The organism is Rhodobacter sp. NSM, assembly GCF_052244495.1.
Classification (GTDB): domain Bacteria; phylum Pseudomonadota; class Alphaproteobacteria; order Rhodobacterales; family Rhodobacteraceae; genus Cereibacter_A.
On the sequence record NZ_JBQPXH010000010.1, the window covers coordinates 1 to 97,547 of the forward strand.

65 protein-coding genes and 4 pseudogenes are annotated in these 97,547 nt (G+C 68.1%); 32 read left to right on the top strand and 37 right to left on the bottom strand.

Features of this window, described 5'->3' with window-relative positions; genetic code table 11:
- Positions 1-756: 756 nt before the first annotated feature.
- A complete protein-coding gene (gene glmS / locus ACTVZP_RS16890; protein WP_443213336.1) occupies positions 757-2,574 on the bottom strand; it encodes a glutamine--fructose-6-phosphate transaminase (isomerizing) in 1,818 nt (605 codons plus the stop codon).
- A gap of 553 nt (positions 2,575-3,127) precedes the next feature.
- Between glmS and ACTVZP_RS16895 the strand changes: the two genes are divergently transcribed.
- From ACTVZP_RS16895 to ACTVZP_RS16905, 3 genes are all read left to right on the top strand, one after another.
- The gene (locus ACTVZP_RS16895) at positions 3,128-3,673 is read left to right on the top strand and encodes a hypothetical protein (RefSeq protein ID WP_443213337.1); all 546 of its coding nucleotides are present in this window, start codon (positions 3,128-3,130) and stop codon (positions 3,671-3,673) included.
- Positions 3,674-3,888: 215 nt separating this feature from the next.
- Positions 3,889-4,557, top strand: coding sequence for a hypothetical protein (locus ACTVZP_RS16900; RefSeq protein ID WP_443213338.1), 669 nt, complete (start codon positions 3,889-3,891; stop codon positions 4,555-4,557).
- 82 nt (positions 4,558-4,639) lie between these two features.
- On the top strand, positions 4,640-6,022 hold the full coding sequence (locus ACTVZP_RS16905; RefSeq protein ID WP_443213339.1) for a M10 family metallopeptidase C-terminal domain-containing protein: 1,383 nt from the start codon (positions 4,640-4,642) through the stop codon (positions 6,020-6,022).
- Between the two features lie 331 nt (positions 6,023-6,353).
- Here ACTVZP_RS16905 and ACTVZP_RS16910 read toward each other — a convergent pair whose 3' ends face one another.
- The 5 genes from ACTVZP_RS16910 to ACTVZP_RS16930 form a co-directional block, all read right to left on the bottom strand.
- A complete protein-coding gene (locus ACTVZP_RS16910) occupies positions 6,354-7,751 on the bottom strand; it encodes a hypothetical protein (RefSeq protein ID WP_443213340.1) in 1,398 nt (465 codons plus the stop codon).
- Positions 7,736-8,824: a glycosyl hydrolase family 8 gene (locus ACTVZP_RS16915; protein ID WP_443213341.1), complete on the bottom strand. Its 1,089-nt coding sequence runs from the start codon at positions 8,822-8,824 to the stop codon at positions 7,736-7,738. The genes ACTVZP_RS16910 and ACTVZP_RS16915 overlap by 16 nt, the downstream gene beginning before the upstream one ends.
- Positions 8,821-11,013 (bottom strand): cellulose biosynthesis cyclic di-GMP-binding regulatory protein BcsB, encoded by a 2,193-nt coding sequence (locus ACTVZP_RS16920; RefSeq protein WP_443213342.1) that lies wholly within the window; start codon positions 11,011-11,013, stop codon positions 8,821-8,823. Before ACTVZP_RS16920 ends, ACTVZP_RS16915 begins: the two co-directional genes overlap by 4 nt.
- A 5-nt stretch (positions 11,014-11,018) precedes the next feature.
- The gene (gene bcsA, locus ACTVZP_RS16925) at positions 11,019-13,463 is read right to left on the bottom strand and encodes a UDP-forming cellulose synthase catalytic subunit (RefSeq protein ID WP_443213343.1); all 2,445 of its coding nucleotides are present in this window, start codon (positions 13,461-13,463) and stop codon (positions 11,019-11,021) included.
- Positions 13,464-13,560: 97 nt separating this feature from the next.
- Entirely contained in the window at positions 13,561-14,241 is a 681-nt protein-coding gene (locus tag ACTVZP_RS16930; RefSeq protein WP_443213344.1) for a hypothetical protein, read from the bottom strand.
- Positions 14,242-14,813: 572 nt separating this feature from the next.
- On the opposite strand from ACTVZP_RS16930, the gene ACTVZP_RS16935 reads away from it, so the two are divergent.
- The 3 genes from ACTVZP_RS16935 (at position 14,814) to ACTVZP_RS16945 (ending at position 18,658) form a co-directional block, all read left to right on the top strand.
- Positions 14,814-15,260, top strand: a complete 447-nt coding sequence (locus ACTVZP_RS16935; RefSeq protein ID WP_443213345.1) for a hypothetical protein — start codon at positions 14,814-14,816, stop codon at positions 15,258-15,260.
- Between the two features lie 710 nt (positions 15,261-15,970).
- Complete coding sequence (locus ACTVZP_RS16940) at positions 15,971-16,246, top strand: H-NS histone family protein (protein ID WP_443213346.1); 276 nt, start codon at positions 15,971-15,973, stop codon at positions 16,244-16,246.
- 342 nt (positions 16,247-16,588) lie between these two features.
- On the top strand, positions 16,589-18,658 hold the full coding sequence (locus ACTVZP_RS16945) for a calcium-binding protein (RefSeq protein ID WP_443213347.1): 2,070 nt from the start codon (positions 16,589-16,591) through the stop codon (positions 18,656-18,658).
- A 157-nt stretch (positions 18,659-18,815) separates the two neighbouring features.
- Here ACTVZP_RS16945 and ACTVZP_RS16950 read toward each other — a convergent pair whose 3' ends face one another.
- On the bottom strand, positions 18,816-19,637 hold the full coding sequence (locus ACTVZP_RS16950) for an NAD(P)H-dependent oxidoreductase (RefSeq protein WP_443213348.1): 822 nt from the start codon (positions 19,635-19,637) through the stop codon (positions 18,816-18,818).
- 91 nt (positions 19,638-19,728) lie between these two features.
- Here ACTVZP_RS16950 and ACTVZP_RS16955 point away from each other — a divergent pair, with 91 nt between their 5' ends.
- The 3 genes from ACTVZP_RS16955 to ACTVZP_RS16965 all read left to right on the top strand — a co-directional run bounded on the left by ACTVZP_RS16955 (position 19,729) and on the right by ACTVZP_RS16965 (position 21,338).
- Entirely contained in the window at positions 19,729-20,664 is a 936-nt protein-coding gene (locus ACTVZP_RS16955) for a LysR family transcriptional regulator (protein WP_443213350.1), read from the top strand.
- 61 nt (positions 20,665-20,725) lie between these two features.
- Positions 20,726-20,953 carry an AbrB/MazE/SpoVT family DNA-binding domain-containing protein gene (locus ACTVZP_RS16960; protein ID WP_443213351.1) on the top strand — a complete coding sequence of 76 codons (228 nt, stop codon included), beginning with the start codon at positions 20,726-20,728 and terminating at the stop codon, positions 20,951-20,953.
- The gene (locus ACTVZP_RS16965) at positions 20,943-21,338 is read left to right on the top strand and encodes a PIN domain-containing protein (RefSeq protein WP_443213352.1); all 396 of its coding nucleotides are present in this window, start codon (positions 20,943-20,945) and stop codon (positions 21,336-21,338) included. Before ACTVZP_RS16960 ends, ACTVZP_RS16965 begins: the two co-directional genes overlap by 11 nt.
- Positions 21,339-21,354: 16 nt before the next feature.
- Here the strand turns inward: ACTVZP_RS16965 and ACTVZP_RS16970 are convergent.
- The 10 genes and pseudogenes from ACTVZP_RS16970 to atpD all read right to left on the bottom strand — a co-directional run.
- Positions 21,355-21,526: pseudogene (locus ACTVZP_RS16970) on the bottom strand (recombinase family protein); the annotation flags it as partial.
- Between the two features lie 1,014 nt (positions 21,527-22,540).
- Entirely contained in the window at positions 22,541-23,374 is an 834-nt protein-coding gene (locus tag ACTVZP_RS16975) for a F0F1 ATP synthase subunit gamma (RefSeq protein ID WP_443213353.1), read from the bottom strand.
- Positions 23,371-24,864 carry a F0F1 ATP synthase subunit alpha gene (locus ACTVZP_RS16980; protein ID WP_443213354.1) on the bottom strand — a complete coding sequence of 498 codons (1,494 nt, stop codon included), beginning with the start codon at positions 24,862-24,864 and terminating at the stop codon, positions 23,371-23,373. The genes ACTVZP_RS16975 and ACTVZP_RS16980 overlap by 4 nt, the downstream gene beginning before the upstream one ends.
- Complete coding sequence (locus ACTVZP_RS16985; protein WP_443213355.1) at positions 24,854-25,558, bottom strand: F0F1 ATP synthase subunit B family protein; 705 nt, start codon at positions 25,556-25,558, stop codon at positions 24,854-24,856. The genes ACTVZP_RS16980 and ACTVZP_RS16985 overlap by 11 nt, the downstream gene beginning before the upstream one ends.
- Positions 25,559-25,562: 4 nt before the next feature.
- Complete coding sequence (locus ACTVZP_RS16990; protein ID WP_443213356.1) at positions 25,563-25,814, bottom strand: F0F1 ATP synthase subunit C; 252 nt, start codon at positions 25,812-25,814, stop codon at positions 25,563-25,565.
- Complete coding sequence (locus ACTVZP_RS16995) at positions 25,811-26,494, bottom strand: F0F1 ATP synthase subunit A (RefSeq protein ID WP_443213357.1); 684 nt, start codon at positions 26,492-26,494, stop codon at positions 25,811-25,813. Before ACTVZP_RS16995 ends, ACTVZP_RS16990 begins: the two co-directional genes overlap by 4 nt.
- Positions 26,491-26,748, bottom strand: coding sequence for an N-ATPase subunit AtpR (locus ACTVZP_RS17000; protein ID WP_443213358.1), 258 nt, complete (start codon positions 26,746-26,748; stop codon positions 26,491-26,493). Before ACTVZP_RS17000 ends, ACTVZP_RS16995 begins: the two co-directional genes overlap by 4 nt.
- Positions 26,745-27,236 carry an AtpZ/AtpI family protein gene (locus ACTVZP_RS17005; RefSeq protein WP_443213359.1) on the bottom strand — a complete coding sequence of 164 codons (492 nt, stop codon included), beginning with the start codon at positions 27,234-27,236 and terminating at the stop codon, positions 26,745-26,747. The genes ACTVZP_RS17000 and ACTVZP_RS17005 overlap by 4 nt, the downstream gene beginning before the upstream one ends.
- A complete protein-coding gene (locus tag ACTVZP_RS17010; RefSeq protein WP_443213360.1) occupies positions 27,233-27,670 on the bottom strand; it encodes a F0F1 ATP synthase subunit epsilon in 438 nt (145 codons plus the stop codon). Before ACTVZP_RS17010 ends, ACTVZP_RS17005 begins: the two co-directional genes overlap by 4 nt.
- Positions 27,667-29,061 (bottom strand): F0F1 ATP synthase subunit beta, encoded by a 1,395-nt coding sequence (gene atpD / locus ACTVZP_RS17015; RefSeq protein ID WP_443213361.1) that lies wholly within the window; start codon positions 29,059-29,061, stop codon positions 27,667-27,669. The genes ACTVZP_RS17010 and atpD overlap by 4 nt, the downstream gene beginning before the upstream one ends.
- A gap of 399 nt (positions 29,062-29,460) precedes the next feature.
- On the opposite strand from atpD, the gene ACTVZP_RS17020 reads away from it, so the two are divergent.
- Positions 29,461-30,963 (top strand): hypothetical protein, encoded by a 1,503-nt coding sequence (locus ACTVZP_RS17020; RefSeq protein WP_443213362.1) that lies wholly within the window; start codon positions 29,461-29,463, stop codon positions 30,961-30,963.
- 360 nt (positions 30,964-31,323) lie between these two features.
- Here ACTVZP_RS17020 and ACTVZP_RS17025 read toward each other — a convergent pair whose 3' ends face one another.
- Both ACTVZP_RS17025 and ACTVZP_RS17030 read right to left on the bottom strand, forming a co-directional pair.
- Positions 31,324-31,782 (bottom strand): NUDIX hydrolase, encoded by a 459-nt coding sequence (locus ACTVZP_RS17025; RefSeq protein WP_443213363.1) that lies wholly within the window; start codon positions 31,780-31,782, stop codon positions 31,324-31,326.
- Positions 31,783-31,829: 47 nt separating this feature from the next.
- On the bottom strand, positions 31,830-32,054 hold the full coding sequence (locus ACTVZP_RS17030; protein ID WP_443213364.1) for a hypothetical protein: 225 nt from the start codon (positions 32,052-32,054) through the stop codon (positions 31,830-31,832).
- 1,250 nt (positions 32,055-33,304) lie between these two features.
- Here ACTVZP_RS17030 and ACTVZP_RS17035 point away from each other — a divergent pair.
- Positions 33,305-34,885 carry a Fic family protein gene (locus ACTVZP_RS17035; RefSeq protein ID WP_443213365.1) on the top strand — a complete coding sequence of 527 codons (1,581 nt, stop codon included), beginning with the start codon at positions 33,305-33,307 and terminating at the stop codon, positions 34,883-34,885.
- Positions 34,886-35,227: 342 nt separating this feature from the next.
- On the opposite strand, the gene ACTVZP_RS17040 is transcribed toward ACTVZP_RS17035, so the two are convergent.
- Complete coding sequence (locus ACTVZP_RS17040; RefSeq protein ID WP_443213366.1) at positions 35,228-36,271, bottom strand: hypothetical protein; 1,044 nt, start codon at positions 36,269-36,271, stop codon at positions 35,228-35,230.
- Positions 36,272-36,850: 579 nt separating this feature from the next.
- Positions 36,851-37,633, bottom strand: a complete 783-nt coding sequence (locus tag ACTVZP_RS17045; RefSeq protein ID WP_443213367.1) for a hypothetical protein — start codon at positions 37,631-37,633, stop codon at positions 36,851-36,853.
- Between the two features lie 483 nt (positions 37,634-38,116).
- Between ACTVZP_RS17045 and ACTVZP_RS17050 the strand changes: the two genes are divergently transcribed.
- Complete coding sequence (locus tag ACTVZP_RS17050; RefSeq protein ID WP_443213368.1) at positions 38,117-41,020, top strand: DNA primase small subunit domain-containing protein; 2,904 nt, start codon at positions 38,117-38,119, stop codon at positions 41,018-41,020.
- 371 nt (positions 41,021-41,391) lie between these two features.
- Positions 41,392-42,159: a hypothetical protein gene (locus ACTVZP_RS17055; protein ID WP_443213369.1), complete on the top strand. Its 768-nt coding sequence runs from the start codon at positions 41,392-41,394 to the stop codon at positions 42,157-42,159.
- Positions 42,160-42,601: 442 nt separating this feature from the next.
- Here ACTVZP_RS17055 and ACTVZP_RS17060 read toward each other — a convergent pair whose 3' ends face one another.
- Positions 42,602-42,982, bottom strand: a complete 381-nt coding sequence (locus ACTVZP_RS17060; protein ID WP_443213370.1) for a hypothetical protein — start codon at positions 42,980-42,982, stop codon at positions 42,602-42,604.
- A gap of 1 nt (position 42,983) precedes the next feature.
- On the bottom strand, positions 42,984-43,739 hold the full coding sequence (locus ACTVZP_RS17065; RefSeq protein ID WP_443213371.1) for a hypothetical protein: 756 nt from the start codon (positions 43,737-43,739) through the stop codon (positions 42,984-42,986).
- An 880-nt stretch (positions 43,740-44,619) separates the two neighbouring features.
- Here ACTVZP_RS17065 and ACTVZP_RS17070 point away from each other — a divergent pair.
- The 6 genes and pseudogenes from ACTVZP_RS17070 to ACTVZP_RS17095 all read left to right on the top strand — a co-directional run bounded on the left by ACTVZP_RS17070 (position 44,620) and on the right by ACTVZP_RS17095 (position 49,971).
- Positions 44,620-45,906, top strand: a complete 1,287-nt coding sequence (locus ACTVZP_RS17070; RefSeq protein ID WP_443213372.1) for a hypothetical protein — start codon at positions 44,620-44,622, stop codon at positions 45,904-45,906.
- Positions 45,907-45,969: 63 nt separating this feature from the next.
- Positions 45,970-46,097 (top strand): annotated as a pseudogene (locus ACTVZP_RS17075) (ATP-binding protein); the annotation flags it as partial.
- 274 nt (positions 46,098-46,371) lie between these two features.
- Positions 46,372-47,259: a viral aspartic protease gene (locus ACTVZP_RS17080; protein WP_443213373.1), complete on the top strand. Its 888-nt coding sequence runs from the start codon at positions 46,372-46,374 to the stop codon at positions 47,257-47,259.
- Positions 47,259-48,353 carry a lipocalin gene (locus ACTVZP_RS17085; RefSeq protein WP_443213374.1) on the top strand — a complete coding sequence of 365 codons (1,095 nt, stop codon included), beginning with the start codon at positions 47,259-47,261 and terminating at the stop codon, positions 48,351-48,353. Before ACTVZP_RS17080 ends, ACTVZP_RS17085 begins: the two co-directional genes overlap by 1 nt.
- Positions 48,354-48,592: 239 nt before the next feature.
- Positions 48,593-49,521 (top strand): annotated as a pseudogene (locus ACTVZP_RS17090) (IS5 family transposase).
- A gap of 126 nt (positions 49,522-49,647) precedes the next feature.
- Entirely contained in the window at positions 49,648-49,971 is a 324-nt protein-coding gene (locus ACTVZP_RS17095; protein ID WP_443213375.1) for an H-NS histone family protein, read from the top strand.
- Between the two features lie 42 nt (positions 49,972-50,013).
- Here the strand turns inward: ACTVZP_RS17095 and ACTVZP_RS17100 are convergent.
- Positions 50,014-50,525: pseudogene (locus ACTVZP_RS17100) on the bottom strand (IS256 family transposase); the annotation flags it as partial.
- Positions 50,526-51,257: 732 nt separating this feature from the next.
- On the opposite strand from ACTVZP_RS17100, the gene ACTVZP_RS17105 reads away from it, so the two are divergent.
- Together ACTVZP_RS17105 and kdsA are read left to right on the top strand one after the other, a co-directional pair.
- Complete coding sequence (locus ACTVZP_RS17105) at positions 51,258-52,685, top strand: mannose-1-phosphate guanylyltransferase/mannose-6-phosphate isomerase (RefSeq protein WP_443213376.1); 1,428 nt, start codon at positions 51,258-51,260, stop codon at positions 52,683-52,685.
- Positions 52,686-53,485: 800 nt separating this feature from the next.
- On the top strand, positions 53,486-54,364 hold the full coding sequence (gene kdsA / locus ACTVZP_RS17110; protein ID WP_443213377.1) for a 3-deoxy-8-phosphooctulonate synthase: 879 nt from the start codon (positions 53,486-53,488) through the stop codon (positions 54,362-54,364).
- Between the two features lie 545 nt (positions 54,365-54,909).
- Here the strand turns inward: kdsA and ACTVZP_RS17115 are convergent.
- Positions 54,910-57,315 (bottom strand): sensor histidine kinase, encoded by a 2,406-nt coding sequence (locus tag ACTVZP_RS17115; protein ID WP_443213378.1) that lies wholly within the window; start codon positions 57,313-57,315, stop codon positions 54,910-54,912.
- Positions 57,296-57,970 carry a response regulator transcription factor gene (locus ACTVZP_RS17120; RefSeq protein ID WP_443213379.1) on the bottom strand — a complete coding sequence of 225 codons (675 nt, stop codon included), beginning with the start codon at positions 57,968-57,970 and terminating at the stop codon, positions 57,296-57,298. The genes ACTVZP_RS17115 and ACTVZP_RS17120 overlap by 20 nt, the downstream gene beginning before the upstream one ends.
- A gap of 189 nt (positions 57,971-58,159) precedes the next feature.
- Here ACTVZP_RS17120 and ACTVZP_RS17125 point away from each other — a divergent pair, with 189 nt between their 5' ends.
- The 4 genes from ACTVZP_RS17125 to ACTVZP_RS17140 are packed head-to-tail and all read left to right on the top strand — an operon-like array spanning position 58,160 to position 62,140.
- Entirely contained in the window at positions 58,160-59,125 is a 966-nt protein-coding gene (locus tag ACTVZP_RS17125) for a Bug family tripartite tricarboxylate transporter substrate binding protein (RefSeq protein WP_443213380.1), read from the top strand.
- A gap of 55 nt (positions 59,126-59,180) precedes the next feature.
- The gene (locus ACTVZP_RS17130; RefSeq protein WP_443213381.1) at positions 59,181-59,618 is read left to right on the top strand and encodes a tripartite tricarboxylate transporter TctB family protein; all 438 of its coding nucleotides are present in this window, start codon (positions 59,181-59,183) and stop codon (positions 59,616-59,618) included.
- Between the two features lie 13 nt (positions 59,619-59,631).
- Complete coding sequence (locus tag ACTVZP_RS17135; protein WP_443213382.1) at positions 59,632-61,137, top strand: tripartite tricarboxylate transporter permease; 1,506 nt, start codon at positions 59,632-59,634, stop codon at positions 61,135-61,137.
- Positions 61,130-62,140, top strand: coding sequence for an AbrB family transcriptional regulator (locus ACTVZP_RS17140; protein ID WP_443213383.1), 1,011 nt, complete (start codon positions 61,130-61,132; stop codon positions 62,138-62,140). The genes ACTVZP_RS17135 and ACTVZP_RS17140 overlap by 8 nt, the downstream gene beginning before the upstream one ends.
- A gap of 132 nt (positions 62,141-62,272) precedes the next feature.
- Here ACTVZP_RS17140 and ACTVZP_RS17145 read toward each other — a convergent pair whose 3' ends face one another.
- The gene (locus ACTVZP_RS17145) at positions 62,273-62,407 is read right to left on the bottom strand and encodes a hypothetical protein (protein WP_443213384.1); all 135 of its coding nucleotides are present in this window, start codon (positions 62,405-62,407) and stop codon (positions 62,273-62,275) included.
- Positions 62,408-63,245: 838 nt separating this feature from the next.
- Between ACTVZP_RS17145 and ACTVZP_RS17150 the strand changes: the two genes are divergently transcribed.
- The 3 genes from ACTVZP_RS17150 to ACTVZP_RS17160 are packed head-to-tail and all read left to right on the top strand — an operon-like array spanning position 63,246 to position 67,799.
- The gene (locus ACTVZP_RS17150) at positions 63,246-64,463 is read left to right on the top strand and encodes a polysaccharide biosynthesis/export family protein (RefSeq protein ID WP_443213385.1); all 1,218 of its coding nucleotides are present in this window, start codon (positions 63,246-63,248) and stop codon (positions 64,461-64,463) included.
- Entirely contained in the window at positions 64,460-66,595 is a 2,136-nt protein-coding gene (locus ACTVZP_RS17155; RefSeq protein ID WP_443213386.1) for a GumC family protein, read from the top strand. The genes ACTVZP_RS17150 and ACTVZP_RS17155 overlap by 4 nt, the downstream gene beginning before the upstream one ends.
- On the top strand, positions 66,588-67,799 hold the full coding sequence (locus ACTVZP_RS17160) for a glycosyltransferase (protein ID WP_443213387.1): 1,212 nt from the start codon (positions 66,588-66,590) through the stop codon (positions 67,797-67,799). Before ACTVZP_RS17155 ends, ACTVZP_RS17160 begins: the two co-directional genes overlap by 8 nt.
- Here ACTVZP_RS17160 and ACTVZP_RS17165 read toward each other — a convergent pair.
- A complete protein-coding gene (locus ACTVZP_RS17165) occupies positions 67,703-69,592 on the bottom strand; it encodes a CocE/NonD family hydrolase (RefSeq protein ID WP_443213388.1) in 1,890 nt (629 codons plus the stop codon). The two genes, ACTVZP_RS17160 and ACTVZP_RS17165, sit on opposite strands and share 97 nt — an antisense overlap.
- An 83-nt stretch (positions 69,593-69,675) precedes the next feature.
- Here ACTVZP_RS17165 and ACTVZP_RS17170 point away from each other — a divergent pair, with 83 nt between their 5' ends.
- On the top strand, positions 69,676-70,323 hold the full coding sequence (locus ACTVZP_RS17170) for a 4'-phosphopantetheinyl transferase family protein (protein ID WP_443213389.1): 648 nt from the start codon (positions 69,676-69,678) through the stop codon (positions 70,321-70,323).
- A 23-nt stretch (positions 70,324-70,346) separates the two neighbouring features.
- Here ACTVZP_RS17170 and ACTVZP_RS17175 read toward each other — a convergent pair whose 3' ends face one another.
- From ACTVZP_RS17175 to ACTVZP_RS17190, 4 genes are all read right to left on the bottom strand, one after another.
- Positions 70,347-73,109, bottom strand: coding sequence for a condensation domain-containing protein (locus ACTVZP_RS17175; RefSeq protein ID WP_443213390.1), 2,763 nt, complete (start codon positions 73,107-73,109; stop codon positions 70,347-70,349).
- A complete protein-coding gene (locus ACTVZP_RS17180; protein ID WP_443213391.1) occupies positions 73,106-83,038 on the bottom strand; it encodes an amino acid adenylation domain-containing protein in 9,933 nt (3,310 codons plus the stop codon). The genes ACTVZP_RS17175 and ACTVZP_RS17180 overlap by 4 nt, the downstream gene beginning before the upstream one ends.
- 354 nt (positions 83,039-83,392) lie before the next feature.
- On the bottom strand, positions 83,393-84,205 hold the full coding sequence (locus tag ACTVZP_RS17185) for a methyltransferase, TIGR04325 family (protein ID WP_443213392.1): 813 nt from the start codon (positions 84,203-84,205) through the stop codon (positions 83,393-83,395).
- Positions 84,202-85,719 (bottom strand): oligosaccharide flippase family protein, encoded by a 1,518-nt coding sequence (locus tag ACTVZP_RS17190; protein ID WP_443213393.1) that lies wholly within the window; start codon positions 85,717-85,719, stop codon positions 84,202-84,204. Before ACTVZP_RS17190 ends, ACTVZP_RS17185 begins: the two co-directional genes overlap by 4 nt.
- A gap of 291 nt (positions 85,720-86,010) precedes the next feature.
- Here ACTVZP_RS17190 and ACTVZP_RS17195 point away from each other — a divergent pair, with 291 nt between their 5' ends.
- Entirely contained in the window at positions 86,011-86,967 is a 957-nt protein-coding gene (locus tag ACTVZP_RS17195) for a glycosyltransferase family 2 protein (protein WP_443213394.1), read from the top strand.
- A 56-nt stretch (positions 86,968-87,023) separates the two neighbouring features.
- On the opposite strand, the gene ACTVZP_RS17200 is transcribed toward ACTVZP_RS17195, so the two are convergent.
- The gene (locus ACTVZP_RS17200; protein ID WP_443213395.1) at positions 87,024-87,833 is read right to left on the bottom strand and encodes a methyltransferase domain-containing protein; all 810 of its coding nucleotides are present in this window, start codon (positions 87,831-87,833) and stop codon (positions 87,024-87,026) included.
- 500 nt (positions 87,834-88,333) lie between these two features.
- On the opposite strand from ACTVZP_RS17200, the gene ACTVZP_RS17205 reads away from it, so the two are divergent.
- A complete protein-coding gene (locus tag ACTVZP_RS17205; protein ID WP_443213396.1) occupies positions 88,334-89,752 on the top strand; it encodes a hypothetical protein in 1,419 nt (472 codons plus the stop codon).
- Between the two features lie 354 nt (positions 89,753-90,106).
- Complete coding sequence (locus ACTVZP_RS17210; protein WP_443213397.1) at positions 90,107-91,255, top strand: polysaccharide pyruvyl transferase family protein; 1,149 nt, start codon at positions 90,107-90,109, stop codon at positions 91,253-91,255.
- Positions 91,256-91,276: 21 nt separating this feature from the next.
- On the opposite strand, the gene ACTVZP_RS17215 is transcribed toward ACTVZP_RS17210, so the two are convergent.
- The 4 genes from ACTVZP_RS17215 to ACTVZP_RS17230 form a co-directional block, all read right to left on the bottom strand.
- Entirely contained in the window at positions 91,277-92,737 is a 1,461-nt protein-coding gene (locus ACTVZP_RS17215; RefSeq protein WP_443213398.1) for an FAD-dependent oxidoreductase, read from the bottom strand.
- Between the two features lie 326 nt (positions 92,738-93,063).
- Entirely contained in the window at positions 93,064-95,079 is a 2,016-nt protein-coding gene (locus tag ACTVZP_RS17220) for a hypothetical protein (protein ID WP_443213399.1), read from the bottom strand.
- Complete coding sequence (locus tag ACTVZP_RS17225) at positions 95,076-96,365, bottom strand: glycosyltransferase family 4 protein (RefSeq protein WP_443213400.1); 1,290 nt, start codon at positions 96,363-96,365, stop codon at positions 95,076-95,078. Before ACTVZP_RS17225 ends, ACTVZP_RS17220 begins: the two co-directional genes overlap by 4 nt.
- A gap of 951 nt (positions 96,366-97,316) precedes the next feature.
- Positions 97,317-97,547 (bottom strand): hypothetical protein (locus ACTVZP_RS17230; protein ID WP_443213401.1); only part of this gene is annotated, 231 nt, incomplete at its 5' end.

Sequence of the window (97,547 nt, forward strand, 5' to 3'; positions counted from 1 at the left end):
CGGGACAATCCTGCCCATCGAGAATCCCGGCTTCTCTTCCGGAGGGGAAGGCTATCTTGTGGTACATCCCGCGCCGGGGCCGGCGCCGCGCGCATTTCGAGGAGCGTCTGCTGAAACATGTTGATTGTTAAGGGCAAAAAATTCGGGTGACCTCCGGAGAGGAAGACGGCGGTTCCCTGGGGCCGCCCCGGCCTCACAACTGCCGATTGCGGTCCGGCAAAGCCTCTGCTGCGTTCTGCCGCGGGGCATCCCGGACCCGGGCACCGGGATCCCGCCGCCCTGGCCGCTTCCGGGGGCCGTTTGCGGGACGGGGGCGAAATCCTGCGTCCCTCACGGGCGGATGTGGTCTCCCCGGCACGACAAGATCATCCCGCCGGCGCGGGTCGGGTCAATGATGGCACATGCCATGCGCCGGTTGCCTGAAGACATTCATGCGGCATGTATGACCAAGTCATACATCGGAGGGGCGGATGACCGACAAGGTCGACCAGGGCGTTTTCGCCTCGCAGAGCGCAGCCGTGGCCGCCGCGCTCGAGCAGATGATGCGTGACGAAGAGGAGCGCAGCCTTGCCCCCCGTTGACGCAGGATGTTTGCCCCATCCCGCAGGCGCCCCCGTCTGGCGCGCCGAGGCCCGGAGACCATGGCGGGTCTCTTCCATGGCCAGGGCATCGTGCAGGGACTGGAAGGCCGCGGGGTCGATGTGGCGTCCCACTCCGCCCCTTGCCCCGGAGCGGGGTCCGGCAGTCCCGATCGCATCATTCGACGGTGACGGACTTCGCCAGGTTGCGCGGCTGATCCACATCCGTCCCGCGGGCGAGGGCGGCGTGATAGGCCAGCATCTGCGCCGGGACCGCATAGGCGAAGGGGGTCACCACCTCGGGCACCCGGGGCAGCGCCACGCAGTGCGAAGCCGCGCCCGCTTCCGCGGCTCCCTCCGCATCCGTCAGCAGGACCACCGGCCCGTGGCGTGCCATGACCTCCTGCATGTTCGAAACCGTCTTCTCGAAGAGGCTGTCCCGCGGGGCCAGGATCACCACGGGCAGGCTCTTGTCGATCAGCGCGATCGGGCCGTGCTTGAGTTCGCCCGCCGCATAGGCCTCGGCATGGATGTAGCTGATTTCCTTTAGCTTGAGCGCCGCCTCAAGCGCCATCGGGAACATCACGCCCCGGCCCAGGAACAGCACGTCATCGCATTCGCCGAGGACTTCCGCGATGCGCTCGTAATCCGCCTCCCGGTCGAGGATCCGGCTCATGAAGCCCGGAATGGACCGGATCTCGGACAGCAGCGTCGCGCAGCGGCCGGCCTCCATCCGGTCGCGGTCCCGGGCGCATTTCAGGGCCAGAAGAAGAAGCACCAGCAGTTGCGCCGTGAAGGCCTTGGTCGAGGCAACGCCGATCTCCGGACCGGCATGCATCGGGATCAGGACATCCGCTTCGCGGGCGATCGACGAGGTCGGAACATTCACCACCGCCAGTGTTCTCGCCACGCGTCCGGCCACATGCCGCAAGGCCGCCAGCGTATCCGCGGTTTCGCCGGACTGGCTCACGACGATCACGATGTCGCCGTCCTCCAGCACCGGGTCGCGGTACCGGAACTCGGAGGCGATGTCGATTTCGACCGGGATGCGGGCGAACTGTTCGAACCAGTATTTCGCGACCTGGCAGGCATGGAAGGCCGTCCCGCAGGCCACCATCACCACACGGTCGGCGGCAGTGAAGTCCACCCCGAGGGGCATGGCCGGCTCCGCAGCCTCCCCCGGCAGGTAGTGATCGATCACCGTCTTGATCACGCTGGGCTGCTCGGCCATCTCCTTAGCCATGAAATGTCGGTGACCCGCCTTGTCGATCCGCGCGTTCTCGACATCGATGACGGTGATCGCGCGCTGGACGGGACTGCCCCGACTGTCATGGATCGTGACCCCCTGTCGGGTCAGGACAGCCCAGTCCCCTTCCTCGAGATAGGTCAGCCGGTTCGTCATCGGCGCGAGCGCGATCGCGTCAGAACCCAGATACATCTCGCCCTCGCCATGACCGATGGCCAGGGGCGAGCCATGTCGCGCCGCTATCAGCAGATCTTCCTCGCCCTCGAAGAGGAAGGCGAGGGCAAAGGCGCCCTTCAGACGGGCCAGGGTTGCACGGGCTGCCTCGACCGGGTCGAGACCCTTGTCGAGATATCGGTCGGTCAGATGGACGATGACTTCCGTGTCGGTTTCGGAGGCGAACCGGCAGCCGGCGACAGACAGTTCATCACGGAGGTCCCGGAAATTCTCGATGATGCCGTTGTGAACCACAGCCACCCGGCCGGCGCGGTGCGGATGGGCGTTCTCCACGCTGGGCACGCCATGCGTGGCCCAGCGTGTGTGGCCGATGCCCGCCTTGCCGCGCAGGGGATCGCAGACCAGGACGTCCGACAGGTTCATGAGCTTTCCCGTCGCACGCCGAAGCTCCAGCCGACCCTCGTGGACGGTCGCAATGCCGGCGCTGTCATAGCCGCGATATTCGAGCCGCCGCAGGGCATCCAGAATGACCGGCGCCACTTCGTGAGATCCCAGGATCCCGATGATTCCGCACATCTTGTCTCATACTCCTGACGGAGATGATCGGCAGGTCGGATCGCGGCGAGGGCGCCTCTGGTCTCCGGCAAAAAAGGTGCCCGGTGGAGCGATCCCGGGCACCAGCAGATTCTTGCAATGCGGCGAAAACCGTGACTTGCCGAGGCCTCCCTGTCTTCTCCACCCTCGTCATAAGCCCGGCCCTGCGACAAAGTCCCGGTTTCGAAGGATTTTCCCCACGCGCAATGGGTGTGCTCACCCCGACCAAAGTGTCGCCCTCATCGATCGGAAGGCGGGCCTTCCGCCTGAGGACATGTCTTTGGTGCGGGTCGGAAGAGAGAAGCTTTCGACGTGGCAAGCCCGATCGGCGCCCCTTCGACCATCTGGCACAACGCGCGGCCGTGGCCGCGGGCTTGCGTCGATGCGACGCCGTCCCGGGAGCGGATGACAACGCAATCACGCTCCGCAACGGCGATGCGATCTTTTGTTCAGGCTTTTGCCTGTCTTGCCTCACCTGTTCGTGATGGGCTGCCGAAGTGCATCGGCACGACGAATCATCGGATCAGGACCACTTATGAACGCTCTTTCCAAGTTGGCGGTTATTGCCCTTCCCCTTCTCATGCTCACGGCTTGCGACACCTCGGTCACGCCCAGCTATCAGACAAGCCCGCAGAACACGATTGCGCTCCAGCCCGTGGCCGCGTCGGGCAAACGTGCCAAGGTGCATGCCTTCCGGGTTGCGGAGGGCGTGAATACGGAGCCGACCTGCCGCCTCGCCGGTCCGATCGACGTAGGGGGTGGACAATCCGCGGCACAGGCCCTGCAGGATGCCATCACTGCCGAATTCCTTGCGGCAGGGCTTTATTCGGATCGCGGGACGCCCCTGACAATCACCCTGACCGACATGAAGGTCGACACTCTCAGCGGATACTGGATCCTGGCCGCCAAGGTGCAGTCGTCAAAGCTTCCGCAGGGCTACGTCGTGACGACCCGCCATGACTACAAGACGAGCTTTTCCGCGTATTCGGCCTGCCCGAATGCGGCGCTGGCCTTCAATCGTGCAGCAGCCGCGTTCATCAACCAGATCGTGACTGATCCGGCCTTCCGATCGGCCATCTGACGGCGCCGCACCTCCGCCCGCGGAGCACCTTTGCAACATCGAAGCGGAAGCGCGCGGAGGATGCTGGATCGCAACCATCTGAAGGGATGCGCATCGAGACAATTTTGCGCGGCGCCCGGTCAGGGAAGCGGGATCCGGAGCCCCAGCCCCTGAATTGCGACGGACCGGCTTCATCGCATTTTCCCACACAAAAGATAATTTGTGTGGGAAAACCAATGGACCTCCCTTTACCTCTTCAGACGGCCTACCAGGAGCTTCAGCACCTGCATTCGGTCATACCGACCCCCTCGATCGAAGGCTCCATCCTGAAGCGCAGCAAAGGGGAAAATCATTGCTGGGTCGCCCGCAAGCGGGCCGGCAAGAACGTCTTAGAGACGGCAATCGGACCCGACACCGAAGAGGTCAGGGCCAGGATCGAAAAGGCTGGCAAGGAACAGGCGGCCCTGAAACTCTGGAAGCGCTCGGCCTCGGCCTGTGTCGCCACGCTGCAGGCGGGCCGCTGTCTTGCACCTGACATGACCACCGGCAAGCTGCTTGCCGCCATCGCGAAGACCGGGTTCTTCACCGCGGGAGGCATGCCTCGCTCGAAGAGCGTCCCGATGCCCGGGCAAGTCTCGACCTTGTCGAAGACGAGTTCGGGCCTCCCGCATCCTGACGCGAACCTCGTCCGCGTTTCCGGGTCGACAGAAAGGCAGGCGCGCCGCCACGAGAGGGCGGCGCGCATGAAGGAGTGCCATCAACACTGCCGTCAGGGGCTGGTCCGGAGCCCCACGCGTCGGGCAAGGAGGCCCCCGGGTCAGGTCTGCCGGGCTCATCGCCACGCCCGGCGGTGGCGCGCGCCATCGTGCTTTCGAACGCTGCTCGCAATTGGCCCGGCAGCTTGAACCTTTCCCGCTTTCCGGCGCAAAACTGTCCGGCCCCATGCCCGCCAATACGGCGGGCTGCAGAACCGCTGGAGGAAAGCCGATGCCGATGCATATCATGACGCCGCAGAAGTTCGCGCAACGGCTCATGGCGACCTCCTATCCGGATGGGGTGACCCGCACCATGGACGCGGGACGCGACGGCACCATCACGGTCAACCTCGGCGACCTGACCCTGCAGGAGCGCGGGCTGGCACGCGCCGCCCTGGCGGAAATCGGCACGATGACCGGGCTGCGCTTCGCGGAAACCACCGGCGGAGCCCAGATCACCTATTCCAACGGCGGAACGGGTGCGCGCACCGAGACATCGGCCCGCGGCACGACGATCACCTCGGCCGAGATCCAGATCGCTTCGGATCGGGTCGAGCCGGGTGACAGTTACGGCAGCTACGCCTTCCGGACCTACATGCACGAGACGCTTCATGCGCTGGGGCTGGGTCATCCGCAGGACTATTCGAGGGTCACGGATTTCGGCAGGTCCTCGATCGCCAACGACAGCTGGCAGATGAGCCTGATGTCCTATTTCGATCAGGACGAGAACACCCGTGTCGCGGCGACGAAGGCCTACAACCTGACCCCGATGCTGGCGGATTACCTCGCCCTGAAGCAGATGTACGACGCATCCGCCATCCATGCCGGGGCCACCGTCTATGGCGTGGGCTCGACGGCGGGTGGGGCGCTGGATCACGCGGCCTCGCTTGGCGCGCGGGTGGCCTTCCTTGTCGTGGACCATGGCGGGACGGACCATGTCGATTTCAGCCGCTGGCGCGCGGCGCAGGTGATCGACCTGATGCCCGGCGCGCTCTCGAACGTGATGGGCGCCATCGGAAACATGCAGATCGCATCGGACACTCTGATCGAGAACGCCACCGGCGGGTCCGGGGCGGACAGGCTGCTCGGCAATGCCGCTGCGAACCGTCTGGTGGGCGGGAAGGGCGCGGACGTTCTTTACGCAGGCGCAGGGGGCGACCGTCTCGAGGGCGGGGAGGGCAATGACCGCCTGCGGGGTGACGGCGGGACGGATCGTCTCTCGGGCGGGACGGGTGCCGATAGGCTGATCGGCGGGACGGGTGCCGATACGCTGATCGGCGGGGCGGGTCAGGACCGCCTGATCGGCGGGGCCGGAGCCGATGTGTTCGTCTTCGCCTCGATCGCGGCTGCCGGGCGTGGAGCGCGCTGCGACACGATCGTCGATTTCGTGCGAGGGGCAGATCACATTGACCTCTCGCGCATGGATGCGAATGCGGCGCAGGCCGGAAACCAGGACTTCGCCCTGGTCGGTGCAACGGCGTTCAGCGGGGTTGCGGGCGAACTGCGCTGTGCCGGTGGCGCGGTTCTGGGCGATGTCGATGGTGACGGGCGCGCCGATTTCCGGATCGTCGTGAGGGGTGTCGGCACGCTCGGGGATGGCGACTTCATCCTCTGAGCGGATCGGCTGGTCGATCCTGCGACCGTCGCGGCCTGCGGAGGGCGCAGCCTGCGGAGGGCGCGGATGGAGAGCTTCCGACCTCGGCCCGTGACGCATGGACCCGGCACGGGGCAGATCGCGAAAGTGGCCAGGAAGGGGTCAGCCACGCGCCGGGAGCCGCTTGTCGACTTGGCGGTGCGTCAGGATCCTGCCCCTGGTCGGACAGGAAGCGCAGTCCGAGATGGAGGTCACCCCATTCGTGCCGGAGCGAGCGCACCTCGCAGGCGATCATGCGGCTTGTGCCCCCCGTCGGCGCAGGATGTCTGCCCCATCCCGCAGAGGCCCCCGTCTAGCGCGCCGAGGCCCGGAGACCATGGCGGGTCTCCTCCGTGGCCAGGGCATCATGCAGGGACTGGAAGGCCGCGTGGGCCTCCTGCCGCTTGCCCATGTTCATCAGCGCATAGGCGCGCAGGATCGCGAGATCGCGCCGCTCGAAGCCTGCAAGCTCCGCATAGGCATCGAGGAAGGCCACGGCACGCTCGTACTTGCCCTGCTGATAGGCCTGCACGCCGCGCTGGTCGAGGATCCAGAGTTCCACGTCGAGGCGTTGCTGGCGGGTCAGGTCGGTGGCGGCCGCCACCCGGGCGGCGCTGTCGGCCATGCCGAGCTTGAGCATGGCGAGCGCCTGCCCGAACCGGGCGTCGCGCTTCTGCCCGCCCGAGCCCGTGGCCTCGGCCCGCCGGAACAGCTCCAGGGCCTCGAGCGGGCGCTGCAGGTCATAGGCGCACCAGGCGCGCGTGAGGGCCTGGCCCGAGGTGGCCCCGGGGCTCGTGCCCGCCAGGCATTGGGCCGGATTGCGCGTCGCGCTGCGGGACAGGGGCGCCGCGCCGGAGGAAGAGGGGGCCGAAGTGGCTGCAGTGGCTGCGGGCGCAGGGTTCGTCCTGACCGGGGCAGACGCTGTTTTGGGCACGCTCCGGGTGCTTGCCCCCCGCTGAGCGGGCGGCGATTGCCCGTGCCCCGCCGCCAGCCGGGTCTCGAGACCGTCCCAGGCCGTGGCCCGCGCCGGGAAGCGTCGCCGGGTTTCGGTGAAGAGCTGGGCCATCTGTCCGGGCGTGGCGAAGGCGTCGGCCTTCTCGAGGGTCGCGGTCACGTGATCGGCGTCCCCGCAGGTCCGGACGATGCCCTGCATCAGGCGGAAGGCCTCGTCCGTCGCGCCCGCGGCCCGCTGCGCCTCGGCCAGCCGCCAGGGATTGTTGATCCGCTCGCAGCTCAGAAGGACCGGCCGCTCGGCGCTGACCTGAACCGCGCGACCGAGATCGGCCGAGGCCAGCGCAAGATCGAAGGCCGCCTGGGCCCGGGAGAGCTCCAGAAGCTCGGTCATGTCTTTGGGAGGCGTCCAGCCGGGGTGGTTCAGGCGCGTCTCGCCGATCCGCGCATCGGCCGCATCAAAGGCGCCCGAGGCGATCAACCGGTAGATCTCGTCGATCTCGACCGAGGGGTCGGCCGCGCCCGCGATGGCGGCCAGCGGATCGGCGGGGGGTGTCCAGTCGGGGAACTGCACCCGGAGACGGCGCAGTTCGGCCTCGTAGGAGACCGTGTCGTTCTGCGACCGGTAATAGCGCAGGGCGCGCAGATCATCCTGGGACGGCGTCTGGGCGAGGCTCCAGGAGGCCGGCAGGGCGAGCGCGAGCGCGAGGAGGAGGGCCGGGGCGCGGCCGTGCCGCGGGCAGGTCAGATGGGGAGGCATTTGGGAAAGAACTCGGCTTGGGCGACCAGCGCCATCAGATGCAGGGTGGCGGGGAAATAGGGCTGCTCGGCGTCGAAATCCGGCAGGGTTGCGCCGGCGGTCCCGGCCATGACACAGTCGTTGAGGGCCACGAGCGCCCGGTAGCCGGGCTGGTCGCTGGTTTCCCGGACCTGTCCCGTGCCCTCTTCGAAAACCGTCGGCGTGTCCCGCGAGACCCGGGCGGCCCGACGGTGGATCTCGCGAAAGCGCGCCTGGGCGGGCGTGGCGTTCATGCCCGACCAGCAGAGATAGAGCGGGATGCGGAGCGCATCATAGCCGCAATTGGCGGAAAGACCGGGGGCGTCGGCCGGGCCCTCGGGCGTGAGCCGCAGCCAGTCCGGCAGGAGGGCCGCCCCCGCGATCGCGTTCATCAGCTCGAGCCCGTCCCGCGCCGCCAGAGCGAGGGCGGGAGCTTCGGCGAACATCCCCACCTCGCGCATCGCCCGCGGCATGAAATAGGACGGATTGAGCGTGACGCCCTCTTCGCTGGCAAATCCGTAGGCCGCCGGCAGCAGATACCTGCGCTCCGAGCCGTCGGGATGGCCGGCCAGGCAGCCCTGCTCGAGCGCCCGGCCGATGATCCGGGCGCGCTCGTGAAACCCCGGCTCGTTCCACAGGATCCCGCCCTGGATCAGGGCCCAGGCATAGAACAGATCGCCATCGGAGGCGTTGTTCTGGTCCGGGACCGGATCGCCGGTCTCCGGCAGGTAGCGCCAGCTCAGAAGCCCGTCCTCGCGCAGGGCGAGGTTGCCCTCGGTCCAGGCGAAGATCCGGCGGAATGCCTCCTCGTCTCCGAAGGCCGCCGCCAGCCGCAGACCGTATCCCTGGCCCTCGGAATGGCTCGCCCCGCTCTGGGGCGCGTCGATCACCCGCCCCTCCTCGTTCAGGCACAGGCGCTTCCAGGCCTGCCAGGCCTCCTGCAGCGGATGCTCGGGAGAGAGGCTGAAGACCGGTGCGCCCTGCGCCCCGGCGCGGAAGGGCCCTCCCGCCGCGAGGGAGACGGTGAGGGCCGTCATGAAGGTTCTGCGATTCATCCCTGCCTCTTCTTCCGGCCGCCCCGGATGGCCAGCCACGCCCCGATTGCCACGATCCATGACACGCCCAGACCCGCCACCACGAGCAGTCCCGGAGCCCAGGAGACATAGGCCCCCGCGACGGCGCGCAGGTTCGCCGGCCCGATCGGCTCGAGAAGCCGGGGCCAGACCCGATCCGATCTCCAGCTCTGCCAGTGACCCTCGCCGTCGAGGAGCGCCACCTCGCCCTCAGGCCGGTCCGGAGAGAAAAGGCTGTTCCGCAGGGCCCTGAGCACTTCCCCCGGATCGGCTTCGGGGCCGAGCACGAGCCAGAGGCTGCGGGGCTCCGCCGCACCGCCCAGCACCAGCATCGCGGCGGCCTTGCGTCCCTGCAGCCAGTCGTCCAGCGATCCCTGGCCGGGTCCGAAGGCAAACCGCAGCCAGGTCATCATCTGGCCGGTGGTCGGGAATGCCTGCGCCCTCCATTCCTTCCGGCCCGCCAGCGGATCGGGCTCCGCCTGCTGGCCTGTGGCCGGCTGCAGCACCGCCTGGAGCGCCATTTCCCGCAGGTCGGGGCGATCCTGCAGAAGCGGCGGCAGCCGAGCGAGATCGATCACATGCAGCACGCGTCCCGACCCCTGCTCCGGATCCGGAACCGCCCTCGTCTGGATCAGGAGATCCTGCAGGACCGCCTGCAGCCCGAGCCCGTCCCCCGACACCCGCACGTCCGCCTGCTCCACCCGGGCCAGTTCGCGTCCCAGGTCGGGCAGGACCATGCGCGGGGAGGCCGGAACCTGCAGCGTCGAGGCCGGGCTGATCAGGAAACGGTCCGCCTCGGTCCGCGCACAGGGCTGATCGGGCCGCTCACCCGGAAGAACGACCTGGAAGTCGAGGCTGTTGATCCCCGGCCGGAGCCTGCGTCCCTCGAAACGGATCTCCAGCGGACCGTCCGAACCGGGCGCGGAGCCGTCGAGCCGCACCAGCCGCACGGCCTCGCCATTGACCCTGACCACCATCCGGGATCCCGCCGGCAGTCCCGGCATTGCCGAATGGACGAGCGCCAGCATGGCCGGCTCGTTCGTCAGGACGAGCCAGTCCTCCGGCAGCCGGAAGCGGACGGTGCGGGAGGAAGAGATGTCCGAGCCGCTGAACGGCTCGAAGCCGAGGCTCGAGAGGGGCTGGATGGCGCCCGGCTCGAGCGGCGGGATCGCCGGGACGAGCGTGGGCTGCGGCGGCAGGAGGCGGGCCAGCGCCTCCATATCCGCGAGCTGCCCCAGGGGATATTCGATCACCAGCACCGCCGCCCCGTCTCCGCCCTGGCGGACCTCGATGTGGGACCGGCCGGAGGCGAGGAAGGTCACCCGGGCGGGAGGCGGGGCCTGATCGCGCAGCTGATAGGGCTCGCGCAGCTCGACAGGCGGCAGCGGGCCGCCGGTGGCGGCCCCGAGCACCCCGATGAGCCGGTCCATCGTGCCCGTCTGATCGATGAGGGTGGCCGCATTGCGCCGGATCACGAGGGGCCGGCCGCTTCCCGCCATCGCCCGCAGGGCCGCGCGGAAGTCTTCCATCCGCGGGGGCTGCCCGGCCTCGGCGGGAACCATGATCCCGCTCGCGGAGAGGTCCCAGTCGCTCCAGAGCTGGAACCAGGCCTCCGGGCTGCAGTAGATCCGGTGGAAGAGATGCAGCTCCAGCACGATCCGGTTCAGGCCGGGCTTGAGCAGGCCGGGGGGAATGCGGAGCGTCTCGCTTGCAAACCCGTCGAAGGCCCGGGGGACAAAGCGCCCCGCCTCGCGATCGTTGATCGTCACGGCGACGGAGGAGGCCTCCGGCAGGACGGCGATGCTGTTGCGGTAGCTGAGCTCGAGCGAGGCGGCTTCGCCGGGCGCTGACACGAAGGTCTCGAGAACGATCCGTCCCCGCGTGCCCTGCTGGCGCAGGATGCCGTCGCGCGCCTCGTCCGGCGCCACCAGGATGAGCGGCGCGCGGAGGGCCGGCGCGGATCCGGGGGGCGCCGAACCGGTGGCCTCGCTTCTCTGGCGCAGGGCCGGGTCGACCGGTCGCACCTTGTCGGGGAGCACGGAGTCCGCGGGGGCCTCCCCTGCGGCCGGGGAGGAAAGCTCTTCCGGCCCGCCGAAGCGGATCACCTGGGCCCGGGCGTCCTCGGCCATCGCCAGCGAGCCGGCCAGAAGCCAGACGGTTGCCATGCGCATGTCGGTCACCTGCCGGACAGCTGAAGGGCGCCGCCGGAGAGCTCCCGCACCGGCGCGGCGGCCAGCCCCGCCTGCGGCGCGGGCAGGACAGGCGCCTTCCCGCGTCCGTTCATGGGCGGCTTCCTGACCTTGTCCTCCTTCTCCCGGGCCGGAAGCGGCTCGTGAAGCGGCTCGTCGGGATCCTGCCCGAAGGCCAGGATATGTGGCGCCGGCCCCTTCGCCTCGGCATCGGTTTCCTCGGGAGGGGCGGTCCAGGAGAGCCGGATCATGTCCAGAGAGGTGCGCGGGATCGTGGTCGCCGCCCGCCAGAAGACATAGGCCAGGCCCGCCAGAAGCCCGCGTCCGGCCAGCGCGGACCGGCGGGTCTTCTCCCAGAGGCCGGAATCGGAGAAGACGAGACAGGCCACCGCCTCCCGGACCGACGCATCCTGGTCGGGCAGGAAGCGCAGTCCGAGAAACAGGTCGCGTCCCTCGGACTGAACGGAGCGTATCTCGCAGGCGATCCGGCGGCTGGCGCGCGGAACATCCGGGATCTCCGGCTGGAAGGTGATGGTCTGCCCGGGCTTCAGGCGCAACCGGCGATGGGCGGCCTCCGCCAGGCGCAGCCGGGCGCCATAGGTCGAGGCATCCACCACCTCGACCGGAACGGCAGTCTCGTCCTCGCCCGCATCGAGCCTCGCGGGGACACTCAGATCGACCCGCGGCGCCACCCGGCGTTGCCGCTTCTCGACCACGGCGCGGAGGCTGAAGCCGGTGATCAGGAAATTGAAGAGCGCCCAGCCCCCCACGATCATCACGACCTGGCGGTCGTCGGGCAGCAGGACCCAGCGCAGCCCCGCCGCGGCCACGCCGGCCGCCATCAGAAGGAAGAGCGCGAGAAGCGGGCGGTAGATCGGCGAGAGGAAGCTGTCGGCGACCGTCTCGTTCTTGGCCGTCACCTGGAAGCGGAACCCCTTCGGCCGCAGCAGCGCCCCCAGCGTCGCCCGGATCAGATAGGGGGTCTGGGCGATCTCGTAGACCTCCGAGATCAGCGGCCAGCGCACGCTCGAGAAGAGCGCATTCTGCACGAGGAAGCTGACCACCAGGTAGGTCAGCGTGTAGACGAGCGCCTCCTCGAAGCTTGCGACGAAGATCTGCAGGCCGAAGAAGAGATAGAGCAGGGGCGAGAGCAGGAAGATGAGCCGCACCACCGGGAAGAACCAGTAGCTCATCGAATTGTAGTAGCACAGGCGCTGCGCGAGCGTCAGGCCGGGGCGGAAGATCGGGTTCTTCAGCCGCAGGATCTGCATCATCCCGGCCGCCCAGCGGCCCCGCTGCTGGATGAAGGAGGAGAAGGTCTCGGGCTGCAGTCCCGCGATCAGCGCCCGGCCGATGTAGAGGCTGTTCCAGCCGCGGGCATGGATGTCGAGCGCGGTCTCGGCATCCTCCGTGATCGTCTTGCCGGAAAAGCCGCCCACCGCATCGAGTGCCGCACGCCGCAGCAGCGCGGCCGAGCCGCAGAAGAACGCCCCGTCCCAGCGGTCGAGCCCCTTCTGGACGAGCGCGTAGAACATCTCGTTTTCCGCGGGGCAGGCGTCCGGCAGGGCGAGGTTGCGCTGGATCGGGTCCTTGTTGATGAAGAAGTGGGGCGTCTGGACCAGGAAGAGCTTCGGGTCCCTGACGAGAAAGCCGATCGTCCGGGCCAGGAAATCGCTCGAGGGAATGTGGTCGGCATCGAAGACCGCCACGAACTCGCCCCGGGTCTGGCCAAGCGCCGAGTTCAGGTTGCCGGCCTTGGCGCTCACGTTGCGCTCGCGCGTGACATAGGTGGCGCCGAGGTGCTCGCAGAGCGCCTGGAGCGCCTTGCGCCGGGCCTGGGCCGCCTCGGCCTCCACCGGATCGGAGGAGGTGCATTTCTGGTCGGTGCCGCCGTCGTCGCAGAGCACGACGTTGAGCAGATGCGCCGGGTAATGGATGTTCCTGGCTGCGGCGAGCGTCACCGAAAGCAGGTCGATCGGCTCGTTGTATGAAGGAACCAGAATGTCGACCGTGGGCAGCTGATCGACCGGGACCATCTCCGGCATCCCGCGCTTCAGCGGGTCCGCCAGCAGGAACGCGTTGAGAAAGAACAGCAGGATTGCATAGGTCTCGACCGCAAAGAGCATCCAGGCCGCGGCAAGGGAGACCGGATCCTCGGTCGAGGGCAGGGTCTCGAAGAGGCGCCACATCCAGTACCTGAGCACGACCGCCCCCGCGGTGGCGAGCATCAGGAACCGCAGCGGCATGGAGCGCCAGGTGAAGGGCTTCAGGGCCGCCACGAGGAGGATGGTCGTGACCCCGAAAAGCCCCTGCGCGAGCGTGTCCGAGGGAACGCTCAGGAGCATGATCAGGGGGATCGTGCCAAGGGCGATGGCCAGGATGAGCAGGCCCCGCAGGAGGCTGTGGCCCGTCAGGTTGGAACGAGAGGACATGCGGACCCCTGGGATATGGGGGCCCGACGCGGAGCCCGGTCCACGAGACACCGGCAGGCCGCCTGCGGCCCCTGAAATCCGATCCGGACCGTCGCGATCATGGCTGCGGACCCGCGAGCGGCGACAGCAGGACGCTCCCTCCCCCCGCGCCCGTCCCGGCCCCGGCAATGCCCGAGAGGCTGGCCGCCCCGATCGGCGCCAGGGCCGTCTCGAGATCGCCGTTCACGCAGTTGCGCATCATGAGGTCGACGGCGCGGGCATTGACCGGCAGCATGCGCGCCGCGGCATCCGCCCGCCGGAACGCGAGGACGCAATAGAGGCTGCCCTGGCGCATCTCGGCCCAGATCAGCGGCCCCAGGGGATCGGTGCGGCTTCTCAGGCTGGACTCGGACAGCCCCCGGAAGGGCCGGATCCGCTCATCCATCTCTTCCGAGAAGACCGAGGTCGAAAACCTGCCCTCCGCCCCGAGATCCCGGCGCGCCTTGAGCAGGACGAAATTGTCGCCGGGCGTGGTCGTGGCATTGGGCAGGACGATGAGCTGCTCCGGTCCGGTCCCGCCCATGCGCTCGAGCGTCGTGTCGCCCGCCGCGACACCGACCCAGCGGCGCTGGTTCGGCACGAGCCTGTATTCCGTGGTGGCCTGCGGCATGGACAGGGAAACGACGGGCAGATCGGCCTGGGAGCAGGCCGAGAGGGCAGCTGCCATCAGGAAAGGAACGGCCATATGGCCTGACGGCTGCGCGATGGCGCTCCGGATGAACTGCAGGATCCCTGACACGATATTGCCCGATTCATGACTCCGATCTTCGCGCTGCCGACCTACATCCCGCAGCGGTGACCCGGCTTATTCGGAATAACTAATTACACGTTTATGAGGGGAAGCAATATTCCCCGGAGGTCGCGGGTTTGATCTTTGGGACATGCCCCACCGCCTTCACGTCCGAATATTGCACGGACGGCACTGAAAGGCCGCAACAAGATATTATCTCCGCCACGCGATCTGATCGAATGGATCGGTAATCGGGGTCGGGAATATCTTGCGATATATCCTTTCCGCGGGCGCCGTCCTCCCGATGCGAATGCCGAAAGACGGGCGGGGCAATTGCGGGCCTTCCCGCCGGAACCATCAGGGCCGATGCGGGCGTCATGTCGCCTTGATGCCCGAAACCCGCCTGCCGGAGAAAGAGGGGATGATCCGGAAGATGACCCGATGCGCGTGGAGCCGCCCAGGGCCGGGCGGCGGCGGCAGAAGCGGGCGGCCGGACAAAGATCCGTCACGCCTCGGAGGCGGGGCCTTGAGGGGAAGGCCCCTCCCGGCCGCCCCGTCGCCAGAACCGCAGGAACAGCCCGATGCCCCTCTTCCATCCGGACCAACTGATGCTCTTCGCCACGGCCAGGCACGGGCGCCATGCGGATCTCATCCACTTCCTCGAGAGGAAGGGGGGCATCGTGCTTTGTGCCGCCGCCCTGGAAACCGCCGTCGACGCCGCGTCCGACCGTCCCGGGGCCTTCACCACGTTCTTCTGCGACCTCGACTCCTACGGAGGCAGATCGGCCATCCGCCCCCACCTGCAGCGCCTCCGCGCCCGAAATCCCGCCCTGTGCGTGATCCTGATGTCGGATCGCTTCACGGAAGAGACCCCGGAAGAGGAGGCACCCGACTGTGACCGGTGCCTGCCCGCCGGCATCGCCTTCGCCCGCGTGGAGGCCGCCCTCGCCGAGGCCCGGCGGACGGCGATCAGGCGGTGTCCTTCCGGATCTTCCCGGTCGGTCCCCGCAACGGGAGCCGGTCCCTGAGGCCTGCGCGCCGGCGAGGCGCCGGGGGAGGATGGAGGTCATGACCCGGAGGGAAGCGGCCGGGATCAGGCCCCACGGTCCGGCCGGACCTGCGCCGGGTCCGCAAGCGGGTCCCCGGAAAAGCGCGAGATCATACCGGATGAAGCGACGGCCTTATCCCTTCCGGTAAAACGGGACATGCGCAAAAACAGGAGGGGCGCGCTCCCCGCATCTTTCGATACCTCCCGATCGGGCGGGGAGGGCATGCTTTCCGGCGGCAACCCGGGATCCGCGCTCGAAAGACCGGTGTCTCTCCGCACGATCTCCATTGGAGCGGTCCAGGGCACGTTCCATCGGATGTTTCTTGCCGGATTTACCCGCTCTTTTCCGGGCGCATGATACCAAGGACCCGCTGCGCAACTTTGGGCATATCTTCAGGTCGGATGCAAAACCCCGTGAAAAGGGCCTATCGATCGGCAGGACGGAATTGACACCCGAAACGGGGGATTTCGAGCTTGATCGAGATTGCGGAACCTCATCCGGTCACCCGGAGCCGGACCATCCCGCCACCCGCCCCCGCCCCGAGACCGGCGGGTCGCGCCGGGGCCTGCGCCCGCGGGGAAAGCGGTCCCGGACGAGAGGAAGGACGAAAGCCCGGGGAGGGCGCGTCCCGGGAGAGGGACAGGGCTGCCCTCGACATCGACCTCGAGGCCCTCTCCCGGGAGGAGCTGGTGGAGCTGCAGATCGAGGTCGCCGCGGCCCTTGCGGCCCTCGAGAGGCAGCGCAGGCAGGATGCCCTCGCGGAACTGGCCGGGCGGGCCCGCGAACTGGGCTTCTCCCTGGAAGACCTGACCGGGCAGGGCAGGGCGCATCCGCCGGCCCCGCGGGGGCCCCGCTACGCCAATCCGGCCAATCCCGACGAGATCTGGTACGGCCGCGGGCGCAAGCCGCGCTGGTTCAAGAAGGCGATGGCCACGGGCAGGACGCCCGAGGAGCTGCTCCTCTGACGGCCCGGGGACCGGACCGGGGCAGGGGGAAGGAGGCGCCGGTTCCGCCGATCGTGTCGGGAAGAGGAAAGCCCGCGGCGAACCGGAGAAAGCCACCCTGCAACGCTCGGGGCTCCGACGCAGGTGACCGGCCGGAAGCTCGCCCGGCCCTCTCCGTGGCGGCCGATGTCGAGCGGAGGCCAGCGGCCGCCGGTCCCGCGCCGATCTGACGCCGCCTGCGCCGGAAGGCGCTTCACCCGATCCCCCGCCTCGGGGCGTCCGGTCCTCCGGGCGTCCTCCCGTTCGTCTGCCGTCCCGGGTCCGGCGGGGTGGTGTCGTCCCTCAGCCAGAGAGGCTCGCATCATGTATCGCATCGTCACGGCGACGTCCGGCGACGACAGGCTCGGCTCCGTCGTCACCACCGACCACTTCGGCGTCAACTTCCTGTTCGACCGCGACCGCCTCGGCCCCGGCGACACCTACCTGCAGGCGGTCCGCGATCTGGGCGTCTCGACCATCCGCTATCCCGGCGGAACGCTGTCGGAGCGAATGTTCGATCTCGCGAACCCCAACGGCTCGCTGCAGAATTTCGTTTACGGCGACAGGACAAACATGTTCGACCCGGACGGGGCCGGCCCCCTCGGCGGTTCGACCCTGGGCCTCTGGGACGCGCTGGACGCCGCCGGAGCGGCGGGCTTGTCGATGACCTTCGTCATGCCCACGATCCGCTTTGCGGGAACGGTCCGAGACCGGGCCGGCAACCGTCAGGAAGCGGTGGACGAGGCGCTGGTCGGCCGCTTCACGACGCAGTTGCTCGAGCATGCGCTCTCGGCGGGTGTCGAGATCCCGGCAATCGAACTCGGCAACGAATGGTGGGCCGACAATTCCTCGATCTTCGGCGAAACCCTGAGCGCCGTCGAATATGGCCGGATCGCGAGTAGGCTTGCCGCGGTGATCCAGAGCACGATCAACGCGTTTCGCGCCTCGCATGACCTGCCTCGCGGCTGGGTGGAACCGGAGATCGTCGTGCAGGTCGGCCCCGGAGGCCGCGCCGAGCAGGTGCTGCCGAACGGCGAACGGGCGCCAGAGGGCTATTTCGGGCCGACGGTCAGCGCCACGTCGCTCATCTTCCGGGAATTCGAGACCGCGGCCGAACAGCGGGCCGTGGACGGGATCGTCACCCATCGCTACCTCACCGGGACCTCGGTGGACGGCTGGACCTACAATCCGTTCGACACCTGGGACCGGATGGCCGCGCGCGATCCGGACTTCGGCGAGATGTCGCGGCACGTCTCCGAGTGGAACGTCTCCGCGCGCCACGAGGACATCTCGGGCCTGCTCATGGCGCCGTGGCTGGTATCCCTGTTCGCCGAGGCGGTCGAGGCGGGCGTCGACCGGACCAACATCTGGAGCGTTCAGCAGAACAACCCCACGCGTCTCTCGACCACCACGGGCCATGCCGGCGAGACCTACGAAGGCTTGACGGTGGCGGGCGAGACCCTGCGGATCATGAACGAGGAACTCGTAGGGCTCCAGGTGCTGGATCTGCGGGCGGTCTCCGGCAGGACGATGGTCGAGGCCTTCGGCAGCGACTCTCGCACGGTGATCTTCATCTCGAACACCACCGGCTCGACCCTGACCGGCGAGTTCGACATCTCCGATGTGGCGTCAGGCTACAGCCATGTCTGGGCGACAGAGATCGGCATGGCGGGAAGCGATCCGCTCGCGGACGGCGGCGACGCGCGCATCGGATTCCTGAACGCCGACCAGCTGATGGACGGGAACGTGCTTTCCCTCTCGCTCGGCGCCTACGAGACGATCTGCGTCGAAGTCACCCTCGACCGCTCCGGTATCGAGATGAACGGACGCACCCTGAACGACCGGCTCGTCGGCTCGTCCGCGGGCGACGTCATCCGCGGCGGCGGTGGCCATGACCGGCTGAACGGCGGCGCCGGCGCGGACCGGATCTGGGGCGGACAGGGGGTGGACCGGCTGTATGGCGGCTCGGGCAACGACAAGCTCGCGGGCGGGTCGGGCAACGACCTGCTGAGCGGGGGAAGCGGCAACGATCGCCTCGGCGGAAACCTCGGCGCCGACCATCTCACCGGCGGCAGCGGGGCCGATGTCTTCGTCTTCGAGAGCCTGCGCGCGAGCCATGGCGGCCGTTCCACCCGCGACACGATCACCGATTTCGCGCGGGGCACCGACCACATCGACCTCGTCGCAATCGACGCCGACACGGGCGTCCGTGGCAACCAGAGCTTCACCTTCATCGGTCGTGCCGCCTTCAGCGGCGAGGCGGGCGAGTTGCGCCATCTCCGCCACGACGGCGGGACCCTGATCCAGGGCGACGTCAACGGCGACGGACGCGCCGACCTCCGGATCTTCCTCGACGATCCCGTGAGCCTCCGGGCAAGCGACTTCTTCCTCTGACAGCGGATGGCCGCAACCGCCCGCCCGGCGCCTCTCGCCTGCGCGGGCTCCGCCCCCCTCCCGAGCGGTGAGCCAGGCGAAGAAGGCCTTCCCCAGCGGGCGGGAGAGCTCCTGTCTCACCGCAAGCCGATGGTCGGGAGCCGAGCCGGGGATCGTGTCACCTCGACGGGTCGGGATCGCTGCTCTCCCGATTGTCTGAAGTCTCGAGGTGGAGGGCGAAGCCGGTTGCGCCAGGTGCCCCCAGCTCGGCGCGGAGCTCGAGCTCCGGGATCAGGTAGTCCCCGCCGTTCTGACGGCGGAAGGGGATCGGCCGGAGGCTGTCGAGCGTGCGCATCCGCTGGCGCAGGCCCTCGGCCACCTGGGCGAAACCGGCCTGGTCCAGCCGATCCGCGCGGTAGACGACGAAGGGGGGCAGCACGTCGTATCCCGGGTAGTGCAGGATGCCGTGCTGGATGGGGAACAGCAGATCCTCGATCGGGCCGTTGATGCCTCGCGCCGAATAGTGCGGCTCCCATCCTCCCGCGGTCACGATCAGCATCGCCCGCTTCCCGGCGAAGGTGCCCTCGCCATATCGGTCGCCCCAGCGGCGGTCGCTGTGCTCGCCCACCCCATAGGCGAAGCCATGGGCATAGACGCGGTCGATCCACCCTTTCAGGATCGCGGGCATGGTGAACCACCAGAGCGGAAACTGAAGGATCAGCAGGTCGGCCCGGCGCATCTTCTCCTGCTCGGCCGCCACATCCTCCGTCAGCGTGGCGGTCGCGACCGCCTGCCCCGAGGCGGACGGCACCCGCAGCCGCATGCCGGCATCGAGCGCGGGAAAGTCGGCGCGATCCACCACGGCCTTCCAGCCCATGGCATGAAGGTCCGACAGTTCGACCGAATGGCCCTCGGCCGTCAGTTCCGCGATGGCCACATCGCGCAGGGCGGCACTGAGCGACCGGGGTTCGGGATGGGCATGGACGATGAGCACGTTCATGGGGGGCAGCCTCCTGGCATCTGCCCGCCGAGCCTAGGCGCTGCCTTATTTCCGCGGTATGCAGGATGAATGGATAGGATTGTGCCGTAGAATGGATGGATCGGAGGTCACGCTCGACCGCATACGCACGTTCGTGCGGGTGGCGGAGCGCGGATCCCTCTCGGCCGTCGCCCGCGACATGCGGATCGGTCAGTCCAGCGTCACCCGCCACCTGAACGAACTGGAACGGGCGGTGGGCGTCGCCCTCCTCAGCCGTACGACACGACGCGTGACCCTGACCGAGGAGGGCCACCACTATTACCTGCACGCCGTTCAGATCCTGCGGCTTGTCGAGGAAGCCGGCGACGAGGCACGCCGCGCAGGCGCCGCCTCCTCCGGCCTCGTGCGTCTCTCCTGCACGGCCGCCCTCGGCGTGCGCCACATCGGTCGGCTGATCCACAGGTTCCAGGACCGGCACCCCGATATCGAGGTCGATCTCGGCCTGACCGACGAGCGGATCGATCTGGTGCGCGAGGGGGTGGATCTCGCCATTCGCCTCGGCGCGCTGGTCGACAGTGGACTGAAGCTGCGCTCCCTCGGGAGGAGCCGGCGCATTCTGGTGGCCTCCCCCAGCTATCTCGAGCGTCGGGGCCGTCCCGAGACGCCGGCCGACCTCGAACGGCATGAGGGCATCCGAATGTTCAACATCACTGGCAGCGAGAGGCTGACCCTCGAAGGACCTGATGGCACGACCCATGTCGTTCGCTTCGGCGGGCGCCTGCGCGTCGATAATGGCCTCGCCGCGCGCGAGGCCTACCGGGCGGGGCGGGGCCTCGGTCCCGCCCATCTGTGGCTGGTGGACGATCTGCTGGCCGACGGACAGCTGGAACCGATCCTCCCGGACCATGCGCTCCCGTCGATCCCCCTGAGCCTGCTCATCGTTCCGGAGCGGGCACGGATTGCGCGCATCCGGCTCATGGTGGAGTTCCTGGCGAAGGAGCTTGCCGGCATTCCCGGCATCGGGAGAGACGCCTGGAGCCCGGGGTAAGCGTGCCCTCTCGACCTTGCTGATATACATTATAGAAAGTATATCCACGCAGGAGGTCGGAATGCAGGTCGCAAAATGGGGCAATTCCCTCGCCGTCCGTTTGCCCGCGGAGCTTGTCCGGGAGCTTGGCCTCAAGGAAGGCGATCAGATCGACCTGGTCAAGGACGACGGCCAGGTCAGACTCCGTCGTCTGGCTCGTGCTGATGAGGTGCTTGCACATCTGCGCCGCTTCCGGGGCAAGCTGTCCTCTGCAGAACGCCTGAGCCGCGACGACACGCATGAGCGCTGAGTTCGCCGACACGAATGTTGTCCTCTATCTACTTGACGACGGACCGAAGGCAGATCGAGCCGAGGTCATCCTGGAGCAGGGACCCCGGATCAGCATTCAGGTCTTGAACGAGACGCTCGTGAACTGCCGCCGCAAAGCCGGCCTCAGTTGGGAGGAGACCGAGGCGTTTCTCGAGGGCGTGCGCGCATTGTGTCCCGTCGAAGACCTGACCCTGCAGACCCATGACGTCGGCCGCGCCTTGGCGGAACGTTACGGCTTCTCGATCTACGATGCGATGATCATGGCCAGCGCCCTGGTTGCGGGTTGTACCACACTGTGGAGCGAGGACATGCAAGATGGCCTGCTTGTGGAAGACAGGCTGCGGATTGTGAACCCCTTCGCATGAGCGGACAGCTTCGATGCCTTCGCCCGGCGCGGGCCAACCATTGCGGGCAGAAAGCCATCGCGGCCATAGGCGTTCACTGCGCGCAGGAGGCGGCTCTGCGTCCAGCGCCACGCTTCAGGCAGAACGTCATTGATCATCCGAAGCACGTCCTCCCAGGCCATGTCGGGGCGCAGGCGGCGGACATGTGAATGAGGTGGCGGGCCGCTGCGATGCAGGCGTGGACGAGATCGTCCCGCGCCTGGCCACGGGCCGCGAACCCGCAACGCTCGAACTGCAGCAGCAGGGCGATGCCGCGCAGGCTGCTCCGTACGACAGGCCTGGCGTTGGGCGGATTGCTGTGGCTCGACCACCCAGGCCAGGCCATGCGCTTTGCCGGTTTGCCGGTTTGTCTTCCCCTGGTTTCCGTTCTCTTCGAGTATGTCTCGGGAAGAAAAGGAGCGGATTTCAAACCGGCAAAGCGGCAAACCGGCGGAAGCGGGGAGGGCAGAAGGCAAGGATCCGCTGCCGGGAAGGGGCCGCAGGCCCGGAGGTCCGCCTCCTCCGCCCCCTCGGGCCATGCGCTTTGCCGGTTTGCCGGTTTGTCTTCCCCTGGTTTCCGTTCTCTTCGAGTATGTCTCGGGAAGAAAAGGAGCGGATTTCAAACCGGCAAAGCGGCAAACCGGCGGAAGCGGGGAGGGCAGAAGGCAAGGATCCGCTGCCGGGAAGGGGCCGCAGGCCCGGAGGTCCGCCTCCTCCGCCCCCTCGGGCCATGCGCTTTGCCGGTTTGCCGGTTTGTCTTCCCCTGGTTTCCGTTCTCTTCGAGTATGTCTCGAGAAGAAATCGAGGAGATTTCAAAGCGGCAAACCGGCAAACCGGCGAAAGCAGGGGGGCAGAAGGCAGGGTTCCGATGCCGGAAAGGGACCGCAGGCCGAGGAATGGCCCCCTCCGCCCCTCGGGCCATGCGCTTTGCCGCTTTGCCGGTTTGTCTTTCCCTGGTTTCTCTTCTCTTCGAGAACGTCTCGGGAAGAAAAGGAGGGGGATTTCAAACCGCAAACCGGCAAACCGGCGGAAGCGGGGAGGGCAGAAGGCAAGGATCCGCTGCCGGGAAGGGGCGGCAGGCCGGGGGGTCGGCCCCTCCGGCCCCCTCGGGGCCATGCGCCTTGCCGGTTTACGAGGGACCGGAAAAAGCCGATCGGGGATCCACGCCACCGGTGTCAGCCGGTTCATCTGGTGCGCGCCGCGCCGCTGCCCGAGACCAGTTCAAGTATCTCCGTAGTCATCTGCTCCTGCCGGGCCTGCTGCCATTCGCGCTTCAGGTCAGCGCTGATCCGTTTCACGCTGGTCTGGGCGCGGGCCATCGCCTCGGCGCGGGCGGCGTTCTCGGCGGCAAAGCCCAGCATCAGCACTTCGCAAAGTTCGGTGAAGACGTATTCTTCAATCAACGCGGCCAGCAGGTCGGCCGGAGGCAGCGTGACCATCGGCAGGCTCCTCCGCTCCACCGGAAAACGGCTGAAATCGAAGGGAAACAGACGGCGCGTCTGGACCAGGGACGTGTCCTTGGGATCGCAAAAAGCGACGTGGACGGCGGCGTGGGGCCGCTCCAGCAGACGCGCGAAAACGGCATCCGCGAGGCGGCTTGCCAGTCCGGGCACCCCGGGCACGTGGGGTGCCATCTCGGCGGACCAGCCGGGTGTCGCGCCACGATCGCGCAGCACACCCACTGTCCGGCCGCCGATCGCCATGATCTCGTGACCACTCGCGGCAGCGGCCAGCCCCGCCTCGGCCAACCGCTCCCCGTAGAGGCCGGAAAAGCCCTGCGCCGCGCCGATCACCACGGTGATCCCGTCGCCCGTGCGTCCGTCTTCCGGCGCCGCACCCGCCAGCGCCAGCGCGGCAGACAGCGTGCCCGCAACGACCGCCTCCTGCGCGCGGATCGCGGTCAGGTGGCTCTGTGCCTCGCGCTGATGCGCCGCCGCCAGAGCCTGCAACGTGGAGATGACGCTGCCGATTTCGCCCACGTTCGCGAGGCGGTCGCGGACCTCCTCCGGGCGGTTCATGGCGCCGCCAGCGCGTGCCGGACACCGGCCACCAGCGCGGCGCGGGTCTCCGCGTCCAGCCGGTCGGGAGCGGCGCGAAACGCCGCGAGCGTAGGCTCCGCCGCCAGCACCGGGCCGAGCGCCGCCTTCAGCCGGGGCAGCGCATCCACTGGAACCTCGTCCAGCGCGCCATCGGCCAGGGCGGCGAGCAACGCCACCTGAACAGGGGTGGAAAGCGGCTCGTACCGGTTCTGCGCGAGCAGCGCACCGATGCGTTCGCCGCGGGCCAGCCGCGCGCGCATGGAGGCATCGCCGAAACCGCCGAACCGCGAAAACATCTTCATTTCAAGATACTGCGCATAATCGAGCCGCACCCTGCCCGCCACCGCCTTCAGCGCACCGCGTTGCGCCTTCCCGCCCACGCGGCTGACGGACAGACCGATGTCCACCGCGGGCCGCTGGTTCCCGGCAAACAGCGCAGCCGAGGTCACGATCTGCCCATCGGCAATGGAGATCAGGTTCGTGGGGATATAGGCGGAGAGGTTCCCTGCCTCGATTTCGGCGATGGGCAGTGCGGTCAGCGACCCGCCCCCCCTTGCCGCCGACAGCTTCGCCGACCGCTCCAGCAGCCGCGCGTGCAGGTAGAAGATGTCCCCCGGATAGGCCTCGCGCCCCGGCGGCTGGCGGGCAAGGAGCGCCAGTTCCCGGTGGACGGCCGCGTGCTTGGTCAGGTCGTCGTAGACGATCAGCACATGGCCGCCGTTGTCGCGGACGTGTTCGGCCATGGAGGTTGCCGCGAAGGGCGCGATCCAGCGAAGGCCGGGCGCGGCAGTGGCCGGAGCCACCACGAAGATGGTCCGGTCGAAGGCGCCCTTTTCCCGCACTGCCTCGATCACGCGGCGGACGGCGGTGGTGCGCTGGCCGATGGCGACGTAGATGCAGGTGATGTCGCTGGATTTCTGGTTCACGATGGCATCGACCGCGATGGAGGTCTTGCCGGTGGACCGCTCGCCAATGATGAGTTCGCGCTGCCCGCGGCCCACGGCAAAGAGCGCGTCCACCACCAGCAGGCCGGTCTCTACCGGTTCCGCCACCATGTCGCGGTCGATGATGCCGGGGGCCGGACGCTCGATTTCCAGCATGGCTTCGGGCTGGATGGCAGGCAGGTCGTCAAGCGGGCGGCCCAGCGGATCGACGACCCGACCCAGAAGCCCCTTGCCCACCGGCACAGACAGGAGGCGCCCGGTGCGGCGGACCTCCGTGCCGGATTCCACCGCGGCGCTGAGGTCCAGAAGCGCCACCTGAACCGCATCGGGATCAAGGTTCAATACCAGCCCTTCCGCGCCATCGGCGAACACGATCACCTCGCCCAGCCGCGCGCCGGGCAGGCCCGCGACATGCACCAGCCCGTCGGCGACGGAGGTCACGCGGCCGGTTTCCTCCACCTCGGGGCCGAGCGCCACGCCCGCCACGCGGTGCTTCAGCGCGTCCAGTCCGGGATCATCGGTCATGGGTCAGCGCCTCCGCGATGCGGTCGATGTCATGGGCCAGCGAATTGTGCAGCACTCCGTTGGCCGAACGCAGCTCCAGCCCGGCGATCAGCGCCGGGTCGGCCTCCAGCGGCAGCGTCGGAAGGCCCGCGACCGCAGGCGCCTCCGTCAGCGCGGCCGGGGCCACCAGCCGCAACCCATCGCCTGCGGTGATGGCGCTGCGCCGGTCGGCAGGCAGCTGCGCCAGCGTCTCGGCCAGCCTGCGGGCGTAGCCTGCGGCATCGGGCGGGGCGGGTTGCGCGGCCAGCGCCCGCCGCACGATGGTCAACGCGAGGTCGCGCGCACGCCGGAGCGTTTCCTCCCCGGCGGCCTCCACGCGGCGCGCGGCCGCCGCTTGGGCGGCGCGGGCGGTGGCAGCGGCCTCGTCCTGCGCCTGTTGAAGGATGCGGTTGCGTTCGGCCTCGGCCTCCTGCTGCGCACGGGCAAGGACGGCGTGGCGCTTCGTTTCGGTCTCGGCTTCGGCTTTGGCGGCGGCGGCCTCGGCTTTCGCCGCCGCTGCGCGTGCGGCTTCGGCGGAGGCCAGCGACTCTGCCGCCTGACGCTGGCGTTCCGCGATGATCGCCGCCACCGGACGGAACAGGACATGCCGCAGGATCGCCAACAGGATCAGGACGTTGACGATCTGAAAGGCGAAGGTGGTCCAGTCAAAGCTCAAGGGGTCAGCCGGTGAACGGGTTGGCGAACAGAAGCAGCAGCGCGATGACAAGGCAGTAGATCGCCATCGTCTCGATCATGGCGAGACCCACGAACAGCGTGCGCGAAATCGTGCCCGCGGCTTCGGGTTGACGGGCGATGGCCTCCATCGCCGAGGCCACGGCGCGGCCCTCCCCCAGTGCGGGGCCGATGGAGCCGATGCCCACGGCAAAGGCCGCGCCAAGCACGCTGGCGATCCTGATGTATTCCGGGTTCACAGGGATGCCTCCTCTTGCACGCCTTCCTCCACGGCGCTCGCGATGAACACCAGTGCAAGGATGGCAAAGATATACGCCTGCACGGCGCCGGTCAGCAGATCCAGTGCCATGAGCGGGATCGGCACCAGAAGCCCCGCGAGCGAAAGCACGATGCCGATGACAAAGACCCCGCTCATCACGTTGCCGAAGAGGCGCACCATGAGCGAGAAAGAGCGGGTGACCTGCTCCACCAGGTTCAGCGGGATCATCGCCCAGGTCGGCCGGGCGAAGGCGCGGAGCCAGCCCAGAACGCCGTTGGCCCGGATGCCGAAGCCGATGGTCGTCAGGAACACGATCAGCGCCAGCGCCGCGTCGGTTTCCAGATGCGCGGTCGGCGGCTCCACCCCCGGGATCAGCGACGACCAGTTGCAGGTCAGAACGAACAGCATCAACGTGCCGATCAGCGCGCGGAACCGCCCCGGATTGCCCTTGATGGTGGAGGTGATCTGCGCGTCGAGCGTGGTCACGATCAGTTCCAGCGCCGCCTGCCCGCGTCCGGGCACAAGCTTCAGCCGCCGCGTTACTGCCCAGGACGCGAGCGCAAGTGCCGCCATGACACCCCAGGTCACCACCACGGTTTCGCTGACCGCAACCGGGCCGAGGCTGAATGCGATGCGTTCGGAGAGCGGGCTGTCGATCATTCCGCGCGCTCCCTGCGCAGGACGATTGCGCGTCCGGCCAGCACCCCTGCGGCGCCGGCGATCAGCGGGAGAGCCCCGCCTCGGCTGCAGAGGACAAGGAAGCCCGCGAGCAGCCCGAGACGCGCCAGTTGCAGCGTCACCGCGGTCAGGTCTCCGCGCAGCAGCCGGTCCGAGACGATGCGCAGGCTGCGGAAGTGGAGCCATCCCGCCATGGCTCCGGCCGCGAGGGCTGCGAGAGCGAGGAGCACGGTCATTGATCGTGCATCCATCGGAGCGCCAGCCACAGGCCGAGCGCGGCGCCCAGCATCGTCAGCGCCGCCGCCGCAGTGATGCCGGAGCCCAGAAAGCCATCGATCCGCGCGCCGATCCAGACCCCCGCCAGCGTCGGCAGCACGATCACCCATCCCAGCACGCCGATCTGCCCGAAGCGGCGCGCGAGCGATGGTTCGGGATCGTGCCGCCCGGCTTCCGCCCGCCCGGCGCTGCGGCGGACCGCGCCCGCCAGCGGGTCGGGGGCCGTGTCGGGGCGGGGCGGGGCGGGATCACCGGACAGTCCTCCGGGGGTCAATCGTCGGCCGGACGCGTCCTCCGGGCGGACCGGCGCACTACCTGTCGCGGATATGCCCTTGCCCGGCGAAGGCCCGGTGGCACCGGCGGGCAAATGGTCGGCGGCGGAGACGTCTCCGTCGGGTGGAACGGCGGCGGCAGCGGCGGGCGCCCGTGTCTCGCCGGGGCCGCTCATTCGAACGCCTCCGCAATGTCGGACGAGTCGGCCCCCGCCGCACGGTCCAGTTGGCGCATCAGGCTGCGGATCGCATTGGCGTGGAGACGGACCTGCTCGCCGCGCGCACTGCGGGCGGCCTGTTCGGCAGCCTCCGCGCGGCTTTTCAGCTCGGTCTCCAGCCGGTCGAGGTCGTCCCCCTTGACCGCCTCGCGGCAGGCGACCGTCACCGCTTCGCCCGCCGTCATCCGCAGCACCCCGCCGCGGATCGCGCAGTAATGCCACGGCCCTTCCGCGCGGCGCCAGTGAAGAACCCCCGCCTCCATCACCGTCAGCAGGTCGATATGCCCCGGCAGGATGCCGAAACCGCCGGAGGCATCCTCGCCGCGAAGCGATGCCACGGCCGGTTCGTCCAGCACCACCTCCAGCGGCGTGGTGATCCGCAGATGCATCATGCCGGCCCCTTCCGACGCCGCGCGTCCTCCCGGGAGCGGGCTTCGTCGAGCGTGCCGATCATGTAAAGGGAGCCTTCGTCCCAGTCGTCGCATTCGCCATCGAGGATCGCGGCGCAGCCCTTGACGGTTTCCCCCACAGGGACTGACCGGCCCTCCATTCCCGTATAGGCCGCAGCGACAAAGAACGGCTGGGTCAGGAAGCGTTGCAGCTTGCGTGCGCGTCCGACCAGAAGCTGTTCCTCGCGGCCAAGCTCCTCGATCCCCAGCAGCGCGATCACGTCGCGCAGTTCGTGGTAATGCTCGATCGCTTCCTTCAGCCGCCCGGCGACACGGGCGTGCTCCTCGCCCACCACCGCCGGGTCCAGCAGCACGGACGTGGTGGCAATCGGGTCGATGGCCGGATAGATCCCCTCCGCCGCCAGGTGCCGCGACAGAACCACGGTGCTGTCCACATGCGCGCTGATCGCGGTCACAGCAGGGTCGGTGAAATCGTCTGCTGGGACGTAGACGGCTTCGATGGCCGTCACCGAGGCGCGCCCGACCGAAGCGATGCGCTCCTGCAACGCCGCGACTTCCGTCTCCAGCGTCGGCTGGTAGCCCACGCGCGACGGCATCCGGCCCAGCAGCCCCGACACTTCGGACCCCGCCTGCACAAAACGGAACACGTTGTCGATCAGGAGGAGCACGTTGCGTCCCTCGCCGTCGCGGAAGCTTTCGGCGATGGTCAGCGCAGTCAGCGGCACCCGCCAGCGCGCGCCGGGGGGCTCGTTCATCTGACCGTAGACCAGCACGGTGCGGTCCAGCACGCCGGAGGCATTCATCTCGCCCAGCATCTCGTGCCCCTCGCGCGAGCGTTCGCCCACGCCCGCAAAGACCGAAATCCCGTCGTAGCTCGAAACCATCGCCCGGATCAGTTCCATCACCAGTACGGTCTTGCCCACACCGGCACCGCCGAACATCGCGGACTTGCCGCCCTGCGCCAGCGGCGCCAGCAGGTCGAGCACCTTGATGCCGGTGGAGAACACCTGAAACCGGGCGTCCTGCGAGGCGAGCGACGGCGCTGCGCGCAGGATGGGCGCGCGGGGGGCATCGGCAGGAAGGGGGACGCCCAGATCGACGGTGTGGCCCACAACATCCATCAGCCGCCCCAGAACCGCCGAGCCGGTCGGCACCTTCAGCGGACCTCCGGTCAGCCGGACCGCCTCGCCGCGGGCGATGCCTTGCGTGGATTGCAGCGCGATGGCGCGGACATCGGCGCCGCCCAGATGGGCCTGGACCTCCGCAACCACCGGGGCGGAACCGATTTCCACCACGTCGCCTATCGCGGGCAGCGGCCCCTCGACACGGATGTCGAGTACCGGGCCCCGAACCGATGTCACCTGTCCGGCCATGTCTGCGGCCTCTGCCTTCGACCAAGTGCCTGATTCGGTTGAATCTTACGCCAAGGCACGGCGCTTGCCCACCCATGCCGCACCTGCACACGGGAACGTGCGTGAAGGCTGGCAGCAGTCATCTTCCGTCAGTTCCTTGCAGGCATGATGCGCGGCGGGAAAGGGCAGCCTGGCCACGGAAGCGGGTTGTCCATCGCCCCCAGATGGGCGCGCCGGCCTCCGGATCTTCCTGGACGATCCCGTGCGCCTCCGGGCAAGCGACTTCCTTCTCTGACGGCGGATGGGCGCAGCCGCCCGCCCGCGCCTCTCGCATGCGCCGGCTCTGTCCCGATGAGCAAGCTGGCATCGGACCCATGCTCGGACCTGCAGAACGAGCGGCACGGTCTGGGGTGACGGCCAATGCTGCAGGAAGATCCGGCAAAGCAGCCTCGCATCCTGAGCCTCGGGCCGAATTTCCTTGCCTCGTTATCGCGGCACCGCACAAATCCGCCTCGGCCGCCCCGGCCTCGACGAAACGGGTGGGCGCGGTACGATGATTGGAGTGTGTATATGGATCCCTCTTCCGCTCTTGAAGCGGCGGCGCGCGATCGCGTCAGCCTCTCCCGTCGCTTCCTCCGGCCCGATCCGGCATCGATCTTTCGGCAAGGCCGTCGATGGATGGCAGCGGCCGCTTTCTGTGCCATGGCAGTCCCCGTGGCAGCCGAATGCCCGACCACGCCGGAGGGCGCGGCCAACCGTCTTTTCGTGGAAACGGCAGGGTACTGGGACACTTACCAGAACCTGCAGCAGGGTGGCGAGTGGACGATGGACGAGCAGCACCGCCTGCTCAGCCAGATTCTGAACAATCTCGACAGGATCGTCTCCGACTACCCGGAAAGCACGCTTGCGGTTGAACTCGCCTCCACCGGCAGCGCGCGCAACCTCGACCGCCGGTCGATGAAGGCCGTCCTGCAGTACCTGGATCAGAAGAGACCGGATGCGGGATCGCTCGCACAGATCCGGGACCGGATCGCCGCGGATGCCCGCGGTCGTGTCGCGACCTTGTCCGGAGGGAATCCATCTGCGACGGAGGCCCAGCAGCTGGTTCAGGCGGCTGCCACTCTCGCGGCCACCGGGAACGTTGACGAAGCCATGAACGTGTTCGACAGCACCTCCCGATACCGAGAGGCTCCGGTCTCGGCCCTCGTCTCCGCCCGAATGTCGTTCTGGGCCGATCTCGGTGATTATCCGTCGGCCTTCCGTGAACTCCAGGATCTCAAGGGCTCGGAACGCTCCCAGGCTCTTCTCGATTTCATAAACGAAGAATCGCAGGCAGCACGGCTGGGCGCCCTGATCGGCGCGCTCAAGGCAGCCGATACCGACCCGGCCCTCGCAAGGGAGATCCTCACGGACGAGAACTTCATCTGGTTTGCGCATGATGACGGGTATTTCGACGAGCTGCGGCCGCTGATGGACCCGTCACATCCGTTTCTCGTGGCGGAGAGGCGACTGGCCTCCGGGGAGCGCAGGGCGGAGGGCAGGCTGACGGAGATGAACACACTGTCGGAATTCGACTACATGCTCGCAAGGGTCCTTGCGCGCGAGGGGGATGTCTCCGAGGCCATCAGGATCGCGGAAAGCTCGTCAGGGCAGGCATTCTTCCTGCTCTCCGACATGGCACTCATCCAGGCGCGGGCAGGGGACGAAAGCGGCACCCTGCAGACCTTCATCCGGGCGCGCAACAAGGCCGGCTCTCATTCGGAAGAGGCGTATCTCCTGAGAAACATGGTTCTGGCCGGCCTGAAAGGTGCCGCCCTCGTCTACGCCGAAGACTTGCGCAGCAGGCTCGCCAAGGAACGCGCAGCCGTATATTCGCTGCTGAACCTGGCCCATGCCCTCCAAGCCGCCCCTCTCGATCCATGAACGCCGGATAACACACCTGGCGCGGGTCGATGCCCGACGAGATCTCGCGCCACTCCCGTTGCTCGATGACGTGGACGGTCTCGCTCTCCGCCCCGCGCGCTCGATACCATGACCGGCGGGGGATGGCGTCACGGGAGGAGCGACGAAGACGGTGTCCAGGTCCAGCGCGCGTCGGCGGCGGGCGAGAGTGTCCTCCGCCGACAGGTCCGGCGCTCACGGCTCGTGGGGCCTCCGGAAGGCCATCGAGGGGCAGGATCGAGGTGGGACAGCAGAACTGGATCGATCCATCCTTGATCCGATCCCCCCGGAGGCCAGGACCGGACCCCTGGCCCGTGTCACGCGCTCACGCTTCCGCCCCGTTCATGCGGCGATCCCGGCCCCCTGTCGTGCGACTTTTGCGACATCGAGGCTGAGCGCGAGATCCTCTGACCCCAGGGTGTCCAGCGGAAACCAACGGACTTCAAGGGCGTCGTCGCCCGCGACCGGTTCGCCGGAGATCCAGGAACAGAGGATGGCCACCAGGACGTAGTGATGGCGCACCTGACCCGTCTCGTCATGGTCGAAGGCATCTACTGCCGTGAAGACCTGCCGGGCCGCCGCCTGTATCCCGGTCTCTTCGAGAAGTTCGCGCGCGGCCGCTTCTCCAAGAGGTTCCCCCAACTCCACCTTGCCGCCCGGAAAGCCCCACTTGCCGGCGTCCGGCGGATTGGCGCGGCGCACGAGCAGTACGTGACCATCCTTGAAGACAGTTGCGATCGTGGCGACGATGGGGCGGGCTATCGGTCGATCAGGCTGGATGATGGTCTCGGCCACCGGCATGCAAACCTCTTGGCCAGGCTGGCCTCCGTTGAGTGATCCGATTCACCCTAATGCAGGACGGGTCCCGGCGCCACGGTATGGCCCGCCAATGCGCCGGACGCGTTCAACCGCTGGTCGACCGTGGCGCTGCCGGACGCGCCGGACCTGCCCGGATTCCCCGCACCCTCGCCCAGGACCGAAGAGGCGCGCATCGCGTCGGCGATCCTCGGGAACAGTCGCAGGTTTATCCTCTGGCGCTCGAAGAGCTTCGAACCGTCCGATCCCAATGCCATCCTGCGTCTGGTTTCAGACGGGCCGCGGGCGTCAGTCTGGGGTGCGCCGGCCGCCTGCCTCCGGTCGCCGCCGTGTTCATCGACGCGATCGACCCCGACACGCGGTCGCGCGAACACCAGAACCCGGAAAAGAGCGCAGTGCCAGCCGGATGTCCGGCCGGCACTGGTATCCGGCCTGCGGATGCCTGGACCGCGGGCCTCTGCGAGCGGCTATGGGCAATCCGGTCCCGGGGCCGCATCACCGGATTGAAGGCGATCGGCGGTCTCGCTCCCCGTGCAGGCGTTGACCTGCCGCAACTCCGCCCGAGGCAGAGCCGGCGCAGGTCTTCCCTTGCGGTGACCACACCTGCTCCTCGCCTGGCCAGTCGGCGGCCAGGACAAGCTCGCCGAAGATGGCCCGGATCGTCGCCTCGGCCCTGCTGATCCCGGCTTTACGGGGAATGCCGTTCGGGTCGAAGTCGATCGCCCTCGTCTCGAACCCTGGCAAGTCGCAGCATCCGGACATGCCGGAAAAAGCCGATCGGGGATCTCCATGCACTCCCCGTCCTGCTCGTCCGATCAGTCCACAGTCGAGACGAAATCGGCGGCCGGCCGCCGATGGGAGGCTCGATCCCGGATGCGTCGAGCGTCTCCAGGATTGTTGAGGAAGCGGCGTGCCATGGAGCGTACCCCGGTCCCCCAGCATGGCTGTGCCATGTTCGAGCGCAGCCAGGACGACGCGATTCGCAGGCGCCCGTGAGGTAGGCTTGTCTCCTCCATCCTCCGAGCCACGTCATCCGCCACGGCCTTGTCGCTGAGGATCTCGGCTCCGAGCGCATAGACGATGAAAAGCCCGTGCATGAAGACCGGCAGGCGGCCCTGGGATCCTCAGGGGCGAGGGTCTCCGGATCCGGGACGAGGGCGTGCGGAGCTGCCTCGAGAAAGTGCAGCTCGAGAGCGCCGAGAGCATGGGCTCCGGCCGAGGCCGCCAGCGCCTCTCGGTTGGTTCCGTGCAGGCGGCGAGCGGAATGCGTTCAAAGCGGATCTCGATGCTCGGATAAATTGTCCACTCGTGTCCACTGAACGAGCTCTTTCCCGCCGACGGACAGGTCGGCGGTTTCTTTTTCTGAACCAAGGCGATCGGCCGCATCCAAGATCGGCATGGCTCCTTAAGCCATGTTCTTGGACGGAACCTTCCCCTTAAACCGAGAATATGGACACATACGGATCATCCGTCTATCTTGGGCTCGGATTCTGGACAGGAGACACCCATGGCATCCTTCCTCTTCGCGCCAAGAGGTGATGAGGCTGCAAGCCGACGGCTGCGCCGAAGAGCGGCCGCGGGCGAGCTGCGTCAACTGGTTCCCGGCGTATTCTATCCCAGAGATGGAGGATCCGTCGAGGATGCCGTGCGCACACACTGGCCTGCCCTTGTCGGGCATCTTTTCCCGGACGGCGTGATCACCGATCTCACCAGCTTGACCTTCGCCCCCGAGCGGGATGAGGCAAGTGGCCTGTCCTACGTCTTCGTCAGCGCCCCGGAAGCCCCGAAGACCATCCAGATCGCCAACCTGGTCATCAGCCAACGGCGCGGCGCCGGCAAGGCCGAGGATGACCTCCCCTACATGGGGGCCTGGATTGCAGGACCAAATCGCCGGTATCTCGACAACATGACCGCGTCACGGGCCAGGAGTGGCCCCGCGCGCACGGCGGGGTCCGCCATGATCGAAGCCCGCCTCGAGCGGGACTGTTCAGCGAAAGGAGAGGAGTATCTGAACCGGATCCGGGACGGGGCCCGGTCGATTGCTCCGACCATCGGGAGAGACAAGGAATTCGAGGCGCTCGATGCGCTGATCGGATCTCTCCTCGGTTCCCGGAAATCGAAGCTCGTCACGCGCGCGGGACGGGCCCGGGCCAGCGGGGCGCCGATCGATGAAGCCTGCCTGGATCGGTTGCTGATCTTGCGCACGGCCTTGCTGGCTCTGCCATCGGAGAAGATCCCTGATCCAAACCAGTCGCTCGCCGCGCGCCAGAACTCCTGCTTCATCGAGGCGTTCTTTTCGAACTACATCGAAGGCACCCGCTTCCTTGTCGATGAGGCACGTGAGATCGTTTTTGATGGCAAGATTCCCCAGTCTCGGCCGAAAGATGGCCATGATGTTCTGGGCACCTATGCAAAGCTGATGGAACCCCCGCGACCACGTCTTTCGGAGATGACGCCGGAGCAGTTCATTCTCGGTCTGCAGGCCGACCATGCCGACCTGATGCGACAGCGCCCGGAAATCAACCCGGGTCAGTTCAAGGAACGCCAGAATCTGGCCGGCAACACGGTCTTCGTGTCACCGGAGAAGGTTCGCGGGACTATCCTGTCAGGGTTCGAGCATATCAGGCCGGTGGATGATCCTTTTTCCCGGGCAATGCTTGCCCATTTCCTGATCTCGGACATCCATCCTTTCGTGGACGGCAACGGCCGCATGAGCCGCCTGGTAATGTCACGGGAAATGATTTCGCATGGGCTCAGCCACATCGTGATTCCGACCGTGTTCCGGCAGGACTATCTGGCGGCTCTGCGCGCATTGACGCGCCAGAACAATCCGGACATCCTGATCCGGTCGCTTCAGAAATGCCAACAGATTTCGGCGGCCTGCACCTCTGAAGATCTGGGACAAACCCTGGCACGCTGGGCCAGCACGCATGCCTTCCTGGAAGAAGATCGGCACGCGAGGCTCACAGCGCCGACGGATGGGGCGGATGTCGAATGGAGGGATGGAGTGCCCGCCCCCAAGAGATATTGGGAACATGTCGATTTCGATCGAACCGGGCAGGATGGATTTGGGGCACTGGGACGTTAGGTCCGTCTTCAGGACATGTTCGGATCCTCGGACGACATCCATGTCGACGAGGCGCGGTCGGAAGGGGTCGTTCTGCTTGGGCGGACGGGGGCGGTGCTTCATGCGGCGGACCGAAATTGCAGAGTTCTGAGCCGGATCCTGTAAAATCCTGCAGGCCATGACCAGCGAAACCACGCATTCTCCTCGCTAAATCAAGCACTTCGTTGTTATTCAGGCTGAACCAGTCAGGCAGAGATAACGCTTCAGCCACGCACGGCTATATGTACTCAGAGTCAGGTATCCATCACCAGAATCGGCGCCCTCTCCGGCCTCGGGACGGACCATCACGAACAAGCCTTCCGCTCACCGGCCGCGGGCCACGGTCCGCGATCCGCCGGGCAGGGGAAGCGAGGGACCCGACAGGAGGCCCTCGGGCAGGATGTCCGCCGTCAGCTTCGGCAGGATGCCGAGGTCCGGCATGGGATGGCGCTCGACCCCGGCCAGCGCCCGGATCGTGCGGGAGATCTGGGCGTCGCTGTGGTGCGAGAAATCGAGGAGGCTGCAGAGGGCGTCGCGGACGAGACCCTCGGGCAGGCGGTCGTCGAGCAGCCGGCGACGCGCCTCCGCCGCGGCGCGGAAGGCCCCGATCTGCTCCGGAGCCTCGGGGCGGGCCAGCATCCGGTCGAGGCCGGGTCCGGCCATGGCGGCCAGGACCGAGGCGATGAAGGCGCGGGTTCCCGCGGCGCTCTCGAAGAGGCCCGCCCCCTTCAGCCGGGCGCGGTAGGCCTGGACGGTCTTGGCGGGGGTCTCGTAGTGGGTGAGGTGGCGCGCCGCTGCGATGCAGGCGTGGACGAGATCGTCCCGTGCCTGGCCACGGGCCGCGAGCCCGCACCGCTCGAACTGCAGCAGCAGGGCGATGCCGCGCAGGCTGCTCCGTGCGACAGGCCTGGCGTTGGGCGGATTGCTGTGGCTCGAAACCGTCCCGTCCGGCATCAGGGTCCGGCTCAGGGTGCGGATCCGCGGCAGCTGGCTGATGGCGCCAAGAAGCGCCCCGGAGGGCAGCGACCCGTCCTTCAGGCCCAGGACGAGGGAGGTCGCCCCCTGCTCGGGTTCCCCGACATGAAGCGCGTTCAGCAGCAGCAGGAGCGCATCCGACAGCCCGTCCCCGAGGGCGGCCGTCCCCGACAGCAGGGCGCCCGGACATCCACCGGCCTCCGGCGCGTCCCGTCCCGCCGTGGCGCCGGATCCTTCCGGGGCGGAGGGCCGCCCGCCGCCATGGCCCTTCATCATCAGGAGCCGCCGTTCGGTGGAAGAGGCGCCGGGAAAGGCGTGGCGGATCGACCCGCCCGCCGGGGAGCGGGGCTTCGGCGGCCTGTCGCCCTGCGTCCCTCTTCCGATCTCTTCCATCGCGGCCTGTCCTCTTCCGGGCAGGACCGGACATAGCGGTCAAACCGGCAGGGCGGGATCCCTGCAGAAGGATGGGCGCTCCTTCTGCCGGAGAGCGGCCGCAGGCCGGGAGGTCCGCCTCCTCCGCCCCCTCGGGGCCATGCGCTTTGCCGGTTTGCCGGTTTGTCTTCCCCTGGTTTCTGTTCTCCTCGAGAATGTCTCGAGAAGAAAAGGAGCGGATTTCAAAGCGGCAAACCGGCAAACCGGCAAACCGGCGAGGGGAGGTGCAGAAGGCAGGCAGGGTTCCGCTGTCGGGAAGGGGCCGCAGGCCCGGAGGTCGGCCCCTCCGCCCCCCTCGGGCCATGCGCTTTGCCGGTTTGCCGGTTTGTCTTCCCCTGGTTTCTGTTATCTTCGACAACGTCTCGGGAAGAAAAGGAGCGGATTTCAAACCGACAAACCGGCAAACCGGCGAGGGGGAGATGCAGAAGGCGGGGTTCCGCTGCCGGGAAGGGGCCGCAGGCCCGGGGACCAGTTCCTCACGGTAAACGTCGAAGCTCGCGATTACTTCTCACGAGCTTTTCGCGCAGGAGGCCGAAGTAGCTATGCCGGGGGGCGTCCGTCCGTCTGCTTTGCAGACGGACGGTAAAAGAGTCCGTTCAGGAACCACAGGCCGAAGAAGCCGAGCAGAAAGATAAAGAACGCCCCTACGGCGATGCCGGCAATGCTGTCGCCGAGCCGGAACGGGGCGGTCGAGGTGATGGCCTGATAGATCGCGAAGGCGATGGGCACGCCGAGGGCGACGACTGTCAGTCCCTTGATCTGCCGGCCGGAGACCGAGGTCACCCTGCGCCGCACCTCGTTCTCCGCATCGCGGACCTCCTGTGCGGCGATTTCAGCCGGGGTCGGGGCGACGAAGGCGCGCTCGACCTCGGGCGGAACGACATGGAACGGCCGTCGCATTTCGCCTTCGAAAAGCTGCCTGAAGGCCTCGCAAAGAGAGGCGTGGCGACTGTTGTCGGGCTCGTGGATGAAAAAGACCGGAGTGTCGACGGAGCGAAGGTGAAGCACGAGGCCAGCCTCTCGGCGCGCCTTCGCCTTGGCGATCGAGTCCTTGATCGCAACGCCAATGCTGGCGCCCACACGGTGAAGCCCATCGCCCACGGCAAAGTATCCTTCCGAGCCGGGCGTCGTGGAGATGGTCTCGACGCGCCGCAGATCGGCGAGAGCGATCTTTTCCGAGACCCAGCCGAAGGCGCGCTTGTCGAAGAGGATCACCCGTCCGAGATCGAGGTTTGCCGCGATGCCCTGGTGGGTCGTGAAGTAGACGAGGTCATCTTCCTCGAAATCCTGAAGATAGACCTCATCCCGATCGTCGACACCCATTCCCCACACTCCCCGAAGCCCTCGTTCTCTCGATGCTACAAGCACATCGGAGGCTCTCCAACTGTCGAACCGCCCTCCCTGACGGGAACCGGTGGGTCCAACGCCGTTCCCGAAGACATTTTTCCCGAGGTTCGGAACCTGGCTTCTTCACTCGCACAACGGCCAGATATTCGGCCGACCCGTTCCCCGACAGCATTTACCGTCAGGGGCTGGTGCCCAGGGGCAGTCCCTTCGCCCCCTCGGGACCATGCGCTTTGCCGCTTTGCCGGTTTGTCTTCCCCTGGTTTCTGTTCTCTTCGAGAACGTCTCGGGAAGAAAAGGAGCGGATTTCAAAGCGGCAAACCGGCTTTCAGCCCCGCGTGGCGCGCGCCCCAGCACATCTGCTCTCGCAAATCAAGCCTCTCTGTCCCGTCACTGACGGGGGCGAAGCGTTTCCGGATCCCGGCGAGCGTCCGGCGACCAATCGCAGAGATCGAGGACGGGATGTTCCAAGTAACGACACTGACGGCGACCCAGCCGACCGAACAGGCAAAACGGTTCGAGCGCGAGGAGAACAAGCTCAGGAAGACCACCTGCGCCGCCCTGGTCCGGGGCCGCATCGAGACGATCACGCTCAAGCGTCCCGAAGATCTGATCCCGATCCTCTCGGGGCTGACGACGGCGCAGTCCCTCGTCCTCGGTGTGCCCTGCGACGAGAGCGCCACCCGGATCGTCACCCGCAAGATGATGCTGACCCAGGGCCGCCCGGGCTCCATCGCCCGCACCACCGAGGCCTTCCACTACGCGGCTGCCGGGGGCTTCCTGCTGATCGACCACGACGGGCTGCCCGATGGGCGCTGCCTCACGCGCGAGGAGCTGCTCGAGCTGCTCTACGAGGCGGTGCCCGAACTCCGGCGCGTGAAGATCATCGTGCTCCCCTCCTCCTCCTCGCACATCTGCCGCACCGACACGGGGGAAGACCTGACCGGATCCCGCGGCCTCCATCTCTACATCCCGCTGCTCGATGCCCGCGACATCCCGCGGGTGGGGATGATCCTCACCCTCCGGCTCTGGCTCGCGCGCCATGGTCATGTCCGTGTGGCGCGCAACGGCAACCGGCTCCTGCGCTGCCCCGTCGACACCTCGGTCTGGCAGCCGAACCGGATCGTCTTCGCGGCAGGGGCGATCTGCGGGCCAGGGCTCGAGCAGCGCCGCGGCGATCCGGTGCTGGTCAATCCGGAAGGTGCGGACGCCTGGGACAGCCGGGCGACGCTGCCCGACCCCGATGCGGCCACGGAGGAACTGGTCAAGGCGGCGCAGGAGCATGCCCGCGCCGGGGCCCGGCAGGCCGCGGAGGAGGCGCGCGAGACCTGGCTTGCAACGGAACGCCCGGCCCTGCTGCGCGAGCTCGGGGCGGATCCCGCCGCCCGCGAGGAGGAGGAGGCGCTGATCCGGGCGGTCGAGAAGCACATCCTCGGTCCCGAGCTCGTCCTCTTCGTGAAGCGCTCCGGCGAACCGAAGTTCTCGCCGGTCCCGGTCGCGGCGGTCCTTGCCGATCGCATCGGCTATCACCGCGCGATCACCCTCGATCCGGTCGAGCCCGACTACAATGGCCAGGCCGCCGTGGGATGCCTGTTTCTCGATGGCCGGACGCCGGTCCTGCATTCGATGGCGCATGGCGGGGCGACCTACCGGCTCGAGGCCGCCCTCCAGATCATCGAGGTCCATGCCGGCCAGATGCGGAAGGCCACCGAGGCCGTCCTCGCCTGCATGCGGGCCGACGGCCGCTTCTTCGATTATGGCAGCGCCCTCGTCACCGTCCATGCCGGCCGGCTGCAGGTCATCGACGAACACATGCTCGAGCTCATGCTCGGCGACCTGCGCTTCCTGAAGCCGGACCCCCGGGGCCAGCTGAAGCCGATCGATCCGCCCGTGCGCCTGCTGCGGCAGATCCTGAGCCTCGGCACGCAGCGCAGGCTCAATCCGCTCGTCGCCGTCCTCGACCGCCCGATCCTGAACGCCGGGGGCAAGCTCCTCGACCGGCCGGGCTATCACGCCGCGGAAGGGCTCTATCTCGATTTCGCGGCCGAGGACTGGCCGGCGATCCCCGAGACCCTCTCCGAGGAGGAGGCCCGGGCGGCGCTCGACGTCGTCTGGACCCCGTTCCGGCAGTATCCCCTCGTCGATGCCGCCTCGCGCGGCGCCCTTCTCGCAGGGATCCTGACGGCCATCCTGCGGCCGGTCCTGTGGACCGCGCCGATGTTCGTGAGCGACGCCCCGGTCATGGGAACCGGCAAGACCTCCGCGATGGAGACGGTGGCCAGCATCGGGGCCGGGCGGGCGGTCAGTGTCAGTGCGCCGATGCCGGAGAGCGATCCCGCCGAGATGCGCAAGCTCCTGACCAGCGCCGCGCTCGGATCCGAGGGAAGCCTCATCTTCGACAACTGCACCGGCGCCCTGTCCTCGGCGCCGCTGAGCGCCTTCCTGACCTCCGAGGCCTGGTCGGACCGGCTGCTCGGCGCCAACATCCTGCGCGACGGACTCCCCACCCGGATCCTCGTCGGCGCCACCGGCACCAACATCGCGCTCGACGGCGAGCTGCAGCGCCGGGCGCTGTGCTGGCGCCTCGACGCCCGGGCCGAGCAGCCCGGCGAGAGGCGCTTCGAGTTCTGCCCGAAGGAGCTCGCGCTCCGGATGCACAAGGACATCGTCTGCGCGGCCCTCGCCCTCCTGCGGGCAGCCCTGGCGGCGGACCTCCCGGCGCCGCCCTTCCGCTTCGCCTCCTTCACCGCCTGGGACCGGCTCGTGCGCACCGCCGTGCGTCATGCCGAGGCGCTCTCGGGCGGGCACTTCGCCGACCCGGTGCCCGGAACGGTGCGTGCGCTGCGCGAGACCGACGACGCGATCCACCTTCACGACCTCCTCTGCGCCCTCCGGGAGTCCTTCGAGGCGCTCCCCTTCTCGGCACGGGATCTCCACGAAAGGGTGGAGACCAGCCCTGCCGGTCCTCTCGCCGACCTGATCGCCGGCCTCACCCAGCGCTCCGAACGGCTCTCCTCGAAGAGCATCGGCCGCTACCTGAGCCAGTACTGCGACCGGCCCTGCGGCGACCTCGTGCTCCGCGCCCGCCGCGGCGGCAAGGCACTGACCTTCGTCGTGGCGGAGTGGGTCCCGCCGGCGGCGCCTCCGGAGCCGGCCCCGCCCGCAGCCTCGGCCGAGCCCCCCCTGCCCCAGGACATCCTCGGGCTCGAGTTCACCTCGGAGGGCGAGCGCTTCCGGGCCATCGCCCTCGATCGCGGCCAGCCCCTCCCGGTCCTCGCCTGCTCCATCGCCCGGGGCACGAGCCGGCGCTTCCCCGAAACGGCGCTCCGCGAGGCTCTCGCGGAGACCCGCGACCAGGCGGCGTGATCGCCCCCGGCCGACCCGGTGCGATCCTGCGCCCGCCCTGGCGGGATCGGGACAGGCGGCTCGGGGAGGAGGATCCGTGCCGGCGACCGGATCCTCCGGTAGATGCCCGGACGAGCCGAAGCCGCCCCGATGGCAGGCAGCTGACCGGCTTGTCCGCCGTGGGCCGGCCGCGCAAGCCAGGGCCGCGCGCGCCTTGAGGGCGCACCCTCCTGTCAGCTGCGGTCGGGCCTGCGATGCGGGGTGCCGGAAAGGCGGAAACGAAGCGCCATCAGGCGTAAAGGGCAGTGACCATCCGGCGAATGAGCCCGCCCTTGATCGGAAAAGGCTGTCGGGCAATCCTGATGTCGCGACCGATTTGCAAGGAATTCCTCATGTTCATCGACGATTTCAGGACGAATGACCTGGTCTATTTCAACGACGACTTCGGCATTGCCATCGACATCGACCGCAGGCGGCTGCTGATCTTCGAGAAGAACGTCCTTCAGAGGGAAAGGTCAGGCTGGGCGCATGAGGACATGCCGCTGTCGGACTTCCTGGGAGCAAGGGAACAGGTGATGGAAGCCGGGCGCTTCCTGTCCGGCGGAACCCGTCATGTCGGCCTGACCGGCGCCGCGGAAGCCATCGGCGGCGGCCTTGCGGCCTCCGTGGAGAATGCGCGCGCCAGGGCCAGGGCCCGGGAGGAAACCGGCATCGAGTTGCAGTTCCGCTCGGTGTCCCGACCCATCCTGTTTCTCAAGGTGGAGTTTGCCGACGTCAGGGCCAGGTTGTTCGAAGCGCTGCGCCAGGTTCTGGAAGACGGCGAGATGAAGGAGGCCTACCGCGTGATCCCGAAAGCCGTGGACAGGGCCTACCACAGGCCCACCCAGACGGAGATGGCCGAAGGAGAGGCCGCAAACCTGCGGTGGATCGACCTCCCCGCCGCCGCATTCCTGGCCCTGCTCTTCGTGGCCGTGCTCTACACCTTCGCGGAAGCGGCATTGCCACCCTGGCTGCACACCGACACGAGCCTGGTTCTCTTCCACGTCCCGCTCGGACTTCTTCTCTCTTACCTCGCCCTCCGGAGGATCAAGCGAAGCCTCCATCGCTGGCGGCATCGCAGATCCGCCGCGCCGGAGCGAGACCTGCCCCGGCGGCGGTGATTGCCGTCACCGGGACGGTCTTCCCGTTTCCCTCCGGGTCCGACCGCGTGGGGGAGACGCGGGCATGGGGATATAGCCTTCGAATTCTGCCGCTGGGGTGGACAGTCCGAACCTCGCCGCCGCGCAGGGTGTGGCGGTGTGGCCTGTGGAAGAGGGAGATGTCATTCCGGGATCAGGATCCGCGAGCGTCACAAGCGCGGTCCTGCCTGTCCGGGAAACCGTGCGCGCTGGCCGGCACGACCCTATCCAGGCCAGTCCGACGACCAGGCAGCCCCCAAGGCTCTTACTCCCCTTCGAGTCGGGGGCTGCCGCTCGCCATCGGGCCAATCCGGAAGCGGAAAGGCCGGCGATCCCGAAACCGCAGACAGGTACCTGTCCTGCGGTCGCGCGCAGGGCAGGCCTGCCCTCATGAGGCCGGATGACCTGCCGGCACGCCCGGCCCTCAGGACGAGAGCCTGGCGATGAGGCTGCGGATCGCCTCCGTCCCCCCGGTCAGCGTGGCGATCCGGTTCAACAGCCCGAGCGCCATCGTCCGCTCCTCGGCCGTCATCGGGGGCAGGCCCCCCGCGGCATCCACCTGTGCCGCATAGTCATCGAGGACGGCCGCCACCGCCGCGATCGCCTCCGGACTTCCCGGCTCGGCAGAAGCCAGGGCGGCGGCCAGCTGGGGGGTGCTCACGAGGGTCGAGACGATCCCGATCTGCGGGAGCGTCGGGGTGACGTCCAGGAGCGGCTCGGGCGGGGCAGTCACCACCCGGTCGCCCGCCCAGCCGGCGGCCGGGACGAGCGCGAGAATAAGCGCGGCTGCGGTCAGTTTCAGCATGTCATCCTCCGAAGGCGTTCCTGAGCGCGAAGGACAGCGAGAGCGTCGTGCGCCGGCTGTCCTCCTCGTCGAACACGTCATTGCAGGTCAGCGCGAGCGAGACCCCCTTCACGCCCGGGACCTTCACGCCCAGGCCGATGTTGGCATAGTCGCCGCTGTAGGAAATGCTGGCGCCGAAATGCTCGGTCAGCCCGAGACCGAAGCCCGCGATGAGGCCGGGATCGTCGTCGCGTGCATGCGATCCGACGCCCAGCGTCACCATGTAGGGCTTGCCCCAGCTGCCGCCGAGGTAGCCGAATTTCGTCAGCGCCACGGTGGTCTCGACGGAATTGTCCGACGCGTCCCCCCAGGTCGCGACATTGTCGAACCCGATCGCGGCATGGAGATTAAGGTCCGGATCGCCGAGCCTGTGGCCGAACTTGAGCGACAGGAAGCCCGAGTCGCCGAAATCGCGGTCCTCCACCGAAGTCACGTTCAGGCTGGCCTGCATGCCGATCCCGGTGGCGGCATCGCCGAAGCCCGCGCCGAAGCTCAGCGAGCCATCGACATGGTTGCTGCCCGTGTCCTCGCGCTTGTCCGACCCGGAGATCGACCCGAAGAGGGTTCCTCCCGGGGCGACAGTGCCCGAGCCGATGCCCTGCATGGTCACGTTCGCCGACGGGCGCGAGGCAAGGTCGAGGGCCTGGAGAAGCCCCAGAAGGTCCTGCTGCGAGCCTTGGGCGAGGGCGGCGGACGGCAGAAGAGCCGCGGCCGCCACAAGCGCCCATCCTCGCAGGCTTCCGACTGATACTGTTTCTGCCACCGTGTCACTCCTAGGGGTTGAGGGGGTCATGCGCGGCCTCCATCGCGGACCCGCCGATCTGCAGCCGGTCCGATCGTGCCGGCATCCGGGCGATCGTCGGATAAAATGCCGCAAGGACGGTCAAATCGAAGAACCCCCGCTTCGGGTTTCATGCACACTCCCCGCCAATGAACACGGCTCGCCTGCCCGTTTCTACCCGGCCGGAAGATATCGCCACCCTCGGGGATCACGCCTTCGGCGCCGTGAAGTATCGAGGAGACCGGAGCGGATATGTGATCCGGTCAGGAAAACCATGCTCTCCTGCGCGCCTGCCGCCGACAGCCCGTTCGCAAGGAGAATGGAGGCTCGGGAGCCCGATCCCGGGATGTATCGAAAGATCGTGGCTCCGGCGCCCCGGGGACCGCAGAAGGCCTTGACGCCGATCAACAGCCTCCGATGCATGGCGCATCGTGACGACGGGCGCCAGCACCCTGCGCCCTCCTGTCGCGCCGTCGCCATCGCGCAAACCTGACCGAACCTTGCCTGCGGCATCGATCCCGCCCGACAAGCCGTCGCCGACCGGGGATGACGTATCAAACCGAGCGCCCGAACTCAGCTTTGTCCTACTGAACTCCGAAGACTTTCGCTGCCCCAGCTATCGCTCCGTCGGCACAACTGCGCGTAGCTCAAACACCGGCTCTGGCGTCAGCGGAATGAATGTTCAGGGTCACAACGATGGAAGCCGGCGGACAGAAAGCCGATCGAAGGGGGTAATGCCACCCTTCATCTGCCGTATTGAACTTGATCTCGCTTCATCTAAGCTTGCGCCCGATAATGATTTTCAGGGGGTCATAAGATGATACGTTGTACAGAAATTGCTAAGTTTTCAGGATCCTTCGGCTTTCTCCTCTATGCCGTCATGTCGAATTCTGCACTCGCGGAAGGGTTGGTCATGAAACGGTCTTGGGGCAATGCGCCCCAAAAGCAGGCTACCCCTGACGAAACCGGAGCGGTGTCAGGCATAACCAATGAGATTGCAGATTTCAGGGAAATCGAGGGGGAATGGGCTGGTTCGGTCCCGGGTTTCGGGGTCGGGCAGAGCACGGCCGTTCTCTCCGCAACCGATATCGGCATACAGCTTGTCCTTCGGGCCCCGGCCAAGCATTGCGAAATCATCGTGACGCCGGAGCCAGGAGTGTCCGGCGGCTTCGCCGCGTTTCTCTTCGGAATGTCGAGGAAGGAGTGCGAGATCGGGGACTTTTTCGCCAGGCGCAGCGGAGACAAGCTTCTGGTTCAGATCGAGGGGTGGAAGCAACCGGCAGAATTGACCCGGATGAACGGGCCTGCCAGCGAAGACTGGATCAGGAGCGCACCACCTGCAACCGTGCGCGGGATCGCATTGGGCGACGCCGTGGATAGCCTCAAGAACAGGGGCGACGATGGCGGCCATGTCGGGGTGTTCCATTCCTTGCGGCGCGTGTACCCTCAAAGGATCGGAATGATGGGAATATCGGACCCCTACCTCGATGCAGATGTCGCCGTTCTGGATTACCCGATGAATGTTGCTGGCGTCGAAGAAAGGATAAGCATCGATAACACGGGCATCTTTTCGATCCAGGGTCGGGTCGTCGCCCTCCTGCGCGAACATGCTCCTCCGGAGAACATCGCACCGCGCCTCGAAGCAGTCGAGGAGGCCCTTCTGGCACAGCTCGGGGAGCCTACGGTGAAGCAGAGAGGGCAATGGGCCTGGTACTTCAACACGGCAGGAGAACCCCTGCTGAAAAACAGGCGCACCCCTTGTGGCAACATGTTCGGAACAAGCTCCGAAACGAAGCGTCCGATCGGGTTTCCTTATCTTGAAATCAACACCAGTCCTGTGGAAATTTTGCGCGGTCTCAAGCCTCGTATCGAGCGAGGAAATGTTCTGGCCACGGTTGAGGCCGCAAACGGTTGCGGTTACTCGATCGTCTACACCATGACACAGACCGGAAACGGCCTTCTGGACAAGCTGAATGTCCTGGCTTTTGCCCACGAACCTGTTAGAGGGTCGATCTGGAACGATCGAGCATTCGCCATTCGCGCCAAGGTAGAACATGAAATCAACCCTAACGAGTCGTCTGCAAGCGTTACTCCGAAGCTTTGACTGCGGAGGCCATGTCCCAGAGGGGCCTAGCTTGCCGATAGCGCCGTCGGGTACCCGCGCGCTCACATCGCCACCGCCATCGGCATTCAGTTCATCGAGCATCATCGCCGAAAGGTCCGCTTCTTCTCCACCATCAAACTCGTCAACGCCCTCGAGCAGGAAAAGGCTCGGGCATAGCCGGACAGATCGCAGAGGCTTCATTCTTCAAGTTGATCGAGGCCGCCTCGAAGCGACCTGGCGCCGGCTCAAGGGTGGCAGGCTGGCCTAGTATTGTGCGCCCCGGGAATAGGTTTCGCTTGATCGGATGGCCGTCCCAACAAGAAAACCCAAAGCCCTTAAGACAGCGGCGCACCTTGCCGCGAGTGCGCCAGCCAATTATCAATTCGGCCATGCTCCTCCTCCCTTCGGACGGGCGTACATGGACTGGCCCGTCGAGGCCTTCAGGAGCGGGAAGGAGTTGCTCGCATGATGTTGACGAGTGCGCCGGGTGCGGCGGTTCGCCTGCGGTCGGAACGGCTGCGACCACTGGCTTGGACCCTGATTTGCTGCGGCCTGACTGCCTGCGGCGGGGGAAGGAGCGGCGGCACTGACGTCGAGCCGACGTTCACCGGCCGCGAGGTGGTAACCGAAGGCATCGAGCACTACGTGACCGACCACAATGGCTACAGCCGTGTCCGCATCGACCATGCCGCGACACAAGCGGATCGCGACGCGCTCGGCCAGTTCGATGATTCCAACCCGGCCACGCCAGCAGGCTATCGCAACCTGATCGAGCGCGCGGAGAACGTCTACGCCGATTCAGTCTTCATCGAGGTCATCGCCCAGATCGACAAGGACGTCGAGGGCAACGAAAAGGTCCAGAAGGTGCTGCGGCTCACCGCTGACCAAGCCCCCTTCGACAATGTCGATGGCGCCGGCAACCCGATCGGGAGCGGCAAGTACTACTTCCGCGGCAACGGCAACTTCCGGGTCTACGCCAGCGTCGATGGGGGCGAGGTCCAGACCGGTGTGGGCGATCTGGAAGCACTGGCCATCGACTTCGATACCGGCACCGCAGCCATCCACCTGCATACCGGCATCAACGAGACATCCCGGATCGAGACTGAAGTCTTGGCCGACAGTCTGACCTTCAACATCCTCACCGGCACCTACGGCGGCGCGATCACCCAGACCGCACGGGTAGGGGGCGAGACCCTGACCGCCCAAGGCCATCTGCGCGGCAGCATCAGCGGCGACGAGGCCAGTCTCACCCGGCAGAACGAGCAGATGACGACTTCGGGCGTCTTCACCGCCAATGGCGCACGGCTGAGTTCAGACGGAATTTTCTGGGGCAGCCAGCTCAACTACCGCTGATGGCCCGGACGAGGGAGACGACAGGAAGACCTTGGTCGTTCCAGCTACGCGAGACGGAACTGCTGGCGCTGGCGGTGGTGGCGGTACTCCTGCCGGGCGACGCATGCAGCCAGAGCTATGAGCTCGGACGCAGCGGCGATCTTGTCATCTCCGAGCGCCTGCGAATCCTGGCCCACGGCCAAGCGTTGGCCGAGGGGAGCAGCCCGATGGCGCGCACCTTGTCGCTGAAGGCGGACATGATTGCTCAAGGATTCTATCATAGGGGCGGGTTCGAATGGGTAATGGCCGAGGCCTCGCTCAGTCCGACGCTGGGCTGGTCACCCAACCTGAACGGCGGGATGGCCCGGTCGCGGATCGCGCTCGGCGGCGGCTGGCTCGAGATCGACCCTGTCTATGTCGCCAGATCCGGCGCCACCGCCGGGCTCCTCTTCGAGAGCGAAGCGCGCCTCGCATGGGGAGCGGGGCGATACTTGCAGGTGGAGGCTGATGGTGCCATCTCGCACGCCCTGCATGGTGGTTACGAGCGGCGCGACCGGCGGCTTCTGCTATGCAGCCGCAACCACCTGCGGAGTTGGAGCTTTCTCGACCTCTGCGTCAACCAAAGTGAGAGCGTTCGCAGCCTTAGCCATTACGAACAGCGCGAGACCATGTTCCAGTTCGCCCGGCTCTTCACCGCACCGAACAGCTATCACGAGATCCGCCTCGACCTTACCGAGCGCCGGCAGCCGGAGTACCGGCAGCCACGGACTGGGCTTGAACTGCATTCGGTCTGGCCTGGCCTCGCCACCCGCCTCGGCACAGGCTTCGGACGGGCCGTGGAGGGCCGCACCGCCGAGCGGCTCGATGTCTTCGCCGACCTGCGCTGGCGCATGGCAGGCGCGGTGACCGGGCTCTCGCTCTGGCAATCCCGAGCCAGTGGCGGACAGGTCTTTGGTATCGCCCAGAGAGATGTGAGTACCGGCGTGGCCCTCTTCCGTCAGATCACGCCCGCCTTGGATATTTCAGTGCAATATGTGCGCACCCAATCGAGTGTAGACCTCTTCGACAACCGGCAGATCGCCCTTGATCTCTCTTGGCGTTTCCGTATCCGCTAGGATCCGTCATCCCTCCTGAAGAAGCCGGATGACCGTCCCGAACGCCGCCGGGCGACGGGATGACCCGCCGCAGCCGCACTGGCCGCAGGTCCCGCTGAACGCGTATCCATCCCTGTCGCGGCCGCTGTAGAAGGTCATTCCACCAATCGACTGCTGCGTCATGTTCCAGTTTCCGGGCACTGTTGCACAAATCGCCTCAGATGATTCATCTTTTGAACCCAGCGCGATAGCTGGACGGCATGAGCAGACCGACACCCCCGACCTACAAGACCCGGAACTGGCCAAGTTACAACAAGGCGCTCAAGCGCCGCGGCTCTCTGGCGATCTGGTTCGACCCCGCCATGACCTAGGCGGCCACGCCGACCGGCAAGCGCGGCCGACAGCGTGACTACAGCGATGCCGCGATCCAGACCTGCCTGACCATGAGGGTCCTCTTCGGCATGGCGCTGCGACAAACGACCGGCTTTGTCGAGAGCCTGCTGCAGCTGGTCGGCCTGACTGGGCCGTGCCCGATTTCAGCACCCTCAGCCGTCGCCAGAAGACCCTAAAGGTGAACATGCCCTACCGAGGCTCGGACGGCCCCCTGCACTGGTGATCGACAGCACCGGGATCAAGGTCGAGGTGAAGGCGAGTGGAACGCCCGCAAGCATGGCGGCGCCAAACGCAGGATCTGGCGCAAGGTCCACATCGGGATTGACGAGAGTTCCTTGAAGATCCGGGCCGCCGAATTCACCACCAGCGACATCGGCGATGCACCCATGCTGCCCGAATTGCTCGACCAGATCCCGCCGGAACACGAAATCGCCAGCGTCACCGCCGACGGCGCCTTCGACACCCGCAAGTGCCATGACGCCATTGCGGCCCGCGGCGCCGCCGCGATCATCCCGCCCCGCAAGAACGCCAAGCCCTGAAAGCCTGACACCCCAGGTGCTGTCGCGCGCAACGAGATCCTGCGCACATCGAAGCGTGTCGGGCGGACCATCTGGCGACGATGGAGCGGCTATCACCGCCGAAGCCGCGCAGAGACTAAAATGCACTGCGCAAGCTGCTGGGCCAGCGACTGTCCGCCAAGGATTTCGACCGTCAGGTCGCCGAGTTTCAGGTCCGCGTCGCCGTCTTGAACAGCTTCACCGCCCTCGGCACGCCTGTCACAGAGGTCGCAGGATAGGCCGGTCCGCGTAAAGGGGAAGTCCGGTCATCAGCCAATTTGTGCAACAGAGCCTCCTGAAAAGACAATTTGCCAAGCCTGAGCACAAGGGTTACGGAAAAGGAAACATCGTAACAGGAGCAGCTATTGGCCGAACTTGATCTTGAGAAACTGTCGCTGAAAGAGCTCAAGGCCTTGCGCACGCAGCTCGACAAGGCCATTGCAACCTATGAGGATCGTCGGAAGAGAGAGGCGCGGGAAGAGCTCGAGGAAAAGGCACGTTCGCTTGGCTTCACCCTCGCGGAACTCATCGGCGCGCCTCTCACACGCACACGCACACGCACCGGCGCCCCGCCCAAATATGTCAATCCTTCAAATGCCGAGGAAACCTGGTCCGGGCGCGGCCGGAGACCCCGCTGGTTCGAGGAAGCGCTCGCCCAAGGTCGGTCGGCAAACGAGCTGAAGATCTGATCCTGCCCGACAGAGGCCAAGAGACCTCGACCTTCCGGGCCCGTCCCGGGAGGCATCTAGGAGGGAGCCGAGCTTGGGCTGCTTTTCCCGCAGCGCGTCGTCGGCGACGCTCCATTGCTGCTCAGCATCGGCCTTGGTCTCTTGGGCGAAGATCGTCTTCAGCATCGCGGCGACGGCCGTGCGCTGTTTGGCCGGAGCGTGTGCCAGGGCATTTCGCATCCAGTGAATCCGGCACCTCTGGTGGGTGGCGTTGAACACCCGTCGCGCCACGGCCCTTAAGCCCTTGTGTCGTCGGCGATGACCAGCCTCACCCCGCGCAGACCGCGGTTGGCCAGCGAGCGCAGGAACTCGGTCCAGAACGTCTCGGCCTCGGAGGGGCCGGTCGCGACGCCCAGCACCTCCCGCTTGCCGTCCTCGTTCGCGGCCACGGCGACTATTACGGCACGATTCACGATCCGCCCGCCCTCGCGCACCTTCACGTGGGTCGCGGCGAGCCACAAGTAAGGCCATGCGCCCTCGAGCGGTCGGGCAAGAAAAGCATTCACACACTCGTCGCGACCGAAGCTTGCGATCGCTGTATTGCAGCTCTGACGGCGTGCGTGGTCGTGGCGCTCCCGTGACGAACTTGTCCCATAGTGCTTCCTTTCATTCCTGCGAAAGGATCGCACCATCAAACCGTGGGATCAAACACCTCCAGCCTGCGTGTAAAAACGTATGGCCCGCCCCGGTTGCAAGCGGCGATTGAATGACAGCGTGGTCAGTCTGCACAAACGTATCCGGCATGTCGGCTCGGTGGCCGCTGCCAAGATGGAGATCCGCGCGTCCCGCTCCTCATAAAGGGGCCGGCCTCGGAGGGCCTCGCCCTCGGCCCAATAATATCTCTTCGCTGCACTTGCCCGGCATTGCCGGGCCGGGCAAAGCATCAATGTCCTCCGGCCCGGAAAGGCGGCCCACCCTCGGTGATGACATTGGTCATCACACCCTGAGCTGGATGTCGACGATTACAGTAAGTGGCGTTGATAATAGGTGGGGTAGCTCTTGGATATGACGAAGAAAGTATCGATCATCGGCGGGGACTTGGCCAAGCAGGTCTTCCAAGTCACGGCGTGACAGCCGAAGACGACGTTACGCCTCGTGGAGCGGGCACGGTCGAGGATCTGAAGGCCGGGTGAGCAATCGGTCGGGTAAAAGCGATCCATCCTGTTCTCCGCCACGGCGGAAGCCGTTTCCGAAGACCCCGGTTTGGCCTAAGCTGAGGCGGATCATTTTGACCCGGAGTGCATTTCATGACGTCCATCGTTCCAGTCCTGCTCTGCGGAGGATCCGGCACCCGGCTGTGGCCGCTCTCGCGGAAGAGCTATCCCAAGCAGTTCGCCGCCCTCACCGGGGGCCGCACCCTGTTCCAGGCCGCGGCCGAGCGGGTCTCGGGCGCAGGCTTCACCCGTCCGGTCGTCGTCACGAATTCCGACTTCCGCTTCATCGTGACCGAGCAGCTGCAGGAGGCGGGGATCGATCCTGGTGTGGTGCTGATCGAGCCCGCGGCGCGCAACACGGCGCCCGCGATCCTCGCTGCGGCCCTCCATGTAGCGGCGCGCGATTCCGAAGCTCTGATGCTCGTCTGCCCCACGGACCATGTGGTGCCCGACGGGGCCGCCTTCTGCGCCGCAGTCAAGGCGGGGGCGGCTGCGGCCGAGACGGGCGATCTCGTAACCTTCGGCATCCGGCCGACTCGGCCCGAGACGGGATACGGCTGGCTCGAACTGTCCGACCTGCCGCCCGAGGGCAGCCTCACGCCCCTGCCTCTGACTCGTTTCGTCGAGAAGCCAGACCTCAGAACTGCGGAGCAAATGTGCGCGGCAGGCACCTACTTCTGGAACGCAGGGATCTTCCTCTTCCGGGTTTGCACCATCATTGAGGCCTTTAGGGCCCATGTGCCGGGTCTCCTCGATCCGGTACGCCGCGCGGTCGAGGCGGCCGAGCCGGACCTTGGCTTCCTGCGCCTTGCCCCCGGACCCTGGAGCGAGGCCGAGGAGATCTCGATCGACTATGCCGTGATGGAGCGTGCTACCAACCGAGCTGTTGTACCCTTCGCAGGGCACTGGTCGGACCTCGGCGACTGGGAGGCGGTACGACGCGAGCTTGGCCCGGACGGGGCGGGCAACGCGCTTTCCGGGGCGGCCACCGCGATCCGCTGCGAGGGCAGCCTGCTGCGCTCCGAGGCGCCGGGACTTGAGGTGGTGGGGATCGGGCTCCGAGACATTGTGGCCGTGGCCATGCCCGATGCGGTACTAGTAGCGCATCGCGACTGCGCGCAGGAGGTGAAGGAGGCGGTGGCGGCGATGAAGGCCAAGGGCGCGGAACAGGCAGATTGCTTCCCGCTCGACCACCGGCCTTGGGGCTGGTTCGAAACTCTGGTCTTGGGCGACCGCTTCCGGGTAAAGCGGATCATGGTGAAGCCCGGCGGCGTGCTCTCGCTGCAGAGCCATCACCACCGGGCCGAACACTGGATCGTGGTGGCGGGCACGGCCCGTGTGACGGTGGACGGGGAGGTGCGGCTGGTGACCGAGAACCAGTCGATCTACGTACCCTTAGGCTCAGTCCATCGGATGGAGAACCCCGGCAAGGTACCAATGGTACTCATCGAGGTCCAGACCGGCGCCTATCTCGGCGAAGACGACATCCTGCGTTACGAGGACGCCTACGCGCGCGGCTGACCATCGGCAGCCCCGTCGTGGACTTTCGCGTCACTGGAGTTGCTTTTGTTGCCCTAGATTTCTGTCAGGATCCGGTCGCGCCGTGATCTTGGGGCAGACGAGGAGCTCTCTGCCTCGCAGCGCACAGGTCTTAATGTCCGACAGTCACTCAAGGACTACACGAGTTGCGGCCGGCGCCCGCGGGTGCAGCACCGACAGATCCGTCGAGCCAGAGCACGAGCTCTTGGACGGCAGAAAATCCAGTCAGTGGCTCCGGATGCGCTCGACCCGGAGCGACAGCCAGATAGAAGTCTTGACCCCGCGCCGGCTGCGCCACTTGCCGAGTGCCACCTGTCGTGCCGGGACATTGGGCAGCTGATCCAGCCTGGCTCGAACCGGATTCGCCTGAGTGGCCGGTAAAATGGGGGCAACTCAGACTAGTTGCGGCAAGTGGATTGAACGAGGCTTCCGTCCCCCGGCATGGATGTTCATGAACTCATCCACATTGATCGAGATCGCGATCTCCGCCTCGCATTAGGCCGCAGGCGATGCAGCCAGGTCAGCGCCGCCGGCTGGAAGCAGCTCGAATCCGTAGCAACAGCCGGGTTTGGCAGGTGGATCACCTCCTCCCGGTCCGCTAGCCGGTCGAGCAGCCGATCTGTGCCATCCGCACAGTCGCTCGTGAACACCACAACGTCGGTTAATCTGGTCGCCCAGTACCGAGCCAAGCCTTAAAGGAAATAGGCACGCTTCGCGCGTGCTGTTTGAACCCCCTGGCGCCTTGGCATAAGGGTGGGCCAACAGCGCGGGGAGAGACGGCCATGACAGAGACGCCCACCACCATCGTGACCATCGGCGACATCGCCATCGGAGGAGCAAACCCGATCGCGCTGATCACCGGACCCTGCCAACTCGAGAGCCTAGATCATGCCCGCATGATGGCGGAGCGCATCGCCAAAGCCTGCGTGCCCACCAGCACGAAGTTCATCTTCAAAGCCAGCTACGACAAGGCCAACCGCTCCTCGATCGGGACGGCTCGGGGCTTGGGGATGGAGAAGGGACTTGAGATCCTTGGAACCATCCGCGAGGAATTTGGCGTGCCGGTGTTGACCGATGTCCACGAGCCCGACCATTGCGCGAAGGCTGCCGAGGTCTGCGATGTCCTCCAGATCCCCGCCTTTCTCTGTCGGCAGACCGATCTGCTGCTGGCAGCGGGCGAGACGGGAAAGGCGATTAACGTCAAGAAGGGCCAGTTCCTTGCGCCTTGGGACATGAAAAATGTGGCCGAGAAGGTGGTCTCGACCGGCAATACCCGCATCATGCTCTGCGAGCGGGGGACCTCCTTCGGCTACAACACGCTGGTGACCGATTTCCGCGGCCTGCCGACCATGGCCGCGACCGGCTGGCCGGTGGTCTTCGATGCGACCCATTCGGTGCAGCAGCCGGGAGGTCTCGGCGGCTCATCAGGTGGGCAGCGCGAATTCGCCCCGGTGCTCGCGCGGGCGGCCTGCGCGGTGGGGGTCTCGGCGCTCTTCATCGAAACGCACGAGGATCCGGACCGCGCCCCTTCAGACGGACCGAACATGATCCCGGTGGACCGGATGGAGCGGCTCATCGCTGATCTGCGAGCTTTCGACGCGCTGACCAAGTCCCTGCCGCTGGGAGAGGCCGAGGACGCGTCCAGCCTGATGGCACCATAAGAGGCGGTGGCGAGAGCATGTGCCGCCTGCAACCGTCTGCGCAGGCGGAAGCCCGTTAAAAGAACACCACGTCGAAGAACATTGGACCTTGGCGGGCTTGACACCCCTGCAACCAGTTGGGCGCGCGCAACATCTCGAGCGGGATCACGAGGGCAAGGTGACCGCGCTTCTCCCTGTGAGTATCGTTGCCCACAGCGGCCATTGCCCTGCGCGAGGCGATTGTGGCGGTGAGAAAGGGCGGTCACGTGGCATGGCCGGAACGAGGTCCGCATCTCGTGACGGGTTCTGGTTGAAGGATATTGGAACGGGCCACCGTGTGGGTGTTTCAGATCATTCATCCATCGGGCATTGCTTCGACCCGCGCGAGTGCCAACGGGCGAGATCCCAATGTTGCTTGCGCCCATCATCAGGCCAGCGCGCACCGTTCCGAAATAGTGGACTTCATCGCCCCGTCCGCAACCTCCCCGAGCCACTTGAGCGGCCGAAGGATGCGGCAATATCTGTTCGCTCCACAAGTCTGACGCGGACTCATCCCGAAAGACAGTTTACGGCGACGGTCGCAGCGCAGCCTCCCAGCTCGAGAGGAACCGTGCGCGCTTCAGCCTGTCGAGATAGGTCAGAAGACCAGGTCCGAGGCGGATCGGCAGAAAGGCGCCCTCGTGCTGCCGGATCGTGCGCAGCGCCGGTGTCTCCAAGGTCCCGACCGGCAGGATCGGCAGCAGCCGCGAGCCCGTTACAATCAGGCGCTGCCCCTTATCGGACAGCAGGAACGTCAGGAAGCGGGCGCCGAGTTCGGGATTGGCGGCCGTTCTGGGCACGAACGCCGTCCGCGTCATGACGAGGTTGTAATCGTCCAGCAGGTGGACGCCGACGCCCGGCGTCTCTTCCGTCAGCGCATAGGATCCGATGACGTTCAGCGCCATCGCGAGATCGCCCCGCGCCGTCGCCGCAATCATCTCGGAGGTGCAGCAGAAGGTACGCGCCCCGGCCCGGCCCAGGGTCTCGTTCATGCGGGCCGCGTCGAGACCGAACTCCGCCTCCTGCGTCGCGTAGAGGTATCCGATGCCCGAGTAGCTCAGGTCGTAGACGCCGATGCGGCCGCGCAGCTCGTCCTCCCGTGCCCGGATGAAGCTGGCAAGCTCCTGATGGGTGGCAGGTAGGTCGTCCGCAGCGAACGTGGCTCTGCTGTAGATGATGGCGGCGGGCTCGAACGTGAAGCCGAAGAGCTCCGACCGCCAGCTGGCCCAAGGGGGCAGGCGACCCGCCTCGGGCAGGTCGAGCGGGATTGCCAAACCTCGGTTCACCAGATCCACCTGCAGGTCCATCGCCGGGCTGATGACGAGATCGGCAGCGAGGCTCCCTTCCAGCACCCCGTCGTAGAGGGCGGTGGTCTGGAACTCGTCATAGGCGACCGTCACGCCCGGATGCAGCCTTTCGAACGCGGCGATGAGCGGGGCGACGGCGATCCGGTCGGTGGCGCTGGAGATGCGGAGCATTTCGGCGGCCGCAGGCGCTGCGCCCGCCCCGAGCCAGAGCATGACCATCAGCGTCACCAGCCGCGGAAAGGTCAGGATTGCCTTCAATCCGCCGCGCCGCGATGTCTCGAGCCGGAGCGAGGCGCGGTGGCCTTCGGCGACAGCCTTCACGATGGCAAGCCCGAGACCCGATCCGGCCGAGACGCGGGCAATGGAGGTGAACCGTTCGAGCGCCCGCGGCCGATCGGCCTCGGGAATGCCGGGTCCGGCGTCGGAGACGCTGAGGAGGATGGCGTCGGACCCCTCTCGTCGCAGGTCGATGTCGATCAGGTTGTCGGGCGGACCATGGCGGAGCGCATTCTCGATCAGGTTGCGAATCGCTTCCCGCAGGGAGACCTCGTCGCCAAGGATCACGTCACCCCCTTCCGCAAAGTCGTCAACGTCGAAAGTGAAGGTCGTCCCGCGCACCCGCGTGTCCCGCAGCATCTCGGCCAGCAGATCGCGGACGAGCGGGGTCATAGCGACCGGATGCAGACTCGCCTCGTCGGATCGGTGGATCACCATCGCATGCGCCAGCAGCTGGTTGGTCAAGCGAACCACGCGCTCCGCCTGCCGCTCGGCCTTCACCAGCCGCGTGTGCATGCCTTGGAAGTCGCGCGCATCGGTGGCGAGCGACAGCTGGCCCTGAAGGGCCGAAAGCGAGGTTCGGGTCTGATGGGCGACATCGGCGATGAAGCTCTCGGTCAGCGCACGGCTGTCGCGCGCGCGGGCGATGAAGCCGTTGATCGAGCCGATCAGCCCCTCGATCTCGACCGGCGGCAGGCCCCTCAGTTCCGACATGTCGCGAGGGTGGCGCGCCTTCAGTTCGGCCTCGACCTGGACGAGCGGCTTCAACGCCTGCGAGATCGCGAGCCAGACGAAGCCGAGCCCGATCACCGAGACCAGGACCACCCCGGCCATGCCCGTCAAGAAAAGCGACAGCAACTGGTCGAGCCTTGCCTCGCGCGTCTGACCCACCTGCACCTCGACCCAAGTCCGACCCCCCGGCGAAGTCAGCATCCTGCCCTGCACCGCGAAGCGCATCGCATCGCCATCGTAGCGGGCATCGTAGAACACCGCGCGATCCGAAGGCTCGAACGAGGCAGGCAGCGGCAGGTCGGGCGTTCCGGTGATCTCGCCATAGGCCGGCGAGAACACCCGGTAGACCACGCGCTCGCGTGGCGCGAGCGCGAGGATTTCCATCGCGACGGGCGGCAGATCCACCGTCGGACCGGAGGGCCCCGGCGCCGTGCGATCGAGAATAGTGCGGACAGCCCCATGCAGCAGCAGGTCGTAGCTGTCGTCCGCGGCGCGCCCGGCATAGGTCCAGAGCAGGGCGGAGTTGACGCAGAGCAGCACAAGGAAGCCGGTGGCGATGAGCGCCAGCATCCGGCGCCGGATCGAGTGGCCCCGGCGCTCAGTCCTCGTCCGTGACATAGGCCATGTATCCCAGCCCCCGCGTCGTCTTGACCGCCAGCGACGACCCCTCGATCTTGCGGCGCAGGCGGGTGACGATCTGCTCGACCGCGTTCAGGCTCGGCGCCTCCTGGAAGGTGTAGAGCTTGTCGGCCACCTCCTCCTTGGTCAGCATCCGACCGAGGTTGTCGATCAGGATCTCCAGCAGCTGGATCTCCCGCGCGCGCAGGTCGAGGTCGACTCCCTCGAGCCGTGCCAGCCGCGCCGCCCTGTCGAAGCTGAGCGAGCCGGCCGTGAAGACATTGCTCGCGCTGCCCGAGCGGCGACGCGCCAGCACGCGGCACCGGGCGGAAAGCTCCCGGAAGTCGAAGGGCTTCACCATGTAGTCGTCGGCGCCGGCATCCAGCCCGACCACGCGGTCGTCGATCTCGCTCCGCGCCGTCAGGATCAGGACCGGCGTCTCGTCGCCCCGGGCGCGCAGCGAGCGCAGCACCTCGTAGCCGCTGCGGCCGGGCAGGTTCACGTCGAGAAGGACGATGTCGAAGCGGGCGTGGCGCAGCAGCGCGTTCGCCTCCTCGCCATCGGTCTCGCAGTCCACCACATGGCCTTCGGCGCGCAGGCGATCGAGGATCGTCTCCGCCAGATCGTCATTGTCCTCGACCAGAAGCATCCGCATGGCCGCGATCCTACGCGCGCCGCCCATGTCGCGGAAGTGCAGAGGCCACAGGGAAGGCGCAGGTCAGCGTCCTGTCAGCCCCGTATCAGCCAGACGACAAGAGCGCGGCGCAATCTTGCGGCAGCCGCCCGGTCGTGGAGGAACGATTCGGGCGAGCGCAATCAGGCAAGCATCCTGTGGGAGGACATCATGAACCCTTTTCGCGGCACCGCCCTGGCGGTCGCGCTTTCGTCGCTGGCGCTGCCGGCCTTCGCTGAGATCGACCGGCCGGAATGCGTAGCTCCGGCGCAGCCCGGCGGCGGCTTCGACCTGACCTGCCGCGTGGCGCAGTCCGGTCTGGAGGACGCCTTCGGCCGCCCGATGGAGGTGACCTTCATGCCCGGCGGCATCGGAGCCGTGGCCTTTAACCTCTTCAACACGACGCGGAGCGATGATCCGAACGCGATCGTGGCCTTCTCGACCGGGTCTCTCCTGAACCTTGTCGTCGGCAAGTATGGCGAATGGACCGAAAAGGACGCGCGCTTCGTGGCGACGGCCGGAGCGGACTACGGTGCGGTGATTGTGCGCGCCGACAGTCCCTACCAGACGCTTGCCGACGTGATCGAGGCGCTGAATGCGGACCCGGGCAGCGTAGTCGTGGGCGCGGGCGGCTCAGTCGGCTCCCAGGACTGGATGAAGGCGGCGCTGCTTCTGAAGGCGGCGGGCGGCGACCCGCGGTCGATGCGCTACGTCGCCTTCGATGGCGGCGGCGACGCCGTTGCGGGCCTGCTCGGTGGCTCCATCGCCGTCTATACGGGTGACGCGGGCGAGATGGCCGCCCATCTCGGGGCGGGCGACATGCGCGTTCTGGCCATCATGGCGGAAGAGCGGCTGGACCCGCCCTTCGACCAGATCCCCACCGCGAAGGAGCAGGGCTTCGACGTGACCTGGACCATCATGCGCGGGTTCTACTTAGGCAAGAACGTGCCCGACGAGGACTACAACCGCTGGGTCGAGGCGTTCAAGGCCGCCTATGCGACTGAAGAGTTCCAGAAGATCCAGCACGAGAAGGGGCTGATGCCGCTGAACCTCGCCGGGGAGGAACTGACCGCGTTCGTGGCAGAGCAGACCGAAACGCTGCGCCAAGTCGCCCGGGAAGCGGGCCTGGTCCAGTAACCGCACCGCGGAGCCGCGAGGAGGCGGCTCCGCATTTCCATGGGAGGAGCTCTTCATGGCTGACCGCGTCTTTGCCGGGCTGATGCTCGCGGTGACCCTGATCTACGGCTGGCTTGCCTTCACGGCGATCCAGGCCCCGTTCCAGTATGACCCGCTGGGGCCGGAAAGCTGGCCGCGCCTGCTGAGCATCGTCGCTGCGCTGTGCCTTACCGCCATCCTTCTGCGGCCGGACGTGCCGACGATGAACGTGGCGCGAACGACATGGGTCAAGATCGGCCTGATGGTGGTTCTGCTCGTCGCCTATGCCGAACTGTTCCAGCGTCTCGGCTTTGTCCTCTCCACGCTCGCTTTCGGGGCACTTTCCGCGCGCCTTCTGGGCGCGAGCTGGAAGAACTCGATCCTCTTCGGCCTGATCGCGGGCATCGCCGGATACCTGATCTGCGCGGGTCTCCTTGGGCTCAACCTGCCGGCCGGCCCCCTGCCGCGGCTGTGAACGGAGCACATCCATGAACGAAGTCCTGAACGGACTCGCGACTGGCTTCGGCGTCGCGCTGATGCCCTTCAACCTGATGCTGGTGGCCTTCGGCTGCATTGCGGGCACGCTGATCGGCGCGCTGCCGGGCATCGGCCCGATCAACGGCGTCGCCATCCTGCTGCCGATAGCCTACGGCCTCGGCTTTCCGCCCGAGAGCGCGCTAATCCTGCTGGCCGGCATCTATTACGGCGCAGAGTACGGCGGACGCATCTCGTCGATCCTGCTGAACGTGCCGGGCGACGCGGGCGCGGTGATGACGACGCTCGACGGCAACCCGATGGCGCGCCGGGGCGAGGCCGGCAGGGCGCTGTCGATCTCGGCGGTGGCAAGTTTCATCGGCGGAACCTTCGCGGTCGTGCTGATGACGCTCTTCGGCCCGCTTCTGGCGAAGTTCGGCGTGGCCTTCTCGCCCTCGGACTATGTGGCGCTGATGGTCTTCGCCTTTGCGTCGCTCGCCTCGCTCGTGGGCAACAACCCAGTCAAGACGCTTGTCGGCGCCACCATCGGCCTCATGCTCGCCACCATTGGCGTCGACGCCAACACCGGGGTCAACCGCTACACCTTCGGCGTGGCCGACCTGCTGGCAGGCATCGACTTCCTGATCGTCGTGATCGGCCTCTTCGGCATGGCGGAACTCATTCACCTCGTCGAGCAGCAGGCCACGGGGCGGCTGAAGAACCTGCCCGTCGACTCGAGTTTCGTGCGGATGGCCGACATCATCTCCAGCCGCTGGACGCTGCTGCGCTGCTCGCTCATCGGCTTCGTCATCGGCGTGCTGCCCGGCACGGGCGCGTCGGTCGCCTCGGCCGTGGCCTACGGCACCGAGAAGCGGATCGCCGGCCCCTCTGGCCGGTTCGGCGAGGGCGACGTGCGGGGCCTCGTCGCGCCCGAGGCCGCCAACAATGCCGCGGCCGGCGGGGCGATGGTGCCGATGCTGACGCTCGGCATCCCCGGATCGGGCACGACGGCCATCCTGCTCGGCGCGCTTTTGATGTTCAACATCCAGCCCGGCCCGCTGCTCTTCACCCAGCACCCCGAGATCGCCTGGGGGCTGATCGCCTCGATGTACATCGGCAACATCGCGCTGCTCGTCATCAACCTGCCGCTCGTCGGGCTATTCGCGCGCATGCTGACCCTGCCGCAGCACTATCTGACGCCGCTCATCGCGATCCTCGCGTTCATCGGCATCTACTCGATCGTCGGCAACCCGTTCGACCTGTTCATGATCATCGGGCTGGGGCTGTTCGGCTGGTTCCTGCGCAAGATGGACTACTCACTGGCCCCGGTGATCCTCGGCTTCGTGCTCGGCACCCTGTTCGAGAACAACCTGCGCCGCGCGCTTTCGATTTCCGGCGGCGACTGGACGATCCTCGTACAGAGTTGGCAGAGCCTGCTGCTCTATGGTCTGGCGGCGGCGGTGGTGCTGGTTCCCCTAGCGCTTTCGCGGCGGCGGCGTATGACCGAGTTCGATGCCTGATCCTCGCACTCTTGCCATGACCTGCGCCTTGGCCATTGCCGGGGCGCTCGTCGCTTCGGTGGTCTCGCTACCCGCGGGGGCACTGGTGGGCGCCTGCCTGGCAGTGGCGCTCGCCGCCGCGGCGGGGGCACCGGTCGGAATGGACAACCGCCTGCGCAACGCGGCCTTCACCACGATCGGTCTGTCGCTCGGCTCGAGTGTGGGCCCCGACATCCTGCACCAGACCGGCGCCTGGATAGGAAGCCTTGCGCTGCTGCTCGTCTCGGTGGCCGCGACATTGGGCGCGGGCACGTTCGTGCTTGAAAGGGTCGTCGGCGCCGACCGCGACACGGCGGTTCTGTCCAGCAGCCCCGGCACCATGTCTGTAGCCGTCGCCATGGCCGTGGAAGGGCGCGGGGACGCGTCCACGGTACTCTTCATGCAGAGCTTCCGGATGCTCTTCCTCGTGACGGCCGTGCCGCTTCTGGTGGCGGCGCTGGGGATCGCCCCCAGCGACGTGGTGCGGCCGCCGGCCATGCCGCTGGCCTGGGCACTGGCGATGCTGGCGCTAGCGCTGCTGGTGGGTCGCGCCGTCGAGCGGCGCCGGTTGCCGGCTGCGTATCTGCTCGCTGGGCTGGTGCTGAGCGCGCTTCTGCATGCCACGGCCGTCGCCGACGGCAGCTTGCCCGGCTGGATGATTTTCCTGGGCTTTGCCGTCACCGGAGGCACCCTCGGTGTCCGGGTGCGTTCGCTTGACCTACCCTCGCTGGCGCGGCTGGGCCTTGCCGGGATGGTGAGCATGATCTCGACCGTTCTGATCACGCTCGTCTGCGCAGGCTTGGCCGCAAGCCTCACGGGCCTGCCGTTCGGACAAGTCTGGGTTGCCTATGCCCCCGGCGCCGTGGAGGCCATGGCCGCCATTGGCTCCGCCTTTGGCTATGACCCTGCCTATGTGGCCCTGCACCATGTTGTGCGGATCTTCGCCCTCCTCGCCCTCGTTCCGCTCGCGCTGAGCCGACGATGAGCGAGGAAGAAGCCGCCCCTACGACCCGGTCTGGTCGTCGCAGGTCGAGGCGTTAAAGTAGATGCGATCAATCGGATTCATGTTGTCCTGCGGACTGTCGCCGGCAACAGTCTGGACGATCATCCATGTCCCCTAGGGCTTCAGGATCTCGCGCATGTAAGACGCAGAGGCGGGGAAACCACCCGTATCGTGCAGGCAGTCGAACACGGTGACGAGATCGAAGTCCCGTTCTCCGACGTCCTTTGCCGCCGCCGTCACGTAGCGCACGCGTCGTCCAAAACATGCGGCCGCGCCTCGGCAATCGCATCCTTATGAAATTCAAAGTCTGTGAAGCTTCTCTTAGGATGGGGGTATGCCATCGGCAGGGTTGAGGCGCCGACGCAGGAGTTGAAGGACACCAGGGAAGGGATCGGCGATCAGCAGACTCTCGCCTCCATCATGCGGCCCAGGTCAAGCAGCAGGCGATCGCGCGATGGAGCGAGCGGATCGCCCACCAGACGATGTTCAGTCCCGGCATCTGGTGGATCCGGGTTGACGATGAATTTGTCGAAATCGGAAGTCCAGACCTTGCAGAGGTGTTCATAGGGCTAAAGCCGCCACGGCTGCTCCGCAACTGGATGCCGTAGCATGTCGGGAATGATGCGCAGCGGAAGGTTATGGCCGCACGCGGAGCCCTCGAACCGCGCAGCGGGCGGCCAGTCACGCTCGCACAACCGCCTGATTGGCACGGTCCCGTTGCCGAAGTCCTAACTCTAGCGCGACCAGCTTTTGATGGGGGCATCCGTAGGGTACCCATGCCTCTTTTGGCGCGAGAATTGCGTAGAATAGGCCGTCCGGGCCACTGCTATGTCTTTGGTCGGATTTATCTATCGGCATTGCGCACATCTGAATTAAGAAAGACTTATATCTTTTCAGTGAAGATCCTTACTCCATTGGCAGAGGGTAGATGAAGCGGGTCCCGGCCCATCGCCCCGTCATACCTCCAAGAGATAAGTTCTCGCCCCGACCTTGCCTGCTATCCTGCAAAGGACCTTATCGGGTCCGGCGATTCGAGAAATTTTCTGTATTGAATTATCGAAATGAAGGACCATTACGGTTGCAAATCATGTTTCCTCTATTCATTTTCTTCTTCTTGGCTGCAATTCCTGACACGCTTGCAGCTGAAAACAAGGACGATTACCGGATCAATATCGGTGATCAGATCGAGATAGACGTTCTCGACGATTCCGAAGCCTCGCAGAAATACACGGTGGGCAGCGACGGGGCGATTCAGCTTCCGCTGATCGGCGGCTTCCGCATCGCGGATCTCACGACGGACGAGGCCCGCACACGGCTGCACGACGCCTATGTCTCGAGCGAGATCTACATCAACCCGACGCTCGCCGTCTCGGTCGCGGCCTTCCGCCCGGTCTTCGTTCTGGGCGACGTGCGCAAGCCCGGCTACTACGACTTCCACCCGTTCCTGACAGCCGAACAGGCCATGGGCCTCGCGGGCGGCGCCATGCTCTCCTACGAAAACGAGGAGGCGCGGGTGCTGGAGAAGCGCAACCTCTCGCAGCAGCTCGAGCTGGTGAAGACCGATCTCGCGCGGATCGCGGCCCAGGCCGCGCGAGTGCAGGCGCAGCTCCAGAACCTCGAAAAGACCGACTGGGCGATGGTGCCCAAGCCCGTGAAGCGCATCGTGGTGCGCGACGATTTCGACGGGATGGTGCCGAACGAGGACAAGATCCTCGTGCTTGAGCGGGCCAATTTCGGCGTCCAGAAGACGCTGCTCGCCAATGCGATCGTCGAGGCCGAGGAGCAGCTCCGCCTGCTGTCGGACCGGCAGCGGGTGCAGGCGGATGCGGTCGAATACGACCGGCAGGACCTGCAGCGCAAGCGCGAGCTCGCCAAGGGCGGCCTCGTCACCAACTCCGCGTTGTCGCAGCTCGAGCGGGCGGCGAAATCGGGTGAGGGGCAGCTCCTGCAGATCCAGGAGCAGCAATCGGTGGCGCGGCGCACCCTGGGCGACCTGCGCCGCGAGATCTCGCGGCTCGAGACCGGTCGCAATTCGGACCTACTGACCCAGGCGCAGCTTCTCCAGGCGGAAACGGACAAGAAGATCAGCGAGTTCGAATCCGTTACCGAGCGGCTCGACCTTATCAGCCAGTGGATGAACACCTCCACCAACGCCCGCAACGAATATCGCATTGAATACGAGGTCCGGCGCCGGAACGACGCCAGGCTCATCAGCCTCGGTGTGACCGGGCAGGTCGAACTGCTGCCCGGCGACCAGCTGGTCGTGGCCCTGCGGCCGCCGGAAGGCTCGGAGAAGACGCAATGAAGCAGACCACGCCAGAATTCTCCATCCGGCCGCCCCTCGCGGAGGAGGCCGATGCCCGCCGGCGGGCATCGGTCGAAACGGTCGATCTGGGCTTTGCCGTCGACGTCCTGCGCCGCCGCAAGTGGCAGATCCTGGCCTCGGGCGCGATCGTCGTCGCGGCCATGTTCGGTGCCCTCCAGCGGATGGAGCCGACCTACAGCGCCTATACCCAGGTCATCCTCGACACGCGGCAGGAGCGGGTGACGGACGTCAAGCAGGTGATCTCCGACCTCGACGTCAGCAACTCGGTGATCGCGGGCGAGATCGTCTCGCTGAAGTCGAACCTGCTGATCGGCAAGGTGGTGGACAAGCTGAACCTTACCGCCCATCCCGCCTTCGCGCTCGAGGGCGACGACGCGCTGCCCGAGGAGGAGAAGCGCCGCATCACCATCCTGCGGATCTCCTCGGGGCTGACGGTGACGCAGGTCGGCATCTCCTATGCCATCGGCATCGCTTACGAGGCGGGCGATCCGAAGCTCGCGGCGCTGGTCGCCAACACGCTGGCCGAGGAATACATCGCCGATCAGGTCGAGTCGAAGCGCAACATCACGCTGCGCGCCACTGCCTGGCTGCAGAAGCGGCTGGGAGAGCTCTCCACCGCGGTCGAGGAAGCCGACCAAGCGATCATCGACCTGAGGGCCCGCACCTCCGAGGAGAACGGCTCGAACCAGGAGACAACCGAGCGCTTCCTCGTCGACCTGAACCAGCGGCTGGTGGCCACCGCCTCCGAGCGGTCCGACGCGCGAGTGCGCTACGAGATCGTGACCAAGCGGCTCGAGAAGGCGGGCCTCACCTCGGTTGCCCATGTGGTCTCCTCTTCGCTGCTCGAGACGCTGCAGCGCGAACGAATCGACGTCGCGCGCGAGCAGGCGGTGAACGCCGACCGGCTGGGCCGGCGCCATCCCGAGATGATCCGGCTGAACGCGCGGATCCAGGACCTCGACCGCCGCACTGAGGCCGAAGTGCGGCGCATCATTGAGAACATGAAGAGCGACGTGGACGTGGCCACGCAGCGCGAGCTGGCGCTGCAGAACCAGATCAAGGAGATCGAGCAGCGGCTGGTGAAGCTCTCGGCCGCGGCGGTGAAGCTCAACCAGCTCGAGCGGCAGGCCTCGGCCACGCGGATGGTCTACGAGAACTTCCTGTCGCGCCTGACCGAGACCAATGCGCAGTCCGACTTCCAGCGTCCGGATGCACGGGTCGTCACCGTGGCAACGGCCCCCGACCAACCCACCGCGCCGCGCAAGAAGCTGATGCTGGCGGTGGCCGGGGTCTTCGGCCTCTCCTTCGGCACTGCGCTGGCCTTCCTTCTCGAGGCGCTCACCCGGCGGATCCATGCGAGCGAGGAATTGCGCCGGATCACGTCGAGCCCGGTCATGGGCCTCATCCCCTACGAACAGCGGCGGCGGCGCAAGCTGGACTGGCTGGCGCACGAACTCGCCCGGACCGACCGCTCCCCCTACATGGAGGCGGTCAGCGCGCTGCGCGCCCAGATCTTTGACGTGCGCAGCGTGGGCAGGCCTAAGGTGCTGATGGTGACCTCCGCCCTCCAAGGTGAAGGCAAGTCCAGCACCTGCGCGGGCCTCGCCGCGGCCCTGCCGCGGGTCTCGACCAGCGCGATCCTGCTCGACCTCGACCTGCGCCGCTCGATCACGCGCAAGGTCTTCGACCTCACCTCGCAAAAGGGCTGCGTGGCCGATTACCTGGCCGGAAAGATCGACCTGGCCCAGCTCCAGCCGGCCGAGATGCCGTGGGGCCTCACCGTCCTCGCCCCATTGCGTTCGGTGACCAACAGCGCCGACCTGCTCTCCTCGCAACGGCTGGGCGAGCTAATCGACCGGCTCCGCCTGCGCTACGACGTGGTGATGATCGACGCGCCGCCCGTGCTCGACATCGCCGATGCGCTGGTCGTCTCGCGCCATACCGACAGCACGCTCCTCGTCGTGCGCAGCGGCAAGACCCCGCGGGTGCTGGTGGCCGATGCCTACGAACGGCTGCAGGCGGCCGAGGTGCCGGTGATCGGCACCGTCCTCACCCAGGTCCGCAAGGGCCATACCGCAGCCCGAGAAATGTACAGGTACGACTATGCTTGACGATCAGATCCGGGGACAGCGCGTTGCCATCATCCACTACTGGCTCGTCTCGATGCGTGGGGGCGAGCGCGTGGTTGAGGAACTCCTGCGGCTGTTTCCGCAGGCCGAGATCTTCACCCATGTCGCCGACCGCTCGAAGCTGTCGCCGCTGATCCTCGACCGGCCGCTGCACGAGACCTTCATCAGCAAGCTGCCCTTCGCGCGGCGGCACTACCAGAAATACCTCGCGCTGATGCCGCGGGCGCTGGAAGAGATCGACCTCTCCGACTTCGACCTGGTGATCTCCTCGGAAAGCGGTCCGGCCAAGGGGGTGATCGTGCCCCCGCTCGTGCCGCATATCTGCTACATCCACACGCCGATGCGCTATCTCTGGGATCATTATCCTACCTATCGCGGCCGGCTCTCGGGGCTGAAGCGCTCCTATTTCTCGCGCCTCGCCCACCGGCTCCGGATTTGGGACGTGTCCTCGGCCGCGCGGGTGGATCGCTTCATCGCCAATTCGAACTTCGTGGCCGAGCGGGTGCAGCGCTACTACCACCGCCAGGCCGATGTGGTGAACCCGCCCGTCGATCTCGAGACCTATCGCCTGCCGCCGGCGGGCACGAAGCGCAGCCATTACCTCTTCGTGTCGCAACTCGTGCATTACAAGCGGCCCGACCTCGTCATCGAGGCGTTCCGGGGGCTCGACCAGCGGCTTCTCGTGGTGGGCGAGGGTGAGGAATCCGAGGCGCTTGCGCGGAACCTTCCGCCCAACGTGACCATGCTGGGCCGGGTGCCGACCGAGAACCTCGCCGCGCTCTACGGCTCGGCCCGGGCGCTGATCTTCCCTGGCGAGGAGGATTTCGGCATCGTCCCGGTCGAGGCTATGTCCTGCGGCACGCCGGTCATCGCCTACGGGCGTGGCGGCATCCTCGACAGCGTGACAGACGGCATTTCAGGCCTGTTCTTCGAGCGGCAGGGGGTGGAGGAGATCCGCGAGGCGGTGCTGCGCTTCGAGCGCGAGGCTGCGCGCTTCGATCCCGTGCGGATCGCGGCGATGGCGCAGCGCTTCAGCGCCGAGCGCTTCCGGCGCGAGATCGCGGCGATCATCACCTCGGAGCTCGGTCGTCAGTCGCTCAAGGCGAAGAACTTCAGCGCTGAGGTGCCGTCGCTGTCCGACGTCGAGGTGGGGCCGCTGCCGCGGCCTCTGGCCTTGCCCGTGTGAAGCACGATCCAGGCGGCACGGCCCTTGGTCTCTTCGGCATTCGTCCCCCCGGTATTGAGGTTGCGCTCGAGTCGAGGGAAGCTGGAGCCGGCCAGAGTCAGACGCAAGCGGTGGCCGGCCCTGAGCAGATAGGCAATATGGCGCATCTCCACCGTCACCTCAGCCACCTCGCTTGGCTCCATCGGGCGCGGGCGGTCGTATCCTTTGCGGTAGCGCAGGCGCAGCGCGCCCTCCTGGATCATGCGCGAGCGGCCCTCGGGGTCCACGTCCGAAAGCCGCACCACGATGTCAGCGTCCGGCGTGTCGGTCGAGACGCGCAGCCGGGCCGAGAGCGGTCCCGCGATCCGCAGGTCGGCCGTGGCAGGGGCGGAGGTATAGGACAAGACGTCCGGCCGCGCCTCGACCCTGTTCTGGTAGAGCGGCCCCGCGCGTTCCCCGGGATCGCCCGTGCAGCAGATGGCGCCTCCGACCGAGGGCACCGGATCGTCCGGGTCCGAGACAATGCCGTCAGCGGCCGGGGCAGGCGGCGCCTCTCTGGGGAAGGGCAGGGCGGCGCCGGCCGGCGGCAGGAGGCGCCCGTCGCCGGCGGCGGTCTGCGCATGGCTTTCAGAGGCGAGGAGCATCTCCTGCGCGACCGCGCCCTCGGGCGGCCATGTCCCGGCCCCGCGCCAGCGGTCCTCGACCAGCATGTAGTAGAGATAGGGCGGCAGGTCGGGGGCGGGTCCGTCCCTCAGCCGGTGGTCGAGGAAGGTCACGAAGATCTCGTCGAAGGGCAGGAGCGCCTCTGGCCCCACCGGCAGGTCGCCGACCGCCCCCGCGCCCGCGGCGCCCGAGAAGTTGCAGTGCAGCCCCGGTGCCACGATCAGGTGCTGGTCGGGCGCCGTCTTCCGCATCGCCTGCGTCAGGGCGAAGCTGCCGCTTATGGAGGGATCGTACCAGGTGTCAACCATCAGCCCCGGCGTGGCGAAGCGGTCGGTGTCGTCGATGTAGCCCGCGGCCTTCCAGTAGCCCCTGTCCTCGAAGCGGCGCAGGAAATCCTCCCAGTCGGTCGGATCGGGCCGCGCCTGCCGCATCATGTCGATCAGCGGCAGGCTGCGCAGCGCGCGGGCATAGTCGACCGGCACCCCCGCCATCCGGTCGGGGATCTTGCCGCCGGAGGCGACGAACCAGCCGAAGGCCGAGGCGAGGCCCAGGATCCCGCCCTCGAAAGCCCCGAAATAGCTCGCCCGCCCGTCGAGGTCGCCCATCGCGCCGCCCGCGCCCAAGGGGATCATCGCCCGGTGCGCCGGGTGCCGTTCCGCGGCCAGGAGTACCTGCGTCTCGCCGAGCGCCGAGCAGCCGATCGTGCCCACGCGTCCGTTCGACCAGTCCTGCGCCACGATCCAGTCGAGCGTCGCCACCGCATCCGCGCGCTCGTGCGGATAGGGGGCGAAGATGCCCTCGGAGGCGTAGCGCCCGCGCATGTCCTGCGCCACCACCGCATAGCCCCGCGGCCTGAGAAGCCTGACCCAGCGGAGCACCTCGCCATATTGCCGCTTGTCGTAGGGCAGGCGGATCAGGATGGCCGGAAAGGGTCCCGCACCCTCGGGCAGGTAGATGTCGGTGGCGAGCAGGGTGCCGTCGCCGGCCGGGACGGTGCGGCCTTCGACAGATTGCCCGAAGGCCGGCAACCCGTTGCGCCAAGCCCAGAGCCGGGCCTTCTCGAGCAGCCGCTCGCCCCGGCCGGTGGTGAACAGCGCAAGCCCCAGCCCGAGCGCCAGCAGCAGGAGGGCGGCGAGGCCCAGCCGGATCATCGCCCCGCCTCCCGTCCCGCACGGGCCTTCCGCCCGCAGGAACTGGCTTGCCGTCCGCGCGCCGGTTGCGGCAGGACGGGCGAATGACCCATCGCATCGACCTCTGGACCTGGGATCTGGACCGGCCGGGCGACGAAGCCCTGCTTTCGCCGGACGAACACGCCCGGGCGGCCGCCTTCGCAACCGGGACGCTCCGCGCCCGTTTCATCGCCGGCCGCAGCGGGCTGCGACAGCGGCTTGGCGCGCATCTGGGGCTCGACCCGGCGCGGATCGCCTTCCGCTACAACCGCTTCGGCCGGCCCGGCCTGCCGGGCGGCCCCTCGTTCAACCTCAGCCATTGCGGCGCGCGCGCGGCGCTTGTCCTCTGCCCCACGGCCGCGGTGGGCGTGGACATTGAGACGATCCGCCCGATCGAGCGCGCCGTGGCAACCCGCTTCTTCGCCCCCGCCGAACTGCGGGACCTGGAGGCGCTGTCGGGGGCTGCCTGGGACGAGGCCTTCTTTCGGCTCTGGACCCGCAAGGAGGCGTTCCTGAAGGCTGTGGGCACCGGGCTCGACACGCCGCTCGCGAGTTTCGAGGTGACGGCGGACGACAGGCCCCGCCTTCTCCGCGCCGAGGGGCAGCGGGTGCAGGACTGGACGCTGATCCACCTGTCGCCCGCGCCCGGAACGATGGGCGCCATCGCGGTCGAGGCGCGCGGCGGCGGTGTGGAGCTTCGCCTGCGCGACTGAGCGGAGGGATCCTCTGCGTTCGATCAAGGCCTCGAGGATCCTTCGGCCAGGAAGGTCTCGATCTCCTCGGCCAGCCGGTCGGTGCCGATGCGCAAGGCGCCCATGGCGACGACCTCGGGGATGTGGACGGTCTTCAGCCGGCCCTTCACGACATGTTCCCAGCCGATCGAGGCATCGAAGCCCCGGGCGCGCGGCACGTCGTCGGTCACCACATGCAGCACCGGCACGTCGATGGGGTCGGGGCGGTAGCGGTCGCGGGCCGCGACGAGGAAGTCAATGAAGCCTTCTTCCTCCGGCTCCAGATCCGTCCGGCGCACCCGGCCGATCAGCCGGAGCTTGCGGGCAAGGTGCAGCGCCCCCGAGAGGCGGATGATCCTGTAGCCGCCGAGGAAGGCGTCGGTCGACATCTGCCCCACCCACCAACGCCGGATCCGCCGCCTGAGCGTGTGGCGCCGGTCGACCCAGCGCAGCCGCCGGTCGGCCAGCATCCGTTCGACAAAGCCGGGCTCCCACACGTCCTTTAGCACCACCGCCGCGATGTCGTGGCCCTGCGCCTTCAGCACCCGCGCGGCCTCCAGCGCGACATTGCCGTGGACGCAGATGCCAAAGAGCAGGAACGGACCCTGGGGCTGGGCCTTGAGGATGATCGATGCATAGTCCGCCGCGATCTCCTCCATGCTGCGCCGGCCGTGCTCCTGTCCGGGCGAGCCGTCGAACAGCCGCACGCAGGCCGCCGGCCGGTCGATCGTGAAGCCCGCATGGATCGCCGTCGCCGTCCAGGCGTTGTTGACCGCGATGAGCGGCGTGCCGGCGCCGCCCCGCTGAAGCGGCAGGATGCGCCAGTCCTCCGCCTCCGCTGCCGTCGCCTTGGCCGTCCGCTCGCGGATCGCGGCGGCCAGGTCGCAGAGCCGCGGGTTGTCGTAGATAGCGCCGATGCCGATCTCGGCCCCCAGTTCGTCGCGCACGCGCGTCAGCATCCGCAGCACGAGAAGCGAATGGCCGCCGAGGTGGAAGAAGTTCGACGTGGGCTCCACGGCGTCGCGGTCGAGGACGTCCTTCCAGATCCGGGTCAGCTGCGCCTCAATGGAGCGGAGCGATGCCGATGCGGAGGGGGCGGCCAGGGCCGTCGCCGCCGGCTTCTTCGGCACGCGCAGCCGGTCGCGGCGCAGATGGCCTTCCGCGTCGCGGGGCAGGGCGAGAAGCAGGCTCACGCCCCAGGGCACGTCGGCCGGGTCGAGCCGCGTCGCCAGATGGACCGCCACCTCGGCCGGCAGGTCCTCGAGCGGGCCGGCATGATCTGGCCGCGGCACGATGAAGAGATAGGTGCCCTCGGGCTCGGCCACCGCCGCGGCATCGGCCACCCCGCCCATGTCGCGGGCGGCGGCTTCCAGCCGCGCGAGGCGCCCCGCCTGGCGGTCGCGCCGTTCCAGCACCGCGTGGTCGAGCGGCAGGGCCTTCAGCGGCTCGCCCGGATGGTCCAGCGCCTGATCGAAGCCTGCCACCAGAAGGTCGAGCAGCGCCCGCGCGGTGGCAGGCCGGAAGAGTTCGGTCGCGTATTCCAGCGTCACCCGCCAGCCCGAGGGCCGCCCGGCGATCTGGAAGTTCAGGTCGTAGACCGCGCCCGGCGTGTGGGACGGCGCCGAGAGCAGTTCGAACCTTCCGTGGCGGCGGTTCTGCATGAAGGTGCGCTGGATGTTGAAGTTGATCGAGACCAGCGGCATGCGCGAGGGATCGCGCGGCGGGTTCATCATCTCCACGAGCTTGTGGAACGGCATCGACTGATGCGCCAGCGCCTCCTGCACCACGCCCCGCACCCGGCCGAGATGATCGGCAAAGGTCGCCTCGGGGTCGGTCGGCAGGCGCAGCACGAGGTTGTTGATAAAGACGCCGATCAGTGGCTCGAGGTCCACTTCGTTGCGGCTGGCCACTTGGGTGCCGATCAGGATGTCGGTCTGTCCCGTGAAGCGGGCAAGGCAGGCCGAAAGGACCGCCGTGCCATAGGCGAAGACCGAGACCTCGCGCCGCTTCGCCTCGGCCTCCAGACGCTCGCCGAAGGAGGGCGGCAGCACGATCGAGGTCATGACGGCGGCGGTGCCGCGGCGGCCGGCGCGGGGGAAATCGGCCTCGATCTCGAAATAGGGCGCATCGGCGAGCTGCGCCTTCCAGTAGGCGCCGTCCTCCTCCAGCACGCCGCAGGCGAGGTATTCCTGCTGCCAGAGCGCGTAGTCGCCGTATTGCAGCGGCAGGTCGGGCAGGTCGGGCTCGCGTCCCGCCTCGATCGCCTCGGCAATGGTGCCGATCTCGTGGCCCAGCACGCGGATCGAGAAGCCGTCGAAGCAGACGTGATGCGCCACGATCATCAGCATTGCCCGTTCCGGCGACAGGCGCACCAGCGTCGCCCGCATCAGTCCGGGCTTCGTGAGGTCGAAGGGCAGCGCGCCGGTCTCCTGCGCGATGGCCTCGATCCGCTCCGAAGGATCCTCGCCCGCCGCGACGCGCAGCTCGACCACGCTCAGGCGGAAGCGGACCGCGGCCGCCACTTCCTGCATCAGCTGGCCGTCCTCCTCCACCAGCCGCGTGCGCAGGATCTCGTGCCGGTCGACAACGCGCTGGAAGGCGGCCTCGATGCTCGACGGCTGGACCTGGCCGCGGATCTCCCAGCGCACCGCCACATTCAGCGCCGGGGTGCCGGGCGTCATCTGGTCGAGGAACCAGAAGCGCAGCTGCGTGGCGGTCGCGGGAAAGCGGGCGACGACCGGATCGGTGAGGGGAAGCGGCAGGTTCATGATGCGATGGCTCCTTCGCGCCGCGCGCCGTGGCGGAACGAGCGCAGCGAGGGACGGGCGCCCGCGGGCGCGCCGGAGGCCTCGCGGCTCGCGGCGAAGGCGGCGAGGTCGCGGATGGTCGGATGCTGGAGAAGGTCGCGCGCCTCAAGGTTCAGGCCCGCATCGAGCATCCGGGCGGCGATGCGGAAGACGGTGAGTGAATCCGCCCCGAGCGCATAGAGCGTGTCGGTGGTCGAGACCGTCTCCATCCCCAGCACCTCGGCCCAGATCCCGGCGAGGCGTTCCTCCATCGGCGTGGCGGGGCGCGTCATCTCGCGCAGCGGCGTGACGGGCGCCGCGGCCTCGGGCGCGGGCAGCGCCTTGCGGTCGAGTTTGCCGTTCAGCGTCTGCGGCAGCGCGCTCAGCGTGACCCAGCGCGAGGGCACCATGTAGTTCGGCAGCACCCGTTCCAGCGCGCCCATCAGCATCTCGGGCGGGGGATCGGCGCCCGCCTCGGGCACGATCCAGGCCACCAGCTGCTTCTCGCCCCGCGGATTGGCCCTGAGGTCCACCGCCGCCTGGGCCACGCCGCCCACGGCGCGCAGCGCCATCTCGATCTCGCCGAGCTCGATCCGGAAGCCGCGCAGCTTGATCTGGCCATCGCCGCGGCCGAGGAGTTCGACCGCGCCATCCGCCAGAAGCCGCGCCCGGTCGCCGGTGCGGTAGAGCCGTTGCGCGGCCCCCCCGAGCGTCAGCTCGCGGAAGGCGGCCCCGGTCAGGTCCTCGCGGCCGAAATAACCCACGGCGAGGCCCGCGCCGCCGATGTTGAGTTCTCCCGGCACCCCCACCGGCAGCGGCCGGCCCTCGGGCGAGAGCACATGGAGCGTCGTGTTGGCGATCGGATGGCCGATGGTGATGGCCGCGTCCTCGGGCCGGATGCGGTTCACTGCCGACCAGATCGTGGTCTCGGTCGGCCCGTAGAGGTTCCAGAGTTCGGTCCCCTCCGCCATCAGCCGGCGTGCGAGGTCGAGCGGCAGCGGCTCGCCGCCCGCCATGACCTTCAGCCCCGCGGGGATCTTCAGCCCGGCCTCGAGCAGCATTCCCCAGAGCGTCGGCGTGGCCTGCATCACGGTGATGTCGCCCTGGCCCAGACGCGCGGCGAGGCGGAAGCCGTCGAGCACGTCTTCGGTCGCGGCCACCACCACCGAGCCGCCCGAAATCAGCGGCAGGAAGAGCTCGAGGATGGCGATGTCGAAGGAGACGGTCGTGACCGACAGCAGCCGGTCGGCGGCGGTGAAGCCGGGCTCTGCCGCCATCGAGGTGAGGCAGTTCACCACGGCGCGGTGCGGGATCTCGACCCCCTTCGGCAGGCCGGTCGAGCCCGAGGTGAAGATCACGTAGGCCGGATCCTCGGGGCCGGTGGCGGGCAGGGTCACCGGCTCGGACGCCTCGCCCGCGACCGCGACGGCGGTGATCCCCAGGCCCTCGGCATAGGCGGGAAGCGTGGCCTCGGGCAGGATCAGCGCCTGGGCGCGGGCCGCCTCGAGCACATGGCGCAGCCGGGTCGGCGGATGACGCGGGTCGAGCGGCACGAAGGCATGGCCCGCCTTCATCACGCCCAGAAGCGCCACGGGCAGCTGCTCGGACCGCTCGAGCGCCACGGCCACCCGGCCGCGCCCCTCGGGCAGGGCCGCGCGAAGCCGCGCCGCCAGCGCGTCGCTCTGCCGGGCAAGCTCGGCATGGGTGAGGCTGCGGCCCGCAAACTCGACCGCCGGGGCGTCCGGCCAGCGTGCGGCGGCGGCCGCCACCAGCCCGTGCAGCGTGGGCGCGGCCGGGGGCGCGATGACGGTGGCGGGAAGGGCCGGCAGCGCGCCGTCCTCAACCAACGACAGGTCGGCCAGCGGACGGTCGGCATCCTCGGCCAGCCCGCGCAGCACGAGGGCGAAATGGCCGATCCAGCGCCGCACGGTCGCGGCATCGTAGACGTCGGAATTGTAGTCCACGTCCAGCCGCAGCCCCTCGCGGCTCTCGATCATGTTGAAGAAGAGGTCGAAGTTGACCGCGGCCTTCGGGTTGGGATGGCTCGAGATCGCGAGGCCCGGGATTGCCAGACCCTCGGCCATCTTCTCGAGGTTGAACTGCACCTCGGTCAGCGGCAGCCGGTTCAGGCTGCGCTCGATCTTCAGCTCGCGCACCAGCGTGCCATAGGTGAAGTCGGAATGCTCGAGCGAGGCCAGGACCTTGTCGCGCACGCGCTTCAGGTGATCCGCCGCCGTGGCGCCCTCGACGAAGGGCGCGCGCACCGGCAGAAAGTTCACGCAATGGCCGACGAGGTTCGGATCGGGCAGCAGCGCCTGCCCCCCGGTCGGCACCGCCAGCACCACGTCCTCGGCACCCGAAAGCCGGCCGAGCGTGATCTGCAGCGCCGCAAAGAGGGTCGAGAACAGCGTGCAGCCCTGCCTCGCCCCGGCCTTCCGGGCAAGCTTCAGCACCTCGGCGTCGAGCCGCTCAGTTACGGTGCCGCCCCGGAAGCTCTTGATCGCCGGATGCGGCCGGTCGCCCGGCAGATCGGGCAGGGCAGGCACGGTGGCATATTCGCCGCGCCACCAGGCCTCGTGCGCGGGGTCGTGCGGCCGGCGCGCCAGCGCATGGGCGGCGAAGGAGGGCGCGGGCGGCAGCGCGGGTGCCCGTCCCTCGACGTGGGCGGTGTAGAGCGCGGCGAGGTCGGTGAAGATCACGTTGTAGGACCAGCCGTCGCAGACGATGTGATGGGCGGTGGCGACCAGCGTGTGCCGGTCGGGGCCGCGGCGGACCAGCCGGAAGCGGATCGGCGGCCCCGCCACCAGGTCGAGCGGGGTCTCGGCCTCGGCCTGCAGAATCTCAGCCAGCGCGGCCTCGGGGTCGGGTGCTTCCGACAGGTCGATGAGCGGCAGCTCCACGGGCGCAGGTGCGGCCACGTCGAAGCCCTCGCCCGAGCGGGCGAAGACCAGCCGCAGGCTGTCGTGCCGCGCGAGGATGTCGGTCAGGCTCGCCTCGAGGGCCGCCGTGTCGAGCGGGCCGTCGAAATGCACCGATGCGCCCTCGTTGAAGCTGCAGGAGGCCGCGTCGCCCAGCTGGCTCGTCATCCAGATCTCGCGCTGCACCTCGGTCAGCGGGATGGCCGTCGTGGGCGGCGCCGCGGCGGCGGGTGCGGCCCGGGGAGCCTCGGCCGCGATTGCCGCGGGCGGCGCCGCCGCCTCGGTCCCGGGGGCGAGGATGCCGATCGACTGCAACTGGTCCACCGCGCTCTCGAAGGCGCGGGCGATGCGGTCGCAGTCCTCCTCGCCGTGGGATGTCGTCAGGAAGCCGCAGTAGCTGTCGATGATGTGGATCCCCTCCATCCGCATCAGCGGATAGGCGAGCGAGGCGCGGGCCTCGTGCTGCGACAGGTTCAGGGCGAACCAGCTCGAGAACCCGTGGATGAGGTCCGGCAGGCCGCGGGAGGTGAGCGCCCGGTTTAGCCGGGCGGCGAGCGCTGCCGCCCGCTCGGCCGTGGCGGTCCAGAGCTCGTCCCCCTGCGTCTCGAGATGGTCGAGCACGGCATCGACCGCCGCCACCACCAGCGGATGGCGCACGAAGGTGCCGGCGAAGAAGGTGGGCGGCGTGTCGGGGCGGCTTTCGTCGCCATAGCCCCAGAGCCCGCCGTCGAGGGCGTTCATGAAGCGGCCCTTGCCCGCGAGGATCCCCACCGGCATGCCGCCGCCCGGCACCTTGCCGTAGGTCGCCATGTCGGCCTCGATGCCCCAGAGGCCCTGCATCCCGCGCCGATGGGTGCGGAAGCCGGTCACCACCTCGTCCATCACGAGAGCCGAGCCCTGCTCGGCGGTGATGGCGCGCAGCTCGCGCACGAACTCGACCGGGCGCAGCTCGGGGTGGCGGCTCTGGACGGGCTCGACGATGACGGCGGCGACGTCGCGGCCGTTGGCGCGCAGCCAGTCGAGGCTCTCCGGCGCGCCGTAGCCCAGCACCACCATGTTGCCGAGGCCCGAGCGCGGGATGCCCGGCGCGATGGGCAGCGCCACCGGGTCGCCGCCGCGGCTGCGGCCCTTGACCAGCACCTCGTCGAACTGCCCGTGGTAGTCGTTGCCGAAGACCACGATCCGGTTGCGCCCCGTCACCGCGCGGGCCAGCCGCATGGCGGCCATCACTGCCTCGGAACCGGTGTTGCAGAAGGTCACCCGCTCATGCCCCACCATGCGGGCGAATTTCGCGGCGACGGGGCCCGCCAGTTCCGCCTGCGGGCCGATGGGGAAGCCCTTCTCGAGCTGCAGCCGCACGGCGTCCAGCACGAAATCGGGCGAATGGCCGAAGGCGGTCTGGCCGAAGCCGTTCACGAGGTCGACGAATTCGTTGCCGTCTATGTCCCAGAGCCGCGAACCCTTGGCCCGCTCGGCGACGATCGGGAAGACGAGTTCCTTCCATTCCTGCCGGAAGCCCGCGGCGGTGCGCGGATCGGCATGGACGGCGCGATGGGCGGCGGTATGGGCCTTCGAGCCCGCGTGCTTTTCCGAATAGCGCCGGGCGAGGTCGTCGATGAAGGCCTGCTGGCGGTCGTCGAACCGCCCGCCGGAGAGATCGACGCCGCGGCCGAAGCGGAAGGGGGCAGCCTGCACGGCCGGTGCCGCCAGCGGGGCCGCGGCGGGGGTGGGAACGGGCGCAGGGGCCTGCACCGCGACGGGCGCGGCAGGGACAAGTGCTGCGGGGGCAAGTGCTGCGGGGGCCTGCCCGCCCAGGGCGCGCAGCTGCTCGGTGAAGATCGCCTGCATGGTCAGCATCTGCGACTGCAGCACGCCCGCGATCCCCTCGGTCGGCAGGGCCGGGGCGGCGGTCGGTGCGGGGGGCATTGCCATGGCGGGGGCGGGGGTCTCGCCTCCGGCGGAAGAAGTGCCGGCGACCGCAACCCGGGCAATAGGCGCGGCCGCCGACGCCACCGGTCCGGGGGAATCCGGCGGCAGGACGGCATCCATGTGCGCGGCGAGCGCCGCCACGGACGGATAATCTGAAAGCAGCTGCCGGAAGGTCAGCTCGACCCCGTGGTCCCGCGCGAGCCGCTGCGTGACCTGGCCGAGGAAAAGGCTGTCGAAGCCCAGTTCCAGGAAGCTCGTCTCGGCCTGGTCGGGCCCGAGGTCCTCGCCCGAGAGGTCGGCGAGCAGGGCCAGGAGGTCGGAACTGAGGCGCAGGCTGCGCGAGGGCGTGCTGGTCATCGGAAGGGACTCTCCAGGGTAGGGGCTCTGCAGGACGGCAGCCGGGGCGGGGGCCGCAGGCAGGTCCGCCGGGACGGGCACGGCCACGGGCGCGGATGCGGCGGCCGCGGCGGGCGGCGCGTCGATCCAGTGCCGGCGCCGCTCGAACGGATAGGTGGGAAGCGGCAGGCGGCGGGATCCGCGCGGACCGGCCAGCGACCAGTCCACCGGCACGCCCGCCGCCCAGAGCCCGGCAAGCGCTTCGGTCATGGCGAAACCGTCCGGAACCGGTCTGGTGTGATCCGGCAGCGACTGGAGGATACCGCCATGGCCAAGGCGCGACAGGCATTGCGCGGCGAAGGTCGAGAGCGTGCTTCCCGCCCCGACCTCGAGCAGCACAGGGGCCTGCCCTTCGGATGCCGCAACCCGGATGGCGGCATCGAAGTCGACCGTGGCGCGTGCCTGATGGGCCCAGTAGGCCGGGTCGCGCGCCTCCTTCTCCGTCGCCCGGGCCCCGGTGACGCAGGAAATCCACGGGATCTCTCCCGCCTTCAGGTCGAGGCCGGCGAGTTCCCCGGCCAGCGCCTCGCAGACGGGATCCATCATGGCCGAGTGGAAGGCATGCGAGGTATGAAGCCGCGAGCAGGCGATGCCCGCCTCGGCGAGCGCCGCCTCCATCGCCTCGATCGCCTCAAAGGATCCGGCCAGCACGTTGAGCTTCGGCGCGTTGCGCGCGGCGAGATCCACGCCCGGCCGCAGCAGCGGCTCGATGCGCGCCGCCTCGGCCCGGACGGCCAGCATGGCGCCGCCGGGCATGTCCTGCATCAGCTGCCCGCGCCGGGCGATGATGCGCAGCCCGTCCGCGAAGCTCATCGCGCCCGAGATCACGGCGGCGGCGAACTCGCCCACCGAATGGCCGATCATGGCCGAAGGCCGGATGCCGCGCGACAGCCAGAGCTTCGCGGTGGCGACCTGGGTCAGGAACAGCGCGGGCTGGGTCAGGCGCGTGTCGCGCAGCGCCCGCGCCATCTCCTTGTCCGAGGTGTCTCCGAAGCAGAGGAGCTGGTTCAGGTCGAGCCCGAGGAGCGGCTCGAGGATCGCCGCCCCCTCGTCGATCCAGCGGCGGAATTCGGGTTCCCCGGCATAGAGGCCCGAGCCCATGCCGGGATATTGCGAGCCCTGGCCGGGGAAGAGGAACACAACCGGCGGCGCATCGGCGGGCGCCGGACCCCTCGGGGGCGCGGCCTTGCGCAGCCGGGCCGCGGCCTCGGCCGGGTCGCGCGCGGCGACTGCCAGCCGGTGGTCGTGGACGGTGCGGCCCTCCTGCAGGGTGAAGGCCACGTCGGCGAGATCCACGGCATGGCTTTCCAGATGCCCGGCCATGCGGGCCGCCAGCGCCGCCAGCGCCTCGGGCGAGCGGGCGGAGAGCGGCAGGACCTGCGGCGCTGTCACCGGCTCCGCCACGGGGACCGCCGGGGGTTCCTCGAGCACCAGGTGGACGTTGGTCCCGCCGACGCCGAAGGAACTCACGCCCGCGCGTCGCGGGCCCTCGCTGGTCCAGCGGGTGGCGGCGGTCGGCACGCGGAAGGGAAGCTCGGCGAAGGGAATGCGCGGGTTCGGGCTCTCGAAGCCCGCCATTGGGGGGATCAGCCCCTCGCGCAGCACGAGGGCCGCCTTGATGACGCTGGTGACGCCGGTCGCCGCATCGAGATGGCCGATGTTGCCCTTGACCGAGCCGAGCGCGATGCGGCCCTGCGGCGCTTCCCCGAAGACAGAGGCCAGGCCGCGGATCTCGACCGGATCGCCGAGCGGCGTGGCGGTGCCGTGGCATTCGACGTAGCCGATCGACGCAGGCTCCACCCCGGCGTCGCGATGCGCCATCCGGATCGCTCCGGCCTGGCCGGTGACCGAGGGCGCGGTATAGGCGATCTTGTCCCGCCCGTCGTTGTTGATGCCCACGCCGCGGATCACCGCATGGATCGTGTCGCCCTGCGCCAGCGCATCCGCGAGCCGCTTCAGCACCACGACCCCCACGCCATGGCCGAAGACGGTGCCGTCGGCGCGGGCGTCGAACGGGCGGCAGGCGCCGCTTTCCGAGACCATCCCGCCCTCGGTGCAGCGGTAGCCGCGCTTCTGCGGGAAGGTGATCGAGACGCCGCCCGCCAGCGCCATGTCGGACTGGCCCGACCGCAGCGACTGGCAGGCCTGGGCGATGGCCACGAGCGAGGTCGAGCAGGCGGTGCTGACCGTGATCGCAGGCCCCTGCAGGCCGAGCTTGAAGGCTGCCCGCGTCGCCAGCGTGTCGGAGATGTTGCCCAGGATCTCGGCGAACATGTCCACCTGGTAGCCGGTGGCGAAGGCCTCGGCCATGGCCCGGTCGCGCAGCACGTGGCGGACGAGATAGGTGCTGAAGGACGCGCCGGCGAAGACGCCGATCGCCCCCGGAGGACGGGCGGGATCGGTCCCCGCCTGTTCCAGCGCCTCGACGCAGGTCTCGAGGAAGAGCCGCGCCTGCGGGTCGGTGGCGGCGGCCTCCTTCGGATACATGCTGAAATAGCGGGCGTCGAACAGGTCCACGTCCTCGAGACCCGGCCGGACCGGCACATAGTCGCGCGCCGCGCGCTCGGCCGGGGTGAAGGCGTCCTCGATCTCGGCGGGGTCGAAGCGGCGGAAGAGGCTCCTGCCCTCGGTCACGTGCCGCCACAGATCCTCGACGCTCGGCGCGCCGGGGAAGCGCCCCGCCATGCCGACGATGGCGATGGCGCCCTCGTCCTGTGCGGGTGCGGCCGGAACCACGGCCGCCGCCCCGGCGGCGGGGGCCCCGACGAGGGCGGCCAGACGCTCGGCCAGATCCTGCAGGCGGGGGGTCTCGAACATGAGGGTGATGTCGATGCGCAGGCCCAGTTCCTTCTCGAGCAGCGCATGGACGTCGATGAGCTGCAGCGAGCTACCGCCCATCTCGAAGAAGGTCCGCCCGGGCGGAACCGGGCCGCAGCCGAGCACCCGCTGCCAGAGGGCGGCGATGCGGGCCCGAAGCTCGGTGACGGAGGAAAGAGGCACGGCCGGATGGGCCACCGGGGTCCCGGAGGCATCCTCCGCGACGGTCTCGTCGGCTAGGGCGGCGGCCGCCTCGGCCTGCCGCGCCTCGGCGAGCGCCACCAGCGCCTTGCGGTCGATCTTGTTGGCGGGCGTGAGCGGCAGCGCCTCGAGCACGGTCATCAGTCCCGGCACCATCGCCTCGGGCAGTTCGCGTGCCATTCCTGCGCGGATGGCCGCCGCCGCCGCCTCGGGGTCGAGATCCGTCCCCTCCACGAGCCGCGCGAAGCCCGCGAGGCGCCGGTCGCCGTTCGGCGCGCGGATGACCTCGACCGAGCCGTCCTCGACCATCGGCTGGCGACGCAGCACGTGCTCGACCTCGTCGAGTTCGATCCGCCGCCCGCCGAGCTTCACCTGCCGGTCGATCCGCCCAAGGAACTGCACCACCCCGTCCGGCCGCCGCCGCACCAGGTCGCCGGTAAGGTAGATCTTCCCCTCGCGGCCCGGTCGCGGATCCGGCACGAAGCGCTCGGCGGTCTGCCCGGGCTTGTTGCGGTAACCGAGAGCGAGCCCCAGCCCGGCAAGGGCGAGCTGCCCCGCCTCGCCGTCCGGCAGTTCGGCCAGGGTCTCGTCCAGCACCAGCACCTCGTCATGCGCAGCCACCCGGCCGATCGGCAGCGGAGAGCCGTCGAAATCCGCGGGCGTCACCACGTGGAGCGTGCCGATCACCGTGTTCTCGGTCGGCCCGTAGGCATTGACGAGCTTCAACCCGGGGCCGTGGATCTCCCCGTGCTCAAGCGCGCGCGCGGCGAGCCGCGGCATCATCACGTCGCCACCTACATGCAACAGACGGAGCCGACCGATCGCCTCGGGGTGATGCTCTGCCAGCAGGTGGAAGATGCCGGTGTAGAGCCCCATCGCCGTCACGTCGTGCCGCAAGATCATGTCGGCCAGTACGTCCAGTGCGGGTTTCACAGTTTCAAGCACCACGAGCGTCGCGCCGTTCAGGAGCGGTGCCCAGATCTCGAAAGTGGAACCGTCGCAGCCGAAAGTAGAGCTGTGGAGAGCCACGTCCGAGGGCAGATACTGACAGTCCGTTTGCCGGATCGCGAGCCGCGCCACGCCGCGCTGCGGGATCTCGACGCCCTTGGGCCTGCCGGTGGAGCCCGAGGTGTACATGACATAGGCCAGATCCTCGCCGCTCCGCGCGGGCCAGTCCGGCAGGGAGGGGGCGGCCTCTGCGGCCTGCGGATCCTCAGTGACCGCCAGCACGGGGCGCACCCCCGCCGCCAGCGTCCGGGCCAGGTCCCCCTCGCCCGAGGCATGCAGCAGCAGCACGGGGGCGGCATCCCCGACCATGTAGGCGAGCTGTTCGCGGGCATAGGTCGGATCGAGCGGCATGTAGGCGCCGCCCGCGCGCAGGATGGCGAGCATGGCCACCAGCGCTTCGACCGAGCGTCCCGAGACGATGCCGACCACGTCTCCGGGACCCACGCCCGATCGCACCAGCCGGGCCGCCAGGGAAACGGCGCGGGCGTGCAGCTCGCGATAGGTCAGGCGCGTTCGCTCGGAGACCAGGGCGGCCGCCTCGGGGCGCATGCCGACCACACTTTCAAAAATGCTGAAAAGCGGCAGGGCCGGGGTGAAGTCCTGAAACGCATTCTCAAGCGGAGCGGAGTCTCTGCTGGACACTACGCAACACCTTTTAATGAACGGGCAGACGGGCCCGTTATCATGAATGTCTCTATCCAATCCCGAGGAGCCGGCTTTCGACGTCTGAATGACGCTTCGCCGCGTCGGCCTCAGGCTCTCAGTTCAAATCCGGGCGATCATTAAGCCCTGCCGCCCGCCACAACTTCACGAGAACCCCATCATCTTGTCAATCGCGCGAGACACGGGGACTGTCGATTTTATCGTATTGCAAAGACGGATCAGGCATCGTCCAATTTATCGCTTTGTAATCAGTTCCCTTTACGGCAGCTACTCGCTTTCCGGAAGAATAATCGGCTCGTCGCCGGAAGCCTTAATTCTGCCGATCCGAAAATCTTACCCTACGGCTTTAGGGGGGTGCGAACTCAGCGCGAACCCCCGACTGATGCTCGTCCCCAGACCCGGATGGGTAGCGATCCGATGGCCAAGTCCGGGAATCACCCATTCGTCCATGAGGTGGAGATTCATCCCCTCCAGTTCCTGCTTGAATTGGTCGTAGTTGCGGATGCGGTAGGGAACGCGGGTCGGACCGATCCGTTCGAGCGTGACCACTTCGGGCCCCTCCCGCGTGGCCACCTTGTTCAGCAGGATGGTCGAGGGGCGCTGCGCGAGCCTGTCCACCAGGTCAGCAAGGGGCTGTTCGAGATACTGCAGGAGCCCCGAGGCCAGCAGCACATCGGGGGCCGGGCAGGTCGAGGGATCCTCGTGGAACTGCACGGAGGCCGGCAGGTGGCCCTCGGCCTGCAGCCTGCGGCCGCGCCGCACGATGGCGGGCAGGTCCAGCACCGCCCAGGTGATGCCGGACAGGCACAGGAACCGACCGAAGGTGGTACGCTTGGTCGCGAGATGGCCGCCGGCATCCAGCACGGTCATGCCGGGAACCAGCACCCGGTCGAGCCAGAACAGCACCGGGTAGTCCCACAGATGCACCTGTCTCATCGCATCGAGGGAAACCTCGGTTGCGGCCTCGTGGTCGTAGCCCGCCAGCTGTCCGGGCGGCACGGCGGCCAGCGCCTCGGCCACGCTTCCATAGGCGCCCGCGAAGCGCGGCGGCCGGGGGCCGTACTGGCGCAGCCGGCCGATCATGGCGCGGGCGGGCAGCCCCGCACCGTTCAGTCCGTTCCGGGCGATCGAGGTCAGCCGGATCATGATGCCACCCTCACGCGGCGCAGAAGCAGGGTCGCGGCCTGCCGCGCCGCGCCGGGATAGGCGAGGGCGAGGCCCAAGGCATAGATCGCAAGCACCGGGAAAGCGACCGCGACGAGGCGCAGGAGCGGCGGCAGCGCTTCGACCGCGGGCTGCATCCGCAGCAGCAGCAGCAGCGCCACCCCCGCGCCGAGGGCGGGCAAGGCGCGGAAGGCGCCGGGCAGGATCCCGCGCCAGTCCAGCCCCGCATGGCGCTGCTGCAGCCAGATGCTGGTGGCGAGCGCGATGGCCGCCGCCAGGGCCTGCCCGAGCGCCACCGCCATGATGCCGAAGGGCCCGGTGACAAGCGCCATCCCGATGGCCACGCCCGCGTTGAACAGGGACACCCGCGGGATCCGCCGGACCTCGCCCGCCAGCGAAAGCAGCGGCTCGGAGGCATAGGTCGGCAGCAGCAGGCACTGCGACAGGGCCACGATCAGGATCACCGGCGCAGCAGGGGCCCATTCGGGGCCAAGAAGACCGGTGACGAGGGTCCGGGCCTCGAGCGCGATCCAGACGAAGACCGGCACCGCCAGGACGAGGAGGGCGGGGAAGAAGACCGCCGCCTCTTCCTGGAAGCCGCGGCCGGAGCCGTGACGGGTGCGGGCGCTGCGGAACATGCTCCAGGCGATGATGCGGGCCGTCTCGCTCATGACCTCGGCTAAGGCGCCGACCAGCCGTTGCGCCAGCCGGAAGAAGCCGACGCTGGCGGGCCCAAGGAAGCCCCCAATGACGAAGGTCGCGGCATAGATCCGGATGGTCGAGATCGTCCGGGCGGCGAGGATGTTGCCCGAGAAGCGCATCAGCTGCCCCAGCACCTCGCGCTTCATCCCCAGCCGGGGGCGGGTGCGCAGGATGCGGACAGCCAGCGCGAGCTGGACGCTCTGCTGGACGACCCGCCCGTAGGCCATGGCGAAGATACCGTGGCCCTCGAGCAGCGCCCAGACCGAGACGACGAAGCCCGCGGCCTCGCCCAGCATCAGCGCCGCGGCCGAGGCGGCCAGCCTCTCCTGGTGCAGCATCATCCCGTTGTGCGCGGTCCAGGTCGTGGCGAGGCAGATCCACAGGCTGAAGAGCATCCCGAGCCGGCCCGCATCGCCGAGCCCGGGCCAGGCCTGCACCGCCAGCGAGAGGCCCAGCCCCGCGCTTCCCACGACAAGCCCCGAGAGGATGGCCACGGCGAGCACCTGTCCCGGCACCTCGTCGTCGCCGGTCCAGCTCATCACGAATTCGGCCCAGCCCGCCTCGGCCATGCGCAGCGCGATGAGCGCGATCGCCGAGACGAGGGCGAAGACACCGAACTGGGCCGGTCCCATGACATGGGCGGCCAGAAGGAAGATGGCGAGCTGGGAGGCCTGCGAGAGCACGCGGGCCATCGTGGTGAGTATCCCGGCCTTCACGATGCTGGGACGCCGTCTCCCTGGACCGGGCGCGTCCTCACTGGGATCAATGGTCAAAAGAAAATCTCCAGCGGTCACGGGCCGCCTGCTTCCGCAATGAAACGAATCGTCCTATCGGCCCCGATGGTCGGCCAAGGGCGGAAGCCTGTCCATCTCACCGGAAGGCGTGACCATGACCGGCAGGTGCAGTCCCGTCCCGCCCACTGCCCCTTCCGGCCGATGGCCTTCCGGTCCGGAGGCGGGCCGATCCGGACGCGGGGCGCGAAGAAACCTGTTGCTCCGGGCCGCGGCGCGGGCATTATCGGAGCCGGTGTGATCCGGCAGTTCTTGCCAGGAAGCGGCCGTTCCGGCCGCGTCGGATCCATGACCATGACCCAAGACACGATCGACACGAACCTCGGCACCCTGCGGTGCGATTCCCTGTCCGGCAGGGGTCCGGAAGCCTGCGTCCCGCCCGCGGGAATCGTCGTCGCCATCGCCACGACCGGCCGGCCCGAGGTGCTCCTGCCGACGCTCGCCGCCGCCGGTTCGGGCCAGAGCCGGCCGCCGGATCGGATCCTGGTCTGCGTCGCGGAGAGCACGGACCTGCGGCTGGCTCCCGGCCTCGGCGAGGTCGAGTTCCTGACCGCGCCGAAGGGGCTGACGCGGCAGAGGAACGCCATCCTCGACCAGGTCCGGCCCGGCGAGATCGTGCTGTTCATCGACGACGACTTCGTGCTGGCTCCCGATTGCCTGGAGAGGCTGGAGGCCGGTTTCCGCTACCACCCCGAGGTGGTGATGATGACGGGCCGGGTGCTGGCCGACGGGATCTGCGGGCCGGGCCTCGGGCACGCGCAGGCGGCGGACCTGATCGCCGCCGCCGGCCCCGCCCCCGCGGAGCGCCTGACCGAGGTCTACAACGGCTATGGCTGCAACATGGCCTTCCGCGCCGGACCGGTTCTGGCGGGGCTGCGCTTCGACGAGCGGCTGCCGCTCTATGGCTGGCTCGAGGACGTGGACTTCTCGCGCCGCCTGGCCCCCTTCGGCCGGATCGTGCGGAACGAGGCAATGCGCGGCGTGCATCTGGGCGTGAAATCAGGACGGACTAGCGGCCTCCGGCTAGGTTATTCGCAGGTCGCCAATCCCGTTCATCTGATCGGCAAGCGCAGCATGAGCCCACGCCGGGCGCTGAGGATGCTGCTGCGCAACCTGGTCGCGAACGGCCTGAAATCCGTCCGGCCCGAGCCTTGGACCGACCGGCGGGGCAGGCTGCGCGGCAACATGATTGCGCTCGGCGACTTCCTGCGCGGCCGGATACGGCCCGAGCGGGCGCTGGACCTGCCCTGAACGACGGCCCTAAGCGGCGGCGGCTCCCGGGGCGCGACCCCTGGGAGGGCGCGCCTTCAGGCCCCGGACGGGCGCAGCACGGTGCGCCGGATCCTGCGGGCCAGCGGCTTCAGGGCCTCAGGCACCATGCCTCGCGCGGTCCGCGTCAGGGCGGCTGGCAACGTGGTCCGGCGCACCGCATTGAGGAAGAGGTCGGGGTGGACGCAGTCCATGAAGGCCAGGTTGCGGATCGGCATATGGGCATGGGCGGCGAGGAGATCCATGACCGGCGACTGTGCCTTCACGTAGAGGAAGGTGTTCTGCTGATACCAGTAGTCGATCTCGGGATCGCCCCAGAGCAACGGGCGGAAGAGGTCGAAGGGGCGGTAGCCCTGCTTCATGAAGAGGCCCCCCCAGTAGCTCGGGCGCTGTTCGTTCAGGTGGTCCGTGCCGCCCTGCGCGGTGAAGGCCGCCCCGAACATCACCACGTCCGACAGCCCGGTCAGCGAGGCCACGAAGGTCGCCGCCGAGGTCGGCTCCAGATGCTCGGCCACTTCGAGCGAAATGGCGAGGTCGAACCGCTCGCCGTCGGGCAGACCGAACGGGCGGTTCAGGTCCACGGCCCGGAAGTCGATGGCAGGATCGACCATGTTGTCGGGGGTGTTCCAGGGGCCGTCGAGCCCGAGGGTGCGCTCGGCCCCGGTCTCGCGGAAGGCCTTGAGCCAGGTACCGCGGCCGCAGCCCAGATCCACCACGCTGCGGGGCGCGAGGATCGGGGACAGGATGCCGGCGTATTTCCGGCCGCTGCGATAGGAATTGTCCAGGTAGAACCGGTAGAAGTAATCGTCGTAGCGATCGGAAGGATCCGGCTGGAAGGAATGGTTCATGCTCGGCTCCGTGATGGGAATGACATGCTCAAATAAACCCGGTGCTGAACTGACGGCGTTGGTACCTGCAGGCGGGGGCACGGGGCCGCCCCGTCAGATCGCCGGACATTCGAAAGACGGGCAGGAGCCCGGAGGAAAAGCGGTTTCGGAAACGGCAGGCACGGCATCCGGTCACCTTATGCCCCGACAGGAGGACGGGAGGCAGATCGATGTTACGCAGTCGCCACCTTGGTGCAAGCGACCTCCTCCGACGTGCCGCAGCCGCAATTCTGCGGTGCCTACTTCGAAGGGAGAATTGGAGCATCGTCTTTCCCGCCGAATTGATCGGACGGATTGGTGGAAACGGAAGTCCTCGTCCTTCGGATTGATCGGCTCTTCCGGAAAGAAGGAGAGCGCCTGCACATTTCGGCCGAAGGTGCGCAAGGCGCGGCCCGAGGATTTCATCTGCCCAACGGGATGCTTCGTGCTATGCTGCACTGCCACCCAATCCGATTGCGTTCATGATATTTTATCCCCTTTCCCTTGCCGTTCTGGGGATCTGGCTGGTCCTGATCCTGCGCAGGCTCGACGACGGGTTCACCATGGCCATCGCCCTGCTGCCCTTCGGCATGTTCGCGGCCATCGCCCTGCCGGCTGTGGGCGGGCTTTCGGTGATCGCGAGCAGCCTCGTGGCGGCGCTGACCGGCGGCCTCGTCATCGTGGCGAGCCTTCTGGGCCGGGGGGCGCCGGTGCTGACGGCCCCGACGATCGTGCTGGGGATCTATGCCGCCTATGCGGCCTTCTCCGCCGTCGTGCTCGTCCGGCTCTTCTCCGGCCAGTTCGAGGTCTTCACCCTGGCCCGCAGCGTGCAGGGCGTGCGGATCAATCCCTTCTTCGCGAGCGTGCCGGTGCCGCTGCGGCCGGGATCGTCCAACATCTCGCAGACCTTCTACATCCTGCTCAGCTTCCTGGCCTTCCTCACCTTCAAGGATTCGCTGCGCCGCCGGGGCGTGGCCTGGGGCGACCGGGCGCTGGCCATCGCCGGCACGCTGAACATCACCCTCGCGCTGATGGACATGGCGAAGCTCGATCCAATCCTCGAGCAGGTCCGCACCGCGAAATACGCGCTCGCCAACGAGCAGAGCATGGGCGGCTTCGCTCGCATCATCGGCGGCTATTCCGAACCTGCGGCCTTCGGCGGCGCCTCGGCCGCCTTCTTCGCCTATTTCATGGCCGCCTTCTTCGCGAGCCGGCGGGGCCGCGACCTGGTGCTCGGGGTGGGCAACGGGCTCTGCACCATCGCCGCGCTTTCGGCCACCGGGTTCTTCGCGATGGGCATGGCGGGGATGCTGATCTTCTTCACCGCGCTTCCAGCGATCCTGCGGCCCCAGAGGCGCCTGGTGGTGATCGGTTCCATCGTGGGGGTCTGCCTGTTCGTCTCGGGCATCTGCCTGCTGCTGGCCTTCACGCCCCTGCCGGACGTGGCCGGCAGCCTGTTCGAGCGGATCTTCCTCGCCAAGGCCGACAGTTCCTCCGGCATCGAGCGCAAGGCCTGGGCGATGTCCGGCTTCACCGCCTTCCTCGAGACCTGGGGGCTGGGGGCGGGGGCCGGCTCGCTCCGGTCGAACGGGCTGATCGCGGTCCTTCTGGGCAGCGTCGGGCTGCCGGGAACGCTGGCGCTCGCAGCCTTCCTGTGGCTTTCGGTCGGCCGGTCCTGGCGGGGCGCGGAGGCGGGCACCTATCAGGCCGCGCGGGCCGGTGTCGTCGCGCTGCTCGCCGGATCCGCCCTCAGCGGGACATCCCCGGACCCGGGCCTGCTGATGATCGTCTTCTGCGCCATCGCCTGCGCCATCCGCGAGCATCAGGAGGTGCCGGCCCCCGCCCGCGCCGGGGCGCCTGCGCCGCGCGAAGGCCGGGCGGGCCTCGGCCGGACGGCCTGAGCCCCTGGATGGGGGCCCGACGGCAGAAGGCCCGGCAGGGGACAAGACGCGGGCGGGGCAGGATTGCCCGTCCCGCCCGTCCCGAAGCCCCCGAGGCTGGCCCCGCGGCCAGCCCCAGTGAAATCCGTCGCCGCATCCGGCCCGCGGGACGCAGGCGACGCCAGCCCCTTGCAAGGTGACCCCATGGCCTTGATGACCGGACCCCTCTTCAAGCGACCGCGCCTCCTCGCCTTGGCCAGGGGATGGGGCGCGCTGCTGCGCCGGGCGGGATCCGGACCCGCACCGGCGGGCGGGGACCAGCGGCCCCTGGCCGGGGCAGGTCCAGGCCGCGCGCCCCGGATCCGGTGCTTCAATGTGCGGTTCAGTCCCAACCTCGGCGACGGGCTGCTCGCGGAATGCCTCGAGCATCGGCTGGTGGAACTGGGCGCGGGTGACGGGACGCGCTCGATCGACCTTGCGGCACGGACGGGCCATGGCCGCGCCCTGCCGGCGCGGGGCGCGCTGCTCGCGATCCTCGCGGCCCTGCCCGGACCGGTCCGGCGCGTGGCGATCCGGGCTCCGCTGGCGCTGCTGACCTGGAAGAGCTGGCGCCCGCATTACCGGGCGGGGCTCGAGGGGGCCGATGCCGTGGTGATCGGCGGCGGCAACCTGCTGGCAGATCTCGACCTGAACTTCCCCACCAAGCTCGCGCTCGCGCTGGAGGAAGCCTGCCGGCGCAACCTCCCTGTGGCGATCCACGCCTGCGGCATGTCGCGCGGCTGGTCGGCCGCGGGGCTTCGCATGGTCGGGTGCGCGCTGGCGCGGACGGATCTGCGGGCGGTCTTTCTGCGGGACGAGGCATCCTGTGCAGCCTGGAACGAGCTTCTCGCCCCTCAGGCGGGGCGGACGGCCGAAGTAGTCCGCGACCCCGGCCTGATGGCCTCCCGCGTCTTTCCGCAGCCCGCCCGCCTGACCGGGGTCCGTCCGGTGGCGGGCATCGGGATCACCAGCGCGGTGGCGATCCGCTATCACTCCGACCGGGCCCCCGACGAGGACAGGCTGGAGCGGTGGTTCCTGGACCTGGCGCGGGAGCTGGCCGAGGCCGGCCACGAGGTCCGCGCCTTCACCAACGGCAGCCCCGAGGACCGCGCCTGCCTCAACCGGGTGGCGCCCCGCCTCGAGGCTCTGGGCGGCCGCATTCTGTCGCCGGAGACGCCGGCCGATCTCTGCTCGGTCATTGCCGGGCTCGACGTGCTGGTGGCCTTCCGGCTGCACGCCATCATCGCCGCCCATTCCTTCGGCGTGCCCACGCTCGGCCTCTGCTGGGATCCCAAGCTCGATGCCTTCATGGCCTCGGTCGAACGCGGGGACTTCCTCCTCGACATCACGTCGGCCACGCCCGCCGAGGCCCTGCGGCTGATGACCCGCGCCCGGCAGGAGGGCCTGCCACCGGGCGAGCCCGAAGGCATCGTGGCGGAAGCGGCGGCGGATGTCGCGCGGCTCTACGCGGCCTTCCACCCCTGACCGCGGGCGGCGGCGGCGCTGTCAGGCCGCGCCGGCCTGCCGCAGGGCGGGACTGTGGGACAGTTCCTCCTGCACGCGGCGGATCACCAGCGACGAGACCGGCAGGTATTCGAAGCGGCCCTGCCGGCCGACCGAGACGATGCCCAGCCTCTCGATCCTCTCGATCAGGCGGCGGGCTGTCTCGACGTCGCCGACCCGGTAGAGCGGATAAGCGGCCTCGATCACGTCGTGACCTTCCAGCGTCACGCCGCGGGCGAGGCCGAGCCCCTCCACATGATCCCTGAAGTCGCAGAAGGCCTCGGCCGGATCGGCCGCGGCACCGGGCGGCAGCGTGACCTCCACCGACAGGAACTCGCGCGCGGTCTGCTGGTCGCGATAGAGGCGGGAATGGATCGTGGCCCGCTTCCAGCGGCCCGAAGCGTGGAAATTGAACAGGACGTTGCCGGCGCCGGGATCGAGCCGCTCGGCCGAGACGAAGAGCGAGAGCAGGTCGATGCTGGCAAGACCCGAGCCGGTGGCGAACAGGGCCCTGTGCAGCGTGTCGAGCGGGATGGCGCTGACCAGCGCGGCGGCCTGGTGGCGCCCCCCGGTCGTGGTGACGACGAAGCCCTCCGGCACCCGCTCGACCTGCAGCAGCCGTTCCTGAAGCCGGAAGCGGACCGAGGCCGCCTCCAGTGCCGCGCGGATCGGATCGAAGAGCAGGGAGGTGCCCGCGGAGGGACGGATGCGGAAGGGCCAGCGCGGGGCGGTCGTCGGCAGGGGGCGGGCGGCGGTGCGCCAGGCGGTCGCCAGCACGGCCCGCAGGCGGGTCGAGCGTTCGACGTGGGACATGCGCCTGAAAAAGAATTCCTCGTCGATCTCCGAGGCCGGGCAGTGGTGGAAGCGCGCGATGTAGCTGGCAAGGCCCGTGTCACGGTAGGAGCTGCGCCCGAGCCGTGTCCGGCAGATGGTCTCGAGCGTTCCGTCCTGGCGCCGGAGGGTCTGGCTGGCCAGCAGGTCCGCCGCGGCCCGGATCTTGCGCCCTAGGGGCCAGTCCCGGATCTCGCGCAGGGACAGCGGATACTGGAGCAGCCGCCCCTCCGGCCCGATCCGGCGCTCCATCCGCCACACGGGAGGGCAGAGGTCCCGGACCCCGGGCGAGAGCGAGAAGAGCGCGGCATTCTCCTCGTAGAAGATGCTGCCGAGGTCGAAGGTATAGGGGCCGATCTGGTGCGAGCGATGCGCGCCGCCGCAGGAGGGCGCCTGATCGATGACGGTGACCGACAGGCCCGCCGCCGACAGGGTTCGCGCCGCGGCGAGGCCCGCCACTCCCGCGCCCAGCACGATCACGCTGTCCGGCGCCGTCCCGTGCCGGTCCCGCGCCGGATGCCGGCCCTTTCGTCGTTCCTCCTCCTCGTCGCCGCCATCCCTGCCGGAGGAAACGATTGTCGGTGCGGGTTCCACGGGGCCGGCCGGCGCGAAATCCTCGAACGGGGCGGTCATGATCTTACTCCGACGGAAGCGGTGACGGGGCGGAGGCAGGAGCAAGGCCGGTAAAGGTCGGCTTCGCAAGCCGCAGGCAGGGCAGGGGGAATGCGCTCATGAATGACCTCCGGAAAATCCTCTGTGACCGATGAAAACCGAAATGAAGAATACCTTCAAAAAGCGGAAGAGGCCCGTGCCTTCCGCGTCCTGCTCTCTTGGATCTGGAAAAGGATCCCCGCTGCGATTCCTGGGGAAGGCGTGCTTGCAATCTGTGACTCGATTAAAGGTAGAACGGTCGGGGCAGTCAATGGGGCAGTCGGCAAAGGGCGTGGCGGACCTGCGCTTCAGATCGCCGATAGGAAGACATCCTCCACCTCGACCGCATCCTCGTAGCCGGACAGGTCGAACATGAGGGCGACGTGCTCCCACCCCTCGGGCATCCGGCCGTCCGTCGCGGCCGAGGGATGGGTATCCATGGTAGAGGCGCTGAACCTCGTCCATTCCGAGGAGAGCTCGACGGTCCAGTTGCTGCCGATGGGGACGCGCTTCTCGCCCCGCACCGCCTCGATCCGGGCCAGCACCCGGCCGGGCCGGTCCCCGCGGATCCTGAAGGCGGCGCCGATCTCGACCCCCGGCCGCGCCAGGCCGCAGAGCCAGACGAACCGGTAGCTTGGTCCGGCCTTGAAGCCGTTCCGGTCGAGGGGATGGCGCTGGAAGGTGCCGGTGCGGCTGTCGCTCGTGCGGCTGTCGATCGGCAGCGGGCCGAGCAGGTTTCGGCCGGGATCGAACTGCACGATGGGCGCGACGTGACGGGGACGGCTGCCGCGCAGGCGCTCGGTGTCGAGCCGCCCTGGGCCGCTGGCCAGGGCCCCGCTCCGGGTGCGGAGATTGTAGACCGTCACGTCGCGCATCGCCGCCGTGGCCTCACGCGACCGCAGGCGGAAGATGACGTCGCACTGGTTGCCCTCGTCGAAGCCCGCGCCGGTAACGAGGAAGGTCCCCCCGCTCATTGTCACGCAGCCGCGCGACAGGTCGAACAGCGGCCGCTCAGGCTGCTTGGGCCGGTTGATCTCCAGATGGCAGCCCTGCAGCGTCAGCGTGCCCGATCCCGACATGATCTGGTCGACGAAATTGACCGACGTGCCGTCGAGGTAGACTTCCGCGCCCTGGTTGAGCAGCGCGATCCTCGCCCCGCCGATGATGCTGCCGTAGAAGGAGAACAGCTCGCCTGCATCCTCCGACCCGCCGAGGAAGTGCATCCCGATCTCCGAGAGGCAGCGCAGCCCGTAACCCCGCACCAGATAGGAGCGGTGCGAGAAGATCATCCCGGTGTGGAAGCCCTGGATGGTCACGCCCTGCATGTCGAGGCGCGAGGACCGGCCCACGGCCTTCGTCTCGAACCGCAGCCCGTGCAGCAGCGTCCCTTCGCCGGGGCCCGCAAATTCGACCCCCTCGATCCACTTGTGCCCATATTGCGGACTGTCGGCGGTCGACTGGACCAGCACGCATTCGCGCCAGCCCTGCCACTCTACCTCCAGCCGCTCGAGGCGCAGCTTCGCATCGCTTTCCAGCGTCAGGACCGCGGCGGATTCCCCACCCTCGACCTCGAAACTGTAGCGGCCCGGGGCGGTTACGGCGGTGCCGCCGAGGGAACGGCCATCCAGCCCGGCCAGCATCACCTTCAGGAAGGGAACGGGGCTCGTTCCGGTCAGCTGGGAGACCGCGAAGGAAACCCGGTAGCGGCCGGACTCGGGCAGGCCGAGGGGCCGCTCCAGCAGGTCCCGCCGGCCATCCTCATGGAGCAGCGCCTTGCCCTCCGTGCTCCAGTTGTCGTCCGGCCAGAGCGTGTCGATCGTCACGACCGGCGGACGGACCTCGGGCGGCATCATGGACGAGAAGTCGAGCACCGCGCCCACGCCCCGCAGGGCCATGCGGGTCGGGTCGAGGACCAGACGCGACCGGCACAGGTAGCGCTGCGAGCCCAGATCGAGGACGAAGGGGCCATCCGAGGACGCGAAATCCAGCGCACGCTGGATCGCGAGGGCGTCGTCGCCATGGTCCGAGGTCTCGACGAACCAGTGCGGCCGCACCACCCCCGGCGCCTCCTCGCGCCGCCAGTCCTGCCCGCCCGGGCCGGGGAAGCGCAGCACCCCGTCGGGCTTGCGCGGGTCGGCCGGCCCGGCCGTGAACCAGCCCTGTCCCTCGACCCAGACCGGAGAGCGCTCGGCCGGAAGGTCCCGCAGGTCCGCGAGCGCGACCCGCAGGCTGTCCTGCGTCCCGGCGGATGCAGGCCCGCCCGCCACGCCCGCCGCTCCGGCAAGGAGGGCAAGTCCACCCACCATCTCGCGCCGCGTCGTCATTCCAGGGCCTCCTTGACCGGGGTGGCAGGCATGTCCTCCGCGCTCGGCCGGCGGAAGGAAGCAGGCTCGAGGCTCCGTGCCAGCAGCCGGCGATAGAGCCGATCATGCGCCGAGACCCATTTGGCAAGGCCGGGGGCCAGCCCCGGCCCCCTCTCGCGGGCCGCTGCGGCGAGACGGGCCACGAGGTCGTCGTCCCGCAGGACGCGTCCGAGCGCCGCGGTCAGCGTCTCGACGTCGCCCGCGCGGAAGGTCACCGCCGCCCCCGCCTCCGCCAGCTGGCGGGCGGGCAGGATGGAGTCCGAAACGACTAGGGGCAGGCCGGTCGCCACGCATTCGAAGGCCGAGAGGCAGAAGGGCTCGGGGCTCTGGGTCGCCACCACGGCCGCCCGCGCCCCGTTCAGGAAGCGCCCGATCTCCTCGCGCGACATCCAGCCGTGATAGGCGTGCTCGGGGTAGAGCCTCCGCAGCTCGTCGAGACTGTCGCCCATGCCGATGAAATCGATGACGAGGCCCAGCCGGCGCCCGGCCTCGGCGAGTTCGAACACCCCCTTCAGCCGCTGGACCTGGCCGATCTGCACGAGACGCCGGCTGCGCTCGGGTGCGGGGACGGGCGCGCCAAACGGCTCGACCGGGTTGCTGATCGCCGTGAGGTGGTCGGGCCGGATGGCGCTGCCGATCCGGGGGCGCATCGCCTCGTTGATCATCACGAACTGTGCCCCGCACCGGAAGGGGGCGAGGCGGTTCCACAGCACCGCCTGACGTGCCGAGCGCCACAGCTTGTGGCTGTAGCTGCGCTTGTCACACTGGGTCGCAAGGCAGGCCGCCGAGAGCGGCCGCCGGTCGCAGACCCGGGCGCGCGGGTAGTCGAGGAAGGCCCCGTTGGGACAGGCGAGGAAGAAGTCATGCACGTGGATCGCGCAGCGGCGGGCGACGGGGACCAGCGCATCGAAGACCGCGGGCGTCAGGATGTTCGACCAGTTGTGCAGGTGATAGACCGTTCCGGGCGTGTCGTGACGGGCGATCCACTCGGCGATCCGATGCCGGGCGGCGGCATTGTAGAGCCCCTTCAGGGCTGCGGCGCGCGGCGCTTGGATCAGGGCCCGCCCCCCCAGCGCCACCATGTCAATCCCCTCTCCCAAGTCGGGATTGCCGCCGTCGCCGGCCAGGAAGGTGACGGCCAGCCCCCGCGCCTGCATGGACCGGGCGAGGGTGGTGGCGAGATAGGTGGCACCTCCCCTCACCACGGAGGCATCGTTCAGGATGACCAGTCGATCAGGCAACCGCATGCAGCATTCCCTTCATCCCGCGGCTCGAAATCCTCGGGGGCCATGTCCCCCGCCCGGGCAGCCTTCGAATGCATCGCGCCATCTGAAGAACCTGTGGAATATGGATCGAAATGAACGCAGGCAGAAATCGCTTGCCGGAAAGGGGCGGCCATCCGGATCCGGGACCGTCCCGACCTGGAACGATCAGATGTTACGCCCTCCCCAACGGTGCGCAATTGGCCTCGATCGAGGTCCCTCCGCCGCAAAAGTGGGAAGCCATCGCCAAAAAGAGGGATGTCTCGCCGACCGGGCAAAGCCTTCGGCCCAAGCTTCATCCGGGAGGAGGATGCGCCGTTCATCACGACGGCGGCGGGCGATCCCGATCCGGTTCGTCCGGTCGTCGGGGGGCGGCGGATTGCCTTCCGGATGGACCGGGGGGATGATCATGCTGCCCGCGGGACGGCATCGACGGGCCGCGTCGGGAGTGGGGTCCGCCGCGGGCGAGCCTGCAGCGGCGACCACGTCTCCGCAGAAATTGGACCGCCCCTCCGCAAAAAACCGGACCAAGAGTCGGAATTACCTTTTTGACTTTAATGCATTACCAGAGGGGAAAAGAAGAGAAAGAAAGAGAAAGGAATAGAAAGCCGCTCAGCGGCGCAGCGCAGCTGTGGGCGTGCGAACGACCAAAGACGTGAATGAAAAGCAGGGATGCAGGCCGCCAGTCGTCCCGGTAGCGCATTGAGAAACGCCGGCGCGAACATTTCCTTCATCCGCGGATTTTGCGTGGGAGCACAGGAGCGGCCGGCGCACCGCCACAGGCAGACTTGCAACTTGAGAGGCATGTCTGCGCTGTCCCGCCTCTCGCGACCAGGATGCACACGAGGATCGGTGCGATGCCTCACTTTCTCGATGACATGCTGTCGGACGAAGGAACGCCGTTTCCGTCCTGAAGCGACCGGAACCAATTGAAGTTCATCGGAAGGATGCGCTCGCTCGCCGCTTGTGACCGCTGCGAAAGAAATTGAAGTATCCGGTGGAGGAGCAACAAGATAGTGTCCCACCGTCCGGTCGGCTCGCCAGGGCAGCGCCCGTCCCTGTCGTCAGGCCGCCCTCCCGCGGGTCGGGCGTGCGCAGCGTGACGATGGCGCCATGATGCCCCGGCCCGAGCCGCCAGATGTGAAGGTCGGTGATCCGCAGCACCGC

What these genes read in the sequence shown, in the direction of transcription:
- ACTVZP_RS16910 (WP_443213340.1), bottom strand. Translation starts at nt 7,751, where the DNA reads ATGCCTCCCCATCTGACCTGCCCGCGGCACGGCCGCGCCCCGGCCCTC.
- ACTVZP_RS17150 (WP_443213385.1), top strand. Translation starts at nt 63,246, where the DNA reads ATGTTTCCTCTATTCATTTTCTTCTTCTTGGCTGCAATTCCTGACACG.
- ACTVZP_RS17185 (WP_443213392.1), bottom strand. Translation starts at nt 84,205, where the DNA reads ATGATCCGGCTGACCTCGATCGCCCGGAACGGACTGAACGGTGCGGGG.
- ACTVZP_RS17130 (WP_443213381.1), top strand. Translation starts at nt 59,181, where the DNA reads ATGGCTGACCGCGTCTTTGCCGGGCTGATGCTCGCGGTGACCCTGATC.
- kdsA (WP_443213377.1), top strand. Translation starts at nt 53,486, where the DNA reads ATGACAGAGACGCCCACCACCATCGTGACCATCGGCGACATCGCCATC.
- ACTVZP_RS17000 (WP_443213358.1), bottom strand. Translation starts at nt 26,748, where the DNA reads ATGACCGTGCTCCTCGCTCTCGCAGCCCTCGCGGCCGGAGCCATGGCG.
- ACTVZP_RS16980 (WP_443213354.1), bottom strand. Translation starts at nt 24,864, where the DNA reads ATGACCGATGATCCCGGACTGGACGCGCTGAAGCACCGCGTGGCGGGC.
- ACTVZP_RS17040 (WP_443213366.1), bottom strand. Translation starts at nt 36,271, where the DNA reads ATGGAAGAGATCGGAAGAGGGACGCAGGGCGACAGGCCGCCGAAGCCC.
- ACTVZP_RS17080 (WP_443213373.1), top strand. Translation starts at nt 46,372, where the DNA reads ATGATGTTGACGAGTGCGCCGGGTGCGGCGGTTCGCCTGCGGTCGGAA.
- ACTVZP_RS16900 (WP_443213338.1), top strand. Translation starts at nt 3,889, where the DNA reads ATGGACCTCCCTTTACCTCTTCAGACGGCCTACCAGGAGCTTCAGCAC.
- ACTVZP_RS16955 (WP_443213350.1), top strand. Translation starts at nt 19,729, where the DNA reads ATGGATGGATCGGAGGTCACGCTCGACCGCATACGCACGTTCGTGCGG.
- ACTVZP_RS17120 (WP_443213379.1), bottom strand. Translation starts at nt 57,970, where the DNA reads ATGCGGATGCTTCTGGTCGAGGACAATGACGATCTGGCGGAGACGATC.
- ACTVZP_RS16965 (WP_443213352.1), top strand. Translation starts at nt 20,943, where the DNA reads ATGAGCGCTGAGTTCGCCGACACGAATGTTGTCCTCTATCTACTTGAC.
- ACTVZP_RS16960 (WP_443213351.1), top strand. Translation starts at nt 20,726, where the DNA reads ATGCAGGTCGCAAAATGGGGCAATTCCCTCGCCGTCCGTTTGCCCGCG.
- ACTVZP_RS16895 (WP_443213337.1), top strand. Translation starts at nt 3,128, where the DNA reads ATGAACGCTCTTTCCAAGTTGGCGGTTATTGCCCTTCCCCTTCTCATG.
- ACTVZP_RS17125 (WP_443213380.1), top strand. Translation starts at nt 58,160, where the DNA reads ATGAACCCTTTTCGCGGCACCGCCCTGGCGGTCGCGCTTTCGTCGCTG.
- ACTVZP_RS17105 (WP_443213376.1), top strand. Translation starts at nt 51,258, where the DNA reads ATGACGTCCATCGTTCCAGTCCTGCTCTGCGGAGGATCCGGCACCCGG.
- ACTVZP_RS17025 (WP_443213363.1), bottom strand. Translation starts at nt 31,782, where the DNA reads ATGCCGGTGGCCGAGACCATCATCCAGCCTGATCGACCGATAGCCCGC.
- ACTVZP_RS17165 (WP_443213388.1), bottom strand. Translation starts at nt 69,592, where the DNA reads ATGATCCGGCTGGGCCTCGCCGCCCTCCTGCTGCTGGCGCTCGGGCTG.
- ACTVZP_RS17070 (WP_443213372.1), top strand. Translation starts at nt 44,620, where the DNA reads ATGATACGTTGTACAGAAATTGCTAAGTTTTCAGGATCCTTCGGCTTT.
- ACTVZP_RS16975 (WP_443213353.1), bottom strand. Translation starts at nt 23,374, where the DNA reads ATGAACCGCCCGGAGGAGGTCCGCGACCGCCTCGCGAACGTGGGCGAA.
- atpD (WP_443213361.1), bottom strand. Translation starts at nt 29,061, where the DNA reads ATGGCCGGACAGGTGACATCGGTTCGGGGCCCGGTACTCGACATCCGT.
- ACTVZP_RS17170 (WP_443213389.1), top strand. Translation starts at nt 69,676, where the DNA reads ATGACCCATCGCATCGACCTCTGGACCTGGGATCTGGACCGGCCGGGC.
- ACTVZP_RS17010 (WP_443213360.1), bottom strand. Translation starts at nt 27,670, where the DNA reads ATGATGCATCTGCGGATCACCACGCCGCTGGAGGTGGTGCTGGACGAA.
- bcsA (WP_443213343.1), bottom strand. Translation starts at nt 13,463, where the DNA reads ATGTCCTCTCGTTCCAACCTGACGGGCCACAGCCTCCTGCGGGGCCTG.
- ACTVZP_RS17140 (WP_443213383.1), top strand. Translation starts at nt 61,130, where the DNA reads ATGCCTGATCCTCGCACTCTTGCCATGACCTGCGCCTTGGCCATTGCC.
- ACTVZP_RS17160 (WP_443213387.1), top strand. Translation starts at nt 66,588, where the DNA reads ATGCTTGACGATCAGATCCGGGGACAGCGCGTTGCCATCATCCACTAC.
- ACTVZP_RS17215 (WP_443213398.1), bottom strand. Translation starts at nt 92,737, where the DNA reads ATGACCGCCCCGTTCGAGGATTTCGCGCCGGCCGGCCCCGTGGAACCC.
- ACTVZP_RS17200 (WP_443213395.1), bottom strand. Translation starts at nt 87,833, where the DNA reads ATGAACCATTCCTTCCAGCCGGATCCTTCCGATCGCTACGACGATTAC.
- ACTVZP_RS17060 (WP_443213370.1), bottom strand. Translation starts at nt 42,982, where the DNA reads ATGCTGAAACTGACCGCAGCCGCGCTTATTCTCGCGCTCGTCCCGGCC.
- ACTVZP_RS17220 (WP_443213399.1), bottom strand. Translation starts at nt 95,079, where the DNA reads ATGACGACGCGGCGCGAGATGGTGGGTGGACTTGCCCTCCTTGCCGGA.
- ACTVZP_RS16905 (WP_443213339.1), top strand. Translation starts at nt 4,640, where the DNA reads ATGCCGATGCATATCATGACGCCGCAGAAGTTCGCGCAACGGCTCATG.
- glmS (WP_443213336.1), bottom strand. Translation starts at nt 2,574, where the DNA reads ATGTGCGGAATCATCGGGATCCTGGGATCTCACGAAGTGGCGCCGGTC.
- ACTVZP_RS16995 (WP_443213357.1), bottom strand. Translation starts at nt 26,494, where the DNA reads ATGATCGACAGCCCGCTCTCCGAACGCATCGCATTCAGCCTCGGCCCG.
- ACTVZP_RS17050 (WP_443213368.1), top strand. Translation starts at nt 38,117, where the DNA reads ATGTTCCAAGTAACGACACTGACGGCGACCCAGCCGACCGAACAGGCA.
- ACTVZP_RS17155 (WP_443213386.1), top strand. Translation starts at nt 64,460, where the DNA reads ATGAAGCAGACCACGCCAGAATTCTCCATCCGGCCGCCCCTCGCGGAG.
- ACTVZP_RS16945 (WP_443213347.1), top strand. Translation starts at nt 16,589, where the DNA reads ATGTATCGCATCGTCACGGCGACGTCCGGCGACGACAGGCTCGGCTCC.
- ACTVZP_RS16950 (WP_443213348.1), bottom strand. Translation starts at nt 19,637, where the DNA reads ATGAACGTGCTCATCGTCCATGCCCATCCCGAACCCCGGTCGCTCAGT.
- ACTVZP_RS16915 (WP_443213341.1), bottom strand. Translation starts at nt 8,824, where the DNA reads ATGAATCGCAGAACCTTCATGACGGCCCTCACCGTCTCCCTCGCGGCG.
- ACTVZP_RS17085 (WP_443213374.1), top strand. Translation starts at nt 47,259, where the DNA reads ATGGCCCGGACGAGGGAGACGACAGGAAGACCTTGGTCGTTCCAGCTA.
- ACTVZP_RS17055 (WP_443213369.1), top strand. Translation starts at nt 41,392, where the DNA reads ATGTTCATCGACGATTTCAGGACGAATGACCTGGTCTATTTCAACGAC.
- ACTVZP_RS17035 (WP_443213365.1), top strand. Translation starts at nt 33,305, where the DNA reads ATGGCATCCTTCCTCTTCGCGCCAAGAGGTGATGAGGCTGCAAGCCGA.
- ACTVZP_RS17115 (WP_443213378.1), bottom strand. Translation starts at nt 57,315, where the DNA reads ATGTCACGGACGAGGACTGAGCGCCGGGGCCACTCGATCCGGCGCCGG.
- ACTVZP_RS17045 (WP_443213367.1), bottom strand. Translation starts at nt 37,633, where the DNA reads ATGGGTGTCGACGATCGGGATGAGGTCTATCTTCAGGATTTCGAGGAA.
- ACTVZP_RS17135 (WP_443213382.1), top strand. Translation starts at nt 59,632, where the DNA reads ATGAACGAAGTCCTGAACGGACTCGCGACTGGCTTCGGCGTCGCGCTG.
- ACTVZP_RS16920 (WP_443213342.1), bottom strand. Translation starts at nt 11,013, where the DNA reads ATGCGCATGGCAACCGTCTGGCTTCTGGCCGGCTCGCTGGCGATGGCC.
- ACTVZP_RS17175 (WP_443213390.1), bottom strand. Translation starts at nt 73,109, where the DNA reads ATGAACCTGCCGCTTCCCCTCACCGATCCGGTCGTCGCCCGCTTTCCC.
- ACTVZP_RS16935 (WP_443213345.1), top strand. Translation starts at nt 14,814, where the DNA reads ATGCCCCTCTTCCATCCGGACCAACTGATGCTCTTCGCCACGGCCAGG.
- ACTVZP_RS17020 (WP_443213362.1), top strand. Translation starts at nt 29,461, where the DNA reads ATGCTGCAGGAAGATCCGGCAAAGCAGCCTCGCATCCTGAGCCTCGGG.
- ACTVZP_RS17005 (WP_443213359.1), bottom strand. Translation starts at nt 27,236, where the DNA reads ATGAGCGGCCCCGGCGAGACACGGGCGCCCGCCGCTGCCGCCGCCGTT.
- ACTVZP_RS17225 (WP_443213400.1), bottom strand. Translation starts at nt 96,365, where the DNA reads ATGCGGTTGCCTGATCGACTGGTCATCCTGAACGATGCCTCCGTGGTG.
- ACTVZP_RS17195 (WP_443213394.1), top strand. Translation starts at nt 86,011, where the DNA reads ATGACCCAAGACACGATCGACACGAACCTCGGCACCCTGCGGTGCGAT.
- ACTVZP_RS17205 (WP_443213396.1), top strand. Translation starts at nt 88,334, where the DNA reads ATGATATTTTATCCCCTTTCCCTTGCCGTTCTGGGGATCTGGCTGGTC.
- ACTVZP_RS17030 (WP_443213364.1), bottom strand. Translation starts at nt 32,054, where the DNA reads ATGGCATTGGGATCGGACGGTTCGAAGCTCTTCGAGCGCCAGAGGATA.